The following is a 114049-nucleotide window of genomic DNA, read 5'->3' as shown; positions in this document are numbered from 1 at the left end:
TGACATTGCGATCGCAAAGTTCATAGACGCGCTGGATATGTTCCCAGCGAACACGGTCGGCGGACATCGGGTTTTCCGGCGGCGGCGGCAGGTCGTGACCTGTCGCCAGCAGCGCGGCGGTGACGTCATTGGCGTCCGCCGGTTTGGAAAGGTAATCCGTCGCGCCGATCTTGACCGCGGTAACCGCCGTGGCAATGGCGCCATATCCCGTCAGCACCACGATCCGGCTGTCGGGCCTGGAGGCGCGCAGCGCCTCGACCACGTCAAGGCCGTTGCCATCCTCCAGCCGCAGGTCGATCACGGCATAGGCCGGCGGGCGGGCTGTCACGATGGCGGTGCCGCCCACCACGGAATCCGCGGTTTCGACCTCGAAGCCGCGCTTTTCCATGGCCCGCGCCAGCCGACGCAGGAAAGGCTCGTCATCGTCGACCAGCAAAAGCGACTTGTCTTCGCCTATCTCGCCGAAAGCGCGATCCTGCATGACGTCTCCCTCGAACCCGCAGATCATCAAAGGTTCTTACGGCGGAACGTGGTTCCCGTCAAACGCACAGGCCCGGTTTCACGCCGCGTCCGCGTCACGAAAACCTGCCCCGCCAGCCGTGATCGCGCCCTCATCCCAGAAAACAGGCGGTGCGGTCGGCGATTTCCTGAGCGCTTTCATCGCGATTGAAGAACTCGATGAAACCCTCGTCGGGCAGCATCAGATAGGTGAAGGTCGAATGATCCATCACATAGTTTTCCGCATCCCCGCCCGCGCCGCGTTGGGCGAAGACCCGATAGGCGGCGGCCGCCGCATCCACCTGCGCCTGCGTCCCCGTCAGGCCCAGCATGCGGGGGTGCATGTTGTCGGTGAATTCCCGGAGCACCTGCGGCGTGTCGCGCGCAGGGTCTATCGTGATGAACACCGGCTGCACCTCGATGCCCTGTTCGGCCAGCAGATCCACGGCATCGGCGTTGCGCACCGCATCCAGGGGGCAGACGTCGGGGCAGGAGGTATAGCCGAAATAGACCAGCGACGGCACCGTGATCACTTCTGCGTCGGTGACGGTCGCGCCATCTTCGTTCACCAATGTGAACGGCCCGCCGATGTCGCCCCCCGCAACCTGGGTTTCGCTGCAGGAGCCGAACCCGTAGGAACGCGGCCCGAAAAACAACAGGTAGCCCAGCGTGCCCAGCATCAGAACGATGAGGGCCGCCGCTGTCAGCGCATAAAGTCGACTCATCCGAGAATCCCGTAGTTGAAGACGGTCGTTGATCGTGTCCGGCCATGTTCGTAATAGTTGAGGCAAATTAGGATGTGACACTTGGCCTCTCCATGACAGATGCGGCGACGACACTGATCGGGCAACACGACCGGGGCGGCTGGGTGCGCTTGCGTACGTTGATCCTGTTGCGCTGGCTGGCGCTGGCCGGGCAGCTGGCGACGCTGACCGTGGCGGCGCTCTACCTCGATCTGATGCTGAACATCGGGCTGTGCCTGATGGCCATCGGCGCCTCTGTCGTCGCCAATCTGCTGGCGATGGTGGTCTATCCGGAAAACAAGCGGCTCAGCGATTGGGAAACCATGCTGACGCTGCTTTTCGACATTTCCCAGCTTTCGGTCCTGCTGTATCTGACCGGCGGTCTGAACAACCCGTTCGCGCTGCTGATCCTTGCGCCGGTGACGATTTCCGCCGCGGCGCTGCGGCTGCGCTTCACCGTGCTTCTGGGGTTGGCGGCCATCGCGCTGGTCAGCCTGCTTGCGTTATATCATCTGCCTCTGCGTGCCGAAGACGGCCTGATCCTGCGCCAGCCGCCGCTGTTCGTGCTGGGGTTCTGGCTGGCGATCGTCATCGGCATCGTATTCGAGGCCGGGTATGCCTGGCGTGTCACAAGCGAGATCCATTCGATGAGCCAGGCGCTGCTTGCCACGCAGATGGCCCTGTCGCGCGAACAGAAACTGACGGATCTGGGGGGCGTCGTGGCCGCCGCCGCGCATGAGCTGGGCACACCGCTGGCGACGATAAAGCTTGTCAGTTCGGAGCTGATCGAGGATCTCGCCGACCGGCCCGAGCTGCGCGAGGATGTGGAGCTGTTGCGCGAACAGGCCGACCGCTGCCGCGATATCCTGCGCTCGATGGGACGCGCCGGGAAAGAGGACCTGCACATGCGCCACGCGCCGCTTTCGGCCGTGGTGCGCGAATCCGCCGAGCCCCACAGCGGGCGCGGCAAGGTCCTGCATTTCGATTTTTCCGCCGCCGGAGAAGCCACGGAGGGGACCGATATCCCGCAGCGCACCCTGCCGCATCCTGTCATCCGCCGACGCCCCGAGATCATCCATGGGCTGCGCAACCTCGTTCAGAACGCGGTGGATTTCGCCAATGCCAATGTCTGGATCGACGGGCGCTGGGACGAGGAGCGCGTCAGCGTGCGCATCATCGATGACGGACCCGGCTTTGCCCCGCATCTGCTGGCCCGCATCGGCGACCCCTTCCTGGGCCGGAAACGCCCTGCCGGCGACGATGCCCGCCGACCCGGATACGAAGGCATGGGGCTGGGGCTGTTCATTGCCAAGACCCTGCTGGAACGCTCGGGCGCCGAGGTGTCCTTTGCCAACGCCAGCGACAGCGACAGCACGTCGGCGGGCCAGGCGGCCGACGATCCGCATCCCGCCAATGGTCCGCGCGCGCGCCCGGGCCGAAGCGGCGCGATCGTCGAAGTCGTCTGGCCGCGCGCCGCTGTCGCCCAGACCAGCCAGGACGCCAAGGCACCGCTGGGGGAAAACCAGCCGATCACCCGTTAGGCTCCGCATTAATCTGCCGTTAACTATACATGTGGCAAGAAGGCACCCGAAGCTTTGGGTGTTTTATGATCTTTCTGAATTTCATGCAGATTTTTGCCTTGGTCACGGGGGGTCTTGTGGCCACGGGCGTGTCGCTGTTCGCTGTGATCTGGCTGGAACGGCGGCGAATGTCGGTCAAGTCCGCCAGGCTTGCCTTTGACCCCACCTCGCCGGAAAAGTGCTTTCTGTTCGAGAATGAAACGCTGGTCGATTGTTCGACCCCGGGCAGGCAAATGCTTGCGTCGCTTGCCCGCGACCGGGCGGAGCGCGGGACGGAGTGGCAGCTGCTTCTCGCCGCGCTCGACAGGGACTTTCCGGGCGCTTCGGTCGCGCTGTGCGGGCTGCGTGACAGCCGCCCCGTGACCCTCACCCATGACACGGCGACCGACAGCCTGGCATTGCGCGCTTCGGTCCGGCACGGGCTGGTCTTCATCCATGTCAGGCGGTCCCGGCCCGACGATATGAGCGTATCCGTACCGCGGCAGGAATACGCGGATCTGAAACGGGACCGTGATCGCCTGCGCGAAACGCTGTCCGCCTGCCCCGTGCCGATCTGGAACGAAAACCCCGGCGACGGAACGATCCAATGGGCCAACGATGCCTACGGCACGCTGCTGCGCCGCGATGGCGAACGGGCCTATCAATGGCCCCTGCCGCGGATCTTTGAGGCCACGCCCGACACCGACGCACCGCTACGCGTGCGCCTGGGCGCGAGCGATGGCGGCGGCGCCTCCGGGGAGCTGTGGTTCGACCATCACCGGCGTGCGCTCGACAACACGACGATGAATTTCGCGATCCCCGTCACCGAGGCCGTGCGCGCGGACGCGGCCCTGCGCCGCTTTGTGGAGACACTGACCAAGACCTTTGCCCATCTTGCCACGGGGCTCGCCGTCTTCGATGCGCGGCGCGAACTGGTGCTGTTCAACCCGGCGCTGAGCGAGCTGACGACGCTGGACGCGACCTGGCTGGCGGGCCGGCCCTCGCTGACCGGCTTTCTGGACCGGCTGCGGGATCTTCAGCGCATCGCGGAGCCCAAGGATTACAGGGCATGGCGCCAGACCATGAGCACGCTGGAAGAAAACGCCGCCAGGGGCACCTATGAGGAAACCTGGTCGCTTTCCAACGGACAGACCTTCCGGGTGACGGGACGGCCCCACCCCGAAGGCGCCATCGCCTTCCTGTTCGAGGACATCACGCAGCAGATGCAGCGCAGCCGCAACCTGCGCGCCGGGCTGGAACTGTCGCATTCCATCCTCGACGGGCTCGAGGACGCGGTGGCGGTTTTCTCGTCGGTCGGGCAGCTGATCTTTTCCAACGAAGCCTGCGATCTTCTGTGGGGCGTATCCGACAGCGCCTCGGCCGACGCGGGCTCGATCATCACCGCCACACGGCATTGGGCCGGGTGCTGCCAGCCGACGCCGATCTGGGGCGAGCTGCGCGATTTCGTCTTCCTCAGATCCGAGCGCGCCGTCTGGCGGGGCGAGGTCCGGCAGCGGGACGATGCGCCGCTGTCGCTCGTGGTCACGCCCATCGCGGGCGGGCATACGATGGTCCGGTTCGCGACCCGCCGGGATGAGCACGCCGCCCGCCCGCCAAGGATCGCGGCGGTGCCGGACAGCGCATCGCCCGCAGTACCGGCGAAAATCGCCCTATAGCGCTTGCAGCCGTCCGGCCGACCGCTAAAAGTGTGCGGATGACGCCGGAATTCTCCACCACGCTGACGCTGCCGGACGCCACCGCGACGGATCGGCTGGCGCGTGGGCTGGCGCCGCATCTGCGGGCGGGCGACGCGCTGCTGCTCAGCGGCCCGATCGGGGCGGGCAAAAGCCATTTCGCGCGCGCTCTGATCCGCGACCGGCTTGCCGCGCTCGACCGCATGGAGGACGTGCCCTCGCCCACCTTCACGCTGGTCCAGGTGTACGATCTGGATGCGGTGGAGCTGTGGCATTGCGATCTATACCGGCTCGGCCACCCCGACGAGGCGCTGGAGCTGGGGCTGGAGGATGCCCTGCAAGACGCGATCTGCCTGATCGAATGGCCGGAGCGGCTGGGCAAGAGCCGCCCGCGCGACGCGCTGCACCTGGATTTGCAACCGCTGGACACGGGCCGTACGGCACGCCTTCGCGGCCCTGCCCGCTGGGCGCCCATCTTGGCGGCCGCGACGAAGGATGCGTTCCATGCCGCGCACTGATGCGATCGCCGCTTTTCTGGACCCGTTGGAATGGCGGGACGCAACGCGCGCCCCGCTGGCGGGCGATGCGTCGAACCGGCGCTACGACCGGCTGACGCTGGGCGATCGGCACGCGGTTCTGATGGATGCCGACCCGGACAAGGGCGAGGATGTAGCGCCCTTCGTGCGGATTGCGGATCACCTGCGCGCACAAGGCTTCAGCGCGCCGGAGATCCTTGCGCAGGATCAGCGCCACGGCCTGCTGTTGCTGGAGGATCTGGGCGACGCGCTGTTCGCGCGGGTGGCCGACACCGATCCGGGCCGGACGGAGACGCTTTATGCCGCCGCGGTGGATCTGCTGGCGGCGCTGCATCGCGCGCCGCTGCCCGATGCCGTTTCCGCCTATGATTTCGCCCTGATGGGGCGGCTTTCGGCCCTGTCGATGGTCTGGTACCGCGGCTTTGCGACCGAAACCGGCACCGATACCGAGACCGGCGCCGTCGGCACCGCCGAGGACGCGCAGCGGCTGGAGCAGGAGGTACGCGCGCTTTGCATGGCCCATTGCACCGGCCCCGAGGTTCTGGTGCTGCGCGATTTCCACGCCGAGAACCTGATCTGGATGCCCGAGCGGGAGGGCACGGCGCAGGTCGGCCTGCTGGATTTCCAGGATGCGATGCGCGGGCATCCCGCCTACGATCTGGTTTCGCTTCTGGGGGACGCGCGCCGCGACGTCGATCCCGCGCTGGCGGAACGGATGATGGTTCGCTACCTGGGCGCCACAGGCCTTGAGCCCGCGCAATTCCGCCGCGCCGCCGCCACGCTGGGCGCGCAGCGCAACCTGCGCATCCTTGGCGTCTTTGCGCGGTTGTGCGTGCGCGACGGCAAGGCACATTACGTCGATCTGATCCCGCGGGTCTGGTCTGTGCTGCAACGCGATCTGCAACACCCCGACCTGGCTTTGCTGAAAAACTCGGTCGAAGCCCACCTGCCGCCGCCCACGCCCGACATTCTGAACAGGCTGAAACAACAATGCGCGACCACCCCGACACCATCCTGATTTTTGCCGCGGGGCTGGGCACCCGCATGGGGGCGCTGACCCGGGACCGGCCGAAGCCCCTGATCGAGGTCGCGGGCCGCAGCCTGCTGGACCATGCGCTTGCGCTGGCCGATGCGGTCCCGCTGCGCCGCATCGTGGTCAATGCGCATTACCTGCCCGAACAGATCGTCGCGCATCTGGCGCCCCGTCCCGATATCGCCGTCTCGCTAGAAACGCCGACGCTGCTGGATACCGGCGGCGGCCTGCGCCATGCCGCGCCGCTGCTGGGCAGCGATACGGTCTACACCCTCAATTCCGACGCGGTCTGGACCGGCTCCAACCCGCTCAAGCTGCTTGCCGGCCATTGGGACCCCGACCGGATGGAGGCCCTGATGCTGATGCTGCCGCGCGCCTCCGCGACCGGCTACGTCGGGCGGGGCGATTTCATCATGAACGATGAAGGTCGGCTGACGCGCGGCCCCGGCGCGGTTTATTCCGGCGCCCAGATCATCCGCACCGATCTGCTGAACCAGATCGAGGAGCATTCCTTTTCGGTCAACCGCCTGTGGTCGCGGATGGAAGAGCGCGGCACGCTTTACGGGGTGATGCATCCCGGCGGATGGTGCGATGTCGGACGGCCCGAGGGCATCGCGCTGGCGCAATCGCTTCTGGCAGAACAGGCCGATGTTTGAACGCAGCGATCAGCCGCGCGTGTTTGGCGTGGCCCCGGGGTGCGATTTTCCCGCGGCGGTGGTCGAGGGGCTGCGCGCCCGGCTGGCCGGTGCCCCGCCCGAGGCCATGGCGCGGGTCGAGCTGTTCGTGAACACCCGCCGCATGGGGCGTCGGATCCGCGATCTATTCACCCAGGGTCCCGCCTGTTTCCTGCCCCGCATCCGGCTGGTCACCGATCTTGCCGCCGATCCGCGCGCGGTGGGTCTGCCGCCCGTGGTCCCCCCGCTGCGGCGGCGCCTGCAACTGGCGCAGCTGATCCGCCGTCTGCTGCAACAGGCCCCCGACCTGGCCCCGCAAACGGCGGTGTTCGAGCTTGCCGACAGCCTTGCGGGTTTGCTCGACGAAATGCAGGGCGAGGGCGTGGCCTTCGAGCGTCTGGCACAGCTGGACGTGGCGGGTCATTCGGCGCATTGGGAACGCAGCCTGAAATTCCTGTCGATCGTCGCGCAGTTCCTGGAGGTGCAGGATCAGCAGGATCTGGACCCCGAGGCGCGCCAACGCGCCGTGGTCGAACGCCTGATCGCCGCCTGGAACACGGCACCGCCCCGAAACCCCGTGATCGTCGCGGGGTCCACCGGATCGCGCGGGACCACCGCGTTGTTCATGGAACAGGTCGCGCGGCTGCCGCAGGGGGCGCTGATCCTGCCCGGATACGATTTCGACATGCCACCCGAAGCGTGGCAGAGCCTGTCGCACGGGCTGACCGCCGAGGATCACCCGCAGTACCGGTTCGTGCGTCTGATGGAACGGCTGGGCCTGCCGATGGCGGCGACACGGGAATGGCAGGGCGCCGCCCCCTGCCCGCCGCGCAACCGGCTGGTGTCGCTGGCGTTGCGCCCCGCGCCCGTCACCGACCAATGGCTGCGCGAGGGCCCTGCGCTGACCGAGCTGTCGCGCGCGATGCGCGACGTCGATCTGGTGGAGGCCGCCTCCCCGCGTGCGGAGGCGCTGGCCATCGCGCTGAGCCTGCGCAAGGCGTCCGAGGACGGCGTGTCGGCCGCGCTGATCACCCCCGATAGGATGCTGACCCGGCAGGTGACCGCCGCGCTGGATCGCTGGGGCATCCGGCCCGACGACAGCGCGGGGCTGCCATTGCAGCTATCGGCACCGGGGCGTTTCCTGCGCCATGTCGCGGGTCTGTTCGGGCAGCGGCTGACCGCCGAGGATCTGCTGACACTGCTCAAGCATCCGTTGACCCATTCCGCGCGCGAGGATCGTGGGCTCCATCTCTTGCTGACGCGTGAGCTGGAGCTGACCCTGCGCCGCAGGGGGCCGGTGTTTCCGACGGGCGCCGATCTGACCGCCTGGGCCGAAACCCGGTCAGAACCGCACGCACAGGTCTGGGCGCGCTGGCTGGCGGAGTTGCTGGACGGGCTGGAAACGGTCGCGGACCGGCCGCTTTCCGATCATCTGAACGAACATCTGCGGATCGCGGGCGGGCTCGCCGCCGGTCCGGGGATTTCGCCGGTGTTCGCGCTGGCAGATGCGCAGGACGGGCAGGCCGGCGAGCTTTGGGAAAAGGAGGCGGGCATCCGCGCGCGCGCCGTGATGCAGGCGCTTTGCACCGAGGCCGCGCATGGCGGCACCATGTCGCCGGGTGATTTCGGGCAGTTGCTGAACAAGGCCCTCAACGCCGAGGAGGTCCGCTCCGCCGTGGTGGCGCATCCCGGCATCATGATCTGGGGCACGCTGGAAGCCCGCGTGCAGGGCACCGAACTGGTAATCCTGGGAGGTCTCAACGATGGCGTCTGGCCAGATTTGCCGCCGCCCGACCCCTGGCTGAACCGCAGGATGCGCCACGATGCGGGGCTTTTGCTGCCTGACAGGCGGATCGGGCTGGCCGCGCATGATTTCCAGCAGGCGATCGCCGCGCCGCGCGTGATCCTGAGCCGCGCGATCCGAAACGCCGAGGCCGAAACCGTGCCCTCGCGCTGGCTGAACCGCCTGACGAACCTGATGGGCGGGCTCAAGCACCAGGAGGGTCCGCAGATCCTGGCAGACATGCGCGGGCGCGGCGATGCGCTGCTCGATCAGGTTCAACGGCTGGAAACCCCCGCGGCACGCCGCCCCCCGGCCCCGCGGCCCAGCCCGCGGCCCCCGGTCGCGGCGCGCCCCCGCAACCTCTCGGTCACCAGCATCCAGACGCTTATCCGCGACCCCTATGCGATCTATGCGCGGCATGTGCTGGGCCTCTACCCGCTGGACCCCCTGCGTCCCGAACCCGATGCAATGCTGCGCGGCACGGTCCTGCATGACGTTCTGCACGAGTTCATCGAAACCACGGCGGACGGGCTGCCCGCCGACGCCCGCGACCTGCTGATGCGGATTGCCGACCGGCATCTGGATGAAAAGGCGCCCTGGCCCACCACGCGGCGCATCTGGCGCGCGCGGCTGGCCAAGGTTGCGGGCTGGTTCCTGGACGGCGAGGCAAGGCGCCGCGAGATCGCGCGCCCGGGCATCCTCGAGCAAAAGCGCACGCTGGCGCTGACACCGCTTGATTTCAGCCTGACGGGCAAGGTCGATCGCATCGACCTGCGCCACGACGGCGGTGTGGTGATCTATGACTACAAGACCGGAAAACCGCCCACCGATCCGCAGATAACGCATTACGACAAGCAGTTGCTGCTGGAGGCCGCGATGGTCGAACTGGGCGCATTCGAGCAACTTGCAGGCCGCCCCGTGATCGAGGTGTGCCATTTGGGTCTGGGCGCCAACCCCGAGGAACGACGCCGCGAAATGGGCGCCGGAGAGGCCTTGCAGACCTGGGAAGAGCTCAAGGAGCTGATCGGAAAATACCAGAGTGCGACGCGCGGCTTTACCTCTCGCCGCGCGATGCAGAACAGGGCCGACGTGCGCGATTACGATCATCTGGCGCGTTTCGGCGAATGGGATGAAACCACACCTCCGACCCCGCGGGATGTCGGGCGATGATCCGCGACGACGCCACCGAGGCGCAGGTCCGGGCGGCCGCGCCCTATGACAGCACCTGGCTGTCGGCCAACGCCGGGTCGGGCAAGACCCGCGTGCTGACCGATCGGGTGGCGCGGCTGCTGCTGAAGGGTGTCCCGCCCGAGCGCATCCTGTGCCTGACCTATACCAAGGCCGCCGCGAGCGAGATGCAGAACCGCCTGTTCCGGCGTCTGGGCGAATGGGCCATGCTGGAAGACCGCGCCCTGGCGGCGGAGCTCGACACCCTGGGGGTGGAGGTGTCCGACAATTCCCCCACCGCGCGGCGCCATGCGCGCACCCTTTTCGCCCGCGCGATCGAGACGCCCGGCGGGCTCAAGATCCAGACGATTCACTCCTTCTGCGCGGCGCTGCTGCGACGCTTCCCGCTGGAGGCGGGCGTGTCGCCGCAATTCACGGAAATGGACGACCGGGCCGGCAAGATCCTGCGCGACGAGGTGTTGGAGGAACTGGCCGATGGCCCGCATGTGGGACTGGTCGACGGCATCGCGCGCCACCTGTCCGGCGACGATCCGGCGGATCTGCTGCAAGAGATCGCCGCGAACGCCGAGCTTTTCGCCCGACCGCTGGAACCGGCGGACCTGAAACAGGCGCTGGGGCTGGCGCGCGACGCCAATGCCGTGCAGGCCTGCGCCATCGCCTTCGACGGCGGCGAGGCCGACCTCTTGGCCACCGTCTGCCCGCTGCTGGACGGCGAATCGCCGACGATGAAGACACTGGCGCGAGCGCTGCGCGGGCTCGACATGACATCCCCCGGCCTGTCTGAGCATGAAGCGCTTTGCGCGCTGATGCTGCGCAAGGCCGATGACCTGCCCAAGCCTTCCTTGTTGACGAAAAACGCACGCAAGGCCCTGGGTCCGCTGGCCGATGAGGTGATGGCCCTGGCGCAGCGCGTGGCGGATGCGAAACTGCACCTTCAGGCAATCGACGCGGCGGAAAAGGCCCGTTGCCTCTGCGATTTCGCCCGGGTCTTCCTGCCCGAATACGAAGACCGCAAGCTGCGCCTCGGCTGGCTGGACTTCGACGACCTGATCCTGAAGGCGCGGCGCCTGCTGACCGATCCCTCGGTCGCGCAATGGGTCCTGTTCCGGCTGGACGGCGGTATCGATCATATTCTGGTGGACGAGGCGCAGGACACCTCGCCTGCCCAATGGGATGTCGTGCGCCTGCTGACGCAGGAATTCACCGCGGGCGTGGGCGCGCGGGCCGACACCGAACGCACGATTTTCGTGGTCGGCGACAAGAAGCAGTCGATCTATTCGTTTCAGGGCGCCGATCCCGCTGCCTTCGACCGGATGCGGGGGCATTTCGATCAGCAGCTTTCGCAGGTCGGCAAACGTCTGTTCCCGCGCGACCTGCTGTTTTCCTTTCGCTCCGCCACGCCGATCCTGCGCCTGGTGGATCAGGCCTTCAGCGGGGAGGCGGCGCAGGGCGTGGGCGGGGAAACCCACCACCGCGCGTTCCGGTCCGATCTGCCCGGTCGGGTCGATCTGTGGCCGGTCGTCGAAAAATCCGACACCCCCGAAGAGGCCCATTGGACCGACCCGGTCGACAGGCTCGGCGCGGATGATCCGAACGTGGTGCTGGCGCGCCGCATCGCGCAGCGGATCGGCGCGATGATCGGTACGCCCCTGCCCGACGGCAAGGGCGGCACGCGCCCGATCCGGGCCGGCGATTTCCTGATCCTGGTGCAGCGGCGCAGAGAGCTGTTTCACGAAATCATCCGGGCCGGCAAGGAACAGGGCCTGCCGATGGCGGGGTCGGACCGGCTGCGGCTGGGCGGCGAACTGGCGGTGCGCGATCTGTCCGCGCTGCTGGCGTTCCTCGCCACCAACGAGGACGATCTTTCGCTGGCGGCCGCGCTGCGCTCGCCCCTATTCGGCTGGGATGAGGCGCAGATCTACGATCTGGCGCAGGGGCGCGGCAAGAGCTACCTCTGGGCGCAGCTGCGCGCGCGGCATGACAGTTTTGCGCAGACGCTTGCCGTGCTTCAGGATCTGCGCGACAACACCGATTTCCTGCGGCCCTTCGACCTGCTGGAGCGGATACTCACGCGGCATGGCGGGCGGCAAAGGCTGCTGGCGCAGCTGGGCCCCGAGGCGCAGGACGGTATCGACGCGTTGCAGGCGCAGGCGCTGGCCTATGAGCGGTCTGACATTCCCAGCCTGACCGGATTTCTGGGGTGGCTGGCCTCGGACGATGTGGACATCAAGCGGCAGCTGGACAGCAATTCGGACCTGATCCGGGTGATGAGCGTTCACGGCGCCAAGGGCCTGGAAGCGCCGATCGTGATCCTGCCCGAGACACAGAAGCGCAAGAACGAGGTGCGCAACGAGATCCTGAAGCTCGACACGCAGGAAGGCCCGCCCGTGCCGGTGTGGAAGACGGGCAAGAATCAAAGCCCCCTGCCGATGACGACCTCGCGCGAGGCGCAGGAAAGGCGCCAGCTGGAAGAACGTATGCGGCTGCTTTACGTGGCGATCACACGGGCCGAACAATGGCTGATCGTGGCCGCCGCGGGCGATGTCGGCACCGGCCCGGAAAGCTGGTACAACATCGTGCAGGACGCCATGCAGCACGATGGCGCCGCCCCGCTGATCCACGACGGCGCGGCCGGCCTGCGCCTGCAATTCGGCCACTGGCCCGCTGATCCCCCCGCGGCCGCCGAACCCGGCACGCCGCCGACGGATCGGCCGGATGTTGGGGCGCGGCCCCTGCCCGCCTATGCCGTGACGCAGGCGGCGGTGCCGCCCCGTCCCGCCGCGCCGCTGTCGCCGTCGGAGCTTGGGGGGGCGAAGGCGCTGGCCGGCGAAGGCCAGGATGAGGCGACCGCCCTGCGGCGCGGCCGCTCGATCCACATGCTGCTGGAACTGCTGCCCGCGCTGCCGACCGAAGAACGCCATGATACCGGGATTGCGCTGCTGGCCGCCGGACCCGACCGGGCGCAGGACGATGAGGCCCGCGCCCTGCTGGCGGAGGCGGTCGGCGTGCTGGACGCGCCGCAGCTGGCCGCCCTTTTCCGCCCCGAAACGCTGGCAGAGGTCGAGGTGGCCGCCCGCCTGCCCGACGGCAGGCAGCTGCGCGGCATCGTCGATCGCCTGATCGTGACGCAGGAGGCGATCACCATCGTGGATTTCAAGACCAACCGCATGGTGCCCGAAACGCCCGACGCAGTGCCCGACGGGCTGTTGCGCCAGATGGGGGCCTATGCCTTTGCGCTTGGCGAGATCCATCCCGGTCGCCGCATCGAATGCGCCATCCTCTGGACCCGGAGCGCGCAGCTCATGCCGCTGCCGCGCCCGTTGCTGGAGCGCGCCCTTCAGGCGGCACTGGCGGAGGACGTGGCGCCTTGACCCTGTGGTAAGGCGTACATACGTTGCGGCATCTGATTGATGCCAACCCCAAGGAGGGACCCCGATGGCCACCGTAGCTGTAACCGATGCCACCTTCGACGCCGAAGTCCGCAACGCCGACGTACCCGTGATCGTCGATTTCTGGGCGGAATGGTGCGGTCCGTGCAAACAGATCGGGCCGGCGCTGGAAGAACTCTCCGCCGAATATGAAGGCCGCGTTAAGATCGTTAAGGTCAACGTCGACGAAAATCCGAATTCGCCCGCGCAGCTGGGCGTGCGTGGCATCCCGGCGCTGTTCATGTTCAAGGACGGCGAGGTCGTGTCCAACAAGGTCGGCGCCGCGCCCAAGGCCGCGCTGCAAAGCTGGATCGACGACGCGGTCTGATCCGCGTGATCGCATGATCCGAGGATCGCAAAGGCAGCCCCCGCGGCTGCCTTTTTCGATTCCCGGGCCGACACCGCCGATATCGGAACCGGCCCCAGGGTTGTTGCCGCAAGGACGCGGGCACATATGAAACGCAGAACAAACGGAGGGATTCATGGCTGACAAGGATTTTCCGGGCTGGCACGGCACCACGATCATCGGTGTGCGGCGCGGCGGAAAAGTGGTCGTCGCGGGCGACGGGCAGGTGTCTCTGGGCCAGACGGTCATCAAGGGCACCGCGCGCAAGGTGCGCCGGCTGTCGCCCGGCGGCCACGAAATGGTGGCGGGTTTCGCCGGCTCGACCGCCGATGCCTTTACCCTGCTGGAGCGGCTGGAAGCCAAGCTCGAGGCGACCCCCGGCAAGCTGGCCCGCGCCTGTGTGGAGCTTGCGAAGGACTGGCGTACCGACAAGTACCTGCAAAAACTCGAGGCCATGCTGATCGTCACCGATGGGCGCGATCTTTATGTGATCACAGGCGCCGGCGACGTGCTGGAACCCGAATATGACGTGACCGCGATCGGATCGGGCGGAAACTTTGCCCTGGCGGCGGCGCGCGGACTTATGGAAACCGACCTGGATGCGGAGCAGATCGCACGCAAGGCGATGGGAATCGCGGCCGATATCTGTGTCTATACCAACGGAAACCTGACTGTCGAAACCATCACCGCCTAGGACCTGGCGGAGCCCCTTCGCCCGAACCGCCGAGATTTTCACGGAGTGCACATGACCGATCTGACCCCCCGCGAAATCGTGTCCGAACTGGACCGTTTCATCATTGGCCAGAAGGATGCGAAAAGGGCCGTCGCGGTGGCTTTGCGGTCGCGCTGGCGCCGCAACAAGCTGGACGCCGATCTGCGCGATGAGGTTTATCCCAAGAACATCCTGATGATCGGGCCCACCGGCGTCGGCAAGACGGAAATCAGCCGCCGTCTGGCGAAACTGGCGCGGGCGCCCTTCATCAAGGTGGAGGCGACCAAGTTCACCGAGGTCGGCTATGTCGGGCGGGACGTGGAACAGATCATCCGCGATCTTCTGGATACCTCGATCGCCATGACCCGCGAGGCCATGCGCGAGGATGTGAAAGCCAACGCGGCGAAGGCTGCCGAGGACCGCGTGATCGACGTGCTGGTCGGCGACAACGCGCGCGAATCCACCCGGGAGATGTATCGGAAGAAGCTGAGATCGGGTGAGCTTGACGATACGGTCATCGAGCTGGACGTGGCCGACACCGGCGGCGGCATGCCCATGTTCGAGATTCCGGGGCAGCCCGGTGCGAACATGGGCATGATGAACCTCAGCGAGATGTTCGGCAAGGCGATGGGCGGGCGCAAGGTGCGCCGCAAGATGACCGTGTCCGAAAGCCACGATGTGCTCATCAGCGAGGAGGCGGACAAGCTGCTCGACGATGAGGCCGTGACCCGTGCCGCCATCACCGCGGTGGAGGAAAACGGCATCGTCTTCCTCGATGAGATCGACAAGGTCTGCGCCCGCACCGACGCACGCGGCGGCGACGTCAGCCGCGAGGGCGTGCAGCGCGACCTGCTGCCGCTGGTCGAGGGCACGACCGTGTCGACCAAGCACGGCCCGGTGCGCACCGACCATATCCTGTTCATCGCGTCGGGGGCGTTCCACATTGCCAAACCTTCGGATCTGCTGCCGGAATTGCAGGGCCGCCTGCCCATTCGGGTCGAGCTGCGCGCCCTGACGGAAGATGATTTCGTGCGCATTCTGACAGAGACCGACAACGCGCTGACGCTTCAGTATACCGCGCTGATGAAAACCGAGGAGGTCAACGTCACCTTCACCGACGAAGGCATCGCCGCGCTGGCCAAGATCGCGGCCGAGGTCAACCAGTCGGTCGAAAACATCGGCGCGCGGCGGCTCTACACCGTGCTGGAACGCGTGTTCGAGGAGCTGAGTTTCGACGCACCCGAGCGGACAGGGTCTTCGGTGACGGTGGATGCCGCCTTCGTCGAAAAGAACCTGGGTGAATTGACGCGCTCGACCGATCTCAGCCGGTTCGTGCTCTAGGCCGATCCTTTTGGTGCAGTGCGGGGACGCGAAATAAGCGCTTTCCCTTTCGCGGCAACTGGCCGAAGCATGGGTCGGCCGGGAAAGGGTGCTGCCGATGTCACTTTTGTCATTCGTGAAAGACAACCTGCGCTGGCTGAGCGTCGGATTTCTGCTGGCGCTGGTGTCGGCCTTTGGCCAGACCTATTTCATCTCGATCTTTTCGGGCGACATCCGGCGGCAGTTCGATCTGAGCAACGGCGAATGGGGCGCGATCTATACCGTCGGCACGGCCACCTCCGCCGTTCTGATGGTCTGGCTCGGTGGGATCGTGGACCGGTTCCGCGTCAGGGTCATCGTGCCTGTCGTCCTGGGCCTGCTGGCGCTGGCCTGCGTGGCGATGGCGATGGTCAGCGCGGCCTGGGCGCTGGTCGGGGTGATCCTGATGCTGCGCTTCGCCGGGCAGGGCATGGCGAGCCACCTGGGGGCGGTGGCGATGGCACGGTGGTTCACGGCGTCGCGGGGCAAGGCGCTGGCCATCGGCGCGCTTGGATTTGCGTTGGGGGAGTCGCTCTTTCCGCTCACGTTCGTGGCGCTGAAACGCTGGTTTGACTGGCAAAACCTGTGGTTTCTCGCGGCGGTCCTCGCGCTGGCGGTGATCCCGGTCATCGTGATCCTGCTGCGCCATGAACGCACGCCCCAAGCGCTGGCGGAACAGGACGACGTGGCCGGCATGGGGCGCAGGCACTGGACGCGGATGGACGCCCTGCGCCATCCGCTGTTCTGGCTGGTCGTACCCGCTTTGATGGGGCCGTCGGCCTTCATCACCTCGTTCTTTTTCCTGCAGGTGCACCTGGCGACGCTGAAGGGGTGGTCGCATCTGTCGCTGGTGGCTTTGTTCCCGCTGTTCTCGGGCATGTCCACCGTTGCCATGCTGCTGTCGGGCCTTGCCGTGGATAGGATCGGAACGGCCAGGCTGATGCCGCTCTACCTCCTGCCGCTTGCGATCGGGTTCCTGGTCCTGTCGGTGGCGCAAAGCCTCGCTCTCGCCGCGCTGGCGCTTGCGTTGATGGCATTGACCGCGGGGGTGAACACCACGGTGATCAACGCGTTCTGGGCCGAATTTTACGGCACGCGCCATCTGGGGTCGATCAAGGCGCTGGCGGTCGCGGTGATGGTGTTCGGCTCTGCCGTCGGGCCGGGGCTGACCGGCTGGTTCATCGATCGGGGCGTCGCGTTCACCGAACAGATGGTGGCGATCGCGATCTATCTGATCCTGGCGTCGTCTTCCGTGGGCCTGGGCGTCGGTCTTGCGCGAAAGCGGTTATCGCTGCCTGCGTAGATAGACGTAAAAGGCGCCGCCGCCGCCGTGTTTCAGATGCGCCGCGCTGATTTGCAGGACCGCCTGCGCCAGAGGCGGCTGCGCCAGCCACACCGGCACCTGGTGTTTCAACACCCCTGTGCGCACCGGAATCGGGCCCGGCTCATGCGCGCGTTTGCCCTTGCCCGTGATGACCAGAACCAGCCGCTTGCCCTGCGCCTGTGCGCGCAGGATGAAGGATGTCAGCGCGGGATGGGCCTGCGCCAGCGTCATGCCGTGCAGATCGAGCCGCGCCTCGGGCAGGATCTTGCCGCGGCGCAACCGCGTGTAGGCGCGTTTGTCCATCGCGACGGCGGCCGCCGCCATTTCCTGTTCGAGGTCGGGCAGCAACCGATGACCGCCCGGCTTTCGCGGCGCGTTGCGTCCCCCGTCACGGCCCGCATTCTGGCCAATCCTGAACGGCTGAATCGGCAGTGCCGCGCGCGCCGGGTCCGGTTCCGCGCGCGCCGGGGTCTTCGGCAGCTCAAGCGGCTGCGACGATACCTGCGGTGCAATCGTGGGCGGGCGACGTTCCTTGTGCAGGGGGCGGGCGGCAGATTTGACTTTCCGCCACAGGTCTTCCTCGTCCGGGCGCAGCCCTCGGGGTTTGCGCGGCGCCACGGCTCAACCCTCCGGCGTCAGGCTGTAGGCAAGCTCGATCGGCAGCAAAACCACGACCCGGCCCCTGTCGCGGATACGACCCGCCGCGCGGCCGGCCTGGTTGCCGGTGCCGTAGAACACATCGGCGCGCTGCGGGCCCTTGATGGCCGATCCGGTATCCTGCGCGACCATCAGGCGGTGCAGGGGGCGGCGCCCTTCCTTTTCGATCCAGACCGGCGCGCCAAGCGGCGTGAAGGCCGGATCTATCGCAACCGAGCGCAGCGGGGTGATGGATCTGTTCATCGCGCCCAGCGGGCCCTGATCCGCGGGGACGCCCGTGACCTTGCGAAAGAACACATAGGACGGGTTGTGGTGCAGCAGCGCCTCGCCGTCTACGGGGTTGCGCTTGACCCAGTTGCGGATGACCTGCGCCGAGACCTGATGGGGCTGAAAGATGCCCCGGCGGATCAGCTCTGTCCCGACGGAGCGGTAGGGCTGCCCGTTCGCGCCGCCATAGCCCACACGGATGGCGCCGCCGTCGGCCAGGCGTACCCGGCCCGAGCCCTGGATTTGCAGAAAGAACAGATCGACCGGGTCGTCCACCCAGGCGATTTCCAGCCCGCGCCCTTTCAGCAGACCGCCGGATTCGATTTCCTGCCGGGTGTACCACTGGCCCGAGGCCTCCGGCGGCTTGGCGTAGAGCGGATAGCGGAAGCGATCGCTGGGGGTGCGGGCGCCATTCAGCTCGGGTTCGAAATAGCCGGTGAAAAGGGCGGGGGCCTCGCCGCCGATGATCACCGGGCGAAAGAAGAGCTCAAAGAAGGCCTTGGCGTTCGTGACCTCTTGCGCCACGGCGCAAAGCGTCGCCCATTCCGGGCGCTTGAGGTCGGTGCATGTGTTCAGGAACACATCCAGCGCCGCCTGGTGATCGTCCTGCTGCCAGCCGTGCAGCTCCGAGAATTCCATGATGTGGTAGGAGGGCTCCGCCGATGCCTGGGTCATGGCAAATGATCCCGCTATCGCCAGCGCCGCCGCCTTCAGGCCCGATGCCGATCGTCCGCCCGTCATCCGCCCGTGGCGACGAGCTGCCAGTTCGGATCATCCACGCCCATGCGTCTGGCGAAGGTCCAGATATCCCGCTGGCGCTTGATCTCGTTGGGGTTGCCCTCGACGATCTCGCCCTCGCTGTTGCGCACCACCGAGGTCAGCTCCGCGACGAAAAGCACGCTGATCTCGGCCTCCGCCGTGGCGGCGTCGAAGCTTGCGGAGTTCAGCTCCAGCTCTCTCAGGCCGACAAAGCTCGCCTCGACCTTGAGGCCCTGATCTTCGCGCAGGGCGATGGTTTCGACGAAGGCCTCGTTCACGTCTTCGGACAGAAAAGCCTCGACCGACTTGATGTCGCCCCGCTCGAACGCCATCAGGATCATCTCATAGGCGCCCTTGGCCCCATCCAGGAACTCACGGACGCTGAAACCCGGCTCGGCGGTTTTCATCTTCGTCAAGGCCTCGGCGGTGTCGCTGCCCGGTTCGGCATAGTCCGCAATCTCGAGATCGGGGCCGCCGTCGATCACCTCGAAATCATGTCTGGGCTTTTCCTTGACCTCGGCCGGGGCCGCCACGGGCGGCTTTTCAAATCCGTCGCGCGTGCCCAGCACATTTTTCAGCCGAAGGATCAAGAATATAGCAATCCCCGCCAGAACAAGAAGTTGGATTGCCGAAGGACTCATTCTGAACCTCATTGGGGATACGGTGGAAACGCGAACCTGCCGAACATATGTAGGGGAGCGTGTGGGTCAAGTCCACCGCAGTGCAGAAAGGTACGAGGCAGCTTATGTGGTTATTCCTGGCGTTCATCGCCGTTCCCCTGATCGAGATCGGCCTTTTCGTGCAGGTCGGCGGTATGATCGGCCTGTGGCCCACGCTGCTGATCGTGTTGCTGACGGCCATATTGGGCACCTGGCTGGTGCGGTCGCAGGGGTTGATGGCGCTCAGCCAGATCCAACGGTCGGTGCGGGATCTGCGTGACCCCACGGAACCCATCGCGCATGGCGCCATGATCCTGTTTTCGGGCGCTCTGCTGCTGACGCCGGGGTTTTTCACCGATGCGCTGGGATTCGCGCTGCTGGTGCCCGCGATCCGCAAGGCGGTCTTTTCGGGGATCGCGCGGCGGGTACAGATCCGCACGGTTCACCAGTCGGTCCGGCATCCGGGCCCGCCGCCCGGCGGCACGCGTCGGCCACAGGGCGACGCTGTGCGGGGCGACGTGATCGAGGGGGAATTCGAGGAACTGCCGCGCGACCCCGACACGCCGCGCGGCCAGTCCGGCTGGACCCGGCATTAGGGCAGGGCGCGCGCGCCGGTGCGCTCATCTGCATCCGCCATCTGCGCACCCGCGGCATTGAGACGTCACGGGCGACCTGATATGCACGGCGCGAATGCAACCCATGCAGGAGCCTCCAATGGCAGAAGAAACCAGCAACGGTGTCGATACCGCTGCCGCAGCGCCCAAGTCGGAAGAACAGCCGCCCCAGATCAAGATGCAGATCCTGGGTCAGTTCATCCGCGACATGTCCTTTGAAAACGTCGCCGCGCAAAAGGGGCTTCAGGGCGAGGTGCAGCCCGACATCACGGTCCAGGTCAACCTGGATGCACGCAAACGCAGCGACACCCAATACGAGGTGTCGATCAAGTTGCAGTGCGATTCCAAGAACAAGACGGATCAGGCGCAGATCTTTCTGCTGGAAATCGACTACGCCGGGATTTTCCAGATCGAGAATGTGCCCGACGACCAGCTGCACCCGTTTCTGCTGATCGAATGCCCGCGGATGCTGTTCCCCTTCCTGCGCCGTGTCGTCAGCGACGTCACGCGCGACGGCGGTTTCAACCCGCTGAATCTGGACAGCATCGATTTCGTGGCGCTCTACCGGCAGGAACTGGCGCGCCGTGCGCAGGCCCAGCAGGCCGAAGGCGCGCAAACCGTCTGATCGCGCACCGCTACGCTAGCCGACGGGCCATAACGGCGCGTCGCCCAGCCGCGATACGAAGGCCGCGTGCGCGGCGCGCTCCGCCTCGCTCAAGCGCGGGGGCAGGGGCGTCGGCCGCGGCGCGGGTCGCCAGACGGTCGCGCCGCTGTCGATATCCTGCCCGCCGCGGTCGGCATCCGATGTCGCGTTCAGCGCGAAATCGGGCTGCCGTCCACCCGTCAGTTCCAGATAGACATCTGCCAGAATCTCGGAATCGAGCAGCGCGCCATGCAGCTGGCGCGACGAATTGTCGATGCCGAACCGGCGGCACAGCGCATCCAGCGATGCCGGCGAGCCGGGAAAGCGTTTGCGCGCGATGGCGAGCGTATCCAGCGCCTGGGCGTCGGGCAGTTTCTTGCGCTTGCACCAATCCAGCTCGGCGTTGAGGAATTTCATGTCGAAGGCGGCATTGTGGATCACCATGCGCGCATCCCCGACGAAGGCCAGGAAATCGTCGGCCACATCCGCGAACAGCGGCTTGTCGCGCAGGAAATCCTCGCTCAGCCCGTGCACGTCGAACGCGCCCTGGGGCATGTCGCGCTGCGGGTTGATATATTGGTGATAGGTCCGCCCGGTGGGCATGTGGTTAAACAGCTCCACCGCGCCTATTTCCACGATGCGATGCCCGTCGAACGGGTCGAGGCCGGTGGTTTCCGTATCCAGGACGACTTCACGCATTTGCTCGCTGCCTTCTGATCCGCTGCACCGTTTCCTGCACCGCACGGCGCGCGCCTTCAAGGGTTTCGGTCGGAACCACGACATCCGCGCGGCGCCGCTTTTCCGCATCAGAGATCTGTTTTGCCAAAATCGCCTCGAAATGGTCGCGGGTCATGCCCGGCCGCGCCAACACGCGCTCGCGCTGCGTCTCGGCGGGTGCCGACACCACGACGATCATATCGAACTGTCCTTCGCCGGCGGTTTCAAACAGCAGCGGGATATCGCAAACCACGATCTCGGCGCCCTCCTGCGTCTGACGCGCGATGAAGGCGGCGCGGTCGCGCGCGACCAGCGGGTGCACGCGCGCCTCCAGCAGCGGCAGGGCGGCGGGATCTTCGGCGATCCAGGCTTTCAGCGCGGACCGATCCACCGCGCCACCGACGATCGCGGCCGGGTGGATCTGCGCGATCGGCTCCACCGCTGCGCCACCTGCGGCATAAAGCCGGTGCACCGCCGCATCCGCATCCCAGACCGCGGCGCCACATTCCGCGAACATCGCCGCCGTCGTCGACTTGCCCATGCCGATGGAGCCGGTCAAACCGATCAGGAAAGGGGCCCCCGTCATTCGGCCAGGACCACGTGCCGCAAGGTCTCATCGACCTCGGGGCGGAGGCCGAACCACCGCTCGAAACCCGGCACGGCCTGATGCAGCAGCATCCCCAGCCCATCGACGACCGTGCAGCCACGGTTGCGCGCCTCTGCCAAAAGCGGGGTTTCCAACGGGGTATAGACGATATCGGTAACCAGCATGTCGGGCGACAGCCCGTCCAGCGGAACGCGTAGATCCGGCTGGCCGGTCATTCCAAGCGACGTCGCGTTGACCACCGTTGCGGCATCGTCGAGCATGTTGCCCGCGCGTGCCCAGTCATAGACGACCATTTTCGCGCCGAAATCCGCGCGCAGGCGCTCGGCACGGGCGCGGGTGCGGTTCGACAGCCTGATTTCCGGCACGCCGCTTTCCAGCAGCGCCACAATCACCGCGCGCGCCGCGCCACCCGCCCCGAAAATGGCGGCGGGGCCGCGGCGTGGGTCCCACTCAGGGGCGTTCTGGCGCAGGTTCGAGATAAAGCCGTAGCCGTCGGTGTTGTCGGCATGAACCTTGCCGTCGCTACGGAATATCAGCGTGTTCGCCGCGCCGATCAGCGCGGCGCGGTCGGTCACCAGATCGGCCAGCTCCAGCGCGGTTTCCTTGTGCGGGACGGTCACGTTCAGACCGCAAAAGCCCAGGCGGGGCAGCAGTCTCAACATCTCGGGGATGTCGCGCCGTTCCACCTGCATGGGGATATAATGCCCCGCCAACCCATAGGTACGCAGCCAATGGCCATGAAGCCGCGGCGATTTACTGTGCCCGATGGGATGGCCGATGACCCCTGCCAGGGGCGGCGCATTGCTGCTCATTCCTCAAGTACTCCACGCATTGTCAGAGACCTGACCACATCCAGCAGCGGCAGGCCCAGTACGGCAAAGAAATCACCGTCGACACGATCGAACAAGCGCAAGCCTTCCTCCTCCAGCCGGTAACCGCCGACCGAGGACAGGATCGCATCCGCGTTTCGGTCCAGATATCCCTCCAGGAAGGCATCGGAAAAGCGACGCATCGTCAGACGGACGGTGGCGACGGTGCGCCACTGCGGCTGGCCGTCGTGAAAGATCACGGCCGCGGTCAACAGTTTGTGCGGTTTGCCGCGAAGCATTTTGAGCTGGGTGCGGGCCTCATCCAGATTTGCGGGCTTGCTCAACACCGATCCCTGAAAGTCCAGAACCTGATCCGCACCGAGGACAAAGGCCTCGGGGTGCCGTTCCCCGATCTTGCGGGCTTTGTATTCCGCCAGGGCGTCGGCCACATCGCGCGGCGTCGCGCCTTCCGCCAGCAAGGACGCCTTGATCGTCGCCTCGTCCACGCGCGGGGGCAGGCAGGTGACGGAAATGCCCGCGTCCTCCAACATCGCGCGCCTGGTGGCGGAGGAAGACGCGAGGATCAGCTTTCGGCTCATGTGACATCCTGTGGAAAAGCCGGCCTTGGGCCTGGGGACAGTCATCGGTTCATCCACAGCCTGGTGGCTTTGCCCGAAATTCCGCCGCTTCGTCCCGCATCAATAACCGAACTGTACCCTGTGACTCAAGCCATGCACCGCTGTGTGAAAATCGAGGCTGTCCCCGAGTTACGCGAAGTTGTTCAACAAAGTTATCCACATGATGTTTTGAAATTGACTCTTCACTATCAATTGCTTGCCCGGAGACTCCCAAAGTCTTAACCAACTTTTTCACACCTGCGCCGGCGTGTCGGAAAATCTGGGGACCGATCAGTAATCCACAGTATCCACTGCGCCTACTACTACATCATCATTTCTTTCTTTTTCTTTTATTATTAAGGAAGGAATACCGTAAGGAGCCCGAATGGCCGATCTGCTCTCACTTGCCTACCCCTGGACCAAAAGCCTGCATGTGATCTCCGTCATCGCGTGGATGGCCGGTTTGTTTTATCTGCCCAGGCTATACGTCTACCATGTCGAGAGTGTTGAGCGGGAAAGCACGGCCGATACGTTGTTTCAGACCATGGAATTCAAGCTTTTGCGGGTGATCATGGGACCTGCAATGATCTCGAGCTGGATTTTCGGGCTCGCGCTGGTCGCAACGCCGGGGGTGATCGACTGGTCGCAGGTCTGGCCGTGGACCAAGGCCGCCGGGGTTCTGGCGATGACGTGGTTCCATATGTGGTGCGCGGGGCGACGCAGGGATTTCGCGGCCGGGCGCAACACGCTGACCGGGCGGCGGTATCGCATGATGAACGAGGTCCCAACGCTGCTGCTGGTCGTCATCGTCGTATCGGTGATCGCGCGCCCGTTTTAAGACGCGCTGGCGCCGGGTTCGGTGGCGCAGCCGTTTTGCCCCGCGCGGGCATTTGACTTGCGCTGCTGCCTCGGCTAGAAGCCGCACAAGGCCCGTCCGGGCACTTGTTCCTCCATCATGAAAATCTCGTCCATCCGCGTGGCAGAGATCTGGATACCTCCGATGACGCAAGACCGACTGAATCTGTCCGAGCTCAAAGCCACGAGCCCCAAGGATCTCCTCGCCATGGCGGAGGAGCTAGAAATCGACAACGCCTCGACCATGCGCAAGGGCGACATGATGTTCGCCATCCTCAAGGAGCAGGCGGAAGACGGCTGGGAAATCGGCGGCGACGGTGTGCTCGAGGTCATGCAGGACGGCTTTGGTTTCCTGCGCTCGCCCGAAGCGAACTATCTGCCGGGCCCCGATGACATCTACGTGTCCCCCGAGATGATTCGACAGTTCTCGCTGAGAACCGGCGACACCATCGAAGGCGTGATCCAGGCGCCGCGTGAAACCGAAAGCTATTTCGGCATGACCAAGGTGGAGCGGATCAATTTCCAGGACCCCGAGCGTGCCCGCCACAAGGTGGCTTTCGACAACCTGACCCCGCTTTACCCGGACGAACGGTTCCGCATGGAAATCGAGGATCCGACGGGCAAGGACCGCTCCGCCAGGATCATCGATATCGTCGCGCCCATCGGCAAGGGCCAGCGTTCGCTGATCGTCGCGCCGCCGCGGACGGGCAAGACCGTACTGCTTCAGAACATCGCGCATTCGATCGAGAAGAATCACCCGGAATGCTATCTGATCGTCCTGCTGATCGACGAGCGGCCCGAAGAGGTCACGGACATGCAGCGCTCGGTCAAGGGAGAGGTCGTCTCCTCGACCTTCGATGAACCGGCCACGCGCCACGTCGCTGTCGCGGAAATGGTGATCGAAAAGGCAAAGCGGCTGGTCGAGCACAAGCGCGACGTCGTGATTTTGCTGGACTCGATCACGCGCCTCGGGCGCGCGTTCAACACGGTGGTGCCGTCCTCCGGCAAGGTGCTGACGGGTGGTGTGGACGCCAACGCGCTGCAGCGGCCCAAACGGTTTTTCGGTGCGGCGCGGAACATCGAGGAGGGCGGATCGCTGACCATCATCGCGACCGCGCTGATCGACACCGGAAGCCGCATGGACGAGGTGATTTTCGAGGAATTCAAGGGCACCGGCAACTCCGAGATCGTGCTGGATCGCAAGATCGCCGACAAACGCGTTTTCCCGGCCATCGACATTCTGAAATCCGGTACCCGGAAAGAGGACCTGCTGATCGAAAAAAGCGATCTGCAAAAAACCTTCGTGCTGCGCCGCATTCTGAACCCTATGGGCACGACCGATGCGATCGAGTTCCTGTTGTCCAAGCTGAAACAGACCAAGAGCAACGGCGAATTCTTCGACTCCATGAATACGTAACGATAATTAATGTTTATAAAACAATCGGTTATGTGTAATGGACACGATTTACGCACTGGCAACGGCGCGGGGTAAGGCAGGCGTTGCCGTCATCCGCATCTCCGGCCCGATGGCATGGGACATCGTCGCGCGTCTGACCGGCGGCATACCCGCGCCGCGCCAAGCCAGCTTGCGCAAGTTGCGGTCGAGCGATGGCACGCATCTGGACGATGCGCTGGTGCTTTTCTTTGAAGAAGGCCGCAGTTTCACAGGCGAGCAGTCGGCGGAGCTGCAAACCCACGGCAGCCTCGCCGTCACCCAGGCAGTCCTGCGCGAAATATCAACTTTTCCCGGGACCCGACACGCCGAGCCCGGAGAATTCACGCGCCGTGCCCTTGAAAACGATAACCTCGACCTCACCCAGGTCGAAGCGCTGGCGGATCTGATCGAGGCAGAGACCGAGGCCCAGCGTCGCCAGGCGCTGCGTGTTCTGAGTGGTGAAATCGGCCAGAAAGTCGAACTCTGGCGAAAAGATCTTATCCGCGCCTCAATGCTGGTCGAAGCGACAATCGATTTTGCAGACGAAGACGTTCCGGTTGATGTCTTTCCCGAAGTCAGCGAATTGGTGCAAAATGTCAAAGGGCGGTTGCAGCAAGAGCTTGATGGCGAGGCGGCGGCCGAACGACTGCGCCACGGGTTCGAGGTGGCGATCGTTGGCGCACCCAACGTCGGAAAATCCACGCTGCTCAACGCCCTCGTCGGAAGAGAAGCCGCGCTTACATCGTCGATCGCCGGGACCACGCGCGACATTGTCGAGGTTCGCATGGACATCTCGGGCATGCCGGTGACATTCCTCGACACCGCCGGGCTGCGCGAAACCGACGACGTCGTCGAGAGCATGGGAATCGAGCGCGCAGTTGAGCGCGCGAAAACCGCCGATCTCCGCCTGTTCCTCAACCCGGAAGAAGGAGATCTGCCCATCGTTCCGGGTAGAAACGACGTGGTGCGCTATACAAAAAGCGATCTGACGCCCGTTGATAAACACGGTATTTCCGCCGTCTCGGGCGAGGGGATAGCCGACTTGCTGAGCGAGATCGGTGACAAGCTCGAAGGTTTTTCTGCGAACGCGTCGGTGGTTATCCGCCAAAGGCATTCGCAAGCTTTCCGATCTGCGGTTTCATCTTTGACGGCGGCAGAGAATGAGATAGAACTTGGTTCTGCACGAAGCGAGCTGATAGCGGAAGATCTGCGCGAGGCGGTTCGGTCATTGGAGTTTCTCATTGGCCGTGTAGACATTGAGCAACTTCTCGGCGAGATATTTTCGAGTTTCTGTATCGGAAAGTAAGGAATGTTTCACGTGAAACAAACTGAGTTTGATGTAGTCGTGATCGGTGGCGGTCACGCAGGTACAGAAGCCGCCTTGGCGTCTGCGCGCCTTGGTGCGCGAACCGCGCTGATCACCATGGATCTATCGAAACTCGGCGCAATGTCCTGCAACCCTGCTATCGGTGGGCTGGGGAAAGGACATCTGGTTCGGGAAATTGACGCGCTAGATGGTGCAATGGGACACGCCGCGGACGCAGCCGGTATCCAATACCGTCTTCTGAACCGCTCCAAAGGCGCTGCAGTTCAGGGACCGCGCGTCCAGGCCGATCGCCAGCTCTATGCGCGTAAAATCACTAGTATCCTGAGCGCTCAAGATAACCTTCATCTGGTGGAAGGCGAGATCACCGATCTCAAGATCGCGGAAGACAGGGTCACAGGCGTTGAGATGTCCGATGGGACGGTTGTGGCCGCGCTCAAGGTTATCCTGACCGTCGGCACGTTTTTGGGGGGTAAGATTCACCTGGGCACGAGGACCTGGGATGCTGGCCGGATCGGCGATTCTTCATCCACACGTTTGGCGCATCGGATACGGGACCTTGGTTTGCCGGTCGGGCGTCTCAAGACAGGGACACCCCCGCGGTTGAACGGGCGCACAATCGACTGGTCCAGGCTGGAAAAGCAGGCCGGCGACGAGGAGCCTACGCTGATGTCATTTCTGTCGGACAGCCCTATTGCCCGGCAAGTGAACTGCGGGATCGCCCATACCAATTCACGCACGCACGATATTATTCGTGAAAACCTTGATAAATCCGCGATGTACAGCGGCAACATCAGCGGCGTCGGCCCTCGGTACTGCCCTTCGATCGAAGATAAGATAGTTCGGTTTTCAGACAAGGAGTCGCATCAGGTATTCCTGGAGCCGGAAGGCCTGAGCACTGACACGGTATATCCCAACGGAATCTCCACGTCTTTGCCGGAAGATGTGCAGCATGCCTATGTGAGATCAATTTCTGGCCTGGAAAATGTAGAGATTTTGCAGCCAGGCTACGCGATCGAGTATGATTACCTCGACCCGCGATCGCTTCACTCGACGTTGGAGCTCAAGGAACTATCCGGCTGCTATTGCGCGGGACAGATCAACGGCACCACCGGATACGAAGAGGCGGCGGCGCAAGGTCTGATCGCTGGCGCGAATGCAGCGCTGGAGGTGCAGGGCCGTGACCCCATCGAGTTGTCACGGGCATCGTCTTATATCGGTGTGATGATAGATGACCTGGTAACCAAGGGCGTAACGGAGCCCTATAGGATGTTTACCTCGAGGGCCGAATATCGGTTGTCTCTGCGCGCGGACAACGCGGATCAGCGTCTTTGCCCGGTAGGGATCGAGGTCGGCCTGGTCGGCGAATCGAGGACGCGGATCTTCAATCGAAAAATGGCGGATATCGCCGCGGCGAACGGGCATCTTTCGAGGTTGAGCGCGACACCAAATGATCTGGCCGAGATTGGCGTCGCCGTAAAGCATGATGGTAAGCGACGAGATGGATTTGAACTGCTGTCGCTGAGCGATGTAACGTGGAGCACCCTCAAGCTTCTGTCGCCGCAATTGCCTCCGGTAGGGGCGGAGATTGAAAAACAGGTCAAGATCGACGCCGAGTATCGTTCCTATGTTGAACGGCAGGCGGCGAGTGTTTCCGTTTTGCGAAAAGACGAGGGGAAGAGATTTCCCCGAAATTTCGATTTCGGCGCGGTCGTCGGTCTTTCCAATGAGGTTAAAGAAAAGCTTTCAGTTGCGAGACCTGACACCATTCGACAAGCTGGTGTAATTGAAGGGGTTACCCCCGCATCTTTGATGTTGTTGTTGTCCGCTCTGAATAAACTGGAACGGAAAACCGCGTGACTGGTCCGCTAAACGAAAATGTTTCACGTGAAACAAGCCAGGACTTGATTAAATATGTGCAACTGCTGCGCAAATGGAACCCGGCCATCAATTTGGTCGCGCCAGCAACGCTGGGTGAAGCCGAGCAGCGACACATTCGCGACTCTGCGCAATTGATAGAGTTCGCTCCCGCGCAGGGTGATTGGGTAGATCTTGGTTCGGGCGCCGGATTCCCGGGTCTGGTGTGTGCTATCCAAGCGAAACGTGATCTTCCCGGCCTCTCATTTACGCTTGTGGAATCTGACTTACGTAAGTGCGAGTTTCTTCGGACTGTTTCACGTGAAACAAACACCCGGGTCACCGTTCTCCCCCACCGTGCTGAGGATCTGGAAACATCATCGGCCGATATAATTTCAGCGCGTGCACTTGCGGATCTCTCTCATTTGTTCGATCTGTCTTGTCGGGTGCTGAAGCCTCACGGCCGGATGCTCTTCCTGAAAGGAAGCAGCTGGAAGAAAGAGGTGGATGCTGCGAGAAAAGATTGGCGTTTCGAGTGTGAAGCGCATCCAAGTTCTACCAACGAAAATTCGGTGATCCTAGACGTGAGGGCGCTACAACGTGCATGAATTTCCTCGTATTATGGCGATCGCCAACCAGAAGGGCGGCGTCGGAAAGACAACCACGACAATAAACCTTGGTGCGGCGCTTGTGACGAAGGGGCATAAGGTTTTGATCGTTGACCTGGACCCGCAGGGCAATGCGTCCACCGGGTTGGGATTGGAACCGGAAAACCGTAAGACATCGACCTACGATCTGATTGTTCAGGAAGCGCCGATCAAAAGCGTGATTTATGAGACGGGAACCCCTGGGTTGTTCCTCGCCCCGGCGACCACTGACCTCAGCTCGACCGACATGGAACTGGTCTCGAATGAGAAGCGGGCGTTTCAGCTGCGCGATGCCTTGTTGCAGCCGGAAATGGAGGGGTTGGAGTTCGACTTTGTCCTCATCGATTGCCCTCCTTCGTTGAACATGCTGACGGTCAACGCGATGGTCGCTGCACATTCCGTTCTTATACCGTTGCAAAGCGAATTTTTTGCGCTTGAGGGGCTTTCGCAGCTGCTCCTCTCGATCAGGGAAGTGCGGCAGTCGGCCAATCCAGATCTCAGAATTGAGGGTGTCGTGCTGACGATGTATGATGCGCGGAACAACCTTGCGCGGCAGGTCGAAGAGGATGCGCGCGATAATCTGAACGAGCTTGTGTTTCAGACCAAGATTCCCCGAAATGTTCGGGTGAGCGAAGCACCGTCTTATGCGATGTCGGTTTTGCAGTATGATCCAACGTCGAGAGGCAGCATCGCGTATCGTTCGCTCGCAACGGAAATTCTCAAGCGCCACGAACGCGTTAATCCAATGAGGCAGTAAATGACTGAAAAAAAACAAGAACGGCGCGGGCTGGGCAGGGGGCTATCCGCTCTTATGGCTGATGTCGACCTTACCAATTCGGAGAATAATGACAAAGTGATGCGGGCTGAAAACAAGATCGCGGTCGAAAAACTGGTTGCCAACCCCGATCAGCCGCGACGCCAGTTTTCTGAAGAGGCGCTTGCCGATCTAACTCGCTCCGTCGGTGAAAAAGGCGTGATTCAACCGTTGATCGTGCGGGTGAACCCGCGTGACGCGAATACCTATGAGATTGTCGCGGGTGAACGGCGTTGGCGCGCAGCGCAGCGCGCGCAGCTGCATGAGGTCCCGGTTCTTATTCGCGATCTCAACGACACCGAAGTTCTCGAACTCGCGATCATCGAAAACATTCAGCGTGCAGATCTGAATGCCGTTGAAGAGGCGATGGGCTTTCGGCAATTGATGGACCGCTTCGGCCATACGCAGGAGAAGCTTGCCGAGGCGCTTGGTAAGAGCCGAAGCCACATTGCGAACCTTCTGCGGTTGCTGCAATTGCCGGAAGAAATCCTGGATCATCTGCGAGAGGGTCGCCTCAGCGCGGGTCATGCACGCGCGTTGATTACCACCGACGATCCTATCGCCCTGGCCAAGCAGGTGATTTCAAAGGGGCTCAGCGTCCGCCAGACCGAGCAGCTTGCCAAAGCGCCAAAGGCCAAGAGCGCAAGGCCGAAGCCCCCACGTGCCGATGCCGACACGCGCGCGCTTGAGGACCAGTTGGCGACATCGCTGGGGTTGAAGGTACAGATAGATCACCGCGAAGGGTCGGAGGCTGGTAAATTGGTGTTGAATTACCAGTCTTTATCGCAGCTGGATTCGCTTTGCAGCGCGCTCAGCTCTATTTCTCTGGACGAGTCCAGATGAAGAGCAGGACGAGCGACAGGATGATCGCCTCAGCCCATATGATGTAGACAGGAAGCTGGAGGATAAGGGGTGGAATAACGGCTGCGCCGATGGATGCCGTGGCGAGCAGTTTTGCAGGCCGACTAATGGCCCCCTTTTCCGTCCAGTTCACGATCGGCGGGCCGAAATGGCGGTGGTTCAGCAACCAGAAGTGTAACCGTGGCGAAGAGCGCGCGAAGCAGAAGGCCGCCAACAGCAGGAACGGCACGGTCGGCACCACCGGCAACAGCAGGCCGATCACTCCTGCGAGAAGGCTTGTCAGGCCCAGGGAGATGAATAGAAACCTCATTCTGTCAAGCGGTCAGAAGTTCCCTGAGGACGGCGTTCAGCATCAGGCGGCCGCGTGGGGTCGTCCGCAGGCTTCGGCCATTGTCCTGCAAGAAGCCGCTTTCGATCAGAGTGCCGGCTGCCTCGTTGAATTTCGGACCGACCAATGAATTTAATCGTTCTTTTTCAATGCCTTGACTCAGTCTTAGACCCATCATGACGATCTCCTCGGCGGCGTCACTGGCTGCAATGGTTTCTCGGGTCCGCTCGCCGGTGCCGGTCTGCTCGACCGCGTTCAGCCAATGCATGGGCTGCGAAGGGGTGTCGGTCGCGATACGAACGCCGTTCGCGGTGAATCGCCCGTGGGCACCGGGACCAATGCCGAGATAGTCGCCGGAGTTCCAGTAAATCAGGTTATGGCGCGATTCAGCGCCTGGCCGCGCATGGTTCGACACCTCGTAGGCCGGCAGCCCGGCTTTTTCGCAAAGCTCCTGAGTGAGCTCGTACATGTCGGCGGCAAGGTCTTCGGTGGGCAGGTCCTTGAGGCCCCCCGCGGCGTGGCGCGCGCCAAAGGCGGTGCCGTGCTCGATCGTCAACTGATAGAGCGAAACATGGTCCGCAGCCATGTCGAGCGCCCGGTTCAGCTCCTCTTTCCACTCCGCCAGGGTCTGCCGTTGCCGCGCGCATATCAGGTCGAAACTGACACGATCGAAGGTTGCCCGGGCGATGTCGAAGGCCGCGCGCGCCTCGGCCACCGTGTGCAGCCGACCCAACGCCTTGAGGTCAGCGTCGTTAAGGGCCTGGATGCCCATCGACACGCGGTTGACCCCTGCATCGCGGTAACCGGCAAAGCGCGCGGCCTCAACCGAGGTGGGGTTGGCTTCCAGGGTGACTTCGAAGCTGTTGGAGGTACGCCAGCTTTCGCGGATGCTGTCCATCAGTCCCTGTACAAGGGCGGGCTCCATCATGCTGGGCGTGCCACCGCCGAAAAACACGGTGTCGAGCACGCGGTCCGACGTTGTTTCCGCGAGGCGCCGAATTTCCGAGCAGAAGGCGTTCAGCCAGCGGGCCTGGTCGATCGTGGCTGATACATGGGAGTTGAAGTCGCAATAAGGGCATTTGGCCTGGCAGAACGGCCAATGGATATAGAGACCAAAGCCGTAATTTCGCTCAACCGGCAAAACAGCTCTCTATCAGCTTGCGAAAGGCCTCGGCGCGGTGGCTGATGGCATTCTTTTCCCAACGATCCATCTCGCCGAAGGTCAAGGCGCTGCCATCGGGTTGAAAGATCGGATCATAGCCGTGGCCTTCGGTGCCGCGCATCGGCCAGACGATGGCGCCGTCGACCATGCCCTCGAACACCTCGTCATGGCCGTCTGGCCAGGCCAGCACCAATGTGCAGCGGAAGTGCGCCTTGCGCGGGTGCGGCGCGGCCTTATCTTCAAGTTCCTGCCATGCGCGCGTCATCGCCATCGTGAAATCGCGGCCCGACGGCGTTTCCGCCCAATCGGCCGTGCGCACGCCGGGCGCACCATCCAGCGCGTCGATGCACAGGCCGCTGTCGTCGGCCAGCGCGGGCATTCCGGTCGCGCGGGCTGCCGCATGGGCCTTGATCCGGGCGTTGCCGACGAAGGTGTCTTCCGTCTCTTCAGGTTCGGGAAGCGACTTTTCCCCGGCCGACACGACTGTCACGCCAAAGGGTTCAAGCAGACGGGCGATCTCCTCCAGCTTGCCTTGGTTGTGAGTCGCGATCAGCAGGGTATCGTCGGCAAAGCTGCGCATCAGATGGCTGCCTTCTGTGCGGCAACCAGCGCGTCGATTCCGGTTTCCGCCAGATCCAGCATGTCTGTCATCTGTGCGCGGGTGAAGGTCGCGCCCTCGGCGGAGGCCTGAACCTCGATCAGCCCCTTGGCGCCGGTCAGGACGAAATTGGCATCCGTGCCGGCCTCGCTGTCTTCGGCGTAATCCAGATCGAGCACGGTTTGCCCCGCGTAGATGCCGCAGCTTACGGCGGCGACGTGATCGGTCAGCGGATCGGTCTTGATGTCACCGGCCTTCATCAGGCGGTCGACTGCAAGGCGCAGCGCGACCCAGCCGCCGGTGATCGATGCGCAACGGGTGCCGCCGTCGGCCTGGATCACGTCGCAGTCGATGGAGATTTGCCGCTCTCCCAACGCGACCCGGTCGACGCCCGCCCGCAGCGCGCGGCCGATCAGGCGCTGGATTTCCTGCGTGCGGCCTGATTGGCCGTTCTTGGCCTCGCGCCGCATCCGGGTGTTGGTCGCACGGGGCAGCATGCCGTATTCCGCCGTGACCCAGCCCAGGCCGGAATTCTTGAGGAAGGGCGGCACGCGTTCCTCAAGCGATGCGGTACACAGCACATGGGTGTCACCGCAGCGGATCAGGCAGGATCCTTCGGCGTGTTTGGTTACTCCGGTTTCGATTGAAATCGGGCGCATTTCTCTTATCTCTCGACCGGAAGGGCGCATAGACTGTCCTTTATTCTGGGTTCACGACTGATACCCATGGGTTTGTTTGCGTGACAACCCCCCGCGTGGTGGTGCTGGCGCTTGCGTCTTCGACTGTACTGGGTTTTACGGATCTTCCATGAGCGACAAGAGCGATATTCTGAGCCAGATGAACGCCCGTTCGAGAGAGGTGTTCCGCAGGGTTGTCGAAAGCTATCTGCTGACCGGCGATCCGGTGGGGTCCCGCACGCTGACCCGCACATTGGACGAAAAGGTCAGCGCGGCGACGATTCGCAACGTGATGCAGGATCTGGAATACCTTGGTCTGCTGGACAGTCCGCATGTCTCTGCCGGGCGGATTCCGACGCAGCAGGGGCTGCGCATGTTCGTCGACGGGCTGTTGGAGGTCGACGATCTGAATGTGGACGACCGCCGCCTGATCGACGCCAGCGTGAACAGCGACAATTCGGATGTGGCGCGGCTGATGGATCGCGTGGGTTCCGCGCTGTCGGGGATGACCCAGGGCGCCAGCCTCGTGCTTGCGCCCAAGCATGAGGCGCCGCTCAAGCATATCGAATTCGTCTCGCTCGCCCCCGACCGTGCGCTGGTGGTTCTGGTCTTTGCCGACGGGCACGTCGAGAACCGGGTGTTTTCGCCGCCGCCGGGGCTGACGCCCTCGGCAATGCGCGAAGCTGCGAATTTCGTGAACAGCCTGGTCGATGGCCTGACCCTTGGCGATCTGTCGCAACGTATCAGCGCCGAGATCAAGCGCCGCCGCCGGGAAATCGACGTTCTGGCGCAGCAACTGGTCGAAAGCGGTCTGGCCATCTGGCAGAACGAGGGCGAGACGGTCGAGCGGCTGATCGTGCGCGGGCGCTCGAACCTGCTGGCTGCCGACGGGCATGGCGAGGATCTGGACCGCATCCGCACGCTGTTCGACGACCTGGAACGCAAGCGTGACATCGCGGAATTCCTCAACCTGGCCGAAGAAGGCGAGGGTGTGCGCATTTTTATCGGTTCGGAGAACAAGCTTTTTTCACTTTCCGGTTCCTCTTTGGTGGTCAGCCCATATATGAACGCTGATCGTAAGATAGTGGGCGCGGTCGGTGTGATCGGCCCGACCCGATTGAACTACGGTCGGATCGTCCCGATTGTGAATTACACGGCGCAGCTTGTCGGCAAGCTGATATCCGACCGGAGCTAGAGGTAAGAAGATGGCAGAACGCAAAGAAGAAGACTCTCCCTTTCTGGATGACCCCGAATCGATGGGCGAGGAAGAGGATCTGATCGACATCACCGCCGAGGATGAGGCCGAAGGCGATACCGTCGGCGGTGAAATCGCGGCGCTGAAGGCGGAGCGTGACGAGCTGCGCGACCGGATGCTGCGCGCGCTGGCCGACGCGGAAAACGCCCGCAAGCGCGGTGAACGCGATCGCCGCGAGGCGGAACAATACGGCGGTACGCGCCTGCTGCGCGATATGCTGCCCGTCTATGACAACCTGTCCCGCGCGCTCGAGGCTGCGGGCGAAGAACAGCGCGCCGCCGCCGGCCCGGTGATCGAAGGTGTCGATCTGACGCTGCGCGAGATCCTGAACGTGTTTTCCAAACACGGCATCCGTCAGATCAAGCCCGAAATCGGTGAGGCGTTCAGCCCGCAGCAACATCAGGCCATGTTCGAGGCGCCGGTTCCCGACACCAAGGCCGGCGACATCATTCAGGTGATGGCGGAAGGCTTCATGCTGCACGATCGGTTGCTGCGCCCCGCGCAGGTCGGCGTTTCCTCGACGCCCGCGGGCAAGGCCGCGGATAAATCGGCGGAAAAACCCGACCCGCAGGATACCTCCCGGTAAACCCGGCATGGCGATGGCGGCGCGGCGTCTTCCTGCCGCGCGCCATCAGCCGTCCGGCAGGGCCTTGAGCTCATAGAGCAGCGACAGCGCCTCGATCGGGGTCAGGCTGTCGGGCTGAACGGCATCGAGCCGGTCGCGCAACGGCGATGGGGCCTTCGGCGCGGCGGGGGCGGGCGCCGGGGGCAGGGCGAACAGCGGCAGATCGTCGATCAGCGCCCTTTGTCGCTCACCACCCTCCCGCTCGCCTTTTTCGAGGGCTTCGAGCACGATTTTCGCGCGGTCCACGACGCTGTCGGGCAGGCCCGCCAAACGCGCGACCTGCACGCCATAGGATCGATCCGCGGCCCCCTTGCGCACCTCATGCAGGAAAATGACGTCGCCATTCCATTCCTTGACGGCGACCGTCGCGTTTTCCGCGCCGGGCAGCTTGGCCGAAAGCGCGGTCAATTCGTGATAATGCGTGGCAAAGAGCGCCCGGCAGCGGTTCGCGTCATGCAGATGTTCCAGCGTGGCCCATGCTATGGACAGCCCGTCATAGGTCGCCGTGCCGCGCCCGATCTCGTCGAGGATCACAAGCGCCCGGTCATCCGCCTGGTTGAGGATCGCGGCCGTCTCGACCATCTCGACCATGAAGGTCGAGCGCCCCCGTGCCAGATCGTCCGCCGCGCCCACCCGGCTGAAAAGCTGCGACACCAATCCGATATGCGCCGAGGACGCGGGCACGAAGGCGCCGGCCTGGGCCAGCAGGGCGATCAGGGCGTTCTGGCGCAGAAACGTGGACTTGCCGGCCATGTTGGGCCCGGTGACCAGCCACAGATGCGCACCCTCGCCGCCGTCGGACAGCGCACAGTCGTTGGCGACGAAGGGCGCCCCGCCCTGGCGGCGCAGCGCACGCTCCACAACCGGATGACGCCCTGCCCGGATCTCGAAACCGCGGCCCGCGTCGATGCGCGGGCGGGTCCAGTCCTGGGCCGCTGCCAGATCGGCGAAACAGCAGGCGAGATCGACCTCCGCCAATGCGCGCGCGACCTCGCCCAGGGCGGTGCTGGCGGCGGTGATGATGCCCGACAGTTCGGCAAAGAGCCTTTTTTCGATTTCCGCGGCGCGGCTGCCCGCGTTGAGGATGCGGGTCTCGAGCTCGCTCAACTCGACCGTGGTGAACCGCACCGCGTTCGCGGTGGTCTGGCGGTGGATGAACTGCTCGCTCAGCGGGGGCGACAGCATCTTTTGCGCATGGGTCGCGGTGGTCTCGATGAAATAGCCGAGCACGTTGTTGTGCTTGATCTTCAGCGCGGCGATGCCCGTCGACGCGCTGTAGTCGGCCTGAAGCCTTGCAATCACACCGCGCCCCTCGTCGCGCAGCTGGCGCGCTTCGTCCAGCTCCGCGTCATAGCCCGCGGCGACAAATCCCCCGTCGCGCAGCAGCAGCGGCGGCTCGGCCACCAGCGCGGCGTCCAATTGGTCCTGCAACGCGTCATGGCCCGTCATGCAGGACCCGCATTCGGACAGCAGCGCAGGCAGTTCGGCGCCGGACAGGATCGTGCCGATATCTCCGGCCTGTTGCAGGGCATTGCGCGTGGCGGCCAGGTCGCGCGGCCCGCCCCGGTCCAGCGCCAGCCGGGACAGGGCGCGGTCCAGATCGGGCACCGGGCGCGGCGCGTCGTGCAGGCGTTCCGCCAGATCCCGACGCTCGACAAGCGCTTCCACCGCGTCATGACGCGCGCCCAGCAGCGCCAGATCCAGCGACGGGCTGGACAGCCTGCGTTCCAGCAGCCGCGCGCCGCCGGCGGTGACGGTTCGGTCTATGGCGTCGATAAGCGACCCGGCGCGCCCCCCCGACAGCGCATGGGTCAGTTCCAGATTGCGGCGCGTCGCGGCGTCGATCTGCATGACCTTGTCGGGCAGCTCGCGCACGGGGGCGCGCAACAGGGGCAATCGTCCCTTCTGGGTCAGCTCCAGGTATTCGATCAGCCCGCCCATTGCGGCAAGATCGGCGCGCCCGAAGGCGCCGAACGCATCGAGCGTGTCGACCCCGTAGAGGGCCTGCAGGCGGGATTTCGCCCCCTCGCTGTCAAAGCTCGACCGCGCCAGAGGGCTGAGCGCGGCGCCCAGATCGGAGATCAGCGCATCCAGATCGGCGCAGGCGTCATCGGCCGCGATGACCTCCCTGGGGGCCAGACGCGCCAGCTCCGGTGCCAGCCGGACGCGCGGGCAGCTCATCACGCGGAACGCTCCGGTCGAGATATCCACCCAGGCCAGCGCACCCGCATCGCGCACCTCCGCCCAGGCGCAGAGGAAATTATGCCGCCGCGCATCGAGCAGCGCATCTTCGGTCAGCGTGCCGGGGGTCACCAGGCGCACGACCTCGCGGCGCACGACCGATTTCGACCCGCGTTTTCGCGCCTCGGCGGGATCTTCGGTCTGCTCGCACACGGCGACGCGAAAGCCCTTGCGGATCAGCGTCAACAGATATCCCTCGGCGGAATGGACCGGCACGCCGCACATCGGGATGTCTTCGCCCAGATGCTTGCCGCGTTTGGTCAGCGAAATGTCGAGCGCTTCGGCAGCCGCGACGGCATCGTCGAAGAACATCTCATAGAAATCGCCCATCCGGTAGAACAGCAGGGCATCCCTGTGCTCTGCCTTGATTTCGAGAAACTGCGCCATCATGGGCGTGACCGTCGCTGTCGGTGCCGTCAAATCGTCCTCGTCGGGCTGGCCTGTGAATTCGGGCAAACCTACTAAGCGCGCGCACCCTGCGAAAGCGCGAAAAGCGCCGATGTTGGCAGGGCCGACGCGGCGGGCTATGACGGATCTTGCACAAAGAGAAGGCGAGGATCATGCGCAAAGACCCCAGACGGCCCAGGGCGCGTTCGGCAGAACGATGACGGTCTTCAACCTCGGCTCTATCAATGCGGATCACGTCTACCGCCTGCCGCATCTACCGGCACCGGGCGAGACGCTCGCCGCGCTCTCGCTGAGGCAGGGCCTGGGCGGCAAGGGCGCGAACCAGTCGGTGGCCGTCGCGCGATCCGGCGCGCCGATCGTCCATATCGGCGCCATCGGACCGGACGGCGCCTGGCTGCGCCGCCGGATGGAGGAGCTGGGCGTCGACACGACGCATATTCGGCGGCTCGATACCCCCAGCGGCCATGCGATCATCAACGTCGATGCATCGGGCGAGAATGCGATCGTGATCTTTCCCGGCGCGAACAGAGAGATCACGTCGCAGATCATCGGTTCGGCGCTTGCGCAGGCGCAGCCGGGCGACAGTCTGCTGATGCAGAACGAAACCAGCGGACAGACCGATGCGGCGCGCGTCGCCCGCGACAGGTCCATGCGCGTCGTCTATTCCGCCGCCCCGTTCGAGGTCGAGGCCGCTACGGCGATGATGCCGCTGTGCGATCTGCTGATCGTCAACCAGACGGAGGCAGACCAGCTTTGCGAGGCGCTGCGGCGGTCTCTCGATGATTTGCCGGTGCCGCAGGTTCTGGTCACCCTCGGCGCGGAAGGTGCGGAATGGCGCTCCGCCGGTCAGGTGATCCGGCAGCGGGCCTTTTCGGTCACGGCCGTGGACACCACCGGCGCGGGCGATTGCTTTGCGGGATTTTTCACCGCCGCGCGGGACATGGGGCATGAGGTGGCGCAGGCGATGGAATTGGCCGCCGCCGCCGCCGCGTTGCAAGTGACGCGGGCCGGCGCGGCCGATGCGATGCCCGACATGTCCGAAGTCCGGCGTTTCCTGGGCAGGTGACGCGACGTCCCGCACGGCTATCGAGAAATCACGGAGTCTCGGTGAAACTTTTTGTGCCGCTGCGCGTAAATTGGTGAGCGCCTTGGCCATATGGCGACAAGATCAACCTGACGACCCACCACCATCCGACGCCGAAAAAGACCCCGGAACGCATTTTCGTTCCGGGGTCTTTACAGTCCAAGTGCCTGCGTCGATTGCCTAGCGCAGCCTGCGATTGCGCATCGCAATCAGCCGCAATCTCAGCGCGTTCAACTTGATGAACCCGGCCGCATCCTTCTGATCGTAGGCGCCGGCGTCATCCTCAAAGGTGACATGTTCCTCGCTGTAAAGCGAATGGTCGGACCAGCGCCCGACCGTGCGCGCCAGACCTTTGTAAAGCTTCAGCCGAACGCTTCCGGTGACATGTTCCTGGCTCTTGTCGATGGCGGCCTGCAACATCTCGCGCTCGGGCGAGAACCAGAAGCCGTTGTAGATCAGCTCCGCATATTGCGGCATCAGCTGGTCCTTGAGGTGCGCGGCGCCGCGGTCCAGCGTGATCTGCTCGATGCCGCGGTGCGCCTCCAGCAGGACGGTGCCGCCGGGGGTTTCATAGACGCCGCGGGATTTCATGCCGACGAAACGGCCCTCGACCAGATCCAGCCGACCGATGCCGTGCTTGCCGCCCAGCTTGTTCAGGCGGGTCAGGATCGTGGCGGGCGACATCGCCTCGCCGTTGATGCTGACCGCATCGCCTTTTTTAAATCCGACCTCGATGAACTCCGGCTCGTTCGGGGCATCCTCGGGGTTCACGGTACGCTGATAGACGTAGTCGGGCGCATCGACGGCGGGATCTTCCAGCACCTTGCCCTCGGAGGAGGTGTGCAGAAGGTTCGCATCCACCGAAAACGGGGCTTCGCCGCGCTTGTCCTTGGCGATCGGTATCTGGTTCTTTTCCGCGAATTCCAGCAGCCGCGTGCGGCTCGACAGATCCCATTCACGCCAGGGCGCGATGACCTTGATGTCGGGGTTCAGCGCATAGGCCGCAAGTTCGAACCGGACCTGGTCGTTGCCCTTGCCGGTCGCGCCATGCGCAACGGCGTCGGCGCCGGTCGCCTCGGCGATCTCGATCAGACGCTTGGAAATCAGCGGCCGCGCGATGGAGGTGCCCAGCAGGTAGAGCCCTTCGTAGAGCGCATTGGCGCGGAACATCGGAAAGACGAAATCGCGCACGAATTCCTCGCGCAGATCCTCGATGAAGATCTCGGACGCGCCCATCATCTCGGCCTTTTTGCGCGCGGGCTCCAGTTCCTCACCCTGGCCAAGATCGGCGGTAAAGGTCACGACCTCGCAGCCGAATTCGGTTTGCAGCCATTTCAGGATGATAGAGGTGTCGAGCCCGCCGGAATAGGCAAGGACGACTTTCTTCGGAGCGGACATCGGGGCCTCCGGCGCTTTTATTTCGGACTTGCGGCGATTAGCCCGTTCCGGCAGCGCTTGCAAGGGAGGCATGGTGCAACGGACCCCCTGTGCCGACGAATCACCTGCACAGGGGCGAAGGCGATCCCGGCGACAGGCAAAGGAATGACGGATGCGCGATTTCAAGACCAGGGCACAGGCGGGGGCTGACCGGATAAGGGCGCTTTTCCCGCCGTCACCCTTGCAGCGCAACGATTTCCTGTCCAACCGCTACCGGGCGGAGATCTACCTGAAGCGCGAAGACCTGACGCCGGTGCGTTCCTACAAGATACGCGGCGCATTCAACGCCATGGACAAGCATCTGGCGGCCAAGCCGGACCAGCGCCTGTTCGTCTGCGCGAGCGCGGGAAACCATGCACAGGGCGTTGCGTTCGTCTGCCGCCACTTCGGCGTGCGCGGCGTCATCTTCATGCCGGTGACGACCCCGCGCCAGAAGATAGACAAGACCCGCGTGTTCGGCGGAGACGCGGTGGAGGTCCGTCTGGTCGGCGATTATTTCGACGACACGCTCGCCGCCGCTCAGGCTTTCTGCGTGGCGGAGGATGGCCACTTTCTGTCGCCCTTCGACGATCCCGACGTGATCGAAGGCCAGGCCTCGGTCGGGGCCGAGTTGGAAGAAGACATGCCCGGGTTGCCGGACATGATCGTGCTGCCGGTCGGCGGCGGCGGGCTGTCGTCGGGGGTGACCGGCTATTTCGCCGGGTCCGGCATCGATTTCCGTTTCGTGGAGCCGCGCGGCGGCGCCAGTCTCGCGGCGGCCTTGCGGGCGGGGCGGCCCGTCGCGCTTGACAAGGTGAACACCTTTGTCGACGGCGCGGCCGTGGCCCAGATCGGCGATCTGACGTACCGTGCGCTGCAGGCCACCGATCCGGGCAAGGTTCTCACCGCCCCGGAGGACCGGATCTGCATAACGATTCTGGAAATGCTGAACGTCGAGGGGATCGTGCTGGAACCGGCCGGCGCCATGTCCATCGACGCGCTCAGGGATCTGGCGCCCGAAATCGTCGGCAAAACGGTGGTCTGCGTGACTTCGGGCGGTAATTTCGATTTCGAACGGCTGCCCGAGGTCAAGGAAAGGGCGTTGCGCTTCTCCGGCCTCAAAAAATACTTCGTGCTGCGGATGCCTCAGCGCCCCGGTGCGCTGAAGGATTTTCTGGGCCTGCTGGGTCCCGATGACGATATCTCGCGGTTCGAATATCTGAAGAAATCCGCGCGCAACTTCGGCTCGGTACTGATCGGGATCGAATCAAAGGAACAGGCGTCGCTGCGCAGTCTCTACACCCGCATGGAAGAGGCGGGATTTGTCTATCAGGACATCACCGACGACGAGGTTCTCGCCTCCTTCCTGATCTGACGGCCGCCTCGGGGTCCACCTTTGGGGCCGACCTTTGGAGCCGAGCTTTCCCGCGCGGGTCCATGTGGTCGACATGGCAGCTCAGGCAGCGGTGCGGAATCCGCCGCGTTCCAACTGATCGCGCGAATGCGCGAAGATCGCATGGACGGATTGCAGGCAGGAGGAGAAATCCGCACAATCCTCCGCGTTTTTCAGGCAGGTCGTGGCCAGCGTGGAAAAGCCCAGATCGGCCGCGCAATCGCCGATTGCCAGCAGCTCCACCCGGAACTGTGCCCCGGGCATGTCCGGGCCGAGCATGGCAAGCTTTTCTTCGATCTCCTGAAGCAGGAGCTCCGCCAGATCCGTGAAGAGGGCCGGGCCCAGGTCATTTCTGAGTTGCGCGATACGTTCTTCGTTAATCATGCGATCACCGAGTGTTTCCTGACAGCGAAGCAAAACTAACTCGGAAAAAATGAGCAAGCGGTAAATGCCGCGAACGCTTCGGTCAGCACCAAGGGACGTAAGGTTACATTGGTCGCACACCACCATCGCGCGAACCGGCCCGCGCGGACTGTCGCAGCAGCATTCAGCCGCGCGGGCTGCGGCTGCGCCCGGTCAGATCAGGCTGGCGAAATACCTGTCGCCCTCCACCGACAGGGCGCGCACGGCCTTGGGCAGAGGCATCCAGACGGCTGTATGATTCACTTCGCCGGGCGGCCCGAGACGCAAGGTGGGTCTGCACAGGTAGACATGGCACAGCTTCTCGGCCCAGATGCGGTATTCCGGCATATAGGTGTAACGGCGAAACGCACCCAATCTGCGGCGGACCTGCATTCTGTAGCCGGTTTCCTCCATCACTTCGCGGTGGAGCGCGGGCAGGGGGTGCTCACCGGGGTCTATGCCGCCGCCGGGCAGCTGGAATTCGTGGTGCGGCGTACCCTGCCACGTCAGCAGCAGCGATCCCTCGCGGTGCAACACGGCATAGACACCGGGGCGGGCCCGATAACGTCGGCCGGTCTGCGGGGGGTGCCCGAATCGTCTGATCATCTGCGCGCCTTTCGCCCGACCCTTGGCCTTGGGGCCTGGTGTTCCTATATTGTCGCGGTATGCCAACGCTGGGCGCACAAGGAAACCCCATGACTCTTGGATCTACCATCGCCTGGGACGATACCGTCCTGCCCTTTCAACTTGACCGCTCGGACATTCGTGGCCGCGTGGCGCGTCTGGACGGCGTGCTGAACAAGCTGCTGGAACAGCATGATTATCCCCAGGTGGTCGAAGCTCTGGTCGCCGAGGCGGCGGTGCTGACCGCGTTGATCGGCCAGACGATCAAGCTGCGCTGGAAGCTGTCGTTGCAGATCCGCGGCAACGGCCCGATCAGGATCATCGCCACCGATTATTACGGCCCGACCGAAGATGGCGAACCCGCGCGTATGCGGGCCTATGCCAGTTACGACGCCGAACGCCTGGACCGCGACGGGGATGGCTTCGCGCAGATCGGCAAGGGATATCTGGCGGTATTGATCGACCAGGGCGACGGCAATGTGCCCTACCAGGGCATCACCCCGCTGGCCGGCGGCTCGCTCGCCGCCTGTGCGGAGACGTATTTCGCCCAGTCCGAACAGCTGCCGACCCGGTTTTCCACCAGTGCCGGAACCTCGCAGCGCCCCGGAGAGGCCGCCGCCTGGCGCGCGGGCGGGGTCATGTTGCAGCATATGCCCAAGGCGTCGCCCTTTGTCGCCCAGGAAGGCGGCAGCGGGGATCAGGGCTTGCTCAAACCCGCCGACATTCTGGCCCCCGATGAGGCCGAGAACTGGCGCCGGGTGAATATCCTGCTCGATACCGTGGATGAGTTGGAACTGATCGGGCCGGTGGTCCAGCCGACGGAAATGCTGATGCGTCTGTTTCACGAGGAAGAGCCGCGCGTCTATGACGCCCAGCCAGTGAAATTCGGCTGTAGCTGTTCGGCGGAAAAGGTGCGCGAAAGCCTGTCGATCTACTCGGCCAAGGACATCGCGCATATGACCACGGAAGAGGGGATCGTGACGGCGGACTGCCAGTTCTGCGGCGCCCATTACGAGCTGGACCCGAAAGTGCTCGGGTTCGAAGCGGCGGAGACGCCCGGTGGCGAGGATTGATCTGATCGATCGCGTGACGACGGCGCTGTCATCGACTGGCAGCGCCTCGTCTGATTTCGACCTTACGCAGGGTCTCAGCCTGCCGCAGAACCGCAAGCTGCGGCAGGCGGGCGTCCTGATCGCGATTTCGCAGGGCCCGGCCGACGAAGAGGTGATCCTGACCAAGCGATCCTCGCGCCTGCGCCACCATCCCGGCCAGATCGCCTTTCCCGGCGGCAAGCTCGAGCCCGAAGATTCCGACGCCATCGCGGCAGCGCTGCGCGAGGCGGAGGAGGAGGTCGGCCTGCAACGCACGCAGGTCCGCGTGATCGGCACGATGCCCGATCATGAAACCGTCACCGGCTTTTCCATCTGCCCCGTGGTCGGCACCATTGACGGCGCGTTCCAGCCCGTGGCCGAAGCGGGCGAGGTCGAGGAGGTCTTTCGCGTGCCGTTGGCGCATGTCCTGGACCGCGCCCGCTACAGTGTCGAATCGCGCATGTGGCGGATGCAGCAGCGGCAGTATTACACGGTGCCTTTCGGCCCGTATTACATCTGGGGCGCCACCGCGCGGATCTTGCGCGCGCTGGCGGATCGGGTCGCGCTGTGACGCGCGTGGCCGGCGCCTGGTTGGAAAGCGCGCACACGCAGGCGGTGCTGTCGATGCTGCTCGACGCCGGTTACCGTGCCTATTTCGTGGGGGGCTGCGTGCGCAACGAGCTGCTTGGCGCGCCGGTGGGCGACATCGACATCGCCACTGACGCGCACCCCCAACAGGTCCGGCGGCTGTCTGCGGCGGCGGGGCTGAAAAGCGTGCCGACGGGCATGGACCACGGCACCGTTACCGTTCTGAGCGGCGGCATCCCGCATGAGGTGACCACCTTCCGCAAGGATGTCCGCACCGACGGGCGCCACGCGCAGGTGGTGTTTTCAGACGAAATCTCGGATGACGCACGACGCCGGGATTTCACGATGAACGCGCTTTACGCGCAGCGCGACGGTCAGGTGCTGGACCCTGTGGGCGGGCTTGACGATCTGTACCGGCGCCGCCTGCGTTTCATCGAGGATCCTCGTCAGCGCATCACCGAGGATTATCTGAGAATCCTGCGGTTTTTCCGCTTTCACGCCTGGTATGGCGACCCCGCCTCTGGCCTGGATGCGGAGGGGCTGGCCGCCTGCGCCGCGCTGGCCGACGGGCTGTGCCGGCTGTCGCGCGAACGCGTCGGCGCCGAGATGTTCAAGCTGCTGGGCGCGCCCGATCCTGCACCGGCCGTAGCGGCCATGGCGCAGGCTGGGGTGTTGCGCCGGGTGTTGCCGGGGGCGGATGCGACGCCGCTGCCGGTTCTCGTCCATCTGGAGGGCCTTGCCCACGCCGATCCTGCTCCGTTACGGCGGCTGGCGCTGATCGCGGGTTCGGACCAGCCGCCCGACCTGCGGCTCAGTCGGGCGCAGGCGCGCGACTACCGTTTGCGGCGCGATCATCTGGGCGGCACCCAGCCCCCGGCGGAGCTGTCGTATCGTCTGGGCCCCGACGTTGCGCTGGACGTGGTGCTGATGCGCTGTGCGCTTTTCGAGCAGCATCCGGGCGCTGATCTGGCGGCGCAGATCGCCCGCGGCGCGGCGGCCGAATTTCCGGTGAGGGCCGCGGATCTGCAACCGGATTTCCAAGGCCCCGCGCTCGGCAAGAAACTGGCGGCGCTCGAGGCGCGGTGGATCGCGTCGGATTTCAGCCTGTCGCGGAACGCGCTGCTGGACTGACGCGCGACCGATCTCGCGCCGAGGCCCCTTGACCCCGCGCCGCCGCTCATCCGACATGCCCCGATGATGCCGGACCCACTTTACCTGTTCGTTTTTGCCGGCCTGTTTTCGCCGGGTCCGAACGTGATCCTTCTGACCGCCTCCGGCGCGCGGTTCGGGTTTGGGCGTACGATCCCCCATATTCTGGGCGTGGCGCTGGGCGTGGGTGTCACGGCGGGGCTGACGGGGCTCGGGATCGGGGCGCTTCTGCTGGCCGCGCCGTCGTTGACGCTGACCCTGAAAGCAGTCGCCGCAGCCTGGATCTTGTACATGGCATACAGGCTATACCGTGGTGGGCGCGGGCAGGGCACCGGGCGAATGCGCCCCTTCACGATGGTGGAGGCGATCCTGTTCCAATGGGTCAACCCCAAGGTCTGGGCCGTCGCCATCGCGGCCTCGGCCGGTTATCCTGCCGGGCTTGATCCGCTGAACGAAGGCCTGCGCCTGGGGCTGGTGTTCTCCTCGCTCAACCTTGCGGTCTGCCTGTTCTGGGTCTGGGCCGGCACGCTGCTGGCCTATCTGCTCACCTCGGTAACCGCCTGGCGGATGTTTTCCGCGCTCATGGCGGCGGCGCTGGCGGCCTCCGCCGCGATGGTCTTTCTGTGACGATCGGCCTATATCTGAACGACTTCGAAAGTTGGTCAGATGTTCAAATTCTTTGAAAATCTCGTAGACCCATATGCGGACTATACGGAATCCGACGTGCCGCCGACCCGGCTGTGGCCGTTTCTGAAATCCTATTCGGCCCCGTTCAAGCGGATCTTCCTTCTGACCGCGCTCATGTCGGTGCTGGTCGCGGCGGTGGAAATCGGCCTGATCTCCTACATGGGGCGGATCGTCGATATCCTGTCGCGGCAGACCCCCGCCACCGCCTGGCAGGACCACGGGACGGAGCTGCTTTTGGTCGCGGGTTTCATCCTGGTGATCCGCCCCTTGCTGCAAATGCTCGATGTGGCGCTGCTGAACAACGCGATCCTGCCGAACTTCGGCACGCTGATCCGCTGGCGCGCGCATCGCCATGTGCTGCGCCAGTCGGTCGGCTGGTTTGAAAACGATTTTGCCGGGCGCATCGCGAACCGGATCATGCAGGCCCCGCCCGCCGCGGGCGAAGCCGTGTTTCAGGTGTTCGACGCGATCACCTTTTCCATCGCCTATCTGGTCGGCGCCTTCGTGTTGCTGGCCGATGCCGACGCGCGGCTGGCGATTCCGCTGCTGATCTGGCTGGTGTTCTATGGGGCCCTGCTGCGCTGGACGATCTTGCGCGTGGGGCCCGCGTCCAAGGCGTCCTCCGACGCGCGCAGCCTGGTGACGGGGCGCGTGGTCGACAGCTATACCAATATCCACGCGGTCAAGCTGTTCGCGCATCACGACACCGAACTGTCCTACGCGAAAGAGGCGATCGAGAATGCGCGGCGCACCTTCGCCAGGGAAATGCGCATCATTACCATGATGGACGTCGGGCTGACCGCGCTGAACGGGTTTCTGATCGTATCCGTCGTCGGCTGGGCATTTGCGCTGTGGTTGACCGACAGCGCCACCGTGGGCGTGGTTGCCGCCGCCACCGCGCTGACGCTGCGGCTGAATGCGATGACCGGGTGGATCATGTGGGCGGTGTCGAGCCTGTTTCGCTCGCTGGGCATCGTGGCCGAAGGGATGCAGACCATCGCCCAGCCGATCACCCTGCTCGACAGACCCGGTGCGGTACGGCTGGACCGGCCGCGCGGCGAGATCGTCTTCGACAACGTCAGTCACCATTACGGGCGCGGGCGCGGCGGGCTGGACCGGGTTTCCCTGCATATCGCACCGGGCGAAAAAGTGGGACTGATCGGGCGTTCGGGGGCCGGAAAATCGACCCTCGTAAAGCTTCTTTTGCGGTTTTACGACGTGGAAGGCGGACGCATCCTGCTGGATGGCAAGGACATATCGCACATCACCCAGGACAGTCTGCGCGCGGGCATCGGCATGGTGCAGCAGGACAGCGCATTGCTGCACCGTTCGGTCCGCGACAATATCCTTTACGGTCGCCCCGACGCCTCCGAACAGGACATGCAAGAGGCCGCCATCCGCGCCGAGGCCGAAGGGTTCATAGCCGATCTGCGCGACCCGGAGGGGCGTTCGGGCTATGATGCGGAGGTGGGCGAACGCGGCGTCAAGCTGTCGGGCGGCCAGCGCCAGCGCATCACTCTGGCGCGCGTCATCCTCAAGGATGCGCCGATCCTCGTTCTGGATGAGGCGACCTCGGCGCTCGACAGCGAGGTGGAGGCCGCGATCCAGGACACGCTTTATCGCGTGATGGAGGGCAAGACCGTGATCGCCATCGCCCACAGGCTTTCCACCATTGCCCGGATGGACCGCATTCTGGTGCTGGATGAGGGGCGTATCGCCGAGGAAGGCACCCACAGCTCGCTGCTGGCGCAGGGCGGGCTATATGCCGGGTTCTGGGCGCGTCAATCGGACGGGTTCATCGGGGTGGATGAGGCGGACGCATGAGATACGCAAACTGGATCAACGCCTTTCAGCACGCCGACGGCCCGCCGCCGCAGACGCTGGGCGCGTTTTTCCTGTGGTGCCTGCGCGGATCGCTGCCGATGTTGTGGCTGGCGGCGCTTTTATCGGCCGGGGCGGGTTCGCTCGAGGTTGTCACGGCGATCCTGCTGGGGGCGGTGATCGATACCGCGCTGGCCAGCGATCCGGCGCGTCTTTTCAGCGATCACTGGCCGCTGCTGCTGGGATTCGTGGGCTTCTTCGTGGTGCTGCGTCCGCTGCTGTTCGGCCTGTCGGCGGCCTCGAACTCGATTATCGTGCAGCCAAACGTCAGCCCGTTGGTGCTGTCGCGGCTGCACCGCTGGACGCTGGGCCAGTCGGTCACCTTTTTCGACCAGGATTTCGCCGGCCGTATCGCGCAAAAGCAGATGCAGACCGCCCGTGCCGTCACCGATGTGACGAGCGAGACGATCAACGTGGTGTTCTTCGCGCTGGCCTCGTTGATCGGCTCCGTCGCGCTGCTGACGACGATCGACTGGCGCGTGGGGATGCTGCTTCTGGCGTGGCTGGTGGGATACCTGGCCCTGATCCGCTGGTTCATGCCGCGGGTGCGGGCCCGATCGGCGGCGCGGGCGGGCGCGCGGGCGATGGTGTCCGGTCAGGTGGTGGATACGATCACCAACATCAAGACGGTCAAGCTGTTCGCCCATGACGCCCACGAGGATCGCGCCGCGCTGGGCGCGATGGAATCGTTCCGCGAAAAGGCCCTGAACTTCGGTCGGCTGTCGGCGGCGTTCCGGTTTTCGCTGATGACCGTGGCGGGCCTGTTGCCGGTCATCCTGGTCGGCGCGTCGCTGGTGCTGTGGACGCAAGGCGGGGTGAGTGCGGGCGACATCGCCGCCGCAGGGACGATTTCGATCCGCATCTCGCAGATGACGGGCTGGGTCAGCTTTACCCTGATGGCAATGTATTCCAACGTGGGCGAGGTCGAGGATGGCATGAACACCCTGACCCCCCGCGCGCGGGTCAGTGACGCGGCGGACGCCGCCCCGCTCAGCGGGGCCAGCAGCATCGCCTTTGAGGATGTGAGCTTTGCCTATGGCCGCCGCGCGGGCGGGGTACGCGATGTGACGCTGCACGTCACGGCGGGGCAGAAACTGGGCGTCGTCGGTGCGTCCGGCGCCGGAAAATCCACCTTGGTCTCGCTTTTGCTCAGGCTCTACGACCCGGAAAAGGGACATGTTCTGATCGGAGGGCAGGATATCCGCAAGGTCACCCAGGACAGCGTCCGCAAGCGCATAGGGATGGTCACGCAGGAAACCGCGATGTTCAACCGCTCGGCCCGCGACAACATCCGCTACGGCCGCCCCGACGCCGACGACGCGCGGATGATCGCCGCCGCCAAGAAGGCGGAGGCGCATGATTTCATCATGGAGCTCGAGGACCACAAGGGCCGCAGGGGCTACGACGCCCATCTGGGCGAGCGCGGCGTTCGCCTGTCGGGCGGGCAGCGTCAGCGGATCGCGCTGGCCCGCGCGATTCTGAAGGACGCGCCGATCCTGGTGCTGGATGAGGCGACCTCGGCGCTGGACAGCGAGGTAGAGGCGTCGATCCAGCACGCGCTGGAGCGCACGATGGAAGGCAAGACGGTGATCGCCATCGCGCACCGCCTGTCGACGCTCGCGGAAATGGACCGGATCATCGTGCTCGACGCGGGCCGCATCGTCGAAGACGGCACGCATGAGGAACTGATGCGCGCGGACGGGCTTTACGCGCGCTTCTGGAACCGGCAATCCGGCGGCTTCATAGGCACAGAGGAGGCCGCGGAATGAAGGTAACGATCGAACGGCTGGGCCAGCAAGGCGACGGCATCGCCGAAGGGCCCCTTTTCGTGCCGCGCACCCTGCCCGGCGAGGTGGTCGAGGGCACCCCGGAGGGCGACCGCCTGACCGGCGTGAAGATCGTGACGCCCGCGGTCCAGCGGATCGCGCCGCCCTGCCCGCATTTCCGGCAATGCGGCGGCTGCGCGATGCAGCATGTTGCCGACGATTTCGTGGCCGATTGGAAAATCGGTATCGTGCGTCAGGCGCTCGAGGCGCGCGGGCTGCCCGCACCCATCACCGGCATCGCGACCTCGCCGCCGCGCAGCCGCAGGCGGGCCACGCTGCATGGCATACGCACCAAAAAGGGCGGTCTGGTCGGCTTCCACGCGAAGGGCTCCGGTCATGTCACCTCGATCCCGTCGTGCCTGTTGCTGACGCCCGAACTGATGGACGCGCTGCCGATGCTGGAGGGGTTCGTCCCGCTGGCCGCCAGCCGCAAGAGCGAGATTGCCCTGACCGTGACACAGACACGCGGCGGTCTCGACCTCGCGATCAGCGGCGCCCGCCCGTTGGACGATGCGCTGCGTGTCGAACTGGCCGCGCGGGTCGCGGCCACGGGGCTGGCGCGGCTCGCCTGGAACGGCGAGGTTCTGGCGGAACGTTCCGCCCCCGAGGTGAAATTCGGCCGTGCCCGGGTCGTGCCGCCTTCGGGCGCGTTCCTGCAAGCCACGCGGCAGGGCGAGGACGCGCTGATCGCCGCGGTCCGTCTGGCGGTGGGCGACGCGGCGCGGGTTTGCGATCTTTTCGCCGGCTGCGGGACCTTCGCGCTGCCGCTGGCCGAAGGCGCACAGGTGCTGGCCGTCGAAGGCGACGCCGCGATGACGGCGGCGCTGGAACGCGGCTGGCGCGAGGCGCAGGGGCTGAAAACGGTGCGGACATTGACGCGAGACCTGTTCCGCCGACCCCTGCTGCGCGATGAGCTGAAGGGGTTTGACGCCGTCGTCATCGATCCACCCCGCGCCGGGGCCGAGGCACAGGTCGCCGCGCTGGCGGATGCGGCGGTGCCGGTCGTCGCCGCGGTGTCATGCAACCCGGTCAGCTTTGCGCGGGACGCGGCGATTCTGGTGGCGGCCGGATACACGCTCGACTGGGTGCGGGTGATCGACCAGTTCCGCTGGTCCTCGCATGTGGAGCTTGCGGCGCGCTTCTCAAGGCCCGTCTGACGCGCACGCTCGGCACGTATTGCGGGATTGCCGCGCTTGCGGAAAAGCTGCGGCGGGGGACGGGGCGGCACTATGACGACACGTGCATCCGCGTTAGCCTGCGAAAAAACAGGCAAAGAGCAGACATGACACTTATCCGCATTCTATTTCTGATCGGCCTCACGCTGGGCGTGGCCGCATGTTCGACGACGACAAGCAAGTTCAAGCGTTACGACGGGCCGGAGGTCACGCGCGTCGCAGTGTTCAAGGAAAAGCGCAAGCTGTTCCTGTTCAACGGCGACAAGGTGCTGAAATCCTATGACTTCGAGCTGGGATTCGCGCCGGTCGGTCCCAAGCGGTTCGAAGGCGACGGCAAGACGCCCGAGGGCCGCTATCTGATCGACAAGCGCAACCCGAACAGCAATTATCACCTGTCTGTCGGCATCTCCTACCCGAACCGCGATGATATGGCATTCGCGCGGCAATATGGCCGGTCGCCGGGGGGCGATATCTTTATCCACGGGCAGAAAAGCAAGTTCGACAAGGGCGGCGACGACTGGACCGCCGGGTGCATCGCCGTCACCAATCGCGAGATCGAGGATATCTATGCGATGGTGCGCAACGGCACCGTCATTGACCTTTATCCCTGAATTGGCGGGTCGGCCTATCGCGGCCCGAACCGACCTGATCTAACCTGATCTGGCCGCCGACCGCGGCGGGGCTCAGTTTCCGATCGCCGCATCCATCCGCGACAGATCGAAGCCGCCGACGGCACTGCCGACGCCCGCCGACAGGCGTTGCGAGGCGGGGGCAACCTCGGGGGCAACCGGCGCGCCTGTCACCAGCGTCCACCAGATCTTGCCGTTGGGCTCCTGGAAATAGTCAAACCCCATTTCCCGCGCCTGAGGATCGAGGATGATCTCCTTCGTCGCGGGTTCTTCCATCCAGGCGGCGAGGGTTTCAAGCTCCGTCTCGAAGGTCTCGGAGATCGCTTCGCCGACCAGCCTGCCGCCGTAGCCTGCCCGTTTCACCCGGTCCAGCGGCGAGGATCCGTCAGATCCGAAATGCCAGGGCCGGTTCTGCACCGACATGTCGCGCGAATGCGTGGCGGCGGCGGCGTTCAGCTGCGCGTTGAGAACCAGCGGCGGCGCGTTGACCGTCTTGCGCAGCGCGTTCATCGAATCGAGCATTCGGTACTGGATCTGCGCTTCGCCGCCCGCGGGAATGCGATATCCCTTGGATACGCGCACCGTGCCGTCCGCGCCGGTGGTCACGGGCGAACAGGCAGCAAGCACGGCGGTGGACAGAAGCGCGACAGAGATCAGACGTTTCATATGGCGGTCATCCCAGGAATTGCCGGTTCCGCTTTACCTCTATCACGCGCCGCGAGCAAACGCTCATGGGCACATGCGGCAAAGCTTCGCGTGTGACGGCGCGCGGCCCTCTGGCTGGAACAGATTCCGGCGCTGGAACGACCGATGCGCGCGGTCGCGACAGATAGCTAATTTGAGGTGTTGCCAAATTGACGACATTGCCGCGAACCGCCGCAGGTCAATAGGTTGACTCCATTGCATTTGCGAAATGTTGCTGCTTAAACCGAGTCACGAGGTACAGTCTTGACGCCCGTTAACTTGTCTATGTGGCAGGGCGGCGGGTAAAATATCGGAGGATTACGATGAAAAAAGTCGCTCTCGCAGCCGCATTCGCGCTTACCGCTACCACCGCAATGGCGGGCAGCATCGTGGAGCCCGCTCCCGAGCCGGTCATCCAGCCTGAAGTCATCGTCGAAGACACGTCTTCGTCGGGCGCAGGCATCGTTGTTCCGCTGCTGCTGCTGGTTCTGCTGGCCGTCGCTGCGAACTAAGCCTTACGCTTAGCAAGAAATCGAGAAAGGCGGTGGGCCAACCACCGCCTTTTTTGCTGTCCGGGCCTTGGTTTCCGGGGGTGGCGGGCCGCCCCCGACGCTGGCAGCGGCCCGGGATGGATGTCAGGCCGACCAACCGGCCAGGTTGTCCTCGATCACCTCGGTCAACACGGCGATGTGGTCATCGTGGTCGTTCAGACAGGGAATGTAGGAAAAGCTCTCGCCGCCGGCGTGCATGAAGCTTTCCTTGATCTCTTCGTTGATCTCTTCCAGCGTCTCGATGCAATCGGCGGAAAACGCGGGGGCGATCACCGCGATCCGCTTCTTGCCTGCCTGGGCCAGGCGGGCGACCTCTTCGACGGTATAGGGTTGCAGCCATTCCTCGGGACCGAAACGCGACTGGAACGTCGTCTTGATCCGGCTGTCGTCCCAGCCCAGCCGCTCTTTCAGCAGGCGCGTCGTTTTCTGGCACTGGCAATGATAGGGGTCGCCCTGCATCAGGTATCGCTTTGGCAAACCGTGGTAGGAACAGATCAGGATGTCCGGGACCTGGTCCATCTGCGCGATGCCGCGTTCCACCGATTTCGCCAGCGCGTCGATATAGCTTGGCCGGTCGAAATAGGGATCGACGGTGCGCGAGGCCGGCTGCCAGACGGCGTCCATCAGCGCGCGAAAGAACTGATCGTTGGCGGTGGCGACGGTGGCGCCGGCATATTGCGGGTAGAGTGGAAAGAACAGGATGCGGGTGCAGCCCACGTCGATCATCGCCTGAACCCGGCTTTTGACCGACGGGTTGCCGTAGCGCATGCAGTAATCCACCACGACCTCGCCGCCGTGGCGGGATTCCAGCGCCGCCGCGATCTTGGCGGTCTGCGCCTTGGTGATGGTGGCAAGCGGGCTTTCGTCGGCGTCGTTGTTCCAGATCGACCGATAGGCCGCGCCCGAGGTGAAGGGCCGCTTGGCCAGGATCACGGTCTGCAACAAGGGCTGCCACTTCCAGCGGGGATAGTCGATGACGCGCCGGTCCGACAGGAACTCGCTGAGATAGCGCCGCATCGACCAGTAATCGTGCCCGTCGGGCGTGCCGAGATTCGACAACAGAACGCCGATCTTCTGCTTGGCGATCGGGGGATGGTCGGCGGGGGCATGGCCCTGGGCCGTGGTGTCTTGTTGTGTCATCGGTTTACCTTTGCTCGTCGGTTCCGGGCGCGGGGGCCTCGGGGTCATGTTCTCGGGTGTTCAGCGCCTCGGCCAGCCGTTTTTGCGCACTGCCGGGACGCAGCGGCTGCTGCTGGGACGGGGCGGGGCACCAGCCGGTCAGATAGATCAAATCGAAGGTCGCGCCGATGCGGCCGTCCGCTGTGCCAAAGCTTTGCGCATAGATCGCGGCGGCCTGCCGCAACAGCGCGCGCGGGGTCGCGCCGCGCTTTCGGCCCGCCATCGGATTCGTCTCGCCCATGTGGCGCAGATCGTGCATCAGGTCGAAGGGCGTGGCGTAGCTTACCCGTTGCCGCGCCGCGTCCGCGACCGGCAGGGCAAAGCCCGCACGTTGCAGCAGCGCGCCCAGATCGCGGATCTCGCCCATCGGCGCCACGCGGGGCGACAGCCCTCCGGTCAGCCGTGTTTCGGCTTCGGACAGGGCGGCGCGCAGCTCATGCAGCGTCTGGCCGCCGAACAGCACCGCAAGCATCAGGCCATCGGGCCGCAGCGCGCGGCGACATTGGACCAGCTGGCCGACCGGGTCGTTGGCCAGATGCAGCGCCAGCGCGTGGATGATCAGATCATGCGCGCCCTGCTCCATGCCGAGCGTGGGGTCGTCGGCGAGGATTGCCGCATCGGGGAAAGCCTCGCGCCAGGGTGCGGCATGGCCGGTGACGATCGCAGGCGCCGTGAACGCTCTGTTAACCTCGATGAGTCTTTCCTTGATCTCGGCGATGGCGGCGTCGTGCAGAAACAGCGCATCGCGCCGGGCGCGGGCGCGGTGTGCGGCGATGGCGTCGCGGTCGAAAAGATCGGGCGGAGGCTGCATTCACGTGCCTTTTGCTTGCCGCGTGAAGGTAGGGGGGAAGCGTGCGAATGCCAACATTGCTGCGACTCCTCTATCCGGCGCAATGTCTGACATGCGCGGCATTGGTTGAAACCGATTTCGCCCTGTGCGGATCCTGTTGGGCCGAGACCCCGTTTATCGGAACGCTCGTCTGCGGCCTATGCGGCATGTCGTTGCCCGGTGGCGAGGGCGACGGCACCGAACGCTGCGACGAGTGCTTGACGACCGCGCGCCCCTGGGCGGCGGGCCGGTCGGTGCTGCTTTACCGGGACAACGCGGTGCGGCTTGTGCTGGGTCTCAAACACGGCGACCGGCACGATCATGCCCGCGCGGCGGCGGGCTGGATGGCGGCATCGGCGCGGCGGATGCTGGCGGACGAGCGGCCGGTCGTGGTGCCGGTGCCGCTGCACCGGCTGCGCCTGCTCAAGCGGCGATACAACCAATCGGCCTTGCTGGGCCGGGGAATGGCCCATGCGCTGGGGCTTGACTACGTGCCGGATCTGCTGCTGCGCCAACGCTCCACCAGGCCGCATCGGGATATGACCCGCGAGCAGCGGTTCGCCAATATGCAGGGCGCGATTCGCGTGCATCCGCGGCGCCATGTGGCGGCGCGCCCGGTGCTGCTGGTCGACGACGTGATGACGTCGGGGGCGACGCTGGCCGCCGCCGCCGAGGCCTGCCGGGCCGCGGGCGCCACGCAGGTTTTCATCCAGACACTGGCCCGCGTTGCGAAGCAGACCTAAATGCCTATAGTGCGAGCAACCATAGGAAGCCCCCGATGCAACAAGTCGAAATCTACACATCGCCGTTTTGCGGGTTCTGTCACGCCGCCAAGCGGCTGCTGGGCCAGAAGGGCATCAACTTCACCGAGATCGACGTCAGCCGCGATCCCGACAAGCGACAGGAAATGCTGGGGCGCGCACACGGGCGCCATACCGTTCCGCAGATCTTTGTCGGCAAGACCCATGTTGGCGGCTGTGACGAGCTTTACGCGCTGGATCGGTCCGGCAAGCTCGATCCCCTGCTGGCGGGCTGATCGGTGCAGACGGTCAAGACCGCCCCATGAACGACGGCGCGGACCCTCTTGCCGTTTCGCTGTTCAGCGAGATTTTCATGGCGGACCAGCTTGCCCGCAACCGGGTCAGCCGCGCTTTGCCCAAGGGGATGGAGCTGTCGCATTTCTCGGTTCTGAACCATCTGGCCCGCGCGCAGGACGAACGCACCCCCGCGCAGCTGGCGCGTACGTTTCACGTGACGCGCGGCGCCATGACCAACACGCTCAACAAGCTGCAATGGGCGGGGCATGTGCATATCCGTCCCGACTGGGACGACGCGCGGCGCAAGTTCGTGGCGATCAGCCCGGCCGGTCAGCGCGCGCTGGAGGCCGCGCTTCAGGCGGTGGTTCCGCTGATCGCGGATGTGGTCAAGCAGATCGGCGCCGAAAAGGTGCGCGCGGTCCTGCCGGTACTGCGCGAAATGCGCATCAAGCTGGACGGCAACCCCTGAGCGGCATCGGGTCGCGGTCGCGCCGCCTCGGAAACGAGGCCTCAGTCAGGCGCGGCGGTCTCGGGCCGGATGCTGGCGGTGACGTAATTGACCGACAGGTCCCGGTCCGAGATCGACCAGTCCCAGCGCAGCGGGTTGAACACGAACCCCTTGCGATCCACCGGCGTCAGCCCCGCGCCGGACAGCAGGGCGAAAAGCTCGTCCGGGGTGATGAATTTTTCCCACTGATGCGTGCCGCGCGGCAGCCAGCGCATCACCCGCTCGGCCCCGACGATGGCGAAGACATAGCTTTTGGGGTTCCGGTTGAGGGTGGAACACACCATCAGCCCGCCGGGCTTCAGCAGGTCGTGACAGGCGCGCAGGAACCCCTGCGGGTCCGCGACATGTTCGACCACCTCCATGTTGAGCACTACGTCGAATCTTTCCCCGCCTTGCGCCAGGGCCTCCGCGGTCGTGTGGCGATAGTCGATGTCGAGCCCGCTCTGGCGGGCATGGACCTGCGCGACGGGAATGTTGCCGGGGGCCGCATCGGCGCCTACGACCTCCGCGCCCAGCCGCGCCATCGGTTCCGACAGCAGCCCGCCGCCGCAGCCGATGTCGAGGATGCGCAATCCGGCGAAGGGCGCGGGCGCGGTCAGGTCGCGGTCGAATTCGGCGGCGATCTGGCGTGTGATATAGCCCAGCCGACAGGGGTTGAGCATGTGCAGCGGCCTGAATTTGCCCTGCGGGTCCCACCATTCCGCGGCCATCGCCTCGAATTTGGCGACTTCGTCGGGGGCGACGGTGTTGACCGGGGCGGTTTCAATGGACATCTGAACCTCAACTTGCGATGGATAACCGATGGCGCTGCGCGTCACCGCGTCTATATAGGTCGTATATGCATAAATCCCCGAGCCAAAAACGCGCAGTGGAATACCTGCATCCGCCGATCGACCCTTACGATCAGCGGATGATGGACACCGGCGACGGGCATCGGATCTACGTTGAACAGTGCGGCAACCCCGAGGGCGTGCCGGTCGTCGTGTTCCACGGGGGCCCCGGCGGCGGGTGCAGCCCCGCGATGCGGCGCTATTTCGATCCGGCCGTCTATCGCATCATCCTGTTCGATCAGCGCGGCTGCGGGCGGTCGCGTCCGCACGCGAGCGTCGTCAACAACACCAGCTGGCATCTGGTCGCCGACATCGAGCAGATCCGCGCCGCGCTCGGCATCGAGCGCTGGATCCTGTTCGGCGGCAGCTGGGGCGCGACGCTGGCGCTGATCTATGCGCAGACCCACCCGCAACGCACGGCCTACATGGCGTTGCGTGGGGTGTTTCTGATGACGCAGGCCGAACTGAAATGGTTCTACGGGGGTGGTGCGGGCCAGTTCTGGCCCGAACTGTGGGAAGATTTCATCGGTCTGGTGAACAGCAATGAGCAGGACGATCTGATCGGCGCGTTCAACCGTCGGCTTTTTTCGGGCGATATCCTGCAGGAAACGCGCTACGCGCGGGCCTGGGCCGCCTGGGAAAACGCCCTGGCGATGTTCGGATCGGAAGGGCGGGGCGGCGACAGTCCGGCTGAATACGCACGGGCCTTTGCCCGACTGGAAAATCACTATTTCGTCAATGCGGGCTTTCTGGAAGAAGACGAGCAGCTTTTGAACAACGCTCCGATCATCGCCCATATTCCGGCGACGATCGTGCAGGGGCGGTATGACATGATCTGCCCGCCCCGCGCCGCGTTCCGCCTGTCACAACGCCTGCCGGAGGCGCGGTTGGAGATGATTCCGGGCGCGGGTCACGCGCTCTCCGAACCGGGTATCAGCGCCGAGCTCATCCGCGTCATGGCGGCCCTGCCCTCGCGTTTTTCCGAGCTGGGGTTGAAGGCCGCGGCTGCCTGATTCCCCGCAGGGGTACGGCGTGACCGCGGGTGATCCCGGGGACTTAGGGGCCAAGAGGGCTTTACAGGCGCGGTTCAGCCGTTACCCTGAGCGCCAACAAAAATAACAGGGGAAGGAAAAGGGTGAATACCCTTCTTCGTATCATCGCGCAGCGTTTGGCACTCGGGTTGCTCACGCTGCTTGTCGTTTCCATCGTGATCTTTGCGGCCGTGAACATGCTTCCGGGGGACTTCGCGCAGGCGGTCCTGGGGCAGGGAGCAACGCCAGAAGCGGTGGCCTCCATCCGCCGGGACCTGGGATTGGACCAGCCGGTCGTGTACCGGTATCTGCAATGGCTTGCGGGGGCGGTTCAGGGGGATCTGGGCACCAGCTTCGCCAAGGCGAATTTCGCGGCCTTCGTCGGCAGCGGATCGGGCAGCGGGCTGGATACGGTGGCGTCGCAGATCGCGCCGCGTTTCCAGAACACGATGTTCCTGGCGGGCGTCTCGGCGGCCATCGCGGTGCCGGTTTCGGTGACATTGGGCATTCTGGCCGCGCTCTACCGCAACTCGGTCTTCGACAAGGCGACGAACATCTTCACGCTGAGCTCGATTTCCAGCCCCGAATTCTTTCTCGCCTACATCCTGATCCTGTTTCTCGCGGTTCTGAACCCGATCCTGCCGTCGCTGTCGAATATCTATGCCGGCATGGGCTTTTCCGAGCGGCTGGAAAAGACGCTGCTGCCCGCGCTGACACTGACGCTGGTGGTCACCGCGCATATGATGCGCATGACGCGCGCGGCGATCATCAACCTGTTGTCGAGCCCCTATATCGAGATGGCGCGCCTCAAAGGGCTGTCGCCGATGCGGGTCATCGTGTTCCACGCGCTGCCGAACGCGCTGGCGCCGATCATCAACGTGATCGCGTTGAATCTGGCCTATCTGATCACCGGCGTCGTGGTGGTGGAGGTGGTATTCGTCTACCCCGGTATCGGCCAGCTCTTCGTCGACGCGGTCAAGATCCGTGACATCCCCGTGGTGCAGGCCAGCTGCCTGATCTTCGCCGGGGCCTATATCACGCTGAACCTGATCGCGGACATCATGTCGATCATCTCGAACCCGCGTCTGAGGCATCCGAAATGAATTTCTGGCTTCTGTTCGCTGCGTTCCTGATCGTGACGCTCGGCGCCGCATGGGCGCTGCGTCTGACCGGCCAGGCGGCCACCCACAACCGGCCCTACTGGCGCGACATGTCCTATGGTGTGGCCTATGGGTTCGTCCTCGCCGCGCTGGCGATCGCGGGGGCGCTTTACCTCTATTTCGTGAACCAGAACGCGTTTTTCCGCTGGGCGGTACAGGGTTTCATCATCTTCGCGATCGCCGCTTTCCTGTTCCGGCTTCTGGGGCGGTACGTGGGGCTTGCCTCGACCAGACGGCTGTTCCGCGAAATGCCGCTGACGGCGGCCTTCGGCATTCTGGTCATCCTGATCTATGCTTTCGTCGCGATTTTCGCGCAGTGGCTGGCCCCCTACGGGCAGGAACAAATCCTGAGCCAGGCAAACCTGGCGGCGGGCGGCGATCCGGCGCTGGGCGGCGATCCGGGGTTCCCGCTGGGCACCGACCAGATCGGGCGGGATATCCTGTCGCGGCTGATCTATGGCGCGCAGAACACCGTCGGCATCGCCTTCGCCACGACGTGCCTTGCGTTTGTCCTGGGCGGCTCGCTGGGGTTTCTGGCGGCGGTTCTGGGCGGCTGGCTGGATCAGCTGCTCAGCCGGGGGGTCGATGTGCTGATGGCGATCCCGGCGCTGATCTTCGCGCTGTTGCTGATGACGATCGCGTCGGCCTGGGCGGGATCACAGTCGGGGCTTTTGACCTTTTACATGGTGATCATCATCGCGGTGATCGACAGCACGCGCGTCTTTCGCCTGTCGCGGGCGGTCGGGCTGAACATCGTCGTGATGGACTATATCGAGGCCGCGAAGCTGCGCGGCGAGGGCCTGGGTTATCTGGTGTTCCGCGAGGTTCTGCCCAACGCCTATGCGCCGCTGCTGGCGGAATTCGGGCTGCGGTTCTGCTTTGTCTTCCTGACCATCGCGGCGCTGTCGTTCCTGGGGGTGGGCATCCAGCCGCCGCTGGCCGACTGGGGCACGATGGTGCGCGACCTGTCACAGTTCATCAACTATGCCGCCTTCGCCCCGCTGGCGGCTGCCGCGCCCTTGATGGCCGCAGGGGCGATCGCGCTGCTGACGGTGGCGGTGAATTTCGTCGTGGACTGGATGCTGCACAAGACCAGCGGCCTGAAGGAGTGATCGCATGACGAAATCGAGCGAACCGCTTCTCAAGGTGCGCGGCCTGAAACTGGAGGGCAGCAGCGACGAGACCTGGATACCGATCATCAACGGCATCGACCTGGATCTGAACCGGGGCGAGGTTCTGGGCCTGATCGGCGAATCCGGCGCGGGAAAATCGACGCTGGGTCTGGCCGCGATGGGCTTCACCCGCGACGGCGTGCGCATCAGCGAGGGCGCGGTCGAATTCGATGGCATCGATCTGATCAATGCCTCCGCGGCGGTCAAACGCGACCTGCTGGGCAAGCGCATCGCCTATGTCGCGCAATCGGCGGCGGCCTCGTTCAACCCGGCGCACAAGCTGATCGACCAGCACACCGAGGCCCCGGTGCAGCATGGCGTCATGGGTCGCAGCGAAAGCGCCGAGGACGCGATTGAGCTTTACACCCGCCTGCGCCTGCCCAACCCGGACGAGATCGGCTTTCGCTATCCGCATCAGGTGTCGGGCGGCCAGTTGCAGCGTGCGATGACGGCGATGGCGATGTCGTGCCGACCCGATCTCATCATCTTCGACGAGCCGACGACGGCGCTGGATGTGACGACCCAGATCGAGGTTCTCGCCTCGATCCGCAAGATCGTCGACGATTTCAACACCGCGGCCATTTACATCACCCACGATCTGGCGGTGGTCGCGCAGATGGCCGACCGCATCAAGGTGCTGCTGAAAGGCGACGAGGTCGAGGAGGCCGACACCCGCGAGATGCTGGCCAACCCGCAGGAGGACTACACCCGCAGCCTGTGGGCGGTCCGCAGTTTCGAGCGGCCCCAGAAACCCGCCGTGGCGCCGGGGTCGGTGCCGATCCTCAGTCTCAAGAACGTGCATGCCGCCTATGGCAAGACGCCGGTGCTGCATGATGTCAGCTTTGACATCCATGCCGGCCGCACGGTGGCGGTGGTGGGCGAATCCGGGTCCGGCAAATCCACCGCGGCGCGCTGCATCACCGGGCTGTTGCCGCCGACCGCCGGCGTGATCGAATTCGAGGGCGAGCCGCTGCCTGCCGATTACCGCAAACGGTCCAAGGCCCAGCTGCGCCAGACGCAGATGATCTATCAGATGGCCGACACCGCGCTCAATCCGCGCAAGACCATCGCCGAGATCATCGGGCGGCCGGTGCAGTTCTACATGGGGCTGCGCGGCAGGAAAAAGCGTGCCCGCGTGCATCAACTGCTCGAAGAGATCGAACTTGATCCCGCCATCTATGCCGATCGCCTTCCCGGAGAGCTGTCGGGCGGGCAGAAACAGCGCGTCGGCATCGCCCGCGCGCTGGCCGCCGAACCCAAGGTCATCATCTGCGATGAGGTCACCAGCGCGCTGGATCAGCTGGTGGCGGAGGGCATCCTGAAACTGCTGGCGCGGTTGCAGGATGAACTGGGGCTTTCCTATATGTTCATCACGCATGATCTGGCGACGGTGCGCGCGATTGCCGATGAGGTCGTCGTGATGAAGGAGGGCGAGGTGGTGGAACAGGGGCTGAAGGATGCCATGTTCACGCCGCCGCATCACCCTTATACCGATCTTTTGCTCAGCTCGATCCCGGAAATGGACCCGGATTGGCTGACCGATCTGCTGGCGGAACGCGGCGTTGATAACATCGGCGATGCCGCAATTGATAAGATGTAAGGCGAATCAGAGTGCCGTCCCGCCACGCCGGGACATGCGAGACATAACGAAAGGGAGAAGAAGATGACGAGATTCAGCAGACGCGGGATGCTCAAGACCGGTGTTGCGGCGGGCGTTCTGGCCGCAAGCGGAATGCCGCTGCGGGCGGAACCGAAAAAGGGCGGCCGCCTGCGGGTGGGACTGAATGGCGCCAACAGCTCCGACAGCTGGGATGGCCGTACGCATTCCGACATCTTCATGATCGCCGCGGCGCAGGGCTCTGTCTTCGACAGCCTGACCGAGGTGGCCCCCGACGGCACGCTGCGCGGCGAGCTGGCCGAAAGCTGGGACGCAAGTTCCGACGCCAAGACCTGGACCTTCAACCTGCGCAAGGGCGTGACCTTCCACAATGGCAAGGCGTTCGGCGCCGACGACGTGATCGCCAGTCTGGAGCTGCACACCGCCGAAGGTGCGAAATCCGCCGCCAAGCCGATCGTCTCTGCCATCACCGAGATGAAGAAGATCGACGATCACCAGATCCAATTCACCCTGGGCGGTGGCAACGCCGACTTCCCGTTCCTGATGTCGGACTATCACCTGCTGATGTATCCCGCGGGTCAGATCGAGGAAGCGATCGCCAAGGGCATCGGCACCGGTCTTTACAAGGTCGAGGCGTTCGAGCCGGGCGTGCGCTTCGTCGGCAAGCGTGTCGACAGCCACTACAAGGACGGCTCGGCCGGGTATTTCGACGAAATCGAATATATCGCGATCAACGATTCGACCGCGCGGATGAATGCGCTGATGACCGGCCAGGTCGACGCGATCAACCGGATCGATTTCAAGACAGAGGCCCTGCTGCGCGCGAACCCCAAGATCGACATCCAGGAGGTGACGGGCAATCAGCATTACACTTTCGCGATGCTGACCCAGACCAGCCCCTATGACAACGTGCACCTGCGTCAGGCCCTGAAATACGGCATCGACCGTCAGGAAATGGTCGACAAGATCCTGCTGGGTCACGGCCAGGTTGGCAACGACACGCCCATCGGCCCTGCGAACCAGTATTTCGCCGGCGACCTGGAGCAGCTGGCCTACGATCCCGACAAGGCGAAGTTCCACCTGGAAAAGGCCGGGCTGGGCGACATCACGCTGAACCTGTCGGCATCCGACGCGGCCTTCACCGGCGCGGTCGATGCGGCGCAGCTTTACCAGGCCTCGGCCGGCGCGGCGGGGATCAAGATCAACGTGGTCCAGGAACCCGCCGACGGCTATTGGTCGAACGTCTGGCTGAAAAAACCGTTCTGCGCCGTCTACTGGTCGGGCCGCGCCACCGAGGACTGGATGTTTTCCAGCGCTTATGAAAAGGGCGTGCCGTGGAACGACACGCAATGGGATCATCCCCGGTTCCAGGAGCTGCTGCTGGCCGCGCGCGCTAATCTGGATAGCGAAAGCCGCCGCAAGCAGTACCATGAAATGCAGCAGATCCTGCGCGACGAGGGCGGTGCCATCATCCCGATGTTCGCCAACTACGTGCAGGCGCTGTCCAAGGACATCGGCACGCCCGAGACGGTCGGCAATCTCTGGCAAATGGACAATGCGCGCATGGCCGAACGCTGGTGGAAAACAGCGTGACGGCGCGTTCCCGCATCGCCTGAACGGGATTGAAGACAAGAGAGACGCCCCGCTTTCGCGGGGCGTTTTTCATCGTGCCGCAACCGTGCGGCGGCGCTTCGGCGGGACGGTTCCGATGGCGTCGGCCGCTCTTTCGCCTAGGCTCTTGCGGTTTCGATGAACGGGGCGTATATCCCCAACATCAGCGGCGCGTCGGTTTCTTCCTCCGAAGCACCACCGGGAAATATCAACGGGCCGCGCGCCCGTTTTTTTGTGCCCATTCGCCAGACCGGAACCATGACCGACCACCCTATGAACGATCTCATCGCGAAAGCCTCCATCGACCGGCGCATGGCCGAAATCATCACCCCCGTGATCGAGGGGATGGGGTTCGAGCTGGTGCGCGTGCGTCTGATGGGCGGCAAGTCCCACACCTTGCAAATCATGGCCGAGCGTCCCGAGGGCGGGATCGAGGTCGATGACTGCGCGCGCATTTCCACGGCCGTCAGCGCCACGCTCGACGTCGAGGACCCGCTGGAGGATGCCTACACGCTCGAGGTTTCCAGCCCCGGCATCGACCGGCCGCTGACCCGGCTCAAGGATTTCGAGACCTGGGAAGGCTATGAGGCGAAGATCGAGACGACCGAGCTGATCGACGGCCAGCGCCGATTCAAGGGCGTGTTGCAGGGCGTGCAGGACGGCGAGATCCTGATCCAGATCGAGCAGGGCATCATCGGGCTGCAATTCGACTGGCTGTCGGATGCCAAGCTGGTGCTGACCGATGAGCTGATCCGGGAAATGCTGCGCCAGCGCAAGGCCGCGGGCATGTCCGGCGACGGCATCGACGAGACCGAATTTGACGACATTGAAACCGACCCCGGTTCCGAGGAGGACTGAGTAATGGCCATCACATCAGCAAACCAGCTGGAGCTTTTGCAAACCGCCGAGGCGGTCGCCCGTGAAAAGATGATCGACCCCGGTCTTGTCGTCGAGGCGATGGAGGAAAGCCTCGCCCGGGCCGCCAAAAGCCGCTACGGCGCCGAGATGGATATCCGGGTCAACATCGACCGCAAGACCGGGCGGGCCACCTTCACCCGCGTGCGCACCGTGGTCGAAGAGGTCGAGAACTATCAGGCCGAAATGACCCAGAAAGAGGCCAAGGCCTATCTGGCCGACCCGCAGATCGGCGACGAGATCACTGACGAGGTGCCGCCCGTCGAGATGGGGCGCATCGCCGCGCAGTCGGCCAAGCAGGTGATCCTGCAAAAGGTCCGCGAGGCCGAGCGCGACCGCCAGTACGAGGAATTCAAGGACCGTGCCGGCACGATCATCATCGGTCTGGTCAAGCGCGAGGAATACGGCAACGTCATCGTCGATATCGGCCGTGGCGAAGCCGTGCTGCGCCGCAACGAAAAGATCGGCCGCGAAAGCTATCACCCCAACGACCGTATCCGCGTCTTCATCAAGGATGTACGCCGCGAACCGCGCGGGCCGCAGATCTTTTTGTCGCGCACCGATCCGCAGTTCATGGCGGAGCTGTTCAAGATGGAGGTTCCCGAGATCTACGACGGCATCATCGAGATCAAGGCCGTGGCCCGCGATCCAGGCAGCCGCGCCAAGATCGCCGTGATTTCCTACGACAGTTCCATCGATCCCGTCGGCGCCTGCGTGGGTATGCGCGGCAGCCGGGTGCAGGCCGTGGTGAACGAGCTTCAGGGCGAGAAAATCGACATCATCCCCTGGAATGAGGATCAACCGACCTTCCTGGTGAACGCGCTGCAACCCGCCGAGGTGACCAAGGTCGTGCTCGACGAAGAGGCCGAGCGCATCGAGGTCGTCGTGCCCGACGAGCAGCTGAGCCTGGCCATCGGTCGGCGCGGCCAGAACGTGCGTCTGGCGAGCCAGCTGACCGGGCTCGATATCGACATCATGACCGAGGAAGAGGAAAGCAAGCGCCGTCAGGCCGAATTCGTCGAGCGCACGCAGCTGTTCGTCGACAAGCTGGATCTGGATGAGTTCTTCGCCCAGCTTCTGGTGTCCGAAGGCTTCACCTCGCTCGAGGAAGTGGCCTATGTCGATCCGTCCGAACTGCTGGTGATCGACGGCGTGGACGAGGGCACCGCCGAAGAGCTTCAGGCCCGTGCCCGCGACAACATCGAGGCGCAGAACAAAAAGGCGCTGGAACATGCCGCCGAGCTGGGTGTACAGCAAAGCCTCCTTGATTTCGAAGGGCTGACACCCCAGATGATCGAGGCGCTTGCCGAAGATGGCGTCCTCAGCATCGAGGATTTCGCCACCTGCGCCGATTGGGAACTGGCCGGTGGCTGGACCGTCGCCAACGGAGAGCGCGTCAAGGACGAAGGCCTGCTTGAAAAGTTCGAGGTGTCTCTGGAGGAGGCCCAGAACATGGTGATGACCGCGCGCATCCAACTGGGCTGGGTCGACCCCGCCGAACTGACGGGCGAAGACGAAGCGGATGCACCGGCGGACGAAGAGGGTGAAACCATGGCCGCGGCGGAGGTCAAGGCCTGAGGATCACGCGGATGACCGGAAAGGAAATCGGTCAACGCGCCGCCCAGGGGGCCGACGACCGCGGGGCTGCTGAAGACGGGCCCAACGATGAAGACGGGCCCAACGAAAACGGGGCCGATGACGATGCGCACCGGGAAGAAGGCATCCAGATGAGCCGCGGAGGCCGAAGCAAGGATCGCAGCGCCCCCGAACGGCGCTGCATCGCCACGGGGCGGACGCAGGACCCCGGGGGCCTGCTGCGCTTCGTCGTCGGGCCCGATGCGCAGGTTCTGCCCGATCTGATGGGCAGGCTGCCGGGGCGCGGCATCTGGGTCAGCGCCGATCGTGCGGCATTGCGGCGCGCGGTCGACAAGAAGCTCTTTTCGCGCGCCGCGCGCAGGCCGGTGCAGGTGGCGCCCGACCTGCCCGATGTGGTCGAGGCCGCTTTGCTGCGCCGCGTGATCGAACTGATCTCGCTCGCCCGCAAGGCGGGGCAGGCCGTGGCGGGCTATGAGAAGGTCAAGGGCTGGCTGGTGACGGAAGAGGCGCGCGTGCTTCTTCAGGCCAGCGACGGGTCGGAACGCGGCAAGTCGAAGCTGCGCCCGCCGTCAGGAAACGAAGGGTTTATCGGTTGTCTGACCGCCCGGGAATTGGGTTTGGCATTCGGCCGCGAAAGTGTGATACATGGCGCCTTATCGGCTGGTGGACTCGCTACTCGTGTTGTAGACGAGGCCGGACGGCTTTCGGGCGTTCGCGAAAATGACGGTGGAATGTCCACCGGAAAGGGTACGACAGACGCATGAGCGATCAAGACGGCAAGAAAACTCTCGGTCTGCGCGGTGGTCCGCGCAGCGGTCAGGTTAAGCAAAGCTTCAGCCATGGCCGGACGAAGAATGTCGTGGTGGAAACCAAGCGCAAGCGCGTCGTGGTTCCCAAGCCCGGAGCGGGCGCAAAGGGTTCCGTCTCCGGCGCCTCGCGGCCCGATGCATCGAAGCGGCCGGCCGGTATTACCGACGCCGAAATGGATCGCCGTCTGAAGGCGCTCCAGGCGGCCAAGGCGCGCGAAAGCATCGAAGCCGAGCAGCGCGAGCGCGAGGAGCGCGAGCGCGCCGAGGAGCGTGAACGCCGCCGCGCCGAAATCGAAGAGAAAGAGCGCGAAGAGCGCGAGCGCGAGGAAAAGGCGAAGGCCAAGGCCGAAGAGGACGCCCGCCGCCAGCGCGAGGCCGAAGAGGCCCGCACCCGCGCCGATACGCCTGCGCCCGCACCGGTCGCCAACCCCAATGCCAACGCGCCCACCAGTGGTCGCCCCGCCCCCGCGACCAAACCCGGCCTGCCGCCGCGCAAGGAGCGCGACGACCGGCCCAAGCGCGAGGTCAAGACCAAGGGCGACGACCGACGCCGCGGTGGCAAGCTGACGCTGAACCAGGCGCTGACCGGCGGCGAGGGCGGACGCCAACGCTCCATGGCCGCGATGAAGCGCAAGCAGGAGCGCGCCCGCCAGAAGGCGATGGGCGGCAATGTGGAGCGGGAAAAGGTCGTGCGCGACGTCCAGCTTCCCGAAGCCATCGTGGTGCAGGAGCTTGCGAACCGCATGGCCGAACGTGTGGCCGATGTGGTCAAGGCGCTGATGCAGAGCGGCATCATGGCCACGCAGAACCAGACCATCGACGCCGACACCGCCGAGCTGATCATCGAGGAATTCGGCCACCGCGTCGTGCGCGTCTCCGACTCCGACGTTGAGCAGGTGATCGAACAGGCCCCCGACAAGGACGAGGATCTGGTGACCCGCCCGCCCGTCATCACCGTCATGGGCCACGTCGACCACGGCAAGACCTCGTTGCTGGACGCGATTCGCAACGCCAAGGTCGTGGCGGGCGAGGCCGGCGGCATCACGCAGCACATCGGCGCCTATCAGGTGAACCAGAACGGCAACATCCTGACGTTCCTCGACACGCCCGGCCACGCCGCATTCACCTCGATGCGGGCGCGGGGCGCGCAGGTCACCGACATCGTCATCCTGGTGGTTGCGGCCGATGACGCCGTCATGCCCCAGACGATCGAGGCGATCCGCCACGCGCAGGCGGCAGAGGTGCCGATGATCGTGGCGATCAACAAGATCGACAAGCACGGCGCGGATCCCGACAAGGTGCGGACCGACCTGCTTCAGCATTCGGTCATCGTCGAGAAGATGTCGGGCGATGTGCTGGACGTCGAGGTTTCGGCCGTCAAGGGCACCGGGCTGGACACGCTGCTGGAAAACATCGCGCTTCAGGCCGAATTGCTGGATCTGAAAGCCAACCCCGCCCGCCCTGCCCAGGGTGCGGTGATCGAGGCGCAGCTCGACGTGGGCCGCGGCCCGGTCGCAACGGTGCTGGTGCGCAACGGCACCCTGCGCCAGGGCGACATCTTCGTCGTGGGTGAGCAATACGGCAAGGTTCGCGCGCTGATCAACGACAAGGGCGAGCGCATCAAGGAGGCCGGGCCCTCGGTTCCGGTCGAGGTTCTCGGCCTGAACGGCACGCCGGAGGCCGGCGACGTTCTGAACGTCGTCGAGACCGAGGCGCAGGCGCGCGAGATCGCGGAATACCGCGCCAACGCCGCCAAGGAAAAGCGCGCCGCCGCCGGTGCCGCCACCACGCTCGAACAGCTGATGGCCAAGGCGAAGGACGACGAGAACGTCAGCGAAATGCCGATCGTGGTGAAAGCCGACGTTCAGGGGTCCGCCGAGGCGATCGTGCAGGCGATGGAAAAGATCGGCAACGAAGAGGTCCGCGTGCGCGTGCTGCATTCGGGCGTCGGTGCCATCACCGAAACGGATATCGGCCTGGCCGAGGCATCCGGCGCACCGGTCATCGGGTTCAACGTCCGGGCCAACGCCTCCGCGCGCAACACCGCCAACCAGAAGGGCGTGGAAATCCGCTACTACTCGGTGATCTACGATCTGGTCGACGACGTGAAGAAGGCCGCTTCCGGCCTGCTGAGCGCCGAGGTTCGCGAGAATTTCATCGGCTACGCGGAAATCCGCGAGGTGTTCAAGGTGTCGAACGTCGGCAAGGTCGCCGGCTGTCTGGTCACCGAGGGTATCGCGCGCCGGTCCGCGGGCGTTCGCCTGCTGCGCGACAACGTGGTGATCCACGAGGGCACCCTCAAGACGCTCAAGCGGTTCAAGGACGAGGTCGCAGAGGTCCAGTCGGGTCAGGAATGCGGCATGGCGTTCGAAAACTACGAAGATATCCGTGCCGGCGATGTCATCGAGATCTTCGAGCGCGAAGAGGTCGAGCGTTCGCTGGCCTGATCGCCGCCCCCACCGCGCTGCCCCGAGCGGCGCTCTGGTTTGGACATGAAAAACGCCTGTCGGGATGCCCCCGGCAGGCGTTTTCCTTTCCGTCATTCCCCCGTGGGCCGGTCGCCCGGAGCCCGCAACATCGGGTCACTTGGTCCTGCGGTGGTCGAGGGGGCGACTACCGCCCCCTCCCGCGCATGTCAGGCAGCTGTTTGCCGGTCCAGCCGCTGCCGAGCAAAACGCACGGCGGCGATGGTGGCGAGGATACTGACCAGAACGAACCCCGACAGCATCAGCAGCGGATAGGACAGCGCGTCGGGCGGCGGGTCGAAGATGCCCGACAGCAACTTGACCAGCATGTCGGCCGCCGCCACCCCGATGACCGCCCCGATCACGGCGCCCGGCACGAGGATCAGCAACGCCTCGCTCCATAGAAAGCCGCCGACCTCGGTTCGGGACGCGCCGAGCGCCTTGAGGATCTCGGCGCTGCGCCTGCGTTCGGCGAAACCCAGGAACAACAGCATCCCCGTGGCCGCGGCCAGCAGCAGCACCGCAAAGCCGATCTCAACCTTCGTCAGCCGCCCCAGATCCACCGCCGTCAGGCTGGAGGAGATGATGCCGAAGGCCGTCGACAGATCCGTCACCTTATAGGCCGTCGACGCGCCGAGGCTCTTGCGCACCTCGGCCGCCAGCGCCTTCGGATCGCCGTTGCTGCGCATCAACAGAACCTCCCGTCCCGGGGCGCCGGTCTGCTGGGCGATGTAGTCGGCATTGGCCACAAGAAAGGAATCCTTGGGCGCGGTCGGGAATTCCAGCGCCACGCCGACGAATTTGAACGGGACGCTCTTGTATTGATGGGTCGTCGCATCCTGCAATCTGAGATTGATCGTGTCTCCCAACGCCAGCTGGAAGTCATTGACGGTTTCCTGCGATACCAGCACCCCGTCGGGGGTGGCCGCCAGCGCCTTGAGCGTGGCGGAGGCGTTGCGGTTGGCGAAATAGGCATCGACAACAGATGTCGCCCGCTCGATACGACCGGGATCTATGCCGTAGATGTCCTGAAGGTCGTTGCCCACATAGGCAAAGCGGTGCTGCATCGTCGCCGTCGCGGCCACACCGGGCAGGGCGGCAAGCTTTGGCGCAATCGGTTCGACCGGCGATCCGGTGGACCCGGTCACCGTGACGTCCGATCCATTGGTCAGCATCGCGTCCACCCGGGTTTGCCCGTTGTAGGTCAGGTTGAAGATGGCAACCGCGAAGGCAAAGGAAAACGCCAGCGACACCAGCGCAATGCCCCCCGCAAGCCTGCGGTGCTGCCGCGAGAGGCTTGCCGCCACGCTGGGCGCGGTGCCCTTGGCCATGCCGGTGCCGCCCACCGCGGTCTGCAAGCTGCGCCCCGAGCGGGAGATCCACCAGGACGTGACCCGCACGGTCAACAGGATCGCCCCGATCCAGAACAGCAGCGGCGACAGAAAGGCGGTGTAGTCGACCGCGGTGGCCGTCACCCCCTCGGGCGCCAGCACGACCTGATAGTTGGAGCTGGCAGAGCGTAGGAAGATGACCCCGGCGGCGCCCAGGCTGATTACATCCAGCCACAGTTTTTGCCACAGCGGTATCTTGCCCCGGCTGAAATAGGCGCGGCTGCCCACGATCGTTCCCTCACGCGATCGGCGCAGGGCGGGCAACAGGCCGCACAGCAGCGCGACCACGAAACCGCCTACGCCTGCCAGCCCGATCCAGGCCAGCGCGGCGGGCGCGAAGGCGGCCGACCCGAATTGCAGCACCGCCAGGATCAACGCGGCAAGCCCGCCGGCGAATGCGGCCCCCAACGCGCCGATGGCTTCCTCGGACGCGATCAGGCGCAGGATCGTCTGCCGGTCGAGGCCCTGCATCCGCAGCAGCGCCTCGTTTCGGGCCTTGCTTTCGCGATCGGCCGACAGCAGCGAAACCGTCAGCAGAATGGCCAGCATCGCGGCAGGCATCCCGAGAAACAGGAAAATCACCCGCGCGTAGATGGCGTCGCCGCGCACGGCATCGAGGCGTGCGCCCAGGTTGTCGCCCACCAGGGCGCCGCCGGCCACCGCAGCCTCGAAATTGCGGGCACGGCGGGCTTCGGCGATGAAGGCGGTGTCAGGCTGGCGCGGCAGCGCCTTATGGGTGAAGGAGGTGTGAAATTGCCGATAGGCATGCACCGGATCATTGCCGAAAAGCGCCGTCCAATCGGCCATCGGCAGGATCAGCACGTTGTCGGGCGGTGCCGTCGGCCCCGCGCCCGCGGGCGCGCCGACGGTCTGGAACAGCGCGTCGGCGTTCGGAAGCTCGACAATCCCCGCGACCTTGACCGTCTGGGGCGTGGTGCCACGCATGATCTGAACGCTGTCGCCGATCCCCGCATGCAGGTTTGCAGCCGTCTGCTGCGCCAGGATCGGCCCGTCGAGCGTGCCCAGAAGCAGCCGCATCTGGCCGGGAAAATCGGTCAGATAGGACGCGTCGATGCCCAGCACCTTGGCCGCGCCGGTGGTCTGGACCGTGCCGCCCGTGGTCGATTGCAACGCCGCGACATCGGCGTAGCCCACCGTCTGCACTGTGCGCAGATCCGGCAGGGCCCTGAGTTTCGTCTCTATCGCGGCGGCATCCGCGCCGGTCTTGGGCTGGACCTGCCAGTCCACCACGACCTGCGATACCGCGCGGTCGGTCATCGTCGAGGCGCTGAGCACCGAAAACACCCCGATCAGCGCCACAAGGGTGACGGCAATCGCCACCCCCGAGTAGGCCAGCGCGATGCGTGCGGCGCGGTGCCGGAACACGCCGGAAATCCAAAGCGGGAACATGTCGAGCCTCCTTTCAGGCGGCATCGGCCAGATGGCCGTGATCCATGTGATATTGCGCGGCCATGGTCGCCGCGAGCCGCGCGTCATGCGTCGTCATCAGCAGGGCGGTGTCGTTGGCGTCCAGCGCCTCGAGCACGGCGTGCATGACGGCGCGCCCGGTGGGTTGGTCGAGCTGTCCGGTCGGTTCATCCGCCAGAATGATCTCGGGATTGGTAACCAAGGCGCGGGCAAAGGCCACGCGCTGCATCTGGCCGCCCGACAGCTCATCGGGCAGCTTGTCCGCCAGATCTGACAGCGAGAGCAGGTCAAGCGCCTGGGCGGCGGTCAGATGCGGGCGGTTCGACCCCGCCGCGGCAAGTTGCAGGGGCAGGGCGACATTTTCCAGCACGCTCAGCGACGGGATCAGGCTCGGTTCCTGAAACACCACGCCGATGCGCCGGGGGCGCAGCGCCTCGGCCGAAGGGTTGCCGAACCAGGTCACCGCGCCCGAGGACGGCACCTCGAGTCCGGCCAGTATCCGCAGAAGGGTGGATTTGCCGCTGCCCGACGGGCCGGTGACGGCGATGCGCGCGCCCTGGCGCAGGGTCAGGCTGGCGTTCTCGACCGCGTGAACCGGATCGCCGCCCAGATCATAGGTACGGCTGAGGCTCTCCGCCGCGATCAGGGCTTTCCGGTTTTCGCCCGGGGACAGCACATCGGGGCGGGATGCCGGTTGAGCGCCCTCTGCGATATCCGGCCTCGGTGCGGGGGCGGGGGCTGGCGTCGCATTTTCGGCCGCGGCGGCCTCTGCGCTGCGGGTTTCCAGGCGCCCGTCGCGCAGATGCAGGATGCGGGTCGCGACGGCTTCCACGGCGGGGCTGTGGGTGGCGATCAGTGCGCCGCGACCGTGGCGGCTGCGCTCGACCAGCAGGTCTAGGATCAGCCGTTCGGTCACCGCGTCGACCTCGGCCGTCGGCTCGTCCGCGACGATCAACGCCGCGTCGAGCGCCAACGCGACGGCAAGCCCGGCCCGCGCGGTTTCGCCGCCCGACAAGGTGGCCGGATAGGCGCGCGCCCGTTCCGACAGGCCCACGGATCGCAGGATGTCCTCGATGCGGGCGTCGTCGGCGCCGCCTGCATCGGCCGCGGTCGTGCCGCTGGTTGTCGCCCCGCCGCGCCGTCGCGACAGGGCAAAGCCTATGTTTTCCGCCACGCTCAGATGGGCGAACAGGTTGTCGCGCTGGGCCATGATGCCCAGCACGGAGGACCGGATCGCCGCCTTTTGTGCGTCCGGGCGGCGGGTCATGCGGCGGCCGTCGATATCGACCGTGCCGCCATCGGGTTCATCCAGACCGCACAGACAGGCGAGCAAGGTCGACTTGCCGCTGCCCGATGGCCCGGTCAGGGCCACGATCTCGCCCGCGTCCACCTTCAGGCTGACCCCCTTGAGGGCGCGGATCTCCGCATCGCCGACATGGTAAAAGCGGAACAGATCCTCGGCGCACAGCAGGGTCACGACGCCCACCGGAACGATTCGGCCATCATTTTCCACTGATCGACGTTATCCGCGCCCGCAGGGGCCGACAGTGTCACGATCGCCTCTTCGCCATTATGAAAGAAATAGATGCGGCGGTTTTCCAGGCGGATCTTGCGGTTCGTCACCGGGTTGACGGTGGAATTCGACAAATAATCGACAGCCACCGCGTCGCCCGCGGGCAGTGGCATGGCGCGCACCTTCTGTACGTCGACGGCGTGGCCGGTGGCGGTCAGGGTCGCGACCTCGGTGGATTTCACGCTGTCGGGGGTGGGGGCGGCCGCGGCCTTGGCGGTGGCGATGTCGATGCTGCCGTATTTGTCGGCAAAGGTAACGCCATCCTTGGTATCGCTGCGCGACCAGCCCTCGGGCACCTGCATGGAAAACCCTTGGGCGGATTTATAGGTGATGAAGACCTGGTTGTCGGGAATATCGCCCGGCGGGTTGGTTTCCGGTGCGACAGCGGTTTCGCGCTGGGCCAGCGGCTGGCTCTGGGCGAAGCTCGCCGCCGGGATAGCGGCGACGGATGCGGCCAGGCCCAGGGCGAGCGCGACGCGGTGCATTGCGGTTTGGCGGGTCATCGAGATGTCTCCTTGCTGTTTGCAACGGGTCATCCCTGGTCAGCGCGCCGCCGGTTCGGCGTCGCCCGATCAGAGACATGAGCAGAGCGATCGCCGACCGATTTTGCACAAGGGTACGGCAGGCGGCCCTCATGTTAAATTTGAGCGCATTCCTGTCCGCCGCTTTGTCAGCGCGTTACAATTGCGTAATTCCCGCCCCGGGGGAACGCGCGCGCTGGACTGGCGCCCTGCCGCGCAAACGAAAACGCCCGCCACCGGGGGGTGGCGGGCGCAATGGCGTGGCATGAGGCTGCACCGATGGCGGCGCGGCGAGCCTGCGTTCAGACGTGCAGCGTCTCGGTCGAGGAGAAGAACATCGCCTGGCTGACGGCGCTGCGCACCTGCTCCTCGTTGTAGGGCTTGGAAATCAGGAAGGCCGGTTCCGGACGCTCGCCGGTCAGCAGCCGCTCGGGGAAGGCGGTGATGAAGATCACCGGGATATCGCCGAAATGCGACAGCAGATCGTTGACCGCATCCACGCCGGAGGAATTGTCGGCCAGCTGGATATCGGCGAGGATCAGGTCCGGGCGCTCCTTCTTGCCCATCGACACCGCACCGTCGCGGGTGCGCGCCACGCCCAGAACTTCGTGACCCAGCGTGCTGACGATGCTTTCGATATCCATCGCGATGATGGCTTCGTCCTCGATCACCAGAACACGGCCGGTCACGCTGCTTTCCATTTCGGCATTGGCGATGCCGATCAGCTCCTCCACTTCGGAGGTGTTGATCTGCATGATCTGCGCGATCTCGTCGACGTGGAATTCCTCGATGGTCTGCAAAAGAAGCGCTTCGCGTGTGTTGGAGGTCAGCGCCTTGAGGTGGCCCTGCGCCTTGGCGCGGATGCCGCCTTCCTCTTCGTCGATGGGCGCGCCCGCGCTCGACCAGATCAGGTGGAACGCCTTGAACAGGGCCGTCTTTGGCGACACGTCGCCGGAAAAAATCGAATTATCTTCGAGGATGGCTTCCAGCGTAGCGGCTGCGTATAGATCACCCGAAGTCTGGCTGCCGGTCAAAGCTCTCGCATACCGCCGCAGATACGGCAAATGCTGTCCGATCGCGGAGGCCAGATCGGTCGCGGTATCGCTAGTCATATGTCGTCATACCTTTTTTGCTTTTTCTTGGAACCAAACACCTGTGGCCACGTTTGGTTCCGTCAGATAGAACAAATGTAGCGTGAAATGTTGCAACGAGAAACCATGAAAGATCGTGATCCATCCACCGTGAGTCGTCAGATCGACGAGAACCTCAAGCGAGTCTATCAGGAGGTTGTCGAAGAAGATCTGCCTGACAGGTTCAAGGACTTGCTGTCTAAGTTGCAGCAACAGAGCGGCAAGAAATGAGTACAGCAATTGATCCCAAAGAGGATCTTGTAAATCATTTGCCGGCGCTGCGTGCTTTTGCATTGAGCTTGACGAGGAACGGTTCCAGCGCCGACGATCTGGTGCAGGATACTGTCGTCAAGGCCTGGACCAACTTCGACAAGTTTCAGGTCGGCACCAATCTGCGTGCCTGGCTGTTCACCATCCTGCGCAACACCTTCTATTCCAACCGTCGCAAGATGCGCCGCGAGGTGCCGGATGTGGACGGAATCTTCACCGAGGGTCTGGCCGAAAAGCCGGCGCATGACGGCAAGCTTCAGATGACCGACTTCCGCAAGGCGTTTTCCCAGCTGCGCGACGAGCAGCGCGAGGCGTTGATCCTTGTAGGCGCCTCCGGCTTTTCCTATGAAGAAGCGGCAGAGATGTGCGATTGCGCGGTCGGAACCATCAAGAGCCGCGCGAACCGGGCGCGGGCGCGTCTGGTGCAGCTTTTGCATCTGGACGAAGGCGACAAGTTGGAACTGACTGATCAAACAACAATGGCTGTGCTGACTGCCTCGACCCAATCGGCAGGCTGATGCTGGCCGGTATCGGATTTCGCCCTATCACAAGGCGCCTTGGCTTTCGGGTCATGGCGCTTTTGTCTGTGGCCCTGTTGCCACTGGGACTGATCGCGGTGATGCAGACCCGCGCGCTGACCAACGAAATCCAGACCCGGTCGCAACTGAGCCTGATCGCCCTGACACGCAACGCCGCCGCTGAGGAGCGGCAGCTGATCCAGCGCGCCTTCGGCGCCGCCCGTGTGTTGAGCGAGATGATCGATCTGATCGCCGATGAACCTGGCACCTGCACCGCCTATCTCAGCCGATATCTGGACAGCGAGGACGGCTATACCTTTGTCGGGTACATCCCTTCCGACGGGCGCATCACCTGTTCGTCCGACGGGGTGGAATACGATCTGTCCGAGCAGACGGATTTCAAGGAGATGATGGTCTCGGCCCAGCCCAAAGTCACCATTTCCCGCCTGCAACCGCTGACCGCGCCGGAAACCGCTACCTCGCGCACCAGTATTTCGGTGAATTTCCCGGTGGTGCGCAACGCCGTGCTGCTCGGCTATGTGACCATCTCGCTGCCGCATTCGCAACTGTCGCTCGCGGGCGCCGAGGTCCGGGAGGAGCAGCCGATCGAGCTTTTCACCATGAACGCGGCCGGCGACATCCTGACGGCCGACGGGGGCGTGTCGGACGTGTCCGAACGTCTGCCCGCCAACAGGTCGCTTTCGGCCTTTGGCGGTGGTCCGGGCGCCGCCTTCGTCGCGCGCAACGGCGCCGGGCAGGAGCGGGTGTTCGCCGTGGTGCCCATCGTCAGCGACACGGTTTACGCGATCGGATCGTGGGACAGCCGCTTGCCTGAAACGGCTGGAATCCCGGTGCGGATCTCGCCTGCGCTGTTTCCGATCCTGATGTGGCTGGTCAGCCTGGGCGTATCCTATTTCGCGGTGCACTGGCTGGTGATCCGCCACGTCCGCTCGCTGCGGCTGCGGATGAGGGCCTTCGCGCAGACGCGCCACATCCTTTCCCCCAGCACGGGCACGGGGATGCCGGCCGAGCTGCTGGAAATGGAAGACGCCTTCATCCAGATGACCGATACGATTCTGCGCGACGAGGCCGGGCTGGAAAATGCCGTACATGAACAGAGGGTTCTGCTGAAAGAGGTCTATCACCGGGTAAAAAACAATCTGCAATTGATCGCGTCCATCATGAACATGCAGATGCGCCAACTTCATTCGCCGGAGGCCAAGGCCGTGCTGAAGCGGGTGCAGGACCGGGTTCTGGGGTTGGCCACGGTGCACCGCAATCTTTACCAGACCGACACCCTGTCGGAGGTGCGCGGCGACCTGCTGTTGCATGAGGTCATCAATCAGCTGGTCGTGGTGGCCCTGCCGCCCGATTCCGGGGTCGAAGTCACGGTCAGGCTGGATGAATTCGAGGTCTATCCCGATCAGGCGGTGCCGCTGTCGCTGCTGGCGACCGAGGCGGCGACCAATGCGTTGAAATATCTGGGCCGTCCCGAACACGGCGCGCCCTGGATGCGTATCAATCTGACGATGAGTGAAGACAGCACCGTGTGCCTGACGATCGCCAATTCCAAGGGGGAGCCGGTGAGCACCTCGAACCCGGCGGAATCGAGCGGCCTGGGCTCGCGCCTTATCAAGGCGTTCGGCCAGCAGTTGCTGGGCGATGTGGAGGTTAAGGAGACCGAAACCGAATATACCGTCACGCTTCGATTCCGGGTCAGCGACTTCGAGGTCGAAGAACGCTCGCTGAAGCGCGCCTGAGCCAGCCCGATGCAGCAGGATGCACAGCCTTCCCGGACGGTGGACAGGACCGATCGCTTGCAGGTCCTGGTGACCGGGCATGAGGCCTACCCGGTGTTCGAGCGCTGTTTTCTGACCGCAGAGCAGCACATTTCGATGAGCTTTCGGATATTCGATCCGGCGACCCGATTGCGGTCGGAAGAGGCGCTGCGCATCGGCAGCGACTGGATGGATCTGCTGGTGCATACGCTGCGCCGCGGGGTCAGCATCGATCTGGTGATTTCCGACTTCGATTGTCTGCTTGCCTGTGACGTGCACCAAGGCACCTGGTCGTCGATGCGCAGGCTTGCGGCGGTGCGGGAAATGGCGGGGCCGGGGGCCGCGCGCCTCAATGCGGTGGCGGCGCTGCATCCCGCACGGGTCGGCATTCTGCCGCGCCTGGTGATGTGGCCGAAGATTCTGGGCGAGGTCGCGGATACCTGTCGCAAGCTGATGGATCTCGAACCGCACCGGCGCGACCGCTCGTTGAAGGAAATGCCGGGGTTCGACGAATGGGTGTGCAGACAAAAGGAGGCGCTGCGACCGCGCCGCTGGCCGCTGCCGCCCCTGACACCTTGCAGCCACCATCAGAAAATCGCCGTCTTCGATGAGAAACGGCTCTATGTCGGTGGGCTGGATCTGGATGAGCGCCGCTACGACACCCCGCGACATTTGCAGGCGGCGGGCGAGACGTGGCAGGATGTGCAGCTGCTGCTGGAGGACAGGGTGCTCGCACAGGCGGCGCAGCGCCATCTCGATGAGTTTCTGGACGTGACCGCCGGGCGAAAGCCCCCGTCGGATTGCGCTCCGCTGTTGCGCACCCTGTCGGGGCGGCGGCCTTTCGCGCTGGGTCACCTGTCGCCGAAGCGGCATCTGTCCGATATTGCGAAACTGCATTTCGGTCAGGTCAAAACGGCAAAGCGGTTGATCTATCTGGAATCCCAGTTCCTGCGCAGCGTGTCGCTGGCGCGCAAGCTCGCACGGGCAGGGCGGCGCAACACCTCGCTGGGGCTGATATTGATTCTGCCCGCCGCGCCCGAGGAAATCGCCTTCATGCATCGCGACAAGGCGGACACGCGGTTCGGCGAGTATCTGCAAGGCCGCTGCATCCGTATCCTGCGCCGCGCCTTCGGACAGCGGCTCTTCGTCGGCTGCCCGGCTCAGGCCCGCGACCCCGAGGCGGGCGAGGTTTACGGACGCGGCGAATACGAGCGCGCGCCGCTGGTCTACGTGCATTCGAAAGTGTCGATTTTCGACGACAGCTGCGCGATCGTGTCCTCTGCGAACCTCAACGGCCGCAGCTTTTTCTGGGATACCGAGGCCGGCGTCGCCCTGCACGATCCCGAAGAGATCGCCTTGCTCAAGCGGAAGGTGATGCACCACTGGCTGCCGTCCGACGCGGGCGCGCGCTATACGGACCCCGACACCGCCGTACAGGCGTGGCGCATCTTGGCCAACAGCAACAAGGTGCGCGCGCCGAAGGGACGGCAGGGGTTCGTCCTGCCCTATACCGAGCGTCCCGCCAAGCTGTTCGGACGCTCCTTTCCGGGCGTGCCCGAGGAGATGGTCTGACCCGCGCCCGCCCACGGGGCGAGGTCAAGCGGGCGCTGCGCCGCGAGGTTCTATTCTTCTCTGAGCAGATGCAGCAGGTCCATCTTCGAGATATCCAGGAATATCTGCATACCCGGGGTCTCGATGCTCTGCATGATGGTCAGATGCTCCGCCGTCAACGTGACCGATTTTCGCCCTGCGGTCGCATCATTGACATCCACGGTCGCGTTCAGGATCTGTCCCTGCGGGTCGTAATCCAGCCGTGCGACGTGGCCGATGTGGCCCTCGGACAGGTCGAAGACCGGCGCTCCCGTCAGCTCATCCGCGCCGGGTTGCGGAACCTCGGGTTCCGGCAGCATCTGCGGCTGATATGCGCAGTCGAACGTGCAATCGCGATCCGGCATGGAATCCAGCCCGGCGATGGTCGTGGCACCCGCCATGCCGCCATCTGCAATCGTCATCAAAATCAGTGCGGAAATGCGCAGCATTGCCTTTGTCCTCGATCTCACCATCCGGTGCCGGTTCGACGCCTCAACGGCGTCTCCGGCCTGTTGTTCCATTTTACCGCGCCACCCCGAGGCGAAAACCTCAGGCGGCGGGGGTGTAGTGTCGTTGCACCCGGTCCTGCCAACCCGGGCTCAGCGCATCGTCGTCGCGCAGGCCGGGCGCGGCCTCGAGCTGACCGGAGGCCAGGCCCATCACGATATGCGAATCGCGCACCACATGGCGCATCCAGTCGAAGGGCGCCACCGCGTCATGCGGCGACAAAAGCCCCCCGCCCGAGATCGACAGATGCGTCAGCAGACCGCGTTCCACATCGACCACGATATCGTCGAGGTCGCCCAATTCCCCGTCGTTCCCGTAAACCTTGCGCCCCAGCCATTCGCTGGCGCGGGCCATATGGCTTGCCTCTTCGCGCTCGCTCTCGTCCCGCGCCGCCTGCGGATCGGGGTCTTCGTCGTCTGCCTGCATGGGCAGGGGCACCGCGCGGTGCCCCTCGATCGCTGCGGCCTCCTCGGCGTCGGCGTGGCTCTGAGCGTTCAGCAGCAGGGGCGAAAAGGTCGTGCCGAAGGGGCCGACGACCAGCGGCGGCCAGTTCTCGATGTCGAAGATCGACCCGTTGTCCTCGGCGTCGTCGTGCCAATGCGGCGCGGCCTCGACGGCGGCCCGATCCAGCCTGACGGGCCATTCCTCATTGACCGTATCGGGCGTGCCGAATTCCGCCGCGTGGATCAGCACCTCCTTGCGGTCGAACCAGCCGCCGATGTCCAGCGAGACATATTCGATCCGCCGCGTGCCGAAATCGAAGAAAATATCGGTCACCTTGAGGTGGTCGTCACCCGCGCGGGCCTTGAAGTGCATGAGTTGGGAAATGGTGTTCAGCATGGCGGTTCTCCTTGCTGGATCAACCGTCGCAATGGCGCCGGGTTCCCGCGGCTCGCGGGGTCGTGCGGTGCCGGGCGGCCTGCGCTAGTAATCACGTTCAAAGAAGACCCCCAGCCCGGTGTTGCCGTCCGATCCCAGCCGCCCCTTGACCGTGACCGAGGGGCTGACGTCGAGATTGAGGTTGATGCTGCTCTTGCCCTGACTGCCGACGGTCACATCCGTGTAGACGTTTTCCGACAGGTATTTGCCCGCACGCACGCCGACGCTGCCGTCGGCGCCGGTGGTCACGTCAAGATCGTCCAGCCCCGTCTGCGCGCGCAGGTTCGCGATTATGCCATTGCCGCCGCGCCCGGCGAGCGTCGCCACCGCCGATGCCAGCTGCGCCGCCTGCAAGGGCGAGATCGAACTGATGCTGCGACCGAACAGCAGCCGCGACAAGACTTCGTCTTCGGGCAGCTGGGGATCGGACAGGAACTGGATCCTGGGCTCCGTCGCCTGGCCGGAGACCACGATGCTGACCACGACCTCGCCGGTGTCGGTGCGCGCGACAAGCCGGATCGCGGGTATGAAATCGCCCTGCAACTGGACCGAGCCCTCGTCAAGCGTCAGCCGCTGCCCGAGAATGTCGAGCCGCCCCCGGATCAGGTCGAACTGTCCCTGCGGCACCACATTGGCGGTGGTGCCGGTCAGGCTCAGCCGTCCGCCCAGTTCCGCGTCCAGCCCGCGCCCGCGCACGAAGATACGGTTCGGCGCGACGATGCGTATGTCCAGGCGCAGCGGTTTCGACGCGTTCTGCCCGCCCGCCGCGCCGCCGCCGCCGGATTGTGCCGCATCGCCCAGCAGACCGGCGCGCGCGCGCGTGGCCTTGACGTCGGCGGGCTCGGCGACATGGGCGACGTCGGGGATCGGATCGCTGCCGCCCAGCCCGGTCGAGGGAACGCGGATCTCGGTCGGGCCCACGTCGAGCTGGCCCGACAGCAATCCGCCGCCGGTGATCGGCCCCCTGAGTGTCAGCCTGCCCGCCACCGAGGATTCGTAGAGCTTGGGGTCGGTGACCACGACGTTGTCGAGGACGACCGCCAGATCGGCGTCGAAGGGCGCGGAAAGGCTCAGCGGGCCGTTGACGGTAAAGCTGCCCCCGCTGTCCACCCCGGCCCTCAGCGCGATCTGCGCGCGCCCGCCGGACAGGGCAATGGTGGCGTTGATGTTGGTGATCGCGTTGCGCAGCGACGGGAGCGACACGCGCGCATTGGCGGTGCTGATCTGCCCCGACAGCGACGACAGCGCGAGCGGCCCGTTGAGGCGCAGGTCGAACTGTGCCGTGCCCGCGATGGAACGTGGCGCCAGGAAGGGATCGGCCAGTGCCAGCGGCGCCGTGCCGCTGAGCGTCAGCGCCGCATTGCCGACACTACCGGCCAGCGTTCCGTCCACGCGCAGCGCGGCTCCCCCCGGCCCGGTGGAGGTCGCGCTGATCGCATAGCCGCCCGCTTGCTGGCGCACCTGCGCCTGGACCGAGACCGACCCGCCGACCTGTGGCACGAAGGCGCCCAGGTTGCCCACGCGCACATTCGCATCGACAGCCAACGCGCCGCCCTGCGGCACGGTCAGCCTGCCGCTGAGCGTGGTCGACCCCGGTGCCGCGCCGGAAAATTCCACCGTCCAGTCGTTGCCGTTCTGGGAGGCGCGCGCCGACAGGCTCGCCGGGCCGTTCACCCCCGGCAGCAGGCCCGAGACCGACGCAATGCGCGTATCGACCGATAGCCGCGGCCCCTGTCCCGGCGGCAGTTCCACCAGCCCCTTGGCGGTCAGCCCTTGCGGTCCGTCGGCGGTGAAGTCGACAAACCAGGTCTGATCCTGCTGGCGCGCCGTGGCTTCGACCGTCGCGGGGCCGTCGAGGCCGGGGACGAAGACCGACAGCTGTGCCGCGCGCAGGGTCACGCGCGCCTGCGGCCCGCCGTCGCCGGGCAGGCGGGCCTGGCCGCTTGCGCTGATACCTCTGGGCGCGTCGGCGGTGAAATCGACCACCCAGGCGCCCAGATCCTGGCGTGCCTGCGCGGTGGCTGTCGCGGGGCCGGAAAAGCCCGGTACCAGCACCGCAAGATCCGCGATACGCGCGTTTATATCGGCGCGCGGACCGCCCTGCGGAGGCAGCGTGACGGTGCCGCTCGCGGTGATGGATTTCGGCGCGTCGGTCGTGAAATCGACCAGCCAGCTGGCGGCGTCCTTGCGGGCCTGCGCCTTGACGATGGCGGGGCCGTCAAAGCCGGGCACAAAGACCGCCATATCGGCCAGACGCGCCGTCACATCGGCCTGCGGGCCGCCCTGCGGGGGCAGGCGGACCTGGCCTTGGGCCGTGATGCCCTTGGGCGCATCGGCGGTGAAATCCAGCGCCCAGGTGTCGCCGTTCTGCCGGGCGGCGGCCGACAGCGTGACCGGCCCCTCGAAGCCGGGCACAAAGGTTTCCAGCCGTGGCACCTTCGCGTTGAAGTCCACGGTGGGCCCGCCCGTGGGGGGCAGGGTGGCGGTGCCGCTGGCGGTGATGTCCGCGGGCGCCTTGGCGTCGAAATCGATGTTCCATTCCGCACCGGTCTTGCGCGCGTCCAGCGCCACGGTGGCCGGGCCGCTGAACCCGTCGATGCCGGGCGCGAAGGTCGCCACATCGGCGATCCGCGCGTCCAGCGTCGCCGTGGTGGCGCCATCGGGCGGGAAAGTCGCAAGGCCGTCTGCGGTGATGCCTTCCGGCGCGCGGGCCTTGAACTCGATCAGCACCGTCTCGCCCTCCTGCCGCGTGGTGGCGGACAGGCTGGCAGGGCCTTTCAGCTGCGGCACGAATAGTTCCAGCTGCGGCACTTCGGCGGTAAAGTTGACCACCGGCGGCGCATCGGCCGACAGCGTGGCCTCGCCCGAGGCGGTGATCCCCTTGGGCGCGTCGGCGTTGAATGTCACGGCCCAGTCCTGCCCCGTCCGGGCGGCGGCCAGATGCACCTTTGCCGGGCCGGTGAACCCCTGCACGCCCGGCGCCAGCGCCGCGACATCGACCACGTCGATATCCGCCGTTGCCGACAGGGCGCCGCCTTCGGGCAGGCGGGCCGAGGCGCGGGCCGACAGCCCCTTGGGCGCGTCCAGCGTCAGGTCTGCCAGCAGGGTGCGCGCGTCCTCGCCGGTGCCCGGCTTTGCGGTCAGCTTCAGCGTCGATGGTCCCTCCAGCAGGGAGACGATCGTTTCGGTGCGCGGAATCTCGACCGTCACCTGCGCGTCGGGCACCCCTCCGGCGGGCAGCGTGACGCGGCCTTTGGCGGTGATGTCCTGTGGCGCGTCGGCGTCGAAGGAAACAGCCAGCCCGCTGTCGGTCTGCGCGGCGTCGATGCGCACCGTGGCAGGGCCGGCCAGGGCCGCCACGCCGGGCACGAATTGCGACAGGTCGGGCAGTTTCGCGGTGGCCTTGACCGACGGCAGCCCCCCCTTGGGCAGAAGCGCCGTGCCCTGCGCCGTCAGCCCCTTGGGCGCGTCGGCGGTGAAATCGACCAGCAGCGTCTCGCCGTCCTGCCGGGTCTGCGCGGTCAGGCTGGCCGGACCTTCGAGCATCGGGACGAAGGCCTGAAGACGTGGAATATCGGCCGAAAGCCGCGCCTCGATCTGGCCGCCCGAAGGCAGCGTGACGCGGCCTTTGGCGGTAATGTCCTGCGGGGCGTCGGCGGTGAAATCGGCGCGCCAGGTGGCGTTGGTCTGTGCCGCGTCGATGCGCAGCGTGGCCGGACCCTGCAAGGCGGGCACGCCGGGCACGAAGGTCGCCACATCGGCCAGCTCTGCGGTCAGCGTGGCCGAGGGGCCGCCCAGCTTGGGCAGCCGCGCGAGGCCGGTGGCGGTGATGCCCTTGGGCGCGTCGGCGGTGAAATCCACCAGCAGCGTGTCGCCCTCCTGGCGGGTCTTGGCGGTAACGGTCGCGGGGCCTTCCAGCTGCGGGACGAACTCCTGCACCTCCGCGATGCGGGCCGTCAGCTCGGCCTGCGGGGCACCGCCCGGCGGCAGGGACAGCGTGCCTTTCGCGGTGATCTGGCGCGGTGCGTCCGCGTCGAAGTCGACGCGCCATGTCTCGCCCTCGCGCCGGGCCTCGGCCTGTACGTTGGCCGCGCCCTCCAGCCCCGGTACGAATTTCTGCACCTCGCCGATGCGGGCGGTGACGGTCGCGGAGGGCTGCCCCTCGATCGGCCAGTTCAGCGATACCGCCGCCGAGGATGCAGCCGGGGCGTCGGCGTTCACGTCGATCTTCCACTGGTCCAGCACCTGCACGGCGGTGCCCGTGACGCTGACCGCGCCCGGAACGCTGGGAACGAAGCGGGCCAGATCGTCAAGCGACGCGCTGAAGTTGAGGTCGCTGTCGCCCGTCGCCACCCGCCCCTGCGCGGCGGCGTTCAGCGCGGCGGTTTCCACCCGGAAGCCGCGCAATTCGGTGCCCTGGGTGTCACGCTTTGCGGACAGGCGCAGCGTGCTGTCGCCCACCAGCAGCTGATCCACCTGTTCGATCCCGATGCCCAGATCCTTGCCGGTGGCGTCGGCGGTGATGTCGAATGCGCCGCCGACCAGCCCGATGCTGCCCTTTACCGTGCTGCGCAAACTGCCCTGCAACGGACGCCCCGCCAGACCCGAAAGCCGCGACAGATCCTGCACGTCGGCGGAAATGTCGCCGTCGAAGTTGAACGTGCCCTTCGGCCCGCCCAATGCGCCCGCCGCGGCCAGTTGCAGGCCCTGCGTCGCCAGTTCCAGCTTGGAAAACTGGACCGGCGCGCCCTCGCGCCAGGTCAGATCCGTCGTCAGGTCCAGCTTCGGCCCCAGGGCCGCCGCCAGATCGGTGTTGTTGGAGGACAGCCCCGTGACCGCCGCGGTCAGGTTCGCGGTGGCCTGTTTCACGCTGCCGCGCTGGATCACGCCGCCGCCGTCGAGACGCAGGCGCTCGAAACTGATGTCGGGGCGGAAAAGCCCCTCGACCGTGCCAAGCAGGGTCCAGCGTTCCCCCTTGGCGCGGTCGAAGCTGGCGTTGATATCGACCTTGCGCAGCAGCGTTTCCTTGCCCGCGGTCGGCAGGCGCACGGTGTTGCCGTCCGGGTCGGCCAGCCGCACATCGAGCAGAAACCGTTCCGGCAGACCGTCGGTGGCCAGTTCCAGATCGCCGTTCACCCGCAGCGACGCGGCCTTCAGCGCCAGATCCTCGACCAGCACGCGCCCGTCGTCGAACCGCCGCATCTTGAGCGCCAGACTGATGTCCGGCCCGAAAAAGGGCTGGTACTGCGGTGCGAAAAGCGGCGCGATATCGCCTTTCAGATCGGCCGTGATGCGCTGGTAGGTGGTCGCGGGGGCGCCGGACGGAGCGGGGTTCTGGCCCTGCGCCGACGTGCCGCCCGGATCGGGGGCGGCCCCCGGTTCGGCCACGGTGGTCAGCGCAACCGTGCCTGCCAGACGGTCCTGACCTTCGCTTTTCAGGGCGATCTGCGCGGTGAAGTTGTCGAGCGGATCATTGCCCGTCACCGACAGGCTGAGCGCCGGGGCGCCGGGTATCTGCGCCAGATTGGCGACGATGCCGTCCGGGCCCTCGTTCACGTTCAGATCCAGCGCCAGAATGCGCGTCGTGTTGGAATAGCCGGCCTTGAGCAGGAATTCGCCCTGTTTCGCGTCAATTCGCTTGATCTGAAGATCCGCCTTGCCCTCGCCGTCGGCCAGCGACAGGCTGCCCGCGACGGACATCTCGACCGGCTGTTTGAGGATCGACTCCCCCAGCACGACGCGGTCGGCCTTGATCGATTCGATCTGCACGCTGAGGGGCAGCTCCGGCAGCTTGATGACCGACGCCTCGGGGCTGGGCGCGTTCGACCCGCCGCCGCCCGGCAGGCGGGGCAGCAGGATTTCCGCGGCGGACAGCTCGGTTATCTCGATATTGCCGCGCAGCACGGCCAGCCGGTTCCAGTCGAGCACCGCGTCGATGATCGTCAGCCAAGGGCCCTGATCGTCCGCGATGACCAGCTTGGCCACCTTTGCGCGGGAACTCAGCGCGCCGCTGAACCCTTCGATCGTGATCTGCCGCCCCGAGGTGGAAAGCGTATCCTCCAGAAAGCGGACGAGGCGGGATTTGTCGTCCTGCGCGAAGCTCGTCATCGGCAGCAGGACCAGAAACAAGGTAAAAAGAATACGGGTCAAAACGCCTGTCCGATGCCTACATAGATCTGGATTCCGTTGCCGGTGTTGCCGCCGACAGGGGTGGCCACGTCAAACCGGATCGGGCCGATGCCGGTATTGTAGCGCAGGCCAAGGCCCGCACCGGCGTGAAAATAGCTGTTGCTGTCGATGAAGCTGTCGGAGCCGATATAGCCCGCGTCGTAAAAGCCCACGACGCCGATCTTTTCGGTGATGTCGGCGCGCACCTCGCCCGACAGGCCAAGGAAGGACCGCCCGCCGATCTTGGTGGTGCCCACCGGCACCGAAAGCGACTGGTAGGGTTGCCCCCTGACCGTGCCGCCGCCACCCGACAGGAACAGCAGGTCGGGCGGGGTGTCGGTCAGCCCCGACCCCACGATAGACCCCAGCTGCACCCGGCCGGCCAGCACGAAACGGTCGTCCGTGCCGAACCCCTTGTAGACCCGCCCGTCCAGCGAAAGCCGACCGCCCGATGCGCTGCCCGCGAGACCCAGATAGGGCATCACCTCCGCGTCCAGGTAAAAGCCGCCCTTCGGGTTCAGCTCGTCGCCGCGGCGGTCCCAGGTGACGCTGAGCGGAAAAGTCAGATGGTTGAACTGGCGGTTGCCCAGCCCGTCGCGCACATCGGCGAACCGGTAGGCCACGCCGACCTGCGCCTTGAGCTTGTCCGAGTAGATCCGCGTCAGCCCGGTTTCCAGGTTGATCTGGCGCGAGAAAAACAGCGGCTCGTCCAGTTGCTGGACCTCGGCCAGCGCGTATAGGTCCGTGTCGGCGGTGAAGGTCGCCGGGCGGTTGAAACTGACGCCGAAGCGATAGTCTATGCCGCTGCCCTGCCCGCCGCCGGTCTGCCCGCCCAGCCCGGAGGCCTCGGCCTCCACGCGCAGGCGCTCGGCGCCGCCAAGCAGGTTGCGATGCATCCAGAAGGTTTCCAGCCGCAGCCCCTCGACCGAGGAGATATCGGCCCCGAACCCGAAGCGGCGCGGCTTTTCGTCGACCAGGACCAGATCCACGTCCATGCTGTTGTCGGGGCCGAGTGTCTCGGCCTCGGTCGCGCTGACCGAGCGGAAGGCGCCGGTGCGTCGCAGTCGCGCGACGGCCTTGTCGAGTTCCTCTGGATTGAAGAGCTCGCCGGTCGGCAGGCCGCCGATGTCCTGCACGCGTTCGCGCCGCACGTAGGAATCGTTTTTCTGGACCAGCTTGCCGAACGTCACCCGCGGACCGGGTGCCAGGGTCACGACGGCGTCCAGGATATCGTTGCGGTGATCGGCGGTGATCTGCTGCCCGTCGATGGCGACCTTCGCATGTCCGTATTCGCGCCAGGCATCGACGCCCGCCGATGCGGCATCGGAAATCACGCGGCTTTCGGCGGTCTTGCCGGGGGCGAACCCTTCCGGCAGCACCGTGTCGGGGGCCAGCGGCGCCACCACCGCCTTGCCGAAGCTGAAAACCGGGCCGGGGTCGACGATCAGATCGATCCGGTTGATCTGCGCGGGCGGCGCCAGCGGCGGGATCGCCGCGGCCTCCTTGCCATCGACGGAGATATGGACGACGGGGCTGTAATACCCCAATGCGTAAAGCGCACCGACCATTCGCGCGTAATCGGCCTGGGCGGCGGCCAGGATATCCTGGGTGGATTGTTCCTTTTCGTTCACCGCGACGAAGACGAGCGACGCCCCGGCCAGCTTCTTGCGCAGTTCGGCGTCGGAAATCGTGGTTTTCAGATCCGCCACGAAGGCGGAGGCCGGATGCGCAACGCTCGCGGCGATCAGCAGCGCCAGCCCGCGCATTGCACCCCTGCCGATACGGCACCCGACCCGGCGTCGTACGTTTGAAAAAGCCAATGTCACGCCTGTTTGCCCATCCCCGCGATACGCCCGCCGTTTCAGGGCAGGTCGTTTTTCCCTTTCCCCATCAGTATCGGAGGGATGCGCGCGATTCCACTCATATGCGCTCAAAACAAAGAGTTTTGTCGAAAATAGGCGAAGGATTGCCAACACAAGGATTGCCAACACGGGGATTGCCAACACGGGGATCGCTCAGGCCTGCGGCTTGCGCCCTGCGTTGCGTCCTGTGCGCGGGAGGGGTCAGATCGCCCGCTGCGTCCTTGCGTGATGGTTGAGCGCAAGGCGCAGCGCAACCGTCAGCCGGTTGCTGTCATAGGGCTTGCTGACGATGGGGGCCTTGGGGAATTGCTTGATCATCGCGTCGTGCTGGCTGTGGCCGGTGCTGATGACAAAAGGGATATCGGCCGCCGCCAGCATCTGCGCGATGGGCAGGGACGAGGCGTTGCCCAGCATCACGTCAAGGATCACCACGGCGGGCCGGCGGCGTTCCAGAATGGCGGAAACCTCATAGGCGGTGGAGGCCGTCTCGACCGGGCAGGCGCCGAGGTCGCCCAGCTGCGCGGCCATGTCCATGGCGATCACGCGGTCATCCTCGACCACCAGCGCGAAGCCCTTCAGCAGCGTCTGCGTCGGAGCCTGCTGGGTGATCGCGCGCTCAAACAGGCCGAAGATGCGCCGCGCGTCGGCGACAACGCGATCTGCGCGCGCATCGGTGGCGGGGCGCGCGGACAGATCGGCCACAATGGCGCGCCAATGCGCGTTGTCCGTGTCGAGCCCGAAGTAGGTGCCCGCCGACAGCACCAGCGGATCGGGGCTTTGCCGCCACGTCCGCCGCAGCACGCGGGTGCCCATCCGGCTGCCGCCCAGAATGTAGGCACACGCCAGCGCATCGAGCCCGGTAATGTCCACCGGGCTGAGCGGGGGCGGAATATCGTGGCCCAGGATCGAAAGGTCGCGGTCGATCGCACGCACGACCGTCCTGATATGGCTGATGACTTCGTCGCCGCCGGGCTGTTCGATCAGGGGCAGGATGGTGCAGAATGCCGCCCGTTGCGCCGCCAGAAAGCGCCCGTAATCCACATGATCCTTCAGATCCAGCGCGGAGAACCGCGCATCGACACGTTCGTGATCACAACGTGTGTCGCTCGACAGACGTTCGCGCAAGTTTGTCATGGCAATGTATTTCAAATGGCAGACGATGGGTGCAAGCTTTCTCAACCTGCGCGAAAGGTCAAGAGCCGTAATCCGCGCGCCCTTCCTCACCCCGTCCTCGGTCCTTCCGATGTCCGTGCTGCCGTGGTGGCGCGATGGCCGGGTTCAGTCGAGCTTCGGCCCGCTTTTTGCCAGCCGCCTGCGGTTGGAGCTGACCTTGCGCTGCAACGGCTGCATCCAGGCCTGCGCGACCTGATCGAACCGCTTGCCATCGATCGCGGCGCGCGTGGCCGCCAGGTTCGCCTCGACGAAAGCGGGGCCCTTTTCGGAATACATACGCTCGTTCTCGGTGTTGTGCACGGTCCAGTAGCCCGCCATGCCCATCATCCGGTAGGCCATCACCGCCTGCGCTTCGGACATCAGCGTCCAGAGCGCCACGCCCGTGCGCCACATATCCGTCGGATCAGAAGATGCCTTCATTTTGCTTTCACTTTCTCGAACCAGAGGTTTCGCGGATCCCGGAGCCTCCTTCGCAATATGGAGGAAGGAGCGAAGGCGACCAGTGGCCAAAAGGATATAGGTCGACGGTTGGGTATGGTTGCGCGGGACCACGCCCATAGCGCAACCGTCGGCGGTCGCAGCTTTCGCGAAAGTTCCCGTGCGGCGCCGCTTTGCCACAGTCGAAAGGCTTTGCCGTTCCCGGGCGGCGCGCTAAGTGGTGCGCGAACTGAACACGGACTTGAACATATGCTCGATCTTCTTCTGTCGCCCGATGCCTGGGCTGCCTTTCTTGCGCTGGTGACGATGGAAATCGTTCTGGGGATCGACAATCTGATCTTCATCTCGATCGTCACCTCCAAACTGCCGGAGGCGCGCCGCCGTCCCGCGCAGCAGATCGGCATCGGTCTGGCGCTGGTGCTGCGGCTCGGCCTGTTGTCGGTCATCGCGTGGATCGTCGGGCTGACCGCGCCGGTCTTTGACCTCGGCATCACCGGAGAGCCCGGAAAATACGGCGAGCCGGTGTTCGAGACCGCGTTTTCCTGGCGCGACCTGATCCTGATCGGCGGCGGCCTGTTCCTGGTCTGGAAGGCGACCACGGAAATCCACGACAAGGTACAGCCGGGCAGCGGGCACGAAGCCAGGATCAAGACCGTCAGCATGGGCTTCGGCGCCGCGCTGGTGCAGATCATCCTGCTGGATATGGTGTTTTCGATCGACAGCATCCTGACGGCGGTGGGCATGACCGATCATCTGCCGATCATGGTCGCGGCCGTGGTCGTCGCGGTGGGGGTGATGTTTCTCGCCGCCGATCCGGTCACCCGGTTCGTCAGCGCGAATCCGACCGTGATCATGCTGGCGCTCGCGTTTCTGCTGATGATCGGGATGGTGCTGATCGCCGACGGCTTCGGCGTGCATGTGCCCAAGGGCTACATCTATGCCGCGATGGCCTTCGCCGCCTTCGTCGAGGCGCTGAACATGCTGACCCGGCGGCGGCGGGGGACCGGCTGACGCCGCTGCCCCCGGTCCTGGCGTCGAGCGTGACGCCGACCGTGACGCCCACGCGCACGATATTCTAGGCGGGGTCCATCTGCGGCTGGCTGCTTTGCCAGCTGGCGGAAAGCGCCGTCAGGAACTGTTCGCGCCACCAGGCGACATCCTTGTCGAGCAGCACCCTGCGCATGGACTGGTGGCGTTCCCTGCGCTCGCCCAGCGGCATGTTCAGCGCCTGGTTCATCGCCTCCGCCATCTCGGCGATATCGTGCGGATTGACGATGAGCGCGCCGTTGAACAGCTGCTCGGCCGCGCCCGCGAATTTCGACAGGATCAACACGCCCGGATCGTCGGCGTCCTGCGCCGCGACATATTCCTTGGCCACCAGATTCATGCCGTCGGCCAAAGGCGTCACCAGTCCCACGCGCGCCCCGCGGTAAAGCCCCGCAAGCCGTTCGCGCGGCACCGAGCGGTGGATGTAGCGGATCGGCGTCCAGTCCAGCGTGGCATGGGCGCCGTTGATGTGGCCGGAAAGCTGCTCAAGCTCATCGCGGATGTCCTGATAGGCCTTCACGGCCTCTCGGGTAGGGGGCGCGATCTGCAACAGCGCCACCTGACCCGAAAGTTCGGGGTGCGCGTCCAGTAGATGGCCGTAGGCGCGGAACCGCTGCGGAAGACCCTTGGAATAATCCAGCCGATCGACGCCGATGATCGTGGCGGCGGCGTCATCGAGCCCGGCCGTGGGCGCGTTCCTCGCGGTGCGGGCGAACTCCTCGGGGTCGATGGCGATGGGGAAACTGGCGACCTGCACGATCTTATCCTCCAGCTTCATGCGGCCGTTCAGCAGCAGCTCGGCGCCCTTGGCGGTACGAAATACCTGAAGACAGGCGGAAACATCGCGCCGCGCCTGAAGCCCGAAAAGATCGAAGGCCGCGATCCAGCGGCAGACCTCCTGCCCATGCGACAGCGCCGCGAAGGCATTCGGGCCGGGAAAGGGGATATGCAGGAAAAATCCGATCGGCTGGGTCACCCCCAGTTGCCGCAGCTCATGGCCCAGCGACAGGAAATGATAGTCCTGCACCCAGATCCGGTCGCCGGGCTGCAACTCGCGCGCGATCATCTTCGCGATGCGCTTGTTCACGGCACGATAGGATTCAAGGTACTGTGGCAGCAGTTCCATCAGGTCCACGCGGTCATGGCACAGCGGCCACAGCACCGAATTGGAATACCCGAGGTAGAAGTCGCGCTGCTCCTCTTCGGTCAGATCGAAGCTCATGCGGGTAAACTTGCCGCCTTCGTGGCGCGTCAGGCGATCGGCGGGGGTATCGGTCAGCTTGTTGCTGTTGCCCACCCACAGGCCGCCGTCGGCCAGAGCGTCCTGCAATGCCACCACCAGCCCCCCCGAAGGGGTGCTTCCCGACGGAAGACGATTGGACACCACCACAAGTCGGCTCATTCCTTTCCCTTTCCTTCTAGCCACGCGTCCACTTCTGCAGGCGAATTCAGCCGGAACTCCGCCATGCTTTCTCCGCTGCCGACCTTTATGGATATACCACCGAGGGCACGCACATGTTCCAAGGCGGGCTCATCCGTCGTGTCATCGCCCAGATAGACCGGCGTGCGGCCCCGCGCGATCGGCTGGTCGAGAACCGCGCGGATCACCTCCAGCTTCGAGACGCCGTCGGGGCGCAATTCGAACGCCATCTTGGCCGGGTGCAGGTGAAACCCAGGGTAGCGCGCGACGATGCGCTCCGCCAGCGCGCGGGCATCTGCCTGCAACGACGGGTCGCGGCGATAATGCAGGACCGCACCGCTGGGTTTCGCCTCGATCAGATAGGCGCGGCTGGCGTCGGCGGCGGCGTGCTTCAGCTCTCGCGTCATCGCGTCGATCTGCGCGGCCTCGACCTTTACCAACTGGGTGACCGCCCCACCGTCTGCCGCCATTTCGGCGCCATGACAGCCGTAGGCGGTGCATTTCAGCCCGCCCAGGTGCCGTTGCAGATCGGCGACCTGACGCCCCGACACCAGATAGACCGCGCCGCCGGTGTCGCGGTGCAGCCGCTCCAGCAGGGCGGGGAGTTGGGCATCGACGGCTATGCTGTCGGGCGTATCCGCCAGATCGACGAGAACCCCGTCGAAATCGAGGAACAGGACCGCGTTCTCGGGCGAAAAAACCGGCGGGCGGGCAGACGTCATTCCGCCCCCTCATCCGCCAGTTCCGCGGCGCTTTCCTCATCCACCTCATCGACGACCTGTCCCCAGGCCATCATCGCGAATATCGCCGTTCCGCCGACGATGTTCCCGATCAGCACCGGGACGAAAAAGCCGAACACGGCATCCAGGACACCCAGATCGCCCCTGAAGATCAGATAGGACATTTCGACCGACCCGGCGATGATGTGCTGAAACCCGCTGACCGCGATCATCCATGTCACCAGTATGATCGGCAGGAACCCCGCCCCCGTGAACTGAGGCAATATCCACACCAGCGCGGCAATCAGCAGGCCCGCGGGCATGGCCATCGCGAAACTGTCCCAGGGCCCCGGTTCCATCGCGTGCCGGGCGATTTCCACCAGATAGGTGCTGAACTCATCCGGGATGCTGCCGGAATAGACGATGAACGCGCCGGCGGCGAGGGTGCCGATCAGGTTGGCCACCAGCACCAGCGTCCAAAGCCGGATCACGCAAATCAGGTTGTGCATGTTCTGCTTGGCAACCAGCGGCAGGACGGTGGTGATGGTGTTTTCGGTAAAAAGCTGCATCCGTCCCGAAATTACCAGAACAAAGCCGGTGGTGTAGCCAAGGCTTTCGACCAGAGGGCGCCAGGGCGCATCGGGCAGGAAGCGGCGCATCACCGCCTCCGTCAGGAAGGAAAAGCTGATCATCACCCCCGCCGCGATCCCCGACCAGAAGAGGGAGCGGGTCGGTCGCAGCAATTCCGCCTCGCCGTTGCGGCGGATCACCTCGTAGATCAGGCGCGACGGCAGCTTTTCCGCGTCGCGCACGTGCTTTTCCTCGTGCAGGGTGGGTTTGCGGCTTTTGTCGTTCTGGTCGGAATCCGATTTTTTCCGCTCGGGCTGGTCGGCCCCGAAATTTCGTTCTGGATAATCGTCGGAATCTTGGGAAGTTTCGGCGGAAGAATGTTCGGGGCGCTCGGAAACACTCACGTCGTAACTCCTCATAATTCGGTAACGGAACGCTTTAAAAATACGCACGGTTCCGTCCTCTTTCACAGTAAAAAGGGAGGAGGGACGGACGTGCCGCGCAAAGATCGGAGCGGACCCGGAAAAATTCGAAAAAAGTTGCGAAAGTCGGGAACCATAGAGCCCGGGCGCCGTTGTCGCTGTGAAAGGCGGCAATTAACGCTGTCTTCAGGACCCCCCATCCCATCCGGGTCCTTTTATTCATCGGCGGGGCCTATCCTGTCCCCTTAGCTCCGCCGATGATCCCCTCTTCTCGAAAACTTCGTGGTGATCTCATGGTCAAAAATCATGGAAATTCCGTCAAGGACGATGAAACCTACGACAAGCTCAGGGACGACGGCGCGTCCAAGGAAAAGGCCGCGCGCATCGCGAATGCGAAAGCAAACAAGGACATGCACCCCTCCCGGAAGGGCGGAAAAGCCAATGCCTATGAGGATTGGACGCGTGACGATCTATACGAACGCGCGCGGGAGCTCGATATTTCCGGGCGGTCCGACATGGACAAGGACGAGCTGATCGACGCGCTTCGGAACCATTGATGCGCAAGCAAACACCCCCCGCCTGCAAAGTCGGGGGGTGTTTGCTTGTTCAGGCACTGGTAACAGGCTCCGTGCGGGTCCGGTCCTCAGCGTCGCGCCCCGGACAGCGCAGGGGGGTGCCGTTCATTCGGATGCGCTGCCGCTTTGCTTTCCGTTTTCTTCCTGGCCGCCCGGTCCTGGGGCTTTAGACGGGCGGCCTTCCTCGAAAAAGCCGGGCAAACATCGCGATGATGAACAGCACGAGGAACACGAAGAACAGGATCTGGGCGATCCCGGCGGATGCGGATGCGATGCCGCTGAACCCGAACACGGCGGCGATGAGCGCGACAACCAGGAAAATTGCAGCCCATTGAAGCATTTTATTTCCTTTCCGTTACGGGTTGAAACGCCGCACGACCTGGTGCGGCCGTGCGAAGCCGTACCCACCGGGCACGGGCGATTGACTCCAAAACGCCGCTCGCCAGCACCCGGTTCCCAAGAAGCCGGACGAAGAACCGATTCAGCTCGGTGCAAGCGATTGTTTCTGAATGCGGAACTACAGGGTCGATTCGGCTCCCCTGCGCCCGCCCATTCCGAACGAAAGTTGCCGCGCCGCCGCGCTTACCAGCGCGCCGAGCCTGGGCACATCCTCGGGGGTGACGCGGCTGACCGGGCCGGAGACGGAGATTCCCGCGACCGCCTCGTCATGCAGGCCGAAGATCGGCGCGGCGATGCAGCGCATGCCTATCGTGCGTTCCTCATTGTCGACGGAAAAGCCGCGGCTGCGGATCAGCTGCAATTCCTCCGCCAGCGCGGCGGCGCTGCAAATGGTATGCGGGGTGAACCCTTCGCGCGTGGTCGCGGCCGCGACGCGGGCCAGCTGTTCGTCGGGCAGATGGGCCAGCAGCGCCTTGCCGATCCCCGAGGCATGCATGGGCGAGGTCGATCCGGGCGGAAAGAACGCCCGGATCGAGGCGTGGGTTTCCACCTGGCTGACGAACAGGACCTCGCCCGACTTCTCGATCCCCAGATTCGCGGTCTCGCCGGTACGGTTCATCAGATCGCGCATCACGGAGCGGCTGCGCTCGATCAGGCTGGTGCGGCGCAGGAAGGACGATCCGATCAGAAACGCGCGGTGGCCGACGTGCCAGGTCTGGGCGCCCGCGTCGATTTCCGTGATGCCGCGCTGTTGCAGGGTCGTCAGGATGCGATAGACCGTGGCGGGCGACTGATCCAGCGCCTCCGCCAGCGCCGACAGGGTGGCGCCGTCACGCTCGGACAGGGCCTCCAGCACCATCATGGCGCGGTCGAGCGACTGGATCGTGTTCTGTTCCGTCTTGTCGTGAAAGGCGCGCGGCCTGCCACGGGGCTTGGGATCGGCCATCGTGAATTTTCCACTTCGGGGTTGCTGGGATGCGGAATGAAAAACCGCAGGTGACTGAAAACATGAATTAAAGCCATTTTTCAAGTTTTATGAAATACTTTTTCAAAAAAATTGCCGCTGCCGGGCGGCGGGCGTAGACAAGGCCCAAGCGTCCTTTATCCAGGAGATCCGACATGACTTCGCAGAACCCGGTTTTCATCCCCGGCCCCACGAATATGCCCGAAGCGATCCGCAAGGCCTGTGACATGGCCACCATCGACCACCGCTCTTCGGTCTTTGCCGACCTGCTGCACCCGCTGCGCGCCGACCTGAAGCGCGTGCTCAAGGGCGACACGGCAGAGGTGTTTCTGTTCCCCTCGACCGGCACGGGCGGCTGGGAAACGGCGATCACCAACACGCTGTCGCCGGGCGACGGGGTGCTTGCGGCGCGCAACGGCATGTTCTCGCACCGTTGGATCGACATGTGCCAGCGCCACGGGCTGGATGTGACCGTGCTGGAAACCCCCTGGGGGGCGGGCCTCCCCGCCGACCGCATCCAGGAGGCGCTGAGCGCGGACAAGGAACACCGCATCAAGGCGGTGCTGGCCACCCATAATGAAACCGCCACCGGCGTGGTCTCCGATATCGCGGCGCTGCGACGCGCGCTGGATGCCGCGGGCCATCCCGCGTTGCTGCTGGTCGACGGCGTCAGCTCGATCGCGTCGATGGATTTCCGGTTCGACGAATGGGGCGTGGATATCGCCGTCACCGGCTCGCAAAAGGGGTTCATGCTGCCGCCGGGTCTGGCCATCGTCGCCTTTTCGCCGAAGGCGATGGCGGCGGTCGAAACCGCGAAGCTGCCGCGCACCTTCTTCGACATCCGCGACATGGCCAAGGGCTATGCGGCGGGCGGCTATCCCTACACCCCCGCCGTCGGGCTGATGAACGGGCTGCGGCTGTCGTGCCGCATGTTGCTGGACGAAGGGCTGGAAAACGTCTTTGCCCGTCACCACCGCATCGCCGAAGGCGTGCGCCGTGCGGCCGCTGCCTGGAACATGCCGCTTTGTGCGGTGGATGCGTCCGTTGAATCGGATACGGTCTCGGCGGTCAGAACGCCCGAAGGCTTCGATTCCACCAAATTTGTCAGCCACGCCGCGCAGAGCTATGATATGGCCTTCGGTGTCGGCCTGGGCGAGGTCGCGGGCAAGGTGTTCCGCATCGGCCACCTGGGCAGCCTGACGGACGCGATGATGCTATCGGGTCTGGCCACGGCGGAAATGGCGATGGTCGATCTGGGCTTGCCGGTCAAGCTCGGCTCGGGCGTCGCCGCGGCACAGGACTATTATCGCCAGAGCCTGGCGCAGCAGCGCATGGCGGCCGAGTGACTGCAATGAAGGATCTGAATGACATGATCATTCCCGGTTTCGACGATATGGTGGCGGCGCATGACCGAATCCGCCCCTACATCCACCGCACGCCCGTACTGACCTCCTCGTTCCTCAATGAGCTGACGGGCGCGGAGCTGTTCTTCAAATGCGAGAACTTCCAGAAGGCGGGGGCCTTCAAGGTGCGTGGCGCGTGCAACGCGGTCTTCGGCCTGCCCGGGGACAAGCTGGAAAAGGGCGTGGCGACGCATTCGTCGGGCAACCACGCGCTGTCGCTCAGCTATGCCGCCGGCCGGCGGGGCATTCCCTGCACCGTGGTGATGCCGCGCACCGCGCCGCAGGCCAAGAAGGACGCCGTGCGCGGCTATGGCGGGCGGATCGTGGAATGCGAGCCCTCGACGTCATCGCGCGAAGCCACATTCGCGGAGGTGGTGGCGGAGACCGGCGCCGAATTCGTGCACCCCTACAATGACCCGCGCGTGATCGCGGGGCAGGGTACATGTTCGCGCGAACTGGTCGATCAGGTGACGGATCTGGATGCCGTGATCGCGCCGATCGGCGGTGGCGGCATGGTGTCGGGCACCTGCCTGACGCTGTCCACCCTGGCGCCGGGGCTGAAGATCTACGCCGCCGAACCCGATCAGGCCGACGACGCCGCGCGCAGTTTCCGCGCGGGGCACATCATCGCCGACGATGCCCCCGACACGGTGGCCGACGGCTTGAAGGTGCCGCTCAAGGATCTGACATGGCATTTCGTGTCGAACCATGTCACCGACATTCTGACCGCCTCGGAGCAGGAGATCGTCGATGCGATGAAACTGATCTGGAAGCGGATGAAGATCGTGATGGAACCCAGCAGCGCGGTGCCGCTGGCCACCATCCTCAAGAACAAAGAGCTTTTTGCCGGCAAACGCGTCGGCGTCATCGTCACCGGGGGCAACGTCGATCTGGATCGGCTGCCCTGGCTGGCGCAGTGAAGAAAGGACAAACACCATGAACATGCAGCGTCCCATCGAAGACTACGAGGTCGGCTACGACATTCCCGCCGCCATCGGCATGGACGAGAGCGAGATCCAGACCCCCTGCCTGGTGCTGGATCTGGATGCGCTGGAGCGCAACATCGAGAAGATGGGCAAATTCGCCAAGGACATGGGTGTGCGTCACCGCGTCCACGGCAAGATGCACAAATCCGTCGATGTCGCCAAGTTGCAGGAGCGCTTGGGCGACAGCTGCGGCGTGTGCTGCCAGAAGGTGTCCGAAGCCGAGGTGTTCGCCCGCGGCGGCATCAAGGACGTGCTGGTCAGCAACCAGGTGCGCGACCCGGCCAAGATCGACCGTCTGGCGCGCCTGCCCAAGCTGGGCGCGCGCACCATCGTCTGCGTCGATGACGTGGACAATGTGGCCGATCTGTCGGCGGCGGCGCAGCGTCATGGCACGGAAATCGAATGCCTGGTGGAAATCGACTGCGGCGCGGGCCGCTGCGGCGTGATCACCACCCCCGAAGTGGTCGAGATCGCCAAGGCGATCGACGCGGCGCCGGGACTCAGGTTTTCCGGCATCCAGGCCTATCAAGGCGCGATGCAGCACATGGACAGCTATGACGACCGCAAGGCCAAGATCGACATCGCCGTCGAGATGGTCCGCGATGCGGTCGACACGCTGAAAACCGAAGGGCTGGAGTGCGACATCGTCGGCGGCGGCGGCACCGGCAGCTATTACTTTGAAGGCAACTCGGGCGTCTACAACGAGCTTCAGTGCGGGTCCTACGCCTTCATGGATGCCGATTACGGGCGCATCCTGGACAAGGACGGCAACCGGATCGATCAGGGCGAGTGGGAGAACGCGCTGTTCATCCTGACTTCTGTGATGAGCCACGCCAAGGCGGACAAGGCGATCGTGGATGCCGGGCTCAAGGCACAGTCGGTGGACAGCGGGCTGCCCACGGTCTTCGGCCGCGACGATGTGGAATACGTGAAATGCTCGGACGAGCATGGCGTCGTGTCGGATCCCAAGGGCGTGCTGCGCGTCAATGAAAAGCTGCGGTTGGTGCCCGGACACTGCGATCCGACCTGCAACGTACACGATTGGTATGTCGGCGTGCGCGGCGGCAAGGTCGAGGCGCTGTGGCCGGTATCGGCGCGCGGGCGCGCCTACTGAGCCGCCTTCGGCGAGGATATTTTTGACCAGAAGAAGCGAGGCGGGCGGCGGTTGCCGTCCGTTTCCCGCTGCCTGAAAGGAAGACCATGTATATTGTTCCCGAAACCGCCATCGCGGATCTGATCGACGCGGAGCAGAGCTTTGATGCCGTGGAGGCCGTGTTCGGCGCGATGGCGCGCGGCGACGCGTATAATTTCCCCGTCATCCGCGAGGCCATCGGCCATGCCGATGCGCTTTACGGATTCAAGTCGGGGTTCGACCGGGCGGGTCTGGCACTGGGGCTGAAGTCGGGCGGCTACTGGCCGGGCAATGCCGACAAGGGGCTGACCAACCACCAGTCGACCGTGATGCTGTTCGACCCCGACACCGGGCGGCTGCGGGCCGTGGTGGGGGGCAACCTGTTGACCGCGCTGCGCACGGCGGCGGCCTCTGCCGTGTCGATCCGGCATCTGGCGCCCAACGGGGCAAAGGTTCTGGGCATGATCGGCGCGGGCCATCAGTCGGCGTTCCAGATGCGCGCGGCGGCCGGGCAGCGCGATTTCGATCGGGTGATCGGCTGGAACTATCACCCGGAAATGCTGGACCGTCTGGCCGACACCGCCGCCGAGCTGGGCCTGCCGTTCGAGGCGGTCGATCTGGACCGGCTGGGCGCCGAGGCCGATGTGATCGTGTCGATCACCTCCAGCTTCGATCCGATCCTGATGGACGGGCAGGTCAAGGGCGGATGCCATATCGCCTGCATGGGCACCGACACCAAGGGCAAGCAGGAACTTGATCCCGCCTTGCTGGCGCGCGGGCGGGTGTTCACCGACGAGGTGGCGCAATCCATCAGCATCGGCGAGGCGCAGCATGCCGTGGCCCAGGGACTGATCGCCGAGGGTGACATCACCCAGATCGGCGCCGTCATCAACGGCACGGCCAAGGGCCGGGGCAGCGACGACGAGCTGACGATCTTCGACGGCACCGGCGTCGGGTTGCAGGATCTGGCCGTCGCCGCGCGTGTGGTGGATCTGGCTGTCGAGCGCGGCGTGGCGGTCGAGGTGGATTTCTGACGCCGCGCGCCATTCCGCACGTATAGGACGCCCGAACGGGGCGCGGTCGGCGATCAGCCGCCGCGCCCCGTTTCCGTTGGTGCAAGCGTTCGTGTCCCCCGGGCGCGCTCAGGCCGTGGCGGCGCCGCTGCCGCCCTTGTCGCGGTACATCAGCTGGCGCAGGACCACGGGCGCCACCAGGGCGAGGCCCAGCAGCGTGGCCACCAGATCGGGCGCGACCAGAAACACCGCCGCGACCGAAAGCAGCAGTTTCTCATAGCCCTTGACCGGCCCGAACAGCCAACCCGCGAAGGCCGCCGACAGCGCCCAGATGCCCAGCATCGCGCCTGCCGTCGCCAGGAAGAACTGGTTCCACGTGAAACCATCGACCACCAGCAGCAGTGAGGGCGAAAAGACGAAGACGAAAGGCACCAGCGCCTTGCCCATGCCCAGCCGGAACGCGGTGTTGCCGGCCTTGAAGGCGTCGGCATTGGCAATCCCCGCCGCGGCATAGGCCGCCAGCGCCACGGGGGGCGTGATGTCGGCCAGCACCCCGTAGTAGAAGACGAAGAAATGCGCCACCAGCGGCTGCACGCCGAGCAGGCTGAGGATCGGCGCGGCGACGGCGATCATGATCAGGTAGTTCGCCGTGGTCGGGATGCCGCAGCCCATCAGGATGCAGACCACCGCCGTCATGATCAGCGTGAACAGCAGCGTCAGGGTAGGCGGGGTCATGACCTCGAACGGCAGGATCGACAGCCAGCCGGAGACGACCGTCGCCCAGTCGGCGGCGATGGTGGTGACCATATAGGCGATCTTGAAGCCGACGCCCGTCAGCGTCACCACCCCGATGATCACCCCGACCAGCGCCGCGGCCGCCGTGACCGAAAGCGAATATTTCGCGCCCAGCACGAAGCCGTCCCAGATGCCCTGGACCGTCTCGCGCAGCGCGGTGCGCAGATCGTGGCGCATCAGGTTCTGGATCACCAGCACCAGGATGCACGACGAGATGCCCCAGAAGGCGGCCAGATAGGGGGTGAATCCGTTCAGCAGGATCGCCACCAGCACGAAGAGCGGCAGCGTCGTCAGCCAGCCCGCCTTGAACACGGTCCAGGCGACGGGAAGCTCATCCTTGGTCAGGCCGCGCAGGCCGCGGCGGCGGGCCTCCAGGTGGACCTGAAGCAGCACGCCGAAGAAATGCATGAAGGCGGGCACCAGGGCCGCCGTCAGGATCGTGGTCAGCGGCACGCCCAGGTATTCGATCATCAGAAAGGCCACGGCGCCCATCACCGGCGGCGTGATCTGCCCGCCCGTCGAGGAGGCGGCCTCGACCGCGGCGGCGAAATGGCGGGGATAGCCGATGCGGATCATCGCCGGGATGGTCAGCGACCCGGTCGTCACCGTGTTGGCGATGGAACTGCCGGAAATCGAGCCCAGCATCGCCGAGGACAGCACCGACACCTTGGCGGGCCCGCCCGCGAACCGCCCCGCGACGGCGGATGCGAGGTCGATGAACAGCTGCCCCAGCCCGATCCGCGTGGCCAGCACGCCGAACAGCACGAAGTGGAACACATAGGTCGAAATCACCCCAAGCGCCGTGCCGTAGATGCCCTGGCTGGTCAGGTAGAGGTGGTTGACGATGCCGGTCCATGACGCGCCGGGGTGCGTCAGCACGCCGGGCATGGACCGTCCGAAATAGGCATAGGCGATGAACAGCATGGCGATGACCGGCAGCGGCCAGCCCATCGCGCGGCGCGTGGCCTCCATCAGCACGACGATCAGGATGGTGCCCATCACCACGTCGATCAGCCAGGGGTCGCCCACGCGGAACGCCAGATCGGCAAAGACGAAGGGCACGTAAAGCGCAGAGACCGCCCCCGCGATCGCCAGCGCCCAATCCCAGAGCGGCAGGCCCAGCGGGTAAAGCGGCCCCCGGCCGATGCGGCCGCGCCCCCACACCGCGAACGACAGGAACACCAGCGCCAGGGTGAAGGCCAGATGCGTGCCGCGATGCACCGTCGCCTGCGGGATCCCGAAACCGGCGGTGTAATAGTGATAGCACGACAGGACGAACAGCAGCCCGCCGGTGATCCAGCCCAGGGTGGGCGACAGCGGGCGAAAGCGGACCTCCGGGTCGAAACGCTCCTCCAGCTCCTTCATCTGCTCTTCGGTCAGCATTTCCACACGGTCTTCTTCGGTGACGGCGGGGTTGTCCTTGCTGGTGTCGCGCAGATCGCTGGTCATGCAGGCTATCCTGTTCGTGTCGTTTTCGGCGGGTGGCGGGGCGCCGCGGAACTGGTGCGGCGCCCCGGTTCGGGAGTTACTTCAGAACACCGGCTTCGCGGTAGAACTTCTCCGCGCCCGGATGCAGCGGAATGCCGATGCCGTCAAGCGCCGTGTCGAGGGTGATTTCCTTGCCCTTGGCGTGGCCCGCGTCCAGCAGCTTGCGCGTGTTGTCGTTCCAAAGCGCCTTGGTGACCTGATAGATCAGCTCTTCGGGTTGATCGGCGCTGGTGACCCACTGCGCGCCGACGGACAGGGTGGTGACGTCCTGGTCCACGCCGTCATAGGTCCCTGCGGGAACGGTATTCGCGGCAAAGAAGGTGTATTTGCCGGTCACGGCCTCGGCCTCGGCACCGGAAATCGGGATCAGCTTGATGGCCTTCTGGCTGGCCAGTTCGGCGATCGCGCCGGCCGGAAAGCCGCCGACAAAGAAGAACGCATCCATCGCGCCGTCGCGCATCCGCTCGGCCGCCTGGTCGGGCTTGAGGAACTTCGCCTGAACGTCGTCCTCGCTCAGCCCGTAGGCGTCGAGGATGATGCGCGCGTCGACCAGCGTGCCGGAGCCCGGCTCATCCAGCGAAACGGCCTTGCCCTTCAGGTCGGCGACGCTCTCGATTCCGCTGTCGGCGGCGGCGACCAGGTGGATCGTCTCGGCGTAGAGATTGGCGATGGCGCGCAGCTTTTCCACCGGCTTGCGGTCGGCCCAGATGCCGGTGCCGGTCTGCGCCCAGGTCGCCACGTCGGATTGCGAAAAGCCCGATTCGAGCGTGCCCGCGTTGATCGCGTTGACGTTGGCGACCGATCCGTTGGCCGACAGCGCGGTCGCGATCAGCCCGGGAACCCCGCAGGAGCCGCCCTGGTCGCAGGCGCGCGAGCCCGGAGGGCTGGAGATGGCGTTGGCGATCAGCCCGCCGATCGGGTAATAGGTGCCGGCCGTTCCGCCGGTGCCGATGCGAAAGAACTGCGGTGCCTGTGCCAGCGCCGGGATCGCCAGCGCGGTTGCCGCCGCGGCAACCAGGCCGAGCAGCGAACGTTTGGTCAGTTTCATGATCTGCCTCCTGTAGGTTGGAATGCGCGGACAATAGCACCTCCTAATGCGGTCACAATGCGAAGCTGCCGTGCCATTGCCGAAATCTTTACCCTCGATTTGTGCCTTGCCTCCTTGCGATCGCGATTGCGCGGCCCATGTAGTTTCTCCCAAACCAATCCCGCATCGTGCGCGACGAAGGCTCGTGTTTCGTGCCGGGAGAAAGGATTCGAGATGACTACGCCCAAACTGTTCTCGCCCCTGCGCGTCGGCGCGATGGAGGTTGCTAACCGTGTCGTTATGGCCCCGCTCACCCGCAACCGCGCCCGTGCCGAGGATGACGCCCCCGTGGCGCTGCATGCCGAATATTACGCCCAGCGTGCGGGCGCCGGACTGATCATCACCGAGGCCACGCAGATCGTGCCCGAAGGCAAGGGCTATGCCTGGACGCCGGGGATCTACAGCGATGCGCAGATCGCGGGCTGGAAAGAGGTCACCCGCGCCGTGCACGATAAGGGCGGCAAGATCGTGCTGCAGCTGTGGCACGTGGGCCGGGTGTCGCATGTATCGCTGCAACCCGATGGCAAGGCGCCCGTCGCGCCCTCGGCGATCACCGCCGAAACCCAGACCTTCGACGGCACGCAATTCGTCGCGGCCTCCGCGCCCAAGGCGCTGGAAACGGATGAGATCGCGGATCTGGTCGCCGCCTATGCGACCGCCACGCGCAACGCGATGGAAGCGGGCTTCGACGGGGTCGAGGTGCATGGCGCCAACGGCTATCTGATCGACCAGTTCCTGCGCGACGGCTCGAACCACCGCGACGACGCCTATGGCGGCTCGGTCGAGAACCGCACGCGGTTTCTCAAGGAAATCATGGATGCGGTCACCGGGGTGATCGGTGCCGACCGCGTGGGCGTGCGGCTCAGCCCCTATTCCAACGCCAATGACGTGCGCGACAGCGACACCTTCGGCTTGTTCAGCCATGTCGTCGACCTGCTGGACGGCTATGGGCTGGCCTATCTGCATCTGGTCGAAGGTCAGACCGGCGGCCCCCGCGAAACCCCCGAAGGCGACGAGATCGCGCGCCTGCGCAAGCGGTTCAGGGGTGTCTACATGGGCAACAACGGCTATGACCGTCAGATGGCCATCGATGCGGTCGAAAGCGGTGATGTCGACCTGGTGGCCTTCGGCAAGCTCTATATATCGAACCCGGACCTGGCGGAGCGTCTGAAGCAGGATGCGCCGTTGAACGAACCCAATACCGCGACCTTCTATGGTGGCGGGGCGGAAGGCTACACCGACTATCCGACGCTGGATCAGCCCCGCGCCGTGGCGTGATCGCAGGCTGACGGCGGAGCGAGACGCCGCCGTCGGCACGCCGGAACGGGGTCTGCGGGTCGGGTTAGACCGCTCGCAGGCCCCTTTCGTTTACCAAAGCGCCAGCAGCGCGACCCATAGCGACAGCACGCCCCCGCAGACCAGCGCATAGTAGCGGTTCCAGACGACGCCGACATGCGTGGCGCTGACATTCGCGAAAGAGCCGATCAGCATCGTCGTGGCGGTATAGGGCGAACTGGCGCCCGACAGCGCCCAGCCCGAGGTGATCGCCACCACGACGACGCTGGGGTCCACCCCCATCGTCGCGGCCGAGGGCAGCAGCGGCGCCAGCAACGTCACCGACAGGATCGGGTTCATGCCCAGCTGCCCGCTGAGCGGAATCACCCAGACCAGCCCCACCAGGATCACCAGCGGCGGCAGCGCCGACAGGTCGATCCCCAGGTCGGCGATATGGCCGCTCAGCACGGTGCTGCCCAGCGTGCCGATATAGCCCGCCATCATCAGCACCAGCATCTCGGTGCGGTAGCCGGGCATGTTGACCACTGCAAAGCGCGCGGACTTGCGGCGCATGTTGCCCAGCACGCCCGCCGGGGTGCCCCGGCCCTGGATGGCGACCCAGATAAGCGAGATCGCGGGCACCACGGCCACCACCACCGCGATGATGCGCACCTGCGCCAGCGCCGACAGGGAAAACACGCTGACGATCAGGATCGACAGCAACAGCGCCAGCGGTGCCAGGCTGGCGATGGTGCCTTCGGGTTTGGGCGGCTTGAGCGGGGCACCCGCGATGCGCGGCTTGAAGATCGTGTCCATCGCCCAGCCCAACGCCGCCACGATCACGCTGCTGACCAGCGCATAGGGCACCGCCCGCGCCCAGCTTGCGCCGGGAATGATCGAGGTGGTGATCGCCATGGAAAACGACAGCGGCGACCAGGGCAGGATGGAAACGAACCCGCATTGAATGCCCAGCAGCATCCGCCGCAGCCGGTGCGCGCGCACGTCCGCGCGCGGCTCCTGCGCGGCGTTGGCGGCGGCCAGGCTGCCCAGCAGGGCGATCGCGCCATAGTTCAGCAGCAGGCCAAAGCCATGCCCCCCCGCCGTCAGCGCGGCAAAGCGGCGGCCGGGCGGCTGGGTCGCCAGATAGCGCCCGCAGCGCATGATCGCGGGCGAGGTTTCCGCCGCATGGCGGAGCGAGGCCAGCGCGGTGAAGAACCCGCCGATGAACGCCGCGCGTTGCAGCCCCGCGTTGATCTGCGCCCAGGCGTCGGGCCGATCGACAAAGGCCCAGCCCGTCAGCGCCAGCGCCACCGCGACAAAGATAAGACGCACCGCCCTGACATGCAGCGACATCAGCGCCACCGCCACCACCACGATCCCCGCCGCCAACAGCCCGTAATGGCGCTGCCCCAGCCATTCGGAAAAGATGACGATGCCGGTCAGCGCGATCAGCAGCAGCCCCAGCAGCCGGTCGTCCAGCGGGGCGCGCCCGGTGAGCGGCGGCGATGGCGGTCTCGCATGGGACGAGGCGGTTTCGGGGGTGTCGTCGCCTGCGGCGTCTTGCCCCGCCTGCGTCAGCCCGCTGTCAGCCATTCTGCGGCAGATCCGCCCCGCGGGCCGCATGCGATTTCAAGCCGACGACGAGATGATGAAACTTCTCTCCCTGCACGGCGACATGGTCGCGCAGCGCATCCGCGGCGGCGGTGCCGTCGGCATCCAGCAGCGCCTGCACGACGGCGCGATGCTCATCCAGCGATTGCGCCATCCGTCCGCGCAGCCGCAGCTGCAAGCGCCGGAAGGGTTTCAACCTGCGGTGCAGGCGCAGGGCTTCCTGTTCCAGAAAGCCGTTGCCGGATTCGCGATAGATCAAATGATGAAACCCTTCGTTTGCGCGATAGTAATCATCCGCATTTTCGGCCCTCACGGCGTCTTCGCATTCAATATTGGCCTGTTGCAGCCGGTGCACCGCCTCATCGGATATGCGCACCGCCGCGAGCCTTCCGCAAGCGGCTTCGAGCTCGGCCATCACCTCGAACATTTCCAGCAACTCAACCGGGCCGGGTTGGCGCACGAAGACGCCGCGGCGCGGAAACTGCTGCACCAGCCCCGAGACGGCCAGCTTTTGCAGCGCCTCCCGGATCGGGGTGCGCGACACGCCGAAGCGGTCGGCCAGCCGGATCTCATCCAGCCGGTCGCCATTGCTGAAATGGCCGGTGAAGATCAGTTCCTCCAGCTCTTCGGCGATGGTATCGGCGCGGCGTACATCCATCGGCAGAGCCTAGCGGGGGGCTGTCTCGTGTTCAACTGCCATGTCCTTGTATACAAAAAACTTGACACTGGATGCCGGTGCCGTGAGGCTGCCGCCGATGGCCCGGATAAAACCGGCTTTCGTCAACGGGAGGAGACATCATGAAATCGAACATCCTGGGCGCGGTTGCCGCGCTCGCCCTGGCCGCCTCGGCCGGTACCGCCTTCGCCAAGGAACTGCGCCTGTCGCACCAGTGGTCGAACAAGGACGTGCGCCACAAGGTGGCGCAGATCGTCGCCGATGAGGTCAAGAAGGCCGACGTCGATCTGGACATCAAGATCTTCGGCTCCAAGTCGCTGTTCAAGCCGCGCGAGCAATACAAGCCGCTCAGCCGCGGCCAGCTGGACATGACGATCTTTCCGCTCAGCTATGCGGGGGGGCAGCAGCCTGCCTACAACCTGACGCTGATGCCGGGCCTGGTGAAGAACCACGACCACGCCGCACGGCTGAACGACAGCCCCTTCATGGACGAGATCAAGCAGATCATGGCCAAGGATGACGTCATGGTGCTGGTCGACGGCTATTTGGCGGGCGGCTTCGTCGGCAAGGACAAGTGCATCACCAAGCCCGAGGACGTCAAAGGGCTTCAGACCCGCGCGGCGGGCAAGGCGTTCGAGCAGATGCTGGCCGGCGCCGGCGCGTCGATCGCGTCGATGGCCAGCTCGGAAATCTACAACGCCATGCAGACCGGCGTGCTGGATGCGGCGAACACCTCGTCGTCGTCCTTTGTCAGCTATCGCATCTATGAGCAGGCGAAATGCTATACCCCCGCGGGCGATGTCGCGCTGTGGTTCATGTATCAGCCGCTCCTGATGAACAAATCCACCTTCGAAGGGCTGAACGCCGATCAGCAGAAGGCCCTGCTGGACGCTTCCGCCAAGGCCGAAGCCTACTACCTCGAAGAGGCCAAGAAGCAGGACGCCGCATCGGTCAAGGTGTTCAAGGACGCGGGCGTGGAAATCGCCAATATGACCCAGGCCGATTTCGACGCATGGCGCGCGATTGCCAAGGAAACCTCTTACAAGTCCTTTGTGGAAGAGGTGCCCAACGGTCAGGAACTGCTGGACAAGGCCCTGGCGGTGGAGTGATCGGTTTGCGGGGGGCTGCGGCCCCCCGGTTTCCCGGCACGGCCGCCCCTGGCTGCAAGACCCATAACAAGAACAAGATGAATAGGTGACGAATGGCAGGTCATAGCACTGCCTCGACCACGGCGCGAACCGGGTCGAACCCCTTTCTGCGCGCGGTGGCCGCGATATCGACCCTGGCGGGCTGGGTGTCCGCGGCGATGGTGGTGACGGCGGTGGCGATCACCTGCCAGATGATCTTCATCCGCTTCGTGCTGAACGGCTCGACCATCTGGCAGACGGAGGCGGTGATCTATCTGGTCATCGCGGCCACGCTGATCGGTCTGCCCTATGTGCAGCGGCTGCGCGGGCATGTGAACGTCGATCTGGTGCCCATCGCGCTGCCTTATCGCGCGCGTTTCGCGCTGGCGATGCTGACGCTGTCGCTGTCCATCGCGATCGTCGCGCTGATGCTGTGGTATGGCTATGACTACTGGCATTTCGCCTGGTCGCGCGGCTGGCGGTCGGACACGGTCTGGGGGGTCCGGCTGTGGATCCCCTATCTGGCGCTGCCCGTGGGCTTTGCCCTTCTGTTGCTGCAACTGGTGGCCGATATGGTCGCCGTGCTGCTGGGGGTCGATACGCCCTTCGGCATCGAAAAGGACCCGCTGCGCGTGCGCGCCGGGGCCGAAGGCGCCCGCGCCGGGGAGGATTTCTGATGGACCCGCTCGTGCTGGGCGGCCTTGTCGCCGTCATCACCATCGTCGTCTTGTTTTCCGGCGTCTCGGTCGCGCTGGGCCTGTTGATCGTCTCGGCCGGTTTCCTGGTCTTCTTCGACGGGGCGCGGTCGCTTGAGTTGATGCCGGAAATCCTGTTCGGCAAGCTCGACAATTTTGCGCTGCTGTCGATCCCGATGTTCATCATCATGGGGGCGTCCATCGCGTCGACTCGCGCGGGGGCGGATCTGTACGAGGCGCTGGAACGCTGGCTGACCCGTATTCCCGGCGGGCTGGTGATTTCCAACCTGGGCGCCTGCGCGCTGTTCGCCGCGATGAGCGGGTCGAGCCCGGCCACCTGCGCCGCCATCGGCAAGATGGGCATCCCCGAGATGCGCAAGCGCGGCTATCCCGACGGTGTGGCGGCCGGATCGATCGCGGCCGGCGGCACGCTGGGCATCCTGATCCCGCCGTCGGTGACGATGATCGTCTATGGCATCGCCACGGAAACCTCGATCGGTCGGCTGTTCCTGGCGGGGGTGATCCCGGGGTTCATGCTGGTCGGGCTGTTCATGGCCTGGTCGATCTATGCCACTTGGCGGTCGGGCAATGCGCAGGTGCTGTCGCGCACCGATTACAGCTGGAAGCAGAAATTCGAGATCCTGCCGCGTGTGCTGCCCTTCCTGGCGATCATCCTGGGCGTGCTTTACGCGATGTACGGCGGTGTCGCCACGCCGTCCGAAACGGCCGCGGTGGGCGCCTTGCTGACGCTGGTGATCGCGGTGCTGATCTACAAGATGTGGTCGCCGCGCGCGATCTGGGCGGTGCTGCGCGACAGTACCCGGGAGTCGGTGATGATCCTGTTCATCATCGCGGCCGCGGGGGTGTTCAGCTATATGCTCAGCTCGCTCTTCATCACACAATCCATCGCCGAATGGATCGGCACGCTGGATGTGAACCGCTGGGTTCTGATGGCCGCGATCAACGTCTTTCTGCTGATCGCGGGGTTTTTCCTGCCGCCGGTGGCGGTGATCCTGATGGCCGCGCCGATCCTGCTGCCGATCATCACGACGGCGGGCTTCGACCCGATCTGGTTCGCCGTGGTGCTGACGATCAACATGGAAATCGGCCTGATTTCCCCGCCGGTCGGCCTGAACCTCTACGTGATCAACGGCATCGCGCCGGACATCAAGCTCAAGACCATCTTGATGGGATCGCTGCCCTATGTGGCCTGCATGGTGCTGGCGATCATCATCCTGAGCATCTTTCCCGGGCTGGCCACCTGGCTGCCCGATGTCGTGATGGGAGGCGCAACATGACAATCCTCGCCGATCTGCTGTCGACCGTGTTCGAGCGGCGCTACATGGGCGCGGGACGCAACCGCGACGACCGCCCGATCACCGAGCTTGCCACCGATCTTCTCGGCAGCCGGGGCGAGGTATCGGGCGCCGCCCTAGCGCGGCAGATCCTCGACAGCTACGCCGGGCTGGATGATCACGGGAAAGCCGGGTTCTTCCGCTTTCTGGCAACGGATTTCGGCCTGGATCCGGCGCGGGTGCGCTCCGCGCTGGACGCGTTCGAGGCCGACCCCGGCAAGGCCAACTACGCCGCCTTCATGGCCGCCGCCGAACCCCGACGCCAGGAACTGGCGCGGCGGCTGAACCAGGTGCCGGGTGCCACGCAACAGCTTGTGGCGATGCGCAGCGATCTGCTGCGGCTGGCGGCTGAGGACCCCACGCTCGGCCGGGTCGATCCCGATTTCAAGCACCTCTTCGCCTCGTGGTTCAACCGCGGCTTTCTGGTGCTGCGCCCGATCAACTGGGAAAGCCCGGCGCATATCCTCGAAAAGATCACCCGCTATGAGGCGGTGCACGCCATTCACAGCTGGTCCGACCTGCGCCGGCGCCTGCAACCCGCCGACCGGCGCTGTTTCGCGTTTTTCCACCCCGCCATGCCCGATGAGCCACTGATCTTCGTCGAGGTGGCGCTGACCAGCGGCATTCCCGGGTCGATCCACAGCGTCCTGGCCGAAGACCGCGAGGTCCTCGCCGCCGAGGAGGCGAACACCGCCGTCTTCTACTCGATTTCGAATTGCCAGTCGGGGCTTGCGGGCATCTCCTTCGGCAATTCGCTGATCAAGCAGGTGGTCGCGGACCTGAAGCGCGAGCTGCCCAACCTGCGCACCTTCGTCACCCTGTCGCCCGTCGCGCGGCTCAATCGCTGGCTGAGCGAGCAGGGCCACCCCGTCAACCCCGAGGCCACCCCCGATCCGAACCGGCAAAAGGCGCTGGCGGCGCATTATCTGCTGGCCGCAAAACACGCCGACGGCGCGCCCTATGATCCGGTGGCGCGGTTCCACCTGAACAACGGGGCGATCGCCCATGCCGTCCATGCGGATGCCGACACCTCGGCCAACGGGCTGAAGCAGTCGGGCGGGGTCATGGTGAATTATCTCTACGATCTGGACCGCATCAGCCAGAATCATGAGAAATTCGCCTCCAGCGGCGAAGTGATCGCCTCCCGGCAGGTGCAGGCGCTGGCCAAGCAGGCGCAGCTGACGCCGGAGGGCGCGCCCGCCGTGTCTTCGGCCGTGTCTTCGGCCGCATCTTCGGCCGCGGCAAACCCGCGGCCCGACACGGACGACACGGACGACAAGGACCCAGCCAAGAGGATGGCGGCAGATGGCTAATCCGCTCTACGACGCGCTTTTCGCAATTCACGCGGGCAAGCAGACCCCGTTCCTGCATCTGGTGGGGGGCGGGATCGTCACCCATGACGATTTCCTGCGCATGACGGCGCGTTTCGCCCATGTCATCACCGCGGCGGGTCTGGTGCCGGGCGACCGGCTGGCGGTGCAGATCGCCAAATCCCCCGAGGCGCTGGCGGTCTATGCCGCCTGCGTGCAGGCGGGGGTGGTGTTCCTGCCGCTCAACACCGCCTACACGGCCGCCGAGGTGGAATATTTCGTTTCGAACTCCGGCGCGAAGATGCTCATCTGCGATGCCCGCGCCGAAGCCGCGCTGCGTCCGGTGGCCGCGCGCCATGACGTCAGCCTGCACATGCTGAACGCCGATGGCACCGGCAGCTTTGCGCAGGCGGCCTGCGCCCAGCCCGACAGTTTCGACACCGCCGATCGCAGCCGCGACGATCTGGCGGCCTTCCTCTATACCTCCGGCACGACGGGGCG

At 65.0% G+C, this 114049-nt stretch carries 101 protein-coding genes (1 of these 101 cut by a window edge); 61 read left to right on the top strand and 40 right to left on the bottom strand.

Annotation, left to right across the window (positions count from 1 at the left end; genetic code table 11):
* Nucleotides 1-481, bottom strand: partial view of an ActR/PrrA/RegA family redox response regulator transcription factor gene (locus ACU0BR_RS11480; protein WP_446156967.1) — the 5' portion only. Its footprint begins 74 nt before the window's first position; only the first 481 of its 555 coding nucleotides appear in the window; its start codon is at nt 479-481; its stop codon lies off the left edge, out of view.
* Nucleotides 482-611: 130 nt separating this feature from the next.
* The gene (locus ACU0BR_RS11475) at nt 612-1223 is read right to left on the bottom strand and encodes an SCO family protein (protein WP_446156966.1); all 612 of its coding nucleotides are present in this window, start codon (nt 1221-1223) and stop codon (nt 612-614) included.
* Nucleotides 1224-1315: 92 nt separating this feature from the next.
* On the opposite strand from ACU0BR_RS11475, the gene regB reads away from it, so the two are divergent.
* The 11 genes from regB (at nt 1316) to ACU0BR_RS11420 (ending at nt 16856) form a co-directional block, all read left to right on the top strand.
* Nucleotides 1316-2782 (top strand): sensor histidine kinase RegB, encoded by a 1467-nt coding sequence (gene regB / locus ACU0BR_RS11470; protein ID WP_446156965.1) that lies wholly within the window; start codon nt 1316-1318, stop codon nt 2780-2782.
* Nucleotides 2783-2847: 65 nt separating this feature from the next.
* Nucleotides 2848-4476 (top strand): PAS-domain containing protein, encoded by a 1629-nt coding sequence (locus tag ACU0BR_RS11465; protein WP_446156964.1) that lies wholly within the window; start codon nt 2848-2850, stop codon nt 4474-4476.
* A 38-nt stretch (nt 4477-4514) separates the two neighbouring features.
* A complete protein-coding gene (gene tsaE / locus ACU0BR_RS11460; RefSeq protein WP_446156963.1) occupies nt 4515-5012 on the top strand; it encodes a tRNA (adenosine(37)-N6)-threonylcarbamoyltransferase complex ATPase subunit type 1 TsaE in 498 nt (165 codons plus the stop codon).
* Nucleotides 4999-6048, top strand: a complete 1050-nt coding sequence (locus tag ACU0BR_RS11455; RefSeq protein WP_446156962.1) for an aminoglycoside phosphotransferase family protein — start codon at nt 4999-5001, stop codon at nt 6046-6048. Before tsaE ends, ACU0BR_RS11455 begins: the two co-directional genes overlap by 14 nt.
* Nucleotides 6021-6719, top strand: coding sequence for a nucleotidyltransferase family protein (locus tag ACU0BR_RS11450; protein WP_446156961.1), 699 nt, complete (start codon nt 6021-6023; stop codon nt 6717-6719). Before ACU0BR_RS11455 ends, ACU0BR_RS11450 begins: the two co-directional genes overlap by 28 nt.
* Nucleotides 6712-9690 (top strand): double-strand break repair protein AddB, encoded by a 2979-nt coding sequence (gene addB, locus ACU0BR_RS11445; RefSeq protein WP_446156960.1) that lies wholly within the window; start codon nt 6712-6714, stop codon nt 9688-9690. The genes ACU0BR_RS11450 and addB overlap by 8 nt, the downstream gene beginning before the upstream one ends.
* Nucleotides 9687-13079: a double-strand break repair helicase AddA gene (addA, locus tag ACU0BR_RS11440; protein ID WP_446156959.1), complete on the top strand. Its 3393-nt coding sequence runs from the start codon at nt 9687-9689 to the stop codon at nt 13077-13079. Before addB ends, addA begins: the two co-directional genes overlap by 4 nt.
* A 64-nt stretch (nt 13080-13143) precedes the next feature.
* Nucleotides 13144-13464: a thioredoxin gene (gene trxA / locus ACU0BR_RS11435; protein ID WP_446156958.1), complete on the top strand. Its 321-nt coding sequence runs from the start codon at nt 13144-13146 to the stop codon at nt 13462-13464.
* Between the two features lie 154 nt (nt 13465-13618).
* Nucleotides 13619-14176, top strand: coding sequence for an ATP-dependent protease subunit HslV (gene hslV, locus ACU0BR_RS11430; RefSeq protein WP_446156957.1), 558 nt, complete (start codon nt 13619-13621; stop codon nt 14174-14176).
* A 51-nt stretch (nt 14177-14227) separates the two neighbouring features.
* Nucleotides 14228-15535 (top strand): ATP-dependent protease ATPase subunit HslU, encoded by a 1308-nt coding sequence (hslU, locus tag ACU0BR_RS11425; protein ID WP_446156956.1) that lies wholly within the window; start codon nt 14228-14230, stop codon nt 15533-15535.
* A 97-nt stretch (nt 15536-15632) separates the two neighbouring features.
* The gene (locus ACU0BR_RS11420; protein ID WP_446156955.1) at nt 15633-16856 is read left to right on the top strand and encodes an MFS transporter; all 1224 of its coding nucleotides are present in this window, start codon (nt 15633-15635) and stop codon (nt 16854-16856) included.
* On the opposite strand, the gene ACU0BR_RS11415 is transcribed toward ACU0BR_RS11420, so the two are convergent.
* From ACU0BR_RS11415 to ACU0BR_RS11405, 3 genes are all read right to left on the bottom strand, one after another.
* The gene (locus ACU0BR_RS11415; protein WP_446156954.1) at nt 16839-17495 is read right to left on the bottom strand and encodes a Smr/MutS family protein; all 657 of its coding nucleotides are present in this window, start codon (nt 17493-17495) and stop codon (nt 16839-16841) included. The two genes, ACU0BR_RS11420 and ACU0BR_RS11415, sit on opposite strands and share 18 nt — an antisense overlap.
* 3 nt (nt 17496-17498) lie before the next feature.
* Nucleotides 17499-18476 carry a murein transglycosylase A gene (gene mltA / locus ACU0BR_RS11410; protein WP_446156953.1) on the bottom strand — a complete coding sequence of 326 codons (978 nt, stop codon included), beginning with the start codon at nt 18474-18476 and terminating at the stop codon, nt 17499-17501.
* Nucleotides 18477-18538: 62 nt separating this feature from the next.
* Nucleotides 18539-19201 carry a Tim44/TimA family putative adaptor protein gene (locus tag ACU0BR_RS11405; protein WP_446156952.1) on the bottom strand — a complete coding sequence of 221 codons (663 nt, stop codon included), beginning with the start codon at nt 19199-19201 and terminating at the stop codon, nt 18539-18541.
* Nucleotides 19202-19305: 104 nt separating this feature from the next.
* On the opposite strand from ACU0BR_RS11405, the gene ACU0BR_RS11400 reads away from it, so the two are divergent.
* Nucleotides 19306-19815, top strand: coding sequence for an FxsA family protein (locus tag ACU0BR_RS11400; protein WP_446156951.1), 510 nt, complete (start codon nt 19306-19308; stop codon nt 19813-19815).
* A gap of 118 nt (nt 19816-19933) precedes the next feature.
* Nucleotides 19934-20458: a protein-export chaperone SecB gene (secB, locus tag ACU0BR_RS11395; protein ID WP_446156950.1), complete on the top strand. Its 525-nt coding sequence runs from the start codon at nt 19934-19936 to the stop codon at nt 20456-20458.
* A 15-nt stretch (nt 20459-20473) separates the two neighbouring features.
* Here secB and dnaQ read toward each other — a convergent pair whose 3' ends face one another.
* From dnaQ to ACU0BR_RS11375, 4 genes are read right to left on the bottom strand one after another with little or no spacing between them, the layout of a single operon-like run.
* Nucleotides 20474-21175 carry a DNA polymerase III subunit epsilon gene (dnaQ, locus tag ACU0BR_RS11390; RefSeq protein ID WP_446156949.1) on the bottom strand — a complete coding sequence of 234 codons (702 nt, stop codon included), beginning with the start codon at nt 21173-21175 and terminating at the stop codon, nt 20474-20476.
* Nucleotides 21168-21779, bottom strand: a complete 612-nt coding sequence (coaE, locus tag ACU0BR_RS11385; protein WP_446156948.1) for a dephospho-CoA kinase — start codon at nt 21777-21779, stop codon at nt 21168-21170. Before coaE ends, dnaQ begins: the two co-directional genes overlap by 8 nt.
* Nucleotides 21776-22612: a shikimate dehydrogenase gene (locus ACU0BR_RS11380; RefSeq protein WP_446156947.1), complete on the bottom strand. Its 837-nt coding sequence runs from the start codon at nt 22610-22612 to the stop codon at nt 21776-21778. Before ACU0BR_RS11380 ends, coaE begins: the two co-directional genes overlap by 4 nt.
* On the bottom strand, nt 22609-23208 hold the full coding sequence (locus tag ACU0BR_RS11375) for a Maf family protein (RefSeq protein WP_446156946.1): 600 nt from the start codon (nt 23206-23208) through the stop codon (nt 22609-22611). The genes ACU0BR_RS11380 and ACU0BR_RS11375 overlap by 4 nt, the downstream gene beginning before the upstream one ends.
* A gap of 403 nt (nt 23209-23611) precedes the next feature.
* Between ACU0BR_RS11375 and hemJ the strand changes: the two genes are divergently transcribed.
* From hemJ to ACU0BR_RS11340, 7 genes are all read left to right on the top strand, one after another.
* Nucleotides 23612-24064, top strand: coding sequence for a protoporphyrinogen oxidase HemJ (hemJ, locus tag ACU0BR_RS11370; RefSeq protein WP_446156945.1), 453 nt, complete (start codon nt 23612-23614; stop codon nt 24062-24064).
* A gap of 162 nt (nt 24065-24226) precedes the next feature.
* Nucleotides 24227-25498, top strand: coding sequence for a transcription termination factor Rho (gene rho / locus ACU0BR_RS11365; RefSeq protein ID WP_446156944.1), 1272 nt, complete (start codon nt 24227-24229; stop codon nt 25496-25498).
* Nucleotides 25499-25535: 37 nt separating this feature from the next.
* Nucleotides 25536-26822, top strand: coding sequence for a tRNA uridine-5-carboxymethylaminomethyl(34) synthesis GTPase MnmE (gene mnmE, locus ACU0BR_RS11360; RefSeq protein WP_446156943.1), 1287 nt, complete (start codon nt 25536-25538; stop codon nt 26820-26822).
* 3 nt (nt 26823-26825) lie between these two features.
* Nucleotides 26826-28700, top strand: coding sequence for a tRNA uridine-5-carboxymethylaminomethyl(34) synthesis enzyme MnmG (gene mnmG / locus ACU0BR_RS11355; RefSeq protein ID WP_446156942.1), 1875 nt, complete (start codon nt 26826-26828; stop codon nt 28698-28700).
* A complete protein-coding gene (rsmG, locus tag ACU0BR_RS11350; protein ID WP_446156941.1) occupies nt 28697-29305 on the top strand; it encodes a 16S rRNA (guanine(527)-N(7))-methyltransferase RsmG in 609 nt (202 codons plus the stop codon). The genes mnmG and rsmG overlap by 4 nt, the downstream gene beginning before the upstream one ends.
* 13 nt (nt 29306-29318) lie before the next feature.
* Nucleotides 29319-30101, top strand: coding sequence for a ParA family protein (locus tag ACU0BR_RS11345; RefSeq protein ID WP_446156940.1), 783 nt, complete (start codon nt 29319-29321; stop codon nt 30099-30101).
* On the top strand, nt 30102-31001 hold the full coding sequence (locus ACU0BR_RS11340; protein ID WP_446156939.1) for a ParB/RepB/Spo0J family partition protein: 900 nt from the start codon (nt 30102-30104) through the stop codon (nt 30999-31001).
* Here ACU0BR_RS11340 and ACU0BR_RS11335 read toward each other — a convergent pair.
* From ACU0BR_RS11335 to rph, 4 genes are read right to left on the bottom strand one after another with little or no spacing between them, the layout of a single operon-like run.
* Nucleotides 30976-31281 (bottom strand): YbaN family protein, encoded by a 306-nt coding sequence (locus ACU0BR_RS11335; RefSeq protein WP_446156938.1) that lies wholly within the window; start codon nt 31279-31281, stop codon nt 30976-30978. The two genes, ACU0BR_RS11340 and ACU0BR_RS11335, sit on opposite strands and share 26 nt — an antisense overlap.
* 52 nt (nt 31282-31333) lie before the next feature.
* Nucleotides 31334-32488: a radical SAM family heme chaperone HemW gene (gene hemW / locus ACU0BR_RS11330; RefSeq protein ID WP_446156937.1), complete on the bottom strand. Its 1155-nt coding sequence runs from the start codon at nt 32486-32488 to the stop codon at nt 31334-31336.
* A complete protein-coding gene (gene rdgB, locus ACU0BR_RS11325) occupies nt 32478-33089 on the bottom strand; it encodes an RdgB/HAM1 family non-canonical purine NTP pyrophosphatase (RefSeq protein ID WP_446156936.1) in 612 nt (203 codons plus the stop codon). Before rdgB ends, hemW begins: the two co-directional genes overlap by 11 nt.
* Nucleotides 33089-33796 carry a ribonuclease PH gene (gene rph / locus ACU0BR_RS11320; protein WP_446156935.1) on the bottom strand — a complete coding sequence of 236 codons (708 nt, stop codon included), beginning with the start codon at nt 33794-33796 and terminating at the stop codon, nt 33089-33091. The genes rdgB and rph overlap by 1 nt, the downstream gene beginning before the upstream one ends.
* A gap of 118 nt (nt 33797-33914) precedes the next feature.
* Between rph and hrcA the strand changes: the two genes are divergently transcribed.
* Both hrcA and ACU0BR_RS11310 read left to right on the top strand, forming a co-directional pair.
* Complete coding sequence (hrcA, locus tag ACU0BR_RS11315; RefSeq protein ID WP_446156934.1) at nt 33915-34979, top strand: heat-inducible transcriptional repressor HrcA; 1065 nt, start codon at nt 33915-33917, stop codon at nt 34977-34979.
* Between the two features lie 10 nt (nt 34980-34989).
* Nucleotides 34990-35625 carry a nucleotide exchange factor GrpE gene (locus ACU0BR_RS11310; RefSeq protein ID WP_446156933.1) on the top strand — a complete coding sequence of 212 codons (636 nt, stop codon included), beginning with the start codon at nt 34990-34992 and terminating at the stop codon, nt 35623-35625.
* A gap of 45 nt (nt 35626-35670) precedes the next feature.
* Here the strand turns inward: ACU0BR_RS11310 and mutS are convergent, their stop codons facing one another.
* A complete protein-coding gene (gene mutS / locus ACU0BR_RS11305) occupies nt 35671-38295 on the bottom strand; it encodes a DNA mismatch repair protein MutS (protein WP_446156979.1) in 2625 nt (874 codons plus the stop codon).
* A gap of 214 nt (nt 38296-38509) precedes the next feature.
* Between mutS and ACU0BR_RS11300 the strand changes: the two genes are divergently transcribed.
* Nucleotides 38510-39379 carry a ribokinase gene (locus ACU0BR_RS11300; RefSeq protein ID WP_446156978.1) on the top strand — a complete coding sequence of 290 codons (870 nt, stop codon included), beginning with the start codon at nt 38510-38512 and terminating at the stop codon, nt 39377-39379.
* Between the two features lie 198 nt (nt 39380-39577).
* Here ACU0BR_RS11300 and ACU0BR_RS11295 read toward each other — a convergent pair whose 3' ends face one another.
* A complete protein-coding gene (locus tag ACU0BR_RS11295) occupies nt 39578-40795 on the bottom strand; it encodes an argininosuccinate synthase (RefSeq protein ID WP_446156932.1) in 1218 nt (405 codons plus the stop codon).
* Between the two features lie 151 nt (nt 40796-40946).
* Between ACU0BR_RS11295 and ilvA the strand changes: the two genes are divergently transcribed.
* Nucleotides 40947-42188: a threonine ammonia-lyase IlvA gene (gene ilvA, locus ACU0BR_RS11290; RefSeq protein WP_446156931.1), complete on the top strand. Its 1242-nt coding sequence runs from the start codon at nt 40947-40949 to the stop codon at nt 42186-42188.
* An 81-nt stretch (nt 42189-42269) separates the two neighbouring features.
* On the opposite strand, the gene ACU0BR_RS11285 is transcribed toward ilvA, so the two are convergent.
* Nucleotides 42270-42590, bottom strand: coding sequence for a hypothetical protein (locus tag ACU0BR_RS11285; RefSeq protein ID WP_446156930.1), 321 nt, complete (start codon nt 42588-42590; stop codon nt 42270-42272).
* Between the two features lie 192 nt (nt 42591-42782).
* The gene (locus tag ACU0BR_RS11280; RefSeq protein ID WP_446156929.1) at nt 42783-43214 is read right to left on the bottom strand and encodes an NUDIX domain-containing protein; all 432 of its coding nucleotides are present in this window, start codon (nt 43212-43214) and stop codon (nt 42783-42785) included.
* 89 nt (nt 43215-43303) lie between these two features.
* On the opposite strand from ACU0BR_RS11280, the gene hslO reads away from it, so the two are divergent.
* From hslO to ACU0BR_RS11240, 8 genes are all read left to right on the top strand, one after another.
* A complete protein-coding gene (gene hslO, locus ACU0BR_RS11275) occupies nt 43304-44305 on the top strand; it encodes an Hsp33 family molecular chaperone HslO (RefSeq protein WP_446156928.1) in 1002 nt (333 codons plus the stop codon).
* Nucleotides 44292-44894: a CoA pyrophosphatase gene (locus ACU0BR_RS11270; protein ID WP_446156927.1), complete on the top strand. Its 603-nt coding sequence runs from the start codon at nt 44292-44294 to the stop codon at nt 44892-44894. The genes hslO and ACU0BR_RS11270 overlap by 14 nt, the downstream gene beginning before the upstream one ends.
* A 53-nt stretch (nt 44895-44947) precedes the next feature.
* The gene (locus ACU0BR_RS11265) at nt 44948-46042 is read left to right on the top strand and encodes a CCA tRNA nucleotidyltransferase (RefSeq protein WP_446156977.1); all 1095 of its coding nucleotides are present in this window, start codon (nt 44948-44950) and stop codon (nt 46040-46042) included.
* Between the two features lie 66 nt (nt 46043-46108).
* Complete coding sequence (locus ACU0BR_RS11260; RefSeq protein ID WP_446156926.1) at nt 46109-46687, top strand: LysE family translocator; 579 nt, start codon at nt 46109-46111, stop codon at nt 46685-46687.
* A 39-nt stretch (nt 46688-46726) separates the two neighbouring features.
* On the top strand, nt 46727-48571 hold the full coding sequence (locus tag ACU0BR_RS11255; protein ID WP_446156925.1) for an ABC transporter ATP-binding protein: 1845 nt from the start codon (nt 46727-46729) through the stop codon (nt 48569-48571).
* On the top strand, nt 48568-50397 hold the full coding sequence (locus ACU0BR_RS11250) for an ABC transporter ATP-binding protein (RefSeq protein WP_446156924.1): 1830 nt from the start codon (nt 48568-48570) through the stop codon (nt 50395-50397). Before ACU0BR_RS11255 ends, ACU0BR_RS11250 begins: the two co-directional genes overlap by 4 nt.
* On the top strand, nt 50394-51611 hold the full coding sequence (locus ACU0BR_RS11245; RefSeq protein ID WP_446156923.1) for a class I SAM-dependent RNA methyltransferase: 1218 nt from the start codon (nt 50394-50396) through the stop codon (nt 51609-51611). The genes ACU0BR_RS11250 and ACU0BR_RS11245 overlap by 4 nt, the downstream gene beginning before the upstream one ends.
* A 125-nt stretch (nt 51612-51736) precedes the next feature.
* Nucleotides 51737-52240, top strand: a complete 504-nt coding sequence (locus ACU0BR_RS11240) for a L,D-transpeptidase family protein (RefSeq protein ID WP_446156922.1) — start codon at nt 51737-51739, stop codon at nt 52238-52240.
* A gap of 72 nt (nt 52241-52312) precedes the next feature.
* On the opposite strand, the gene ACU0BR_RS11235 is transcribed toward ACU0BR_RS11240, so the two are convergent.
* Entirely contained in the window at nt 52313-52924 is a 612-nt protein-coding gene (locus tag ACU0BR_RS11235; protein WP_446156921.1) for a CAP domain-containing protein, read from the bottom strand.
* Nucleotides 52925-53265: 341 nt separating this feature from the next.
* Here ACU0BR_RS11235 and ACU0BR_RS11230 point away from each other — a divergent pair, with 341 nt between their 5' ends.
* A complete protein-coding gene (locus ACU0BR_RS11230) occupies nt 53266-53454 on the top strand; it encodes a hypothetical protein (RefSeq protein ID WP_446156920.1) in 189 nt (62 codons plus the stop codon).
* A 123-nt stretch (nt 53455-53577) separates the two neighbouring features.
* Here the strand turns inward: ACU0BR_RS11230 and hemH are convergent, their stop codons facing one another.
* Both hemH and ACU0BR_RS11220 read right to left on the bottom strand, forming a co-directional pair.
* The gene (gene hemH / locus ACU0BR_RS11225) at nt 53578-54633 is read right to left on the bottom strand and encodes a ferrochelatase (RefSeq protein ID WP_446156919.1); all 1056 of its coding nucleotides are present in this window, start codon (nt 54631-54633) and stop codon (nt 53578-53580) included.
* Nucleotides 54634-54637: 4 nt separating this feature from the next.
* The gene (locus ACU0BR_RS11220) at nt 54638-55483 is read right to left on the bottom strand and encodes an SAM-dependent methyltransferase (RefSeq protein WP_446156918.1); all 846 of its coding nucleotides are present in this window, start codon (nt 55481-55483) and stop codon (nt 54638-54640) included.
* Nucleotides 55484-55524: 41 nt separating this feature from the next.
* On the opposite strand from ACU0BR_RS11220, the gene ACU0BR_RS11215 reads away from it, so the two are divergent.
* From ACU0BR_RS11215 to ACU0BR_RS11205, 3 genes are read left to right on the top strand one after another with little or no spacing between them, the layout of a single operon-like run.
* Nucleotides 55525-56244, top strand: a complete 720-nt coding sequence (locus ACU0BR_RS11215; RefSeq protein ID WP_446156917.1) for a ComF family protein — start codon at nt 55525-55527, stop codon at nt 56242-56244.
* Between the two features lie 35 nt (nt 56245-56279).
* A complete protein-coding gene (gene grxC / locus ACU0BR_RS11210) occupies nt 56280-56537 on the top strand; it encodes a glutaredoxin 3 (RefSeq protein ID WP_446156916.1) in 258 nt (85 codons plus the stop codon).
* Between the two features lie 26 nt (nt 56538-56563).
* The gene (locus ACU0BR_RS11205; protein ID WP_446156915.1) at nt 56564-57007 is read left to right on the top strand and encodes a MarR family winged helix-turn-helix transcriptional regulator; all 444 of its coding nucleotides are present in this window, start codon (nt 56564-56566) and stop codon (nt 57005-57007) included.
* 41 nt (nt 57008-57048) lie between these two features.
* On the opposite strand, the gene ubiG is transcribed toward ACU0BR_RS11205, so the two are convergent.
* A complete protein-coding gene (gene ubiG / locus ACU0BR_RS11200) occupies nt 57049-57819 on the bottom strand; it encodes a bifunctional 2-polyprenyl-6-hydroxyphenol methylase/3-demethylubiquinol 3-O-methyltransferase UbiG (protein WP_446156914.1) in 771 nt (256 codons plus the stop codon).
* A gap of 65 nt (nt 57820-57884) precedes the next feature.
* Between ubiG and pip the strand changes: the two genes are divergently transcribed.
* The 9 genes from pip (at nt 57885) to infB (ending at nt 70235) form a co-directional block, all read left to right on the top strand.
* Nucleotides 57885-58889, top strand: coding sequence for a prolyl aminopeptidase (gene pip / locus ACU0BR_RS11195; RefSeq protein ID WP_446156913.1), 1005 nt, complete (start codon nt 57885-57887; stop codon nt 58887-58889).
* A gap of 122 nt (nt 58890-59011) precedes the next feature.
* Entirely contained in the window at nt 59012-60010 is a 999-nt protein-coding gene (locus ACU0BR_RS11190; protein WP_446156912.1) for an ABC transporter permease, read from the top strand.
* Nucleotides 60007-61179: an ABC transporter permease gene (locus ACU0BR_RS11185; protein ID WP_446156911.1), complete on the top strand. Its 1173-nt coding sequence runs from the start codon at nt 60007-60009 to the stop codon at nt 61177-61179. Before ACU0BR_RS11190 ends, ACU0BR_RS11185 begins: the two co-directional genes overlap by 4 nt.
* A gap of 4 nt (nt 61180-61183) precedes the next feature.
* Entirely contained in the window at nt 61184-62839 is a 1656-nt protein-coding gene (locus tag ACU0BR_RS11180) for an ABC transporter ATP-binding protein (RefSeq protein WP_446156910.1), read from the top strand.
* A 63-nt stretch (nt 62840-62902) separates the two neighbouring features.
* Nucleotides 62903-64450, top strand: a complete 1548-nt coding sequence (locus ACU0BR_RS11175; protein ID WP_446156909.1) for an ABC transporter substrate-binding protein — start codon at nt 62903-62905, stop codon at nt 64448-64450.
* A 291-nt stretch (nt 64451-64741) separates the two neighbouring features.
* Entirely contained in the window at nt 64742-65326 is a 585-nt protein-coding gene (rimP, locus tag ACU0BR_RS11170) for a ribosome maturation factor RimP (RefSeq protein WP_446156976.1), read from the top strand.
* A gap of 3 nt (nt 65327-65329) precedes the next feature.
* Nucleotides 65330-66961 carry a transcription termination factor NusA gene (gene nusA / locus ACU0BR_RS11165; RefSeq protein WP_446156908.1) on the top strand — a complete coding sequence of 544 codons (1632 nt, stop codon included), beginning with the start codon at nt 65330-65332 and terminating at the stop codon, nt 66959-66961.
* Nucleotides 66962-67110: 149 nt separating this feature from the next.
* Entirely contained in the window at nt 67111-67743 is a 633-nt protein-coding gene (locus ACU0BR_RS11160) for an RNA-binding protein (protein WP_446156975.1), read from the top strand.
* A complete protein-coding gene (gene infB, locus ACU0BR_RS11155; protein WP_446156907.1) occupies nt 67740-70235 on the top strand; it encodes a translation initiation factor IF-2 in 2496 nt (831 codons plus the stop codon). The genes ACU0BR_RS11160 and infB overlap by 4 nt, the downstream gene beginning before the upstream one ends.
* A gap of 188 nt (nt 70236-70423) precedes the next feature.
* Here the strand turns inward: infB and ACU0BR_RS11150 are convergent, their stop codons facing one another.
* From ACU0BR_RS11150 to ACU0BR_RS11135, 4 genes are all read right to left on the bottom strand, one after another.
* Nucleotides 70424-73054, bottom strand: coding sequence for an ABC transporter permease (locus ACU0BR_RS11150; RefSeq protein WP_446156906.1), 2631 nt, complete (start codon nt 73052-73054; stop codon nt 70424-70426).
* 13 nt (nt 73055-73067) lie between these two features.
* A complete protein-coding gene (locus ACU0BR_RS11145; protein ID WP_446156905.1) occupies nt 73068-74549 on the bottom strand; it encodes an ABC transporter ATP-binding protein in 1482 nt (493 codons plus the stop codon).
* Entirely contained in the window at nt 74546-75148 is a 603-nt protein-coding gene (locus ACU0BR_RS11140) for a hypothetical protein (RefSeq protein ID WP_446156904.1), read from the bottom strand. The genes ACU0BR_RS11145 and ACU0BR_RS11140 overlap by 4 nt, the downstream gene beginning before the upstream one ends.
* A gap of 320 nt (nt 75149-75468) precedes the next feature.
* Nucleotides 75469-76278, bottom strand: a complete 810-nt coding sequence (locus tag ACU0BR_RS11135; protein ID WP_446156903.1) for a response regulator — start codon at nt 76276-76278, stop codon at nt 75469-75471.
* A 105-nt stretch (nt 76279-76383) separates the two neighbouring features.
* Between ACU0BR_RS11135 and ACU0BR_RS11130 the strand changes: the two genes are divergently transcribed.
* The 4 genes from ACU0BR_RS11130 to ACU0BR_RS11115 are packed head-to-tail and all read left to right on the top strand — an operon-like array spanning nt 76384 to nt 80434.
* Nucleotides 76384-76527, top strand: coding sequence for a NepR family anti-sigma factor (locus ACU0BR_RS11130; protein WP_446156902.1), 144 nt, complete (start codon nt 76384-76386; stop codon nt 76525-76527).
* Nucleotides 76524-77084 (top strand): RNA polymerase sigma factor, encoded by a 561-nt coding sequence (locus ACU0BR_RS11125; protein ID WP_446156901.1) that lies wholly within the window; start codon nt 76524-76526, stop codon nt 77082-77084. Before ACU0BR_RS11130 ends, ACU0BR_RS11125 begins: the two co-directional genes overlap by 4 nt.
* Before the next feature lie 53 nt (nt 77085-77137).
* On the top strand, nt 77138-78844 hold the full coding sequence (locus ACU0BR_RS11120; protein ID WP_446156900.1) for a sensor histidine kinase: 1707 nt from the start codon (nt 77138-77140) through the stop codon (nt 78842-78844).
* A gap of 57 nt (nt 78845-78901) precedes the next feature.
* Nucleotides 78902-80434, top strand: coding sequence for a phospholipase D-like domain-containing protein (locus tag ACU0BR_RS11115; protein ID WP_446156899.1), 1533 nt, complete (start codon nt 78902-78904; stop codon nt 80432-80434).
* 50 nt (nt 80435-80484) lie between these two features.
* On the opposite strand, the gene ACU0BR_RS11110 is transcribed toward ACU0BR_RS11115, so the two are convergent.
* From ACU0BR_RS11110 to ACU0BR_RS11085, 6 genes are all read right to left on the bottom strand, one after another.
* Complete coding sequence (locus tag ACU0BR_RS11110; protein WP_446156898.1) at nt 80485-80901, bottom strand: hypothetical protein; 417 nt, start codon at nt 80899-80901, stop codon at nt 80485-80487.
* A 100-nt stretch (nt 80902-81001) separates the two neighbouring features.
* Nucleotides 81002-81799: a PRC-barrel domain-containing protein gene (locus tag ACU0BR_RS11105; RefSeq protein WP_446156897.1), complete on the bottom strand. Its 798-nt coding sequence runs from the start codon at nt 81797-81799 to the stop codon at nt 81002-81004.
* A gap of 84 nt (nt 81800-81883) precedes the next feature.
* Entirely contained in the window at nt 81884-87988 is a 6105-nt protein-coding gene (locus tag ACU0BR_RS11100) for a translocation/assembly module TamB domain-containing protein (protein ID WP_446156896.1), read from the bottom strand.
* A complete protein-coding gene (locus ACU0BR_RS11095; protein ID WP_446156895.1) occupies nt 87985-89772 on the bottom strand; it encodes an autotransporter assembly complex protein TamA in 1788 nt (595 codons plus the stop codon). Before ACU0BR_RS11095 ends, ACU0BR_RS11100 begins: the two co-directional genes overlap by 4 nt.
* A 297-nt stretch (nt 89773-90069) precedes the next feature.
* On the bottom strand, nt 90070-91002 hold the full coding sequence (locus ACU0BR_RS11090) for a response regulator (RefSeq protein ID WP_446156894.1): 933 nt from the start codon (nt 91000-91002) through the stop codon (nt 90070-90072).
* Between the two features lie 144 nt (nt 91003-91146).
* Nucleotides 91147-91461: an antifreeze protein gene (locus tag ACU0BR_RS11085; protein WP_446156893.1), complete on the bottom strand. Its 315-nt coding sequence runs from the start codon at nt 91459-91461 to the stop codon at nt 91147-91149.
* A 267-nt stretch (nt 91462-91728) separates the two neighbouring features.
* On the opposite strand from ACU0BR_RS11085, the gene ACU0BR_RS11080 reads away from it, so the two are divergent.
* The gene (locus tag ACU0BR_RS11080; RefSeq protein ID WP_446156892.1) at nt 91729-92490 is read left to right on the top strand and encodes a TerC family protein; all 762 of its coding nucleotides are present in this window, start codon (nt 91729-91731) and stop codon (nt 92488-92490) included.
* A gap of 64 nt (nt 92491-92554) precedes the next feature.
* On the opposite strand, the gene ACU0BR_RS11075 is transcribed toward ACU0BR_RS11080, so the two are convergent.
* Genes ACU0BR_RS11075 through ACU0BR_RS11065 form a run of 3 tightly spaced genes read right to left on the bottom strand, consistent with a single transcriptional unit; the run spans nt 92555 to nt 95639 of the window.
* Nucleotides 92555-93928, bottom strand: coding sequence for an alpha,alpha-trehalose-phosphate synthase (UDP-forming) (locus ACU0BR_RS11075; RefSeq protein WP_446156891.1), 1374 nt, complete (start codon nt 93926-93928; stop codon nt 92555-92557).
* Entirely contained in the window at nt 93925-94668 is a 744-nt protein-coding gene (gene otsB / locus ACU0BR_RS11070; RefSeq protein WP_446156890.1) for a trehalose-phosphatase, read from the bottom strand. The genes ACU0BR_RS11075 and otsB overlap by 4 nt, the downstream gene beginning before the upstream one ends.
* Nucleotides 94665-95639: a formate/nitrite transporter family protein gene (locus ACU0BR_RS11065; protein ID WP_446156889.1), complete on the bottom strand. Its 975-nt coding sequence runs from the start codon at nt 95637-95639 to the stop codon at nt 94665-94667. Before ACU0BR_RS11065 ends, otsB begins: the two co-directional genes overlap by 4 nt.
* Before the next feature lie 311 nt (nt 95640-95950).
* Here ACU0BR_RS11065 and ACU0BR_RS11060 point away from each other — a divergent pair, with 311 nt between their 5' ends.
* Entirely contained in the window at nt 95951-96214 is a 264-nt protein-coding gene (locus ACU0BR_RS11060) for a DUF7218 family protein (RefSeq protein ID WP_446156888.1), read from the top strand.
* A gap of 184 nt (nt 96215-96398) precedes the next feature.
* On the opposite strand, the gene ACU0BR_RS11055 is transcribed toward ACU0BR_RS11060, so the two are convergent.
* Together ACU0BR_RS11055 and bhcR are read right to left on the bottom strand one after the other, a co-directional pair.
* Entirely contained in the window at nt 96399-96572 is a 174-nt protein-coding gene (locus tag ACU0BR_RS11055) for a DUF1328 domain-containing protein (protein WP_446156887.1), read from the bottom strand.
* Nucleotides 96573-96749: 177 nt separating this feature from the next.
* On the bottom strand, nt 96750-97577 hold the full coding sequence (bhcR, locus tag ACU0BR_RS11050; RefSeq protein WP_446156886.1) for an HTH-type transcriptional regulator BhcR: 828 nt from the start codon (nt 97575-97577) through the stop codon (nt 96750-96752).
* A gap of 173 nt (nt 97578-97750) precedes the next feature.
* Here bhcR and bhcA point away from each other — a divergent pair, with 173 nt between their 5' ends.
* From bhcA to bhcD, 4 genes are all read left to right on the top strand, one after another.
* Nucleotides 97751-98941 (top strand): L-aspartate--glyoxylate aminotransferase BhcA, encoded by a 1191-nt coding sequence (gene bhcA, locus ACU0BR_RS11045; protein ID WP_446156885.1) that lies wholly within the window; start codon nt 97751-97753, stop codon nt 98939-98941.
* A gap of 5 nt (nt 98942-98946) precedes the next feature.
* A complete protein-coding gene (gene bhcB / locus ACU0BR_RS11040) occupies nt 98947-99918 on the top strand; it encodes a beta-hydroxyaspartate dehydratase BhcB (RefSeq protein WP_446156884.1) in 972 nt (323 codons plus the stop codon).
* A 16-nt stretch (nt 99919-99934) separates the two neighbouring features.
* Complete coding sequence (bhcC, locus tag ACU0BR_RS11035; RefSeq protein ID WP_446156883.1) at nt 99935-101098, top strand: 3-hydroxy-D-aspartate aldolase BhcC; 1164 nt, start codon at nt 99935-99937, stop codon at nt 101096-101098.
* An 86-nt stretch (nt 101099-101184) separates the two neighbouring features.
* Entirely contained in the window at nt 101185-102150 is a 966-nt protein-coding gene (bhcD, locus tag ACU0BR_RS11030; RefSeq protein ID WP_446156882.1) for an iminosuccinate reductase BhcD, read from the top strand.
* A gap of 108 nt (nt 102151-102258) precedes the next feature.
* On the opposite strand, the gene ACU0BR_RS11025 is transcribed toward bhcD, so the two are convergent.
* Together ACU0BR_RS11025 and ACU0BR_RS11020 are read right to left on the bottom strand one after the other, a co-directional pair.
* Nucleotides 102259-104373, bottom strand: a complete 2115-nt coding sequence (locus ACU0BR_RS11025; protein ID WP_446156881.1) for a TRAP transporter permease — start codon at nt 104371-104373, stop codon at nt 102259-102261.
* Between the two features lie 76 nt (nt 104374-104449).
* The gene (locus ACU0BR_RS11020) at nt 104450-105460 is read right to left on the bottom strand and encodes a TAXI family TRAP transporter solute-binding subunit (protein WP_446156880.1); all 1011 of its coding nucleotides are present in this window, start codon (nt 105458-105460) and stop codon (nt 104450-104452) included.
* Between the two features lie 213 nt (nt 105461-105673).
* Between ACU0BR_RS11020 and ACU0BR_RS11015 the strand changes: the two genes are divergently transcribed.
* Nucleotides 105674-106777 (top strand): alkene reductase, encoded by a 1104-nt coding sequence (locus ACU0BR_RS11015; RefSeq protein ID WP_446156879.1) that lies wholly within the window; start codon nt 105674-105676, stop codon nt 106775-106777.
* 90 nt (nt 106778-106867) lie between these two features.
* Here ACU0BR_RS11015 and ACU0BR_RS11010 read toward each other — a convergent pair whose 3' ends face one another.
* Both ACU0BR_RS11010 and ACU0BR_RS11005 read right to left on the bottom strand, forming a co-directional pair.
* Nucleotides 106868-108367 carry a hypothetical protein gene (locus ACU0BR_RS11010; protein WP_446156878.1) on the bottom strand — a complete coding sequence of 500 codons (1500 nt, stop codon included), beginning with the start codon at nt 108365-108367 and terminating at the stop codon, nt 106868-106870.
* Entirely contained in the window at nt 108360-109043 is a 684-nt protein-coding gene (locus tag ACU0BR_RS11005) for a GntR family transcriptional regulator (RefSeq protein WP_446156877.1), read from the bottom strand. Before ACU0BR_RS11005 ends, ACU0BR_RS11010 begins: the two co-directional genes overlap by 8 nt.
* A gap of 140 nt (nt 109044-109183) precedes the next feature.
* Between ACU0BR_RS11005 and dctP the strand changes: the two genes are divergently transcribed.
* The 5 genes from dctP to ACU0BR_RS10980 all read left to right on the top strand — a co-directional run.
* Complete coding sequence (gene dctP, locus ACU0BR_RS11000; RefSeq protein WP_446156876.1) at nt 109184-110170, top strand: TRAP transporter substrate-binding protein DctP; 987 nt, start codon at nt 109184-109186, stop codon at nt 110168-110170.
* Nucleotides 110171-110262: 92 nt separating this feature from the next.
* Nucleotides 110263-110865: a TRAP transporter small permease gene (locus ACU0BR_RS10995; RefSeq protein WP_446156875.1), complete on the top strand. Its 603-nt coding sequence runs from the start codon at nt 110263-110265 to the stop codon at nt 110863-110865.
* Nucleotides 110865-112181 (top strand): TRAP transporter large permease, encoded by a 1317-nt coding sequence (locus ACU0BR_RS10990; protein ID WP_446156874.1) that lies wholly within the window; start codon nt 110865-110867, stop codon nt 112179-112181. Before ACU0BR_RS10995 ends, ACU0BR_RS10990 begins: the two co-directional genes overlap by 1 nt.
* Nucleotides 112178-113551: a malonyl-CoA decarboxylase domain-containing protein gene (locus ACU0BR_RS10985; protein ID WP_446156873.1), complete on the top strand. Its 1374-nt coding sequence runs from the start codon at nt 112178-112180 to the stop codon at nt 113549-113551. Before ACU0BR_RS10990 ends, ACU0BR_RS10985 begins: the two co-directional genes overlap by 4 nt.
* Nucleotides 113544-114049 (top strand): AMP-binding protein (locus tag ACU0BR_RS10980; RefSeq protein ID WP_446156872.1); only part of this gene is annotated, 506 nt, incomplete at its 3' end. The genes ACU0BR_RS10985 and ACU0BR_RS10980, both read left to right, overlap by 8 nt.

It is taken from the genome of Brevirhabdus sp. (genome assembly GCF_052826345.1).
Note: the sequence above shows the minus strand (reverse complement) of the source record. Positions and strands in the feature narration are given on the sequence as shown.

Excerpts from the sequence above, each read along its gene's own strand:
- ACU0BR_RS11265 (WP_446156977.1), top strand. The coding sequence starts at position 44,948 with ATGCTGCTCGACGCCGGTTACCGTGCCTATTTCGTGGGGGGCTGCGTG.
- rph (WP_446156935.1), bottom strand. The coding sequence starts at position 33,796 with ATGCGCCCTTCCGGTCGAGAGATAAGAGAAATGCGCCCGATTTCAATC.
- ACU0BR_RS11010 (WP_446156878.1), bottom strand. The coding sequence starts at position 108,367 with ATGGCTGACAGCGGGCTGACGCAGGCGGGGCAAGACGCCGCAGGCGAC.
- ACU0BR_RS11020 (WP_446156880.1), bottom strand. The coding sequence starts at position 105,460 with ATGAAACTGACCAAACGTTCGCTGCTCGGCCTGGTTGCCGCGGCGGCA.
- ACU0BR_RS11130 (WP_446156902.1), top strand. The coding sequence starts at position 76,384 with ATGAAAGATCGTGATCCATCCACCGTGAGTCGTCAGATCGACGAGAAC.
- ACU0BR_RS11240 (WP_446156922.1), top strand. The coding sequence starts at position 51,737 with ATGACACTTATCCGCATTCTATTTCTGATCGGCCTCACGCTGGGCGTG.
- grxC (WP_446156916.1), top strand. The coding sequence starts at position 56,280 with ATGCAACAAGTCGAAATCTACACATCGCCGTTTTGCGGGTTCTGTCAC.
- ACU0BR_RS11340 (WP_446156939.1), top strand. The coding sequence starts at position 30,102 with ATGACTGAAAAAAAACAAGAACGGCGCGGGCTGGGCAGGGGGCTATCC.
- ACU0BR_RS11085 (WP_446156893.1), bottom strand. The coding sequence starts at position 91,461 with ATGAAGGCATCTTCTGATCCGACGGATATGTGGCGCACGGGCGTGGCG.
- addA (WP_446156959.1), top strand. The coding sequence starts at position 9,687 with ATGATCCGCGACGACGCCACCGAGGCGCAGGTCCGGGCGGCCGCGCCC.
- ACU0BR_RS10985 (WP_446156873.1), top strand. The coding sequence starts at position 112,178 with ATGACAATCCTCGCCGATCTGCTGTCGACCGTGTTCGAGCGGCGCTAC.
- ACU0BR_RS11150 (WP_446156906.1), bottom strand. The coding sequence starts at position 73,054 with ATGTTCCCGCTTTGGATTTCCGGCGTGTTCCGGCACCGCGCCGCACGC.
- ACU0BR_RS11075 (WP_446156891.1), bottom strand. The coding sequence starts at position 93,928 with ATGAGCCGACTTGTGGTGGTGTCCAATCGTCTTCCGTCGGGAAGCACC.
- dctP (WP_446156876.1), top strand. The coding sequence starts at position 109,184 with ATGAAATCGAACATCCTGGGCGCGGTTGCCGCGCTCGCCCTGGCCGCC.
- ACU0BR_RS11095 (WP_446156895.1), bottom strand. The coding sequence starts at position 89,772 with ATGCGCGGGCTGGCGCTGCTGATCGCCGCGAGCGTTGCGCATCCGGCC.
- bhcA (WP_446156885.1), top strand. The coding sequence starts at position 97,751 with ATGACTTCGCAGAACCCGGTTTTCATCCCCGGCCCCACGAATATGCCC.
- ACU0BR_RS11250 (WP_446156924.1), top strand. The coding sequence starts at position 48,568 with ATGAGATACGCAAACTGGATCAACGCCTTTCAGCACGCCGACGGCCCG.
- ACU0BR_RS11175 (WP_446156909.1), top strand. The coding sequence starts at position 62,903 with ATGACGAGATTCAGCAGACGCGGGATGCTCAAGACCGGTGTTGCGGCG.
- ACU0BR_RS11005 (WP_446156877.1), bottom strand. The coding sequence starts at position 109,043 with ATGGATGTACGCCGCGCCGATACCATCGCCGAAGAGCTGGAGGAACTG.
- ACU0BR_RS11280 (WP_446156929.1), bottom strand. The coding sequence starts at position 43,214 with ATGATCAGACGATTCGGGCACCCCCCGCAGACCGGCCGACGTTATCGG.
- bhcB (WP_446156884.1), top strand. The coding sequence starts at position 98,947 with ATGAAGGATCTGAATGACATGATCATTCCCGGTTTCGACGATATGGTG.
- ilvA (WP_446156931.1), top strand. The coding sequence starts at position 40,947 with ATGCGCGATTTCAAGACCAGGGCACAGGCGGGGGCTGACCGGATAAGG.
- ACU0BR_RS11105 (WP_446156897.1), bottom strand. The coding sequence starts at position 81,799 with ATGCTGAACACCATTTCCCAACTCATGCACTTCAAGGCCCGCGCGGGT.
- ACU0BR_RS11060 (WP_446156888.1), top strand. The coding sequence starts at position 95,951 with ATGGTCAAAAATCATGGAAATTCCGTCAAGGACGATGAAACCTACGAC.
- hemH (WP_446156919.1), bottom strand. The coding sequence starts at position 54,633 with ATGACACAACAAGACACCACGGCCCAGGGCCATGCCCCCGCCGACCAT.
- hslO (WP_446156928.1), top strand. The coding sequence starts at position 43,304 with ATGACTCTTGGATCTACCATCGCCTGGGACGATACCGTCCTGCCCTTT.
- addB (WP_446156960.1), top strand. The coding sequence starts at position 6,712 with ATGTTTGAACGCAGCGATCAGCCGCGCGTGTTTGGCGTGGCCCCGGGG.
- ACU0BR_RS11185 (WP_446156911.1), top strand. The coding sequence starts at position 60,007 with ATGAATTTCTGGCTTCTGTTCGCTGCGTTCCTGATCGTGACGCTCGGC.
- ACU0BR_RS11235 (WP_446156921.1), bottom strand. The coding sequence starts at position 52,924 with ATGAAACGTCTGATCTCTGTCGCGCTTCTGTCCACCGCCGTGCTTGCT.
- rho (WP_446156944.1), top strand. The coding sequence starts at position 24,227 with ATGACGCAAGACCGACTGAATCTGTCCGAGCTCAAAGCCACGAGCCCC.
- ACU0BR_RS11135 (WP_446156903.1), bottom strand. The coding sequence starts at position 76,278 with ATGACTAGCGATACCGCGACCGATCTGGCCTCCGCGATCGGACAGCAT.
- ACU0BR_RS11455 (WP_446156962.1), top strand. The coding sequence starts at position 4,999 with ATGCCGCGCACTGATGCGATCGCCGCTTTTCTGGACCCGTTGGAATGG.
- otsB (WP_446156890.1), bottom strand. The coding sequence starts at position 94,668 with ATGACGTCTGCCCGCCCGCCGGTTTTTTCGCCCGAGAACGCGGTCCTG.
- ACU0BR_RS11220 (WP_446156918.1), bottom strand. The coding sequence starts at position 55,483 with ATGCAGCCTCCGCCCGATCTTTTCGACCGCGACGCCATCGCCGCACAC.
- rdgB (WP_446156936.1), bottom strand. The coding sequence starts at position 33,089 with ATGCGCAGCTTTGCCGACGATACCCTGCTGATCGCGACTCACAACCAA.
- mnmG (WP_446156942.1), top strand. The coding sequence starts at position 26,826 with ATGTTTCACGTGAAACAAACTGAGTTTGATGTAGTCGTGATCGGTGGC.
- pip (WP_446156913.1), top strand. The coding sequence starts at position 57,885 with ATGCATAAATCCCCGAGCCAAAAACGCGCAGTGGAATACCTGCATCCG.
- regB (WP_446156965.1), top strand. The coding sequence starts at position 1,316 with ATGACAGATGCGGCGACGACACTGATCGGGCAACACGACCGGGGCGGC.
- ACU0BR_RS11015 (WP_446156879.1), top strand. The coding sequence starts at position 105,674 with ATGACTACGCCCAAACTGTTCTCGCCCCTGCGCGTCGGCGCGATGGAG.
- hslV (WP_446156957.1), top strand. The coding sequence starts at position 13,619 with ATGGCTGACAAGGATTTTCCGGGCTGGCACGGCACCACGATCATCGGT.
- ACU0BR_RS11245 (WP_446156923.1), top strand. The coding sequence starts at position 50,394 with ATGAAGGTAACGATCGAACGGCTGGGCCAGCAAGGCGACGGCATCGCC.
- ACU0BR_RS11345 (WP_446156940.1), top strand. The coding sequence starts at position 29,319 with ATGGCGATCGCCAACCAGAAGGGCGGCGTCGGAAAGACAACCACGACA.
- ACU0BR_RS11080 (WP_446156892.1), top strand. The coding sequence starts at position 91,729 with ATGCTCGATCTTCTTCTGTCGCCCGATGCCTGGGCTGCCTTTCTTGCG.
- trxA (WP_446156958.1), top strand. The coding sequence starts at position 13,144 with ATGGCCACCGTAGCTGTAACCGATGCCACCTTCGACGCCGAAGTCCGC.
- ACU0BR_RS11400 (WP_446156951.1), top strand. The coding sequence starts at position 19,306 with ATGTGGTTATTCCTGGCGTTCATCGCCGTTCCCCTGATCGAGATCGGC.
- ACU0BR_RS11230 (WP_446156920.1), top strand. The coding sequence starts at position 53,266 with ATGAAAAAAGTCGCTCTCGCAGCCGCATTCGCGCTTACCGCTACCACC.
- ACU0BR_RS11255 (WP_446156925.1), top strand. The coding sequence starts at position 46,727 with ATGTTCAAATTCTTTGAAAATCTCGTAGACCCATATGCGGACTATACG.
- ACU0BR_RS11205 (WP_446156915.1), top strand. The coding sequence starts at position 56,564 with ATGAACGACGGCGCGGACCCTCTTGCCGTTTCGCTGTTCAGCGAGATT.
- ACU0BR_RS11285 (WP_446156930.1), bottom strand. The coding sequence starts at position 42,590 with ATGATTAACGAAGAACGTATCGCGCAACTCAGAAATGACCTGGGCCCG.
- ACU0BR_RS11375 (WP_446156946.1), bottom strand. The coding sequence starts at position 23,208 with ATGAGCCGAAAGCTGATCCTCGCGTCTTCCTCCGCCACCAGGCGCGCG.
- hemJ (WP_446156945.1), top strand. The coding sequence starts at position 23,612 with ATGGCCGATCTGCTCTCACTTGCCTACCCCTGGACCAAAAGCCTGCAT.
- ACU0BR_RS11090 (WP_446156894.1), bottom strand. The coding sequence starts at position 91,002 with ATGACAAACTTGCGCGAACGTCTGTCGAGCGACACACGTTGTGATCAC.
- ACU0BR_RS10990 (WP_446156874.1), top strand. The coding sequence starts at position 110,865 with ATGGACCCGCTCGTGCTGGGCGGCCTTGTCGCCGTCATCACCATCGTC.
- ACU0BR_RS11160 (WP_446156975.1), top strand. The coding sequence starts at position 67,111 with ATGAGCCGCGGAGGCCGAAGCAAGGATCGCAGCGCCCCCGAACGGCGC.
- ACU0BR_RS11055 (WP_446156887.1), bottom strand. The coding sequence starts at position 96,572 with ATGCTTCAATGGGCTGCAATTTTCCTGGTTGTCGCGCTCATCGCCGCC.
- tsaE (WP_446156963.1), top strand. The coding sequence starts at position 4,515 with ATGACGCCGGAATTCTCCACCACGCTGACGCTGCCGGACGCCACCGCG.
- ACU0BR_RS11180 (WP_446156910.1), top strand. The coding sequence starts at position 61,184 with ATGACGAAATCGAGCGAACCGCTTCTCAAGGTGCGCGGCCTGAAACTG.
- ACU0BR_RS11380 (WP_446156947.1), bottom strand. The coding sequence starts at position 22,612 with ATGAGCAGCAATGCGCCGCCCCTGGCAGGGGTCATCGGCCATCCCATC.
- bhcD (WP_446156882.1), top strand. The coding sequence starts at position 101,185 with ATGTATATTGTTCCCGAAACCGCCATCGCGGATCTGATCGACGCGGAG.
- ACU0BR_RS11475 (WP_446156966.1), bottom strand. The coding sequence starts at position 1,223 with ATGAGTCGACTTTATGCGCTGACAGCGGCGGCCCTCATCGTTCTGATG.
- ACU0BR_RS11420 (WP_446156955.1), top strand. The coding sequence starts at position 15,633 with ATGTCACTTTTGTCATTCGTGAAAGACAACCTGCGCTGGCTGAGCGTC.
- ACU0BR_RS11260 (WP_446156926.1), top strand. The coding sequence starts at position 46,109 with ATGCCGGACCCACTTTACCTGTTCGTTTTTGCCGGCCTGTTTTCGCCG.
- ACU0BR_RS11310 (WP_446156933.1), top strand. The coding sequence starts at position 34,990 with ATGGCAGAACGCAAAGAAGAAGACTCTCCCTTTCTGGATGACCCCGAA.
- rimP (WP_446156976.1), top strand. The coding sequence starts at position 64,742 with ATGAACGATCTCATCGCGAAAGCCTCCATCGACCGGCGCATGGCCGAA.
- hrcA (WP_446156934.1), top strand. The coding sequence starts at position 33,915 with ATGAGCGACAAGAGCGATATTCTGAGCCAGATGAACGCCCGTTCGAGA.
- hslU (WP_446156956.1), top strand. The coding sequence starts at position 14,228 with ATGACCGATCTGACCCCCCGCGAAATCGTGTCCGAACTGGACCGTTTC.
- ubiG (WP_446156914.1), bottom strand. The coding sequence starts at position 57,819 with ATGTCCATTGAAACCGCCCCGGTCAACACCGTCGCCCCCGACGAAGTC.
- ACU0BR_RS11140 (WP_446156904.1), bottom strand. The coding sequence starts at position 75,148 with ATGACCCGCCAAACCGCAATGCACCGCGTCGCGCTCGCCCTGGGCCTG.
- bhcC (WP_446156883.1), top strand. The coding sequence starts at position 99,935 with ATGAACATGCAGCGTCCCATCGAAGACTACGAGGTCGGCTACGACATT.
- ACU0BR_RS11465 (WP_446156964.1), top strand. The coding sequence starts at position 2,848 with ATGATCTTTCTGAATTTCATGCAGATTTTTGCCTTGGTCACGGGGGGT.
- mnmE (WP_446156943.1), top strand. The coding sequence starts at position 25,536 with ATGGACACGATTTACGCACTGGCAACGGCGCGGGGTAAGGCAGGCGTT.
- mutS (WP_446156979.1), bottom strand. The coding sequence starts at position 38,295 with ATGATGGCGCAGTTTCTCGAAATCAAGGCAGAGCACAGGGATGCCCTG.
- nusA (WP_446156908.1), top strand. The coding sequence starts at position 65,330 with ATGGCCATCACATCAGCAAACCAGCTGGAGCTTTTGCAAACCGCCGAG.
- bhcR (WP_446156886.1), bottom strand. The coding sequence starts at position 97,577 with ATGGCCGATCCCAAGCCCCGTGGCAGGCCGCGCGCCTTTCACGACAAG.
- ACU0BR_RS11125 (WP_446156901.1), top strand. The coding sequence starts at position 76,524 with ATGAGTACAGCAATTGATCCCAAAGAGGATCTTGTAAATCATTTGCCG.
- ACU0BR_RS11405 (WP_446156952.1), bottom strand. The coding sequence starts at position 19,201 with ATGAGTCCTTCGGCAATCCAACTTCTTGTTCTGGCGGGGATTGCTATA.
- dnaQ (WP_446156949.1), bottom strand. The coding sequence starts at position 21,175 with ATGCGTGAAGTCGTCCTGGATACGGAAACCACCGGCCTCGACCCGTTC.
- infB (WP_446156907.1), top strand. The coding sequence starts at position 67,740 with ATGAGCGATCAAGACGGCAAGAAAACTCTCGGTCTGCGCGGTGGTCCG.
- mltA (WP_446156953.1), bottom strand. The coding sequence starts at position 18,476 with ATGACCCAGGCATCGGCGGAGCCCTCCTACCACATCATGGAATTCTCG.
- ACU0BR_RS11300 (WP_446156978.1), top strand. The coding sequence starts at position 38,510 with ATGACGGTCTTCAACCTCGGCTCTATCAATGCGGATCACGTCTACCGC.
- secB (WP_446156950.1), top strand. The coding sequence starts at position 19,934 with ATGGCAGAAGAAACCAGCAACGGTGTCGATACCGCTGCCGCAGCGCCC.
- ACU0BR_RS11120 (WP_446156900.1), top strand. The coding sequence starts at position 77,138 with ATGGCGCTTTTGTCTGTGGCCCTGTTGCCACTGGGACTGATCGCGGTG.
- ACU0BR_RS10995 (WP_446156875.1), top strand. The coding sequence starts at position 110,263 with ATGGCAGGTCATAGCACTGCCTCGACCACGGCGCGAACCGGGTCGAAC.
- coaE (WP_446156948.1), bottom strand. The coding sequence starts at position 21,779 with ATGACGGGGGCCCCTTTCCTGATCGGTTTGACCGGCTCCATCGGCATG.
- ACU0BR_RS11450 (WP_446156961.1), top strand. The coding sequence starts at position 6,021 with ATGCGCGACCACCCCGACACCATCCTGATTTTTGCCGCGGGGCTGGGC.
- ACU0BR_RS11110 (WP_446156898.1), bottom strand. The coding sequence starts at position 80,901 with ATGCTGCGCATTTCCGCACTGATTTTGATGACGATTGCAGATGGCGGC.
- ACU0BR_RS11025 (WP_446156881.1), bottom strand. The coding sequence starts at position 104,373 with ATGACCAGCGATCTGCGCGACACCAGCAAGGACAACCCCGCCGTCACC.
- ACU0BR_RS11295 (WP_446156932.1), bottom strand. The coding sequence starts at position 40,795 with ATGTCCGCTCCGAAGAAAGTCGTCCTTGCCTATTCCGGCGGGCTCGAC.